A 96,579-nucleotide genomic window follows, 5' to 3' on the forward strand; every position below is an offset into this window, starting at 1 on the left:
GTGAGGCGTCCCGGGAGGGCTCCTCCCGGGACGCCGTCGTCCGCTTCACACACCCATATCAGCGCCGTCCGGCGCCCATCAAGTAACTGGAGACATCTGTGTCCGTAAAGATCGGAATCAACGGGTTCGGTCGCATTGGTCGCAACTACCTGCGCGCGGCCCTCGCGAAGGGCAGCGACCTCGAGATCGTCGCGGTGAACGACCTCACCGACAACAAGACGCTCGCACACCTGCTCAAGTACGACTCGATCACGGGCCGCCTGGACGCCACGGTGGAGCTGGACGGCGACAACATCGTCGTGAACGGCAAGCCGATCAAGGTCCTCGCGGAGCGCGACCCCGCCAACCTCGGCTGGGGCGACCTGGGCGTCGACATCGTCATCGAGTCGACCGGCCGCTTCACCAAGGCGGCCGACGCCAAGAAGCACATCGAGGCCGGCGCCAAGAAGGTCATCATCTCGGCCCCCGCGACCGATGAGGACGCCACGTTCGTCATGGGTGTGAACGAGCACCTCTACGACCCCGCCGCGCACAACATCATCTCCAACGCGTCGTGCACCACGAACTGCCTCGCCCCGCTGGCGAAGGTGTTCAACGACAAGTTCGGCATCGAGCGCGGTCTCATGACCACGGTCCACGCGTACACCGCCGACCAGAACCTCCAGGACGGCCCGCACAGCGACCTGCGCCGTGCCCGCGCCGCCGCCATCAACATCGTCCCGACCTCGACCGGCGCCGCGAAGGCGATCGGCCTGGTCCTCCCCGAGCTCAAGGGTAAGCTCGACGGCTTCGCGCTCCGCGTCCCGGTCCCCACCGGCTCGATCACCGACCTGACCGTCACCGCCTCGCGCCCGGTCACCGTCGACGAGATCAAGGCCGCGTACAAGGAGGCCGCCGAGGGCGAGCTCAAGGGAATCCTCAAGTACACCGAGGACGAGATCGTCTCCAGCGACATCGTCTCCGACCCGCACTCGTCGATCTTCGACGCGGGCCTGCTGCGCGTCCTGGGCGACCAGGTCAAGCTCTCGAGCTGGTACGACAACGAGTGGGGCTACTCCAACCGCCTGGTCGACCTGACCGAGTACGTGGCCGAGCGCCTCTAACGACAGGGAACCGACGTGACGCTCCGCACCCTTGACTCACTCGGTTCGCTCGCCGGCAAGCGTGTCGTCGTCCGCTGTGATCTGAACGTCCCCCTGAAGGACGGCCAGATCACGGACGACGGCCGTGTGCGAGCGTCGATTCCCACCCTGAACGCCCTGATCAACCAGGGCGCGAAGGTGGTCGTCATCTCCCACCTGGGTCGCCCCGAGGGCGCACCCGATGCGAAGTACAGCCTGGCGCCGGTCGCCCAGCGGCTCTCCGAGCTGCTGGGCAAGCCGGTGACCTTCGCGCAGGACACGGTCGGCCAGGGCGCCGCAGACGCTGTCGCCGGCCTCCAGGACGGCGATGTCGCCCTGCTCGAGAACCTCCGCTTCAACCCGGGGGAGACCAGCAAGGACGACGCCGAGCGCGCCGCGTTCGCCGCGAAGCTCGCGGCCTTCGGTGACGCCTTCGTCTCCGACGGCTTCGGAGTCGTGCACCGCAAGCAGGCCAGCGTGTACGAGCTGGCGCAGGCGCTTCCGAGTGCCGCGGGAACGCTCATCGCGACCGAGCTGGACGTGCTCGATCGGCTCACCGAGAACCCCGAGCGGCCGTATGTGGTCGTCCTCGGCGGCTCGAAGGTCTCGGACAAGCTCGGCGTGATCGGCCACCTGCTGCCGCGCGTCGATTCGCTGCTCATCGGCGGCGGGATGCTCTTCACCTTCCTCGCCGCGCTCGGCCATCCGGTCGGGTCGAGCCTGCTCGAGGCCGACCAGATCGACACCGTGAAGGGCTACCTCGCTCAGGCGAGGGAGCGCGGCGTCGAGATCGTGCTGCCGCGCGACGTGGTCGTCGCCTCGAAGTTCGGCGCCGACGCGGAGCACGTGGTGCGCCCGGTCGACGCCATCGAGGACACCGACTGGGGCGCCTCCGGTCTCGGGCTCGACATCGGCCCGGAGACCGCGCAGCTCTTCTCGGAATACGTCCGTGGTGCACGCACCGTCTTCTGGAACGGCCCCATGGGCGTGTTCGAGTTGACCCCGTTCGCGGCCGGCACCAAGGCCGTCGCGCAGGCGCTGACCGAGGTCGACGGTCTCGGCGTCGTCGGCGGCGGCGACTCGGCCGCTGCGGTCCGCGCGCTCGGTTTCTCGGACGATCAGTTCGGTCACATCTCGACGGGCGGTGGAGCGAGCCTCGAATTCCTCGAGGGCAAGCGCCTCCCGGGTCTGGAGGTCCTCGGATGGCAGCAGTGAGCCCCTCGGTGCGGCGTGTTCCGCTCATCGCCGGCAACTGGAAGATGAACCTGGACCACCTCCAGGCCATCGCGGTCGTGCAGAAGCTCGCGTGGACGCTCAAAGACGCGGGCCACGATTTCTCTGCGGTCGAGGCGGCCGTCTTCCCGCCGTTCACCGATCTGCGCAGCGTGCAGACGCTGGTGTCGGCCGACAAGCTCCCGATCGCCTTCGGCGGTCAGGATGTCTCCGAGCACGTCTCGGGCGCCTACACGGGCGAGATCTCGGCGGCGTTCCTCGCCGCCCTCGAATGCCGCTACGTGATCATCGGCCACTCCGAGCGTCGCACCCTCCACGGTGAGACCGACGAGCAGGTGGCCGCGAAGACGGCCCAGGCGATCGCGCACAACATCGCTCCGATCATCTGTGTGGGCGAGACCGCGGAGGACCTCGAGGTGCACGGCGCCAGCGCCGTGCCGGTCGCGCAGCTGCGCGCCGCGCTCGCGCAGGTCGACTCGGCCGCCGATTTCGTGGTCGCGTACGAGCCGGTCTGGGCCATCGGGTCCGGCCAGGCGGCGACGCCGGAGCAGGCCGAGCAGGTCGCGGCCGCCCTGCGCGCCGTCATCGTCGAGCTGCTCGGCGCGGACGTCGCCGCGAAGACGCGCATCCTTTACGGTGGTTCGGTGAAGTCCGGCAACATCGCCGCGTTCATGCGCGAGCCGAACGTCGACGGTGCGCTCGTCGGCGGCGCGAGCCTCGACGTGGCCGAGTTCGCGAGCATCATCCGCTACCAGAAGCACGTCGGTCTCTGACGGAGACGGTCGTTCTCGACCCGGCCGGTTATACTGGTCGTTGGCTTTCCCCGGGCGCGGCCCGGGTGTCGTTACGCGAAAGGTAACTCGTGCAGATTCTCCAGGTCGTCCTGCAGGTGCTGCTGGGCATCACCAGCCTCCTGCTGACGCTGCTCATCCTCTTGCACAAGGGGCGCGGCGGTGGACTCTCCGACATGTTCGGGGGCGGCGTCACCTCCAACCTCGGCGCGTCGGGCGTCGCTGAGCGCAACCTCAACCGCATCACGGTCGTTCTGGGCATCATCTGGATCGTCTGCATCGTCGTGCTCGGGCTGATCACCAAGTTCAGCGCTTAGTCAGCGCCTTTCACCAGAGGAGAACAATGGCTTCCGGAGGAAGTGCAATCCGTGGTTCGCGCGTCGGCGCGGGCCCGATGGGCGAGCAGGACCGCGGGTTCCACGCGGACCGCATCGCCGTGTCGTACTGGGATGCGCTCGGCAACGAGACCGTCCGCTACTTCGCGGCCAATCTGCCCGAGGAGGAGATCCCCGAGACCATCGATTCGCCGTCCAGCGGCCTGCCTGCCGGACGCGATCGGGAGAACCCGCCGTCGGTCGCGAAGGCCGAGCCGTACAAGACGCACCTCGCCTACGTGAAGGAGCGCCGTTCGGAGGAGGAAGCGGAGCAGCTGCTCGAGGACGCCCTCAACCAGCTCCGCGCCCGCCGCGGCAAGCCCACCACCACCTGACGCCCAGCGCGTCGCTGAAAGGGCCGCCCACGATCTCGTGAGCGGCCCTTTCTGCGTGTGGTCGACGCTGCACGTCGTCGGCCCGTCCGCAGCGCACACGACGACGCCCCGCCGGTCGATGACCGGCGGGGCGTCAGGCGTATCGCGTCAGTAGCTCGGCGCGATCAGATTCTCCGGCACGTCGACCGCCGCATCCTTGTCCACGAAGAACACGGTGCGCTTGCGGCCCTTGGCGCCGGCGACCGGCACCTCGGTGTAGCTCGCCCCGGCCAGGGCGAGGCCCAGAGCGCTTGCCTTGTCCGTGCCCGCCAGCACCAGCCAGATGCGGTCGGACGCGTTCAGCACGGGGCGGGTGAGGCTGAGCCGCGCGGGCGGCGGCTTGGGCGACTCGCGCTCGGCGATCACCGTCGCCTCCGTCTCCCGGATGCCCGGCCGGTCGGGGAAGAGGGACGCGATGTGGCCGTCCGGCCCGACCCCGAGGAAGGTGATGTCGAACCGCGGGAAGTCGAGTCCCTCCGACGCATACGCCGCGAGCTCGGCAGCGTAGACCCGCGCGGCCTCGTCGATGTCGGCGATCTCGTCGGTGGCAGGGAACGGGTGGACGTTCTCCGGGGGGACCGCGATGTGGTCGAGCAGGGCCTCGCGGGCCTGACGCTCGTTGCGGTCGGGGCTCGACTTCTCGACGAACCGCTCGTCGCCCCACCAGAAGTGCACCTTGGACCAGTCGATGGTGTCGCGAGCGGGGGAGGCGTTGATCGCCTCCAGCACCGCGATCCCCATCGTCCCGCCGGTGAGTGCGATGTGCGCCCCGTCGAGGTCGTCGAGGATGTCGATGGTCTTGGTCAGGAACCGTGCGGCCACCGAAGCCGTCACGGCCTCCTTGTCGGGGTGCACGAGCACCCGCCGTTCGTTCGTCATGCGCGCGCGCCCGCTCCTTCGTCGGCGGTCTCGAGGAGTCCGAGGCCGTGGGTGATCACCTCGCCGTAGAGGTCGTCCGGGTCCAGCCTACGCAATTCCTCCGCGAGGCAATCACGGAGGCTGCGGCGAGGGAGGGCCAGATCGTGCGACGGCTGGCCGGGCTGCGAGAGGCGGGCCACGTTCGGGACCTCGCGCTCGAGCTCGATGGTGCCGGACGCGCGCTCCATGCGGACGCCGTGGATGCCCCCCGAGCCGACCGCGCGCGAGGCGAGGTCGTACTGCACGGGGACCTGCAGCTGCAGGCGCAGCCAGGCGGCGAGGAGGAGGGTGCTGGGGGAGTCCGCCGCGCCGGCGACCTCCACCGCGGTGATCGGCTCGTACGGCGGCTGGTCGAGCACCGCCGCGAGCTGGGCGCGCCACAGGGTGAGGCGCGTCCAGGCGAAGTCGGTGTCGCCCGGCGCGTAGGTCTCGGCCAGGTGGTAAAGCGCCTCCTGCGGGTTCGGCTGCGCCGACGCGTCGGTGATCCGGCGGGTCGCGATGCGGCCGAGCGGGGAGTGCGAGACCTTCGCCGGGGCGATGCCCGGCCACCAGACCACGACCGGCGCGTCGGGCAGGAGCAGGCCGGTGACCAGCCCCTCCTCGTCGCTCGCGGTCTCGCCGTAGGCGCGGAGCACGATGACCTCGCTGGCGCCCGCGTCGCCGCCGACGCGGATCTGGGCGTCGAGACGGCCCTCCCCGTCGTTGGCGTCGGCCTTGTGGCTGCGCTCCTCCTCGGTGGAGACCACGATGACGCGCATCGGGTGCTCACGGGAGGCGTCGTTCGCGGCCTCGATGGCCTCCTCCTCCTGGCCCAGGTGGGTCGCGATGATGAGGGTCAGCACGCGGCCGAGGGCGACCGCACCACCCTCCTCGCGGATCTTCACCAGGGTCTTGGAGATGTTGCTGACGGTGGTGTCGGGCAGATCGACGATCATGGGCGCCTCCAGACGCGGCCGTCGCGGGCGAGGAGCTCGTCGGCGGACTTCGGGCCCCAGGTGCCGGGGCGGTACTGTTCGGGCTGGCCCTGGGTCTCCCAGAACTGCTCGATCGGGTCGAGGATCTTCCACGAGAGCTCGACCTCCTCGTGGCGCGGGAACAGCGGCGGGTCGCCGAGGAGCACATCCAGGATGAGCCGCTCGTACGCCTCCGGGCTCGCCTCGGTGAAGGCGTGCCCGTAGCCGAAGTCCATGCTCACGTCGCGCACCTGCATGCCGGCGCCCGGAACCTTCGAGCCGAAGCGGATCGTCACACCCTCGTCCGGCTGGACGCGGATGACCAGCGCGTTCTGCCCCAGAGCCGACGTCTGCGACTCCGCGAAGAGCTGTTGCGGGGCGCGCTTGAAGACGACGGCGATCTCGGTGACGCGGCGGCCGAGGCGCTTGCCCGCGCGGAGGTAGAACGGCACGCCCGCCCAGCGGCGGGTGCCGATGCCGAGCTTGATGGCCGCATAGGTCTCCGTGGTGGATTCGGGGTTCATCCCGTCCTCCTCCAGGAAGCCGACGACCTTCTCGCCGCCCTGCCAGCCGCTCGAGTACTGCCCGCGGGCCGTCGCCGTGGCGAGGTCCTTGGGCAGGCGCACCGCGGCGAGGACCTTCTCCTTCTCGGCGCGGAGGTCCGCGGCGTCGAACGAGATGGGCTCCTCCATCGCCGTGAGGGCGAGGAGCTGGAGCAGGTGGTTCTGGATGACGTCGCGCGCGGCGCCGATCCCGTCGTAGTATCCGGCACGTCCGCCGACGCCGATGTCCTCGGCCATCGTGATCTGCACGTGGTCCACGTAGTTCGCGTTCCAGATCGGCTCGTACAGCTCGTTCGCGAAGCGCAGCGCCAGGATGTTCTGGACTGTCTCCTTGCCGAGGTAGTGGTCGATGCGGAACACCGAGTCGGCCGGGAAGACCGTCTCGACCACCGCGTTGAGCTCGCGGGCCGACTGGAGGTCGTGCCCGAACGGCTTCTCGATGACGACGCGGCGCCAGCCCTCGCCGGACTGGTCGGCCAGGCCGGAACGGCGCAGCTGCTCCGTCACGATGGGGAACGCCTTCGGCGGGATCGAGAGGTAGAACGCATGGTTGCCCATGGTCCCGCGCTCACGGTCCAGCTCCTCGACGGTCTCCTTGAGGCGCTCGAACGCCGCATCGTCGTCGAACTCGCCGGGGACGAAGCGGATGCCCTGTGCGAGCTGCTTCCAGACGTCCTCGTCGAACGGGGTGCGTGCGTACTGCATGACCGCGTCGTGGACGACCTTCTCGAAGTCCTGGTCCTCCCAGTCGCGCCGGGCGAACCCGACGAGCGAGAACCCGGGCGGCAGGAGGCCGCGGTTGGCGAGGTCGTACACGGCCGGCATCAGCTTCTTGCGGGAGAGGTCTCCCGTCACACCGAAGATGATGAGACTGCTGGGTCCGGCGATGCGGTTGAGGCGTCGATCGGAGGCCAACCGCAGCGGGTTGAACTCCGGGGTGATTTCCACCGGGGACATCGATCTCCTTGGTCGGCGCGGGGCGCCGCTGGTCAGTTGACGGCCTCGAACAGCGAGACGACGTCCGCCTCGGGGTTCGTGAGGGTGAGGGTGAGCACCGGACGGCCGTGCGCGCCGAGCACGCTGGCGTCACCGGCGGCCTGGGCTTGGATGAGCTGGCCGAAGGTGAACGGTCGGTCCGGGATCTCGAGGTCCTCCGGAGCGGCCGCCGTGATCTGCAGGAAGACGCCGACGGCCGGGCCGCCCTTGTGGAACTGCCCGGTGGAGTGCAGGAACCGCGGTCCCCAGCCGAAGGTGACGGGACGCTTCGCCTTGGCGGCGAGCAGGTCGCGCACACCCTCGAGCTGGGGGAGCGCGAGGCGGTTCACGTAGGCCTGCACCGACACGTAGCCGTCCGGGCCGAGCTGCGCGAGCAGGGCGTCCACGGCGGCGTCGAGGGTGGTCGCGTCGCCCAGGAAGGTGCCCGTCTCGCGGACCTCGATACCGCCCGCGGTGAACGCCGGGGCCGCGGCCTCGGGGCGGTCGTCCAGCAGCGCGCGGGCGGCGGCCTTGGCCGCCTCCACGTCCGGCTGGTCGAACGGGTTGATGCCCAGCAGGCGACCCGCGACGGCGACCGCGTACTCCCACACGAGGAGCTGAGCGCCGAGGCTGCCCGAGACGAGGATCTCGCCCTCGTGACGGTCGGCCGGGAACAAGTGGTGCGCCTCCGCGTTCGCGACGAGGCGGACGACCTGCAGGTCGGCGGGCTTCAGCTCGAGCTCGGGGGCCAGCGTGTCGAGGACGACCGGGAGGAGCCCGGTGCCCTCCTTGCCGGTGGACTCGGCGATCAGCTGCTCCGCCCAGTCGGCGAAGCCCACGATGTGGGTGCCGTCGGAGACGATGCCGAGCTTGTCCTTGAGCGGGTTCGTCCCGGCGATGGCCGCGCCGAGCACCAGACCCGGGTTGTCCTCGCGGTCGACGGCGAGTTCGAGCGATGTGGCTTCCGCCTCGTCGAGCAGCTCGGCGATGTCGACGCCGGCGAGGCCGGACGGCACGAGGCCGAACGCGGTCAGCGCCGAGTAGCGTCCGCCGACGTTGGGGTCGGCGTTGAATACGCGGTAGCCGGCGGCGCGCGCCGACTCGTCCAGCGGGGAGCCCGGGTCGGTCACGACGATGATGCGCTCCGTCGGGTCGATGCCGGCCTCGCGGAACCACTTCTCGTAGATGCGCTTCTGACTGTCGGTCTCGAGGGTCGAACCCGACTTCGACGAGATCACGACGGCGGTGCGGTCGAGGCGGTCGCGGAGAGCCGCGAGCACCTGCCCGGGGTCGGTCGAGTCGAGCACGGTGAGCTCGGCCTCGGCCGTCCGCGTGATGACCTCGGGGGCGAGCGACGAGCCGCCCATTCCGCCGAGCACGATGTGGTCGACGCCGCGGGCGTGCAGCTGCTCGCGGAGGGCGACGATCTCGGCGACGAGGGGCCGGGAGATCGCGACGGCCTCCGTCCAGCCGAGGCGCTTGGACGCCTCGGGCTCGGCGTCGGGACCCCAGAGGGCCGGGTCGAGCGCGGTGATGCCGGACGCGACCTTGTCGGCCACGAGCTGCGGGACGACCGAGGCGACCGCGTCCGCGGCCGGCCCGGTGACATGGATGCGGAAGGTCACTTGGCGCCCTCCAGTGCGGTCTTCACGGTCTCGACCAGCTCGGCCCACGAGACGTTGAACTTGTCCACGCCCTCGCGCTCGAGGGTGGCGGTCACGTCGTCGTAGTCGACGCCGAGGGCGGCGAGCGCGTCGAGCACGCCCTTCGCGTCGGCGTAGTTGCCGGTGACGGTGTCGCCGGTGATGACGCCGTGGTCGAACGTCGCGTCGAGCGTCTTCTCCGGCATGGTGTTGACGGTGTTCGGTGCGACGAGCTCGGTCACGTAGAGCGTGTCGGGCAGGCTCGGGTCCTTGACGCCGGTGGAAGCCCAGAGCGGACGCTGCTCGTTGGCGCCGGCGGCCACGAGGGCCTTGGCGCGGTCGGAGGCGAACGCCTGCTCGTACACCTCGTAGGCGAGGCGGGCGTTGGCGACGCCGGCCTTGCTCTTGAGGGCGTCGGCCTCGTCGGTGCCGATGGCGGCCAGGCGCTTGTCGATCTCGGTGTCGACGCGCGAGACGAAGAACGAGGCGACCGACTGGATGCCGGAGAGGTCGATGCCCGCGGCCTTGGCCTTCTCGAGCCCGGTGAGGTACGCGTCGATGACGCCGCGGTAACGGTCGAGGCTGAAGATCAGGGTCACGTTGACGCTGATCCCGGCCGCGATCGTCTCGGTGATGGCCTCGAGGCCCTCGACCGTCGCGGGGATCTTGATGAGCACATTGGGCTTGTCGACCTTGGCGGCGAGCTTCTTGGCCTGTTCGATGGTTCCGGCGGCGTCGTGCGCGAGGCCCGGCTCGACCTCGATCGAGACGCGCCCGTCGGTGCCCTCGGTCTGCTCGTAGACCTCGTGGAAGATGTCGCTCGCGGCGGCGACGTCGTCGGTCGTGATCTCGAAGATCGCGTCCTCGACGCTGGTGCCGGCCGCGGCCAGGCTCTTCACCTGGTCGGCGTACGCCTCGCCCTTGCTGAGCGCGGCGGCGAAGATCGTCGGGTTGGTGGTCACACCGACCACGTTCTTCTCGGCGATGAGCTTCTGCAGGCCGCCGGTGGCGATCCGCTCGCGGGACAGGTCGTCGAGCCAGATGCTGACGCCCGCGGCGGAGAGCTGTGCGGTGGGAGTGGTGTCGGTCATTTCTCTTCTATCTCCTCGTGCCCGCGCTCAGAGCGACGCGAGCGATTCCTTCGCGGCGGCGACGGCGTGCTCGGTGGTCATGCCGAACTCGCGGAACAGGGTCTTGTAGTCGGCCGAGGCACCGAAGTGCTCGATCGAGACGCTGCGGCCGTGGTCGCCGACGATCTTGTCCCAGCTGAGGGAGAGGCCGGCCTCGATCGAGACGCGGGCCTTCACCGACGCGGGGAGGACGTGCTCCTGGTACTCGGCGGGCTGCTCGTGGAACCACTCGAGCGACGGGGCCGAGACGACGCGGGCGTTGATGCCCTCGCCGCGCAGCACCTCGCGGGCCTCGAGCGCGATCTGCACCTCGGAGCCGGTGGCGATGAACAGGACGTCCGGGGTGCCGCCTGGCGCCTCGGCCAGGACGTAGGCGCCCTTCGCGACGTTCTTCGCGGACGCGAGGGTGTCGCCGCTGGCGTCGCCGTCCCCACGCTCGAACACCGGGATGTTCTGGCGGGTCAGCGCGATGCCGGCCGGGCCCTTGCGGCGCTCGAGGATCGTCTTCCAGGCGTACGCGACCTCGTTGGCGTCGCCGGGGCGCACGACGTCGAGGTGCGGGATCGCGCGGAGCGTCGACAGCTGCTCGATCGGCTGGTGCGTCGGGCCGTCCTCGCCGAGGGCGACGGAGTCGTGCGTCCAGACGAAGATCGACGGGACCTGCATCAGCGCGGCCAGGCGAACGGCCGGGCGCATGTAGTCGCTGAAGATCAGGAACGTGCCGCCGAACGGCCGGGTCGGGCCGTGCAGCACGATGCCGTTGAGGATCGCGGCCATCGCGTGCTCGCGGATGCCGAAGTGCAGGACGCGCCCGTACGGGTTGCCGGTCCACTCGTGGGTCGAGTGCTCGGTCGGCACGAACGACGCGCCGCCCTCGATGGTGGTGTTGTTCGACTCCGCGAGGTCGGCGGAGCCGCCCCAGAGCTCGGGCATGATCGGCGCGATGGCGTTGAGCACCTTGCCGCTCGCGGCGCGGGTGGAGACGTCCTTGCCCGCCTCGAAGACGGGGAGCGCCTCTTCGACGCCCTCGGGCAGCTCACCGGTGAGCAGGCGGTCGAGGAGCTGCTTGCGCTCGGGATTGGCGGCGGCCCAGGCGTCGAAGCCCTTCTGCCACTCGGCGCGCTGCTCGGCGCCGCGCTCGACGGCCTTGCGGGTGTGCTCGATGACCTCGTCGGCGACCTCGAAGGTCTTCTCGGGGTCGAAGCCGAGCACCTCCTTGACCGCGCGCAGCTCGTCGGCGCCCAGGGCGGAGCCGTGGATCTTGCCGGTGTTCTGCTTCTTCGGCGACGGCCAGCCGATGATGGTCTTGAGGATGATGAGGGACGGCTTGTCGGTCACGCCCTGCGCGGCGACGATCGCGTCGTTGAGCGCCTGGACGTCCTCCGTGTAGACGCCGGTCTTCTTCCAGTCGACCACCTGCACATGCCAGTGATAGGCCTCGTAGCGGGCCTTGACATCCTCGGTGAAGGCGATGTTGGTGTCGTCCTCGATCGAGATCTGGTTGCTGTCGTAGATGGCGATCAGGTTGCCGAGCTGCTGGTGGCCGGCGAGGCTCGAGGCCTCGGAGCTCACACCCTCCTGCAGGTCGCCGTCACCGGCGATCACGTAGACGAAGTGGTCGAACGGGCTGGTGCCCGGCTCGGCCTCCGGGTCGAACAGGCCGCGCTCGTAGCGGGCGGCGTAGGCGAAGCCCACCGAGGAGGAGATGCCCTGGCCGAGCGGGCCGGTGGTGATCTCCACGCCATCGGTGTGGCCGTACTCCGGGTGTCCGGGGGTCAGGGAGCCCCAGGTGCGGAGCGCCTTGAGGTCGTCGAGCTCGAGGCCGTAACCGCCGAGGTAGAGCTGCACGTACTGGGTGAGCGAGCTGTGACCCGCCGAGAGGATGAAGCGGTCGCGGCCCAGCCAGTGCTGGTCGTGGGGGTCGCGGCGCATGACCTTCTGGAACAGGAGGTACGCGGCCGGGGCCAGGCTCATCGCCGTACCGGGATGACCGTTGCCCACCTTCTCCACCGCATCGGCCGCGAGGACGCGCGCCGTGTCTACCGCCTTGTTGTCAATGGGATCCCACTGCAGAGCTGCCACGTGAAAACTGACCCTTCGTAGATGTGGTGAGGGTCGTCGTGAAACCCGCACCGGTTGAGGTAGTGCGCGCCGTGGACGTCATCGGCGCCAGGCCCCCGTCTGCGTGATGACACCTACAAACGGCCGTACGGGAAACGGGCTCCGGCTGGCGAGCACCTCCAAGTATAGGTAACACGCACGAAACGTGCCCTCTTCCCTCAGCGGGTTGTGAAGCGGCTCGGAGCGGGGTACCGGCGCGGAGGTGTCGTAGACTTGCTCATGACTGCGATCAGCAGGACTTCGACCACGACGGCGGTCGCCCGAACGGCGCCGCCCCGGTCGCACGAGCGAACATCACGAGGAGCAATGGACGTCGCTGTAGAGAGCCGTGTCGATCCGGGCCGAATCGGCCTCGCGCGCAAGGTCAAGGCGTACATCTCGCTGACCAAGCCGCGTGTCGTCGAGCTGCTGCTCGTCACGACGGTCCCGACGATGATCCTCGCCGCGAACGGCATCCCGAACCTCTGGCTCGTGCTGGCCACGGTGGTCGGCGGCTACATGTCGGCGGGCTCCGCCGGCGCGTTCAACTGCTATATCGACCGCGACATCGACCGCGTGATGCGGCGCACGAAGAACCGGCCGCTCGTCACCGGCGAGCTGAGCGACCGCGAGGCGCTCGTGTTCTCGTGGGTGCTGGGAATCGCCTCGGTCGTCGTGCTGGCCGTCTTCACGAACTGGCTCGCCGCTGCGCTCTCGGTCGTCGCGATCCTCCTGTACGTCGTCTTCTACACGCTCATCCTCAAGCGCCGCACCCCGCAGAACATCGTGTGGGGCGGGGTCGCGGGCTGCATGCCCGTGCTCATCGGCTGGGCGGCCGTCACGGGATCCCTCGACTGGACGCCGTTCATCCTTTTCGGCATCATCTTCCTCTGGACGCCGCCGCACTACTGGCCGCTGTCGATGAAGTACCGCACCGACTACAAGGACGCGGGCGTTCCCATGCTCGCGGTCGTCCGCGGCCGCGCCGTCGTCGGACTGCAGGTCATCCTCTACGCATGGGCGATGGTGGCGTGCTCGCTGCTGCTCATCCCCGTCGCGCACATGGGCCTCTTCTACATCGCGATCTCGGTCGTGGTGGGCGGCTGGTTCCTCTACGAGTCGCACCGCCTCTACAACCTCGCCATCCGGCACGAATCGGTGTCGCCGATGCGCGTCTTCCACGGCTCCATCGCCTACCTGACCCTGATCTTCCTCGCCGTCGCGATCGACCCGCTGCTGCCGTTCTGAGCCGTCGGCAGCGGGGTACGGCCTGCCCGACCCGCTCTGGCCCGGCCTCCGGCGCCGCTGCTAGCGTCGGAGGGTGCTGACCCTCAGGACGCCGCGGCTCGTGCTCGACGCCCCTCGCGAGAGCGACATCCCCGCCGTCCTGGCCGCGTGCCAGGACGAGGACACCTCGCGGTGGGTCCCGCTCCCGCAGCCGTACACCCGCGCGAGCGCGGAGTTCTTCGTCCGCAGCTACTGCCCGCACGGCCTGGCGAGCGGGCAGTACACGGTGTGGGCGATCCGGCCGGGGGAGACCGCCCCGCTGCTCGGCGTCGTCGAGGTGCGGCGTGACGAGAAGGCGGGTTCGGCGTCGCTCGGCTGCTGGCTCGAGCCGGGATCGCGCGGCCGCGGGGTGATGCGGGAAGCCCTCACGGCGGTCTGCGCGTATGCGCTCGCCACCGACGGCCTGGGGTTCGAGCGACTGCGGTGGGAGTGCCTGGTCGGCAACGAGGTCAGCCGCCGGCTGGCCTCGTCGGTGGGGTTCCGCTTCGACGAGGGCGCCGTGCACCGGGTGCGGTTCCACGACGAGGATCGCGACGCCCTCGTCGGTGAGCTGCTACGCGGCGACGGCTCCGCTGACCGCTGACCCCTCGTGCGCGTCGTCGGCTGCGACGGGCGCCTTCAGCGACATGACGACGGCAGTCATCGCCGCCGCGAGCAGCGCAGCGAGCATCATGTGGATGCCGACCAGGATCCCCGGCAGTCCGGTGTTCGCCTGGATGAGGCCCACGGCGATCTGGAGCACCTCCACCGCCAGCAGGTACATCGCGTAGCGGTGCACCGGGGTCGTCCGGATGCGGAGCGACGCGATGACGAGCACCAGCGTGAGCCCGAAGGTCACGTAGGCCGGGATCGCGTGCACGTGCTCCAGGATCTCGGGGTTCAGCCCGTTGCGGCTCGCCTTGGTGTCACCCGAGTGCGGCCCGGAGCCGGTCGTCAGGATGCCGACGACGATGGTGACAGCGACGACGAAGCTGGTGAGGTGCGCCAGGCCGGCGAACCAGGCGGGAACGGCGCGCACCCGGGGGCCGGGCACGGCGTAGAGACGCAGGAGGAAGGCCGCGCACAGCGCGACGAGGACCGTCGAGATCACGAAGTGCAGTCCCACCACGTACGGGTTGAGGTCCGTGAGCACGCTGAGGCCGCCGATCACGGCCTGTGCGGGGATGCCGAGCCCGGCGAGAAGCGTGAGCCAGAAGAGCTCCGGACGTGACCGGCGCAACTTGAGCACCATCAGGAAGGCGACGATGGCGATGATGCCGAGCACGACGCCCAGCAGGCGGTTGCCGAACTCGATCACCCCGTGGATGCCCATCTCGGGCGTGTTGACCAAGGAGTCGTCCGTGCACTTCGGCCAGGTCGGGCAGCCGAGGCCGCTCGAGGTCAGCCGGACGAGGCCCCCGGTGCCCACCAGCACGATCTGGCCGACCAGGTAGACCCAGCCGATCACCTTCAGCCGGGTGTCGACGCGGTCGGGCAGCCAGGCGATGATGCGCTTCATGTCTTCCTAGGGGCTTTCTCGGTGTGGTTCGGATACTCGGCCAACGCGCAGGGCGCGCCTCTACATTTACCGGCCCGCACCTGTAGAATCGATGGGTTCGAGAACGCGCTCCTGCGCGTGCCCGCCCGCGCCCCTGCCGAGAACGGCAGTCCGACGCGAAGCGGCCAGGGCACAGTCGCCCGTCGTCTTCGATCATTTTAGGTTCGCACACCAGCCACCCGCACAATCAGGACGCCCGATCGGCAGGCCAGCGCTTGCCGCCCGAGAGGAATGAGCCGGACTGATATCCGGTTACGAGTGGAAGGAAAGAGGTAGACATGTCAGACATCCTGATCGACCGGCCAGAACTCAACAGCCTCGGGCAGTACGAGTTCGGCTGGGCCGACTCCGACGCGGCGGGCGCCTCCGCGCGTCGCGGCCTCTCGCCGGAGGTGGTCACCGACATCTCCGCGCTGAAGGACGAACCGGACTGGATGCTGCAACGGCGTCTCAAGGCGCTCCAGCTCTTCGAGCGCAAGCCGATGCCCACCTGGGGCGCGGACCTGTCGGAGATCGACTTCGACAACATCAAGTACTTCGTGCGATCCACGGAGAAGCAGGCCCAGACCTGGGAGGACCTGCCCGAGGACATCAAGAACACGTACGAGAAGCTGGGCATCCCCGAGGCGGAGCGCCAGCGCCTCGTCGCCGGCGTCGCCGCGCAGTACGAGTCCGAGGTCGTCTACCACCAGATCAACGAGGAGCTCGAGGCCCAGGGCGTGATCTTCATGGACACGGACACGGCGCTCAAGGAGCACCCCGAGTTCTTCGAAGAGTACTTCGGAACGGTCATCCCCTCCGGCGACAACAAGTTCGCCGCACTGAACACCGCCGTGTGGTCGGGCGGCTCGTTCGTCTACGTTCCGAAGGGCGTCCACGTCGAGATCCCGCTCCAGGCCTACTTCCGCATCAACACGGAGAACATGGGCCAGTTCGAGCGCACGCTGATCATCGCCGACGAGGGCAGCTACGTCCACTACATCGAGGGCTGCACCGCCCCGATCTACAAGTCGGACTCGCTGCACTCGGCGGTCGTCGAGATCATCGTGAAGAAGAACGCGCGCGTGCGCTACACGACCATCCAGAACTGGTCCAACAACGTCTACAACCTCGTGACCAAGCGGGCCACCGCGGCCGAGGGCGCGACCATGGAGTGGATCGACGGCAACATCGGTTCCAAGGTGACGATGAAGTACCCGTCGATCTACCTGATGGGCGAGCACGCCAAGGGGGAGACCCTCTCGGTCGCCTTCGCGGGCCCGGGCCAGCACCAGGACGCCGGAGCGAAGATGATCCACATGGCGCCCTACACGCAGTCGTCGATCGTCTCGAAGTCGATCGCGCGCGGCGGCGGCCGTGCCGGCTATCGCGGCGAGGTGCGGGTGGATGCGAACGCGCACCACGCCGCCAACACGGTGCGCTGCGACGCCCTGCTGGTCGACACGATCTCGCGCTCCGACACCTACCCGGCGATCGACATCCGGGTGGACGACGTGCAGCTCGGCCACGAGGCGACCGTCTCGCGGGTGAGCGAGGAGCAGCTCTTCTACCTGATGTCCCGGGGCATGCCGGAGGACGAGGCGATGGCCATGATCGTCCGCGGCTTCATCGAGCCGATCGCTCGCGAGCTCCCGATGGAATACGCACTCGAACTCAACAAGCTCATCGAGATGGGCATGGAAGGCTCTGTCGGCTGAAATGACGTCCACGACCCCCACGATCGACCCGGCGGCCGTCGCTCCGTCCCACATGCGCGCGCCCGTCCCCGTCCAGACCCGTTCCGAGCGCTTCACCTCGACCGACGTCGCCGACTTCCCGGCGGTCACCGGCCGCGAGGTCATGTGGAAGTACACGCCCGTCGCGCGGCTCACCGAGCTCCTCACCGGTGAGCTCGACGGCTCCCCATACACCGTCGATGTCGTCGACGCCCCCGGCGTGACCACCTCGTGGATCGCTCGCGACGACGTCCGCATCGGTGCCGCCGGCCTCCCGGAGGACCGCGTCTCCGCCAACGCGTGGACCGCGTTCGAGCAGGCACTGCTGATCGGCTTCTCCGGCGACGACGCGAAGGAGGCGACGGTGACCCGCGCGTCCCTCGGCGCCACCGCGCGCGCCGCGCACACGGTCGTCGAGATCGCACCGGGCGCCCGCGGCACGCTCATCCTGCAGAACAGCGGCGCCGCGCACCTCGCCGAGAACGTCGAGTTCCTCGTCGGGGCCGACGCGGACGTGACCGTCGTCACCGTTCAGGAGTGGGACGACGAGGCCGTCCACGTGGCCGCGCACTTCGCGGAGCTGGCCGAGGGCGCGCGCCTCAAGCACGTCGCCATCACGCTCGGCGGCTCGATCGTCCGCCTGAACCCGTCGGCCCACCTGGCCGGCGCCCGCTCGGACGCGGAGCTCCTCGGCGCGTACTTCGCCGACGCGAGCCAGCACCTCGAGCAGCAGGTGTACGTGCATCACGACGGCCCCGAGACCCGCAGCCGCGTCACCTACAAGGGCGCGCTGCAGGGCGAGGGCGCACGCACGGTCTGGATCGGCGACGTGCTGATCGGGCCGAAGGCCGTCGGCACCGACACCTACGAGCAGAACCGCAACCTGGTCCTCACCGACGGCGCCCGCGCCGACTCTGTGCCGAACCTGGAGATCGAGACCGGCGACATCGTCGGCGCCGGTCACGCCAGTGCCACCGGGCGGTTCGACGACGAGCAGCTGTTCTATCTGCAGTCGCGCGGCATCCCGGAGGAGGAGGCGCGCCGACTCGTCGTGCGCGGCTTCCTCTTCGAGATCGTCCAGCAGATCGGCTCGCCCGCCCTGCAGGAGCGCCTCCAGGCCGCCATCGAGGCGGAGCTGGCGGCCTCCGTCGTGGCGGCCGGCTGATGGGCGCCACGCGCGTGCTCGCCGTCGCGGAGCTGGTGGAGAACCAGGCCACCCGTGTCGTCGTGGACGGCGTCGCGATCGCGGTCGTCAAAGACTCCGCGGGCGACGTCCACGCGATCGGCGACACCTGCACCCACGGCGAGATCTCGCTGTCCGAGGGCTTCGTCGAAGGCGAGACCCTCGAGTGCTGGGCGCACGGCTCCCAGTTCTCCCTGCTCACCGGCAAGCCCCTCAACCTCCCGGCGTACGAGCCCGTCCCCGTCTACGCGGTCGAGCTGATCGACGGCGACGTCTACATCGACCCGAACGTTACGAAAGAGATTTGAACACCATGTCTGTCCTCGAGATCCGCGACCTGCACGTCACCGTCGAAACGGACCAGGGCACCAAGCCCATCCTGAACGGCGTCGACCTGACCATCCGCGAAGGCGAGATCCACGCCATCATGGGCCCGAACGGTTCGGGCAAGTCGACCCTGGCGTACACGATCGCCGGCCACCCGAAGTACACCGTCACGGGCGGCACCATCACACTCGACGGCGAGGACGTCCTCGCGATGAGCGTCGACGAGCGTGCCCGCGCCGGCCTGTTCCTCGCCATGCAGTACCCGGTCGAGATCCCCGGCGTCACCAACACGAACTTCCTGCGCACCGCCAAGACCGCCATCGACGGTCAGGCGCCCGCGATCCGCAGCTGGGTCAAGGACGTCCGCGAGAGCATGGCCGCGCTGCGCATGGACTCGTCGTTCGCCGAGCGCAACGTCAACGAAGGCTTCTCCGGCGGCGAGAAGAAGCGCAACGAGATCCTCCAGCTCGAGCTGCTCAAGCCGAAGTTCGCCGTGCTCGACGAGACCGACTCCGGCCTCGACGTCGACGCGCTGAAGATCGTGTCGGAGGGCGTCAACCGCGCCAAGGCCAACACCGGTCTCGGCATCCTCCTGATCACCCACTACACGCGCATCCTCCGCTACATCAAGCCGGACTTCGTGCACGTGTTCGTCGCCGGCAAGGTGGCGGAGCAGGGCGGCCCCGAACTGGCCGACCGCCTGGAGGAGGAGGGCTACGACCGCTACGTCGACGCACCCGAGTCCGCCAGCGCCTCCGCCGGCGAGCTGGCCGGGGCGTAGGCTCGTCCCATGGTCGCCACGCTGAGTCCGGCGCTCTTCGACCAGGTCGAAGAGGCGCTGAAGAACGTCATGGATCCCGAGCTCGGGATCAACGTCGTCGACCTCGGCCTGATCTACGATCTGGGCTGGGACGACGAGAACAACGCTCTCATCATCTCGATGACGTTGACGAGCGCGGGCTGCCCCCTCACAGATGTGCTGGAGGAGCAGACCGCCGAGTCGCTCGACGGCATCGTCGAGGCGTTCCGGATCAACTGGGTGTGGATGCCGCCGTGGGGCCCGGAGCGGATCACGGACGACGGGCGTGACATGATGCGCGCGCTCGGCTTCGCCATCTGACCCGCACCCTCATCATCACCTCCATCCGCCCCGGACCTCGGTCCGGGGCGGATGACCTCTGAAAGACAAGGATTCATCGTGCTCAGCGTCCAGGGCCTCGAACTGCGCGTCGGCGCCCGCCTCCTGATGGAGGACGTCAGCTTCCGCGTCGCCGACGGCGACAAGATCGGCCTCGTCGGCCGCAACGGCGCCGGCAAGACCACGCTCACCAAGGTGCTCGCGGGAGACCTGCTTCCGACCGCCGGCAAGGTCGAGCGCAGCGGGGAGCTCGGCTACCTGCCGCAGGACCCGCGCTCGGGCAACCTCGACGACCTGGCGCGCACCCGCATCCTGGACGCGCGCGGGCTCGGGTCCATCGTGCTCGGAATGCAGCAGGCGACGCTCGACATGGCGAGCGACGACGCCGCGGTGTCGGCGGCGGCCATGAAGAAGTACGGCCGGCTGGAGGAGCAGTTCCGCATGCTCGGCGGGTATGCCGCGGAGGCGGAGGCCGCCTCCATCGCGAGCAACCTGAACCTGCCCGACCGCATCCTGGACCAGCCGCTCAAGACCCTCTCGGGCGGCCAGCGACGTCGCATCGAGCTGGCCCGCATCCTGTTCTCGGACGCGCGCACGATGATCCTCGACGAGCCCACCAACCACCTCGACGCCGACTCGGTCGTGTGGCTGCGCGAGTTCCTCAAGGGCTACACGGGCGGCTTCATCGTGATCTCGCACGATGTCGACCTCGTGGGCGAGACGGTCAACCGCGTCTTCTACCTGGACGCCAACCGGCAGGTCATCGACGTCTACAATATGGGCTGGAAGAACTACCAGCGTCAGCGGGCCGCGGACGAGGAGCGTCGCAAGAAGGAGCGCGCCAACGCCGAGAAGAAGGCCGGTGCCCTCCAGTTGCAGGCCGCGAAGTTCGGTGCGAAGGCGACGAAGGCCGCGGCCGCGCACCAGATGGTGGCGCGAGCGGAGAAGCTGCTCGCCGGCCTGGACGAGGTGCGCCAGGTCGACCGCGTGGCGAAGCTACGCTTCCCGACCCCGGCCCCCTGCGGACGCACGCCGCTGCAGGCCTCGGACCTCTCGAAGAGCTACGGCTCGCTCGAGATCTTCACGGCCGTCGACCTCGCGATCGACCGCGGCTCGAAGGTCGTCGTGCTCGGTCTCAACGGTGCGGGCAAGACCACGCTGCTGCGGATGCTCGCGGGTGTCGACAGACCCGACACCGGTCAGATCGAGCCCGGTCACGGCCTCCGCATCGGCTACTACGCGCAGGAGCACGAGACGATCGACGTCGAGCGCTCGGTGCTGCAGAACATGGTGTCGTCGTCGCCCAGCCTGACCGAGACGGAGGCCCGCAGAGTGCTGGGCTCCTTCCTGTTCACGGGCGACGACGCGCACAAGCCGGCGGGTGTGCTCTCCGGTGGCGAGAAGACCCGACTGGCGCTCGCGATGATCGTCGTGTCCGGCGCCAACGTGCTGCTGCTCGACGAGCCGACGAACAACCTCGACCCGGCGAGCCGTGACGAGATCCTCGACGCGCTGGCGCACTACGAGGGGGCCGTCGTGCTCGTCAGCCACGACGAGGGCGCGGTGGAGGCGCTCAACCCCGAGCGCGTCCTCATCCTGCCCGACGGCGTCGAAGACCACTGGAACAAGGACTACCTGGAACTCATCTCGCTCGCCTGACCTCCGCCATTTGGACCACATGTCGACTCTGAGGGTCTCAGAGTGCACATTTGGTCCAAATGTGCGGGAGGTCAGCGGGAGGAGGCGTCGAGGAGCTCGTCCTCCACGTCGGCGTCGGTGCGCTTGAGGGCGCGCTTGCGCTCGCGTTCGGCCGCACGCGCCTTCTCGGCGGGGTCGTCCTCGTTGCGTTTGCGGTACTCGGTTCGCAGCGCGTAGCCGAGGCCGAAGAAGCCGATGATCGCGAAGATGATCCACTGGATCATGTACGACCAGTGGAGGCCCTCGTCCTGCGTGGGCGGTGTCGTCACCGTCGGGGTCGGTGCGGTGGCGGGAGCGGGGTCCTCGGTGTCCAGGAGGCCGTAGGCGCCCGTGTAGACGTCGGCTCCGCCGAGCTTCTCCTTGACCACCGAGAGCTGGATCGTGCCCACCTGGTCACCCGACGCGGTGCGGCCGGATATCGCCGGCTCGCTGGCCTTGAGGCGCGCCACGACGGTGACGGTACCGGTCGGCGGCGCCGGCACCGTGTCGGGGTCGTCGGAGTCGTTCCCGGTCGGCACCCAGCCGCGGTCGACGATGAAGAGCGCGCCGTCGGCCGTGCGCAGCGGGGTGAGGACCTCGAAGCCCGGGTTGCCGTTGAACGGCCGGTTCCGCGCCAGCAGCTGGCGGTCGGGTTCGTAGGTGCCCGTGACGGTGACGCGCGTCCATTCCTGATTCTTCGCGTACGCCGTCAGAGAGGGGAGCTCCTCGGTCAAGGGCACGGGCTTCGAGTCGAAGTTCTGCGCGATGAGAGCGTTCGCAGCCGCCGCCTCCTTGCTGCGCGCCAACTGCCAGTTGGAGAGGAACCCGCAGGCGATCGCGAACGCCACGGCGAACGCCAGGTAACCGAGCCAGCGTTTGGAGAAGGCGAACCGCCAGCCCCCACCCGCGCTCACGCGCCGGTCCGCTCGTCGGCCGCCACCGGCTCCGCGTCCGACGCCGCCGCAACAACCGGCTTCACCGCGAGCGGGAAGTCGCGCGCGGCCAGGAACTCCCGCAGGAACTCCACGTGCTCCGCGCAGGCCAGCCACACCTTGACCCGGTCGGCGGTGTGGATCCGGGGGTTGCGCCACTCGATCCGCCACGTCGCCGTCTCGCGGCACCCGGCACGCGAGCACGTCAGAGGCTCGGGCTCCCCGAATCCGATCACTGGCCCTCCTGCTTCTCGTGGCCGCCACCCGGCGGCGGAGGCGTCATGGGAAGGATATTGCCCGGACGCTGGGCTTCTCCTCGACGCGGGTCCCCGTGCACGTTCGCGAGCACGACGGCGACGTAGGGGAGGAACACCGCCGCGACGATCGGGACGGCCGCCCACCAGCCCGGGACCAGCACCGCCACGATGAGGCAGACGACGCGGATGCCCATCGCCACCGAGTACCGGATCATCCGGTGGTGGCGTTCCTCGTCGGGCGAGGTCGGCAAGTTCGTGAGCGTGGGGCGCGTGGTCTTCATGAGGATTCCCCTCAAGCGTACGTCCATAGACTGGTACCCGTTCTATTCGAAGGGAAATCACCACATGACCACGCAGCGCACCGTGCTCGTCACCGGCGGCAACCGCGGGATCGGCTACGCGATCGCCGAGGAGTTCGTGGCCCAGGGCCACCGCGTCGCCGTCACCGCCCGCTCGGGCGAGGGGCCGGAGGGGGCGCTGACGGTGCGCGCCGACGTGACCGACACCGCGTCGATCGACGCGGCGTTCACCGAGATCGAGGAGAAGCTCGGCCCGGTGGAGATCGTGGTCGCCAACGCCGGTATCACGAAGGACACGCTGCTCATGCGCATGACCGACGACGAGTTCGACAGCGTCATCGAGACCAACCTCGGCGGCGCCTTCCGCGTCGTCAAGCGCGCCAACAAGGGCATGCTGAAGGCCCGCTTCGGCCGCATCGTCCTCATCTCGAGCGTGGTGGGCCTGTTCGGCGGCGCCGGTCAGGTCAACTACGCCTCCTCGAAGGCCGGCCTCGTCGGAATGGCGCGCTCGATCACGCGCGAGCTCGGCGCCCGCGGCATCACAGCCAACGTCGTCGCACCCGGATTCATCGAGACGGACATGACGGCCGCCCTGCCCGAGACGCAGCAGGCCGAATACAAGAAGAGCATCCCGGCCGGCCGGTTCGCGTCGCCGAACGAGGTGGCGAAGGTCGTCACCTGGATCGCGGGCGACGACGCCGGGTACATCTCCGGAGCGGTCATCCCGGTCGACGGCGGTCTCGGGATGGGGCACTAGGCGCCGCAGGGAACGGAGGATGGGCGACGTGACACGCCCGGGTATGGCGGGTTGCGGAGGAGATTCGTAGCGGAGCCGGCGGGAAATCCTCCGGAGGCCGCGAGGTGCGCGGGGATCGGCGCAGCGACAGAAGCGGGGAGCCCTTCCCGGGCCCTCTCAGCCGCGGAGGCCGAGAAGGGGGAGCACCTGGGCGAGGTCCTGGCGGTCGATCACGAGATCGGCCTCGGCCCGCACCCGCGGCTTGGCGTTGAACGCGATCGAGAGCCCGGCCTGCGCCATCATGCGCAGATCGTTGGCTCCGTCGCCGATCGCGAGCGTCCGCCGGAGCGGAACGCCCGCCGCGTCGGCCCACTCGCGCAGCGCGTGCGCCTTGGCCTCGGCGTCGACGATCGGTCCCTCGACCTCGCCCGTCAGCTCCCCGTCGCGCACGGCGAGGCGGTTGGCGCGCCAGCGGTCGAGTCCGAGCCGGGCGCCGAGCGGGTCGAGCAGCTCGTGGAAACCGCCGGAGACGACGCCGACGAGCCCGCCGGCGGCCTGAACGCCGGCGATGAGCTCCGGGACGCCGTCCGTGACGCGGATGCGCTCACCGACGCGTTCGAAGACCGAGACGGGGAGGCCGGCCAGGGCGCGCACGCGCTCACGCAGGCTCTGCGCGAAGTCGAGCTCCCCGCGCATGGCGCGCTCGGTGATCTCGGCGACCTCGGAACGCGCGCCCGCCTCCTCGGCGAGCAGCTCGATCACCTCGTCGTGGATGAGGGTCGAGTCGGCGTCGAGGACGACGAGGAACGAGGCCGGGGACTGCGGGTGCTGCTGCGGGTGCTGCTGGTGCGTGTGTGCGGACGTCATGGAACGACGTGAACTCCCTTGCCGACGACGGTGATGCCGGACTCCGTGACGGTGAAACCGCGCGCGCGGTCCCGTGCCGGATCCACGCCGATACGGGCGCCCTCGGCCACCACGACGTCCTTGTCCAGGATGGCACGGCCGACGAACGCGTTCGGCTCGATGACGGCGCGCTCGAACACGACGGAGTCCACGACCTTCGCGCCGGAGTCGACCTTCGCCCACGGACCCAGCACGCTGCGCTCCAGGTGCGCGCCCGAGATCACCGAGCCGAGCGACACGATGGAGTCGATGGTGGTGCCGAGCGCACCGCGGCCGTCGCGGACGATCTTGGCCGGCGGGGAGTTGAGCACCTGGCTGAAGATCGGCCACTCGCGGTTGTACAGGTTGAAGACCGGCAGCGCCGAGATCAGATCCTGGTGGGCCTCGAAGAACGAGTCGATCGTCCCCACGTCGCGCCAGTAGTAGCGGTCGCGGTCGGTCGAGCCGGGGAGGTCGTTGTTGTTGAAGTCGTAGACGCCGGCCTCGCCCCGCGAGACGAAGTCCGGGATGATGTCGCCGCCCATGTCGTGGTTGGAGTCGGGGCGGTCGCCGTCGCGGATGACGGCGTCGATCAGGGCGTCCGCGTCGAAGACGTAGTTGCCCATCGAGGCGAGCACCTCGTCCGGGGAGTCGGGCAGGCCCACCGGGTCGCTCGGCTTCTCGCGGAAGGCGGCGATGCGGTCCGGGTGCGCGGCGTCGACCTCGATGACGCCGAACTGGTCGGCGAGCGAGATGGGCTGCCGGATCGCCGCGACGGTCGCCGCCGCTCCCGAGTCGATGTGGGCCTGGATCATCTGCGCGAAGTCCATGCGGTAGACGTGGTCGGCGCCCACCACCACGACGATGTCGGGCTTCTCGTCGCGGAGCAGGTTGAGGCTCTGCAGGATCGCGTCGGCCGATCCACTGAACCAGCGCTTGCCGAGGCGCTGCTGGGCCGGGACGGACGCGATGTAGGAGTTCAGCATCCCGTCGAGGCGCCAGGTCTGCGAGACGTGGCGGTCGAGGCTGTGCGACTTGTACTGCGTGAGCACGACCATCTGGCGCAGCTGGGAGTTGATGAGGTTCGAGAGCGCGAAGTCGATGAGCCGGTACTGACCGCCGAACGGGACGGCGGGCTTGGCGCGATCGGCCGTCAACGGCATCAGCCGCTTCCCTTCTCCACCCGCGAGTACGATGCCGAAGATCTTCCTGCCTGCTGCCATGCCACCACAGTAGAGGCAACTGGAGGGCTGTACTAGCGTTCTGGACATGCGCGTTGATCTTCTGACCAGGGAGTACCCGCCGGACATCTACGGCGGCGCCGGGGTGCACGTCACCGAGCTCGTGCGCGCGCTGCGCGCCGACATCGAGGTGATCGTCCGCTGCTTCGGCGAGCCGCGGGACGCCGCCGACACGGTGGCGTACCCGGTGCCCGCGGAGCTGCGGGAGGCGAACGGAGCCCTGGCGACCCTGGGGGTCGATCTCCAGATGGCGCAGGACTGCGGGGGAGCGGACGTCGTCCACTCGCACACGTGGTACGCCAACGCCGGCGGCCACCTGGCGAAGCTGCTGCACGACGTGCCCCACGTGGTCACCGCGCACAGTCTCGAGCCGCTGCGGCCGTGGAAGGCCGAGCAGCTCGGCGGCGGCTACCGCGTGTCGAGCTGGGTCGAGAAGACCGCCTTCGAAGCCGCCGACCGCGTCATCGCGGTGAGCGACGGGATGCGCCGCGACATCCTGAACTCGTACCCGTCGCTGGAACCGGAGCGCGTGTCCGTCGTCTACAACGGCATCGACCTCGAGCGCTGGACGCCGCTGACGGACGACGAGCGGGCGCGGGCGCTCGGGATCGACCCGACGCGACCGGCCGTCGTTTTCGTCGGGCGGATCACCCGCCAGAAGGGCCTGCCCTATCTGCTGCGGGCCGCGCGGATGCTCCCGTCCGACGTGCAGCTCGTGCTGTGCGCCGGCGCGCCCGACACCCCGGAGATCCTGGCCGAGGTGAGCGGCCTCGTCGAGCAGCTGCAGGCCGAACGCGACGGCGTCGTGTGGATCGACCGGCTCCTGACCAACGAGGAGCTGCGGATCGCCCTCACGGCCTCCACCGTCTTCGTGTGCCCGTCGATCTACGAGCCGCTGGGGATCGTCAACCTCGAGGCGATGGCGTGCGGCCTCCCGGTCGTCGGGACCGCGACCGGAGGCATCCCCGAGGTCATCGTCGACGGCGTCACCGGCCGGCTCGTGCCGATCGATCAGCTCCAGGACGGCACCGGGACGCCGACCGACCCCGACGGGTTCGTCCGCGACCTCGCGGCGGCCCTGACGGAGGTCGTGAGCGACCCGGAGCGGGCCGCTCGGATGGGTCAGGCCGGCCGCGAGCGCGCCGAGACGTCGTTCAGCTGGGCCGCGATCGCGGAGCAGACACGTGACATCTACCGATCGGTGAGCCGGTAGCGCTCCGGGGGGCCTGTCACGGTCGGTTCCGACCTCCTCGCATGGGTAGGCTAGAGGGCATGGCCAGCAGCGTTCTCCAGCTCTCAGACGTGTCCGTGACCCGGGACGGCAACGCCGTCCTCCAAGGCGTCGACTGGGCCGTTCAGCCGGACGAGCGCTGGGTCGTGCTCGGCCCCAACGGCGCGGGCAAGACCACGCTGCTGCAGATCGCGGCGGCGGCTCTCCATCCCTCCGGAGGCGAGGCCGTCGTCCTCGGCGAGACGCTCGGCCAGAGCGACCTCGCGGAGCTGCGCCCGCTGATCGGGTTCGCGTCGAGCGCCCTCGCCCGCCGCATCCCGCGCAAGGAGACCGTGCTCGACGTCGTCATGACGGCCGCGTACGCCGTGACCGGCCGCTGGAACGAGCTCTACGAGGAGATCGACGAGCGTCGCGCCCTGCGCGTGCTCGGCGAGTGGCACCTGGAGCACCTCGCGCAGCGCACCTTCGGCAGCCTGAGCGACGGCGAGCAGAAGCGCGTCCAGATCGCGCGCTCGGTGATGACCGACCCCGAGATCCTCCTCCTCGACGAGCCCGCGGCCAGCCTCGACCTGGGCGGCCGCGAGGAGCTCGTCCAGCTGCTCGGCGGCTACGCCAGCGACGCGAAGTCGCCCGCGATCGTCATGGTCACGCACCACGTGGAAGAGATCCCGCTCGGTTTCAACCGCGCCCTCCTGCTCAAGGACGGCCAGGTCTCGGCGCAGGGCCCGATCGGGGAGGTGCTCACGAGCGAGAGCCTCAGCGACACCTTCGGCGTCGACGTCGAGCTCGTCGAGACCGACGGCCGCTACACCGCGCGGGCGCGTCAGACCACCGCCGGCTGAGTCATCTGCTAAACTCGATAGCTGGCTCCCGAGTCATTCTGCCTCGTGGCGGCCGAGAGCTTTCCGCTCGCGCTTCTGTAACGCGGGCCCGACCGACCGAAACCAACGCAACAAGGAAGTCCTGATGAAGACTGGCATCCACCCCGACTACGCTCCGGTTGTTTTCCGCGACCTGGCCTCGGGTGCGACGTTCCTCACCCGCTCCACCGTCTCCAGCGAGAAGACCATCGAGTGGGAGGACGGCAACACCTACCCGGTGATCGACGTCGAGATCTCCTCCGAGTCGCACCCCTTCTACACCGGCAAGCAGCGCATCCTCGACTCGGCCGGCCGTGTCGAGAAGTTCAACTCGCGCTACAAGAACTTCGGCAAGTAAGACGCAGCGGCTCGGCCGCAGCGCACGAAGAGGCCCCCGTCGATACGACGGGGGCCTCTTCGTGCGCTGCGCCGCGTGCTCAGTAGCTGTTGTAGTTGGCGGCCGCGACGCCGATCGAGGCGATGATGATGATCGTGAAGATGATGCCGAGGAGGATCTCCGCGAAGCCGATGATGATGGCGGCGATCGCGAGACCGCGGCCCTGCTCACCGGTGCGCTTGATCTGCGAGAGGGCGACGAAGCCCAGGATGACTCCCACGACGTTGACGAAGAAGGCCAGGATGAAGCCCACGATCGCCAGGGTGTTGTAGCCGGGCTGCGCGGGCGGGGCGGCAGCGTACTGCGGCTGCTGCTGCGGCGGGAGGGGCTGAGGGTTCAGGTTGTGATCGCTCATGCCGACGACACTAGCGTTCAGCGAGTTGGGGGAGAACCCCCAGCCCGGGAGGCGGAGAGCCGCGTCCGCGCGGCGACTGCTCTGTCAGGGGACGTTTGCTGCGCGGCGCCGCACCGCGGTCGTCCCGAACCGCAGCAGACGTGGTGGCAGTCGTCCTGTACCGGAGCTGCGCCGCCGTGCTCGGCGGTCGCTGCCGGCGCTGCCGCGTCCGGTGACCGCTGTGTTACGGGACATCTGCGGGCCGGCGCCGCACCGCGGTCGTCCCGAACGGCAGCAGACGTGGCGACGGTCGTCCTGAATCGGGGTGGCGGAGGCGGTGGAGTGCGCGGCTCTGCTCAGCGCAGGGGCCAGTCGCCGGAGGCGGTGAACTCCGGATCGCGCACGCGGCGCATGTAGTCCTGGAAATCGGCGGCCTGCTCGCGGCACCAGTCGATCTGCTTGAGGTGCAGCTCCGCGGCGTCGATCGAGAGGTGCTCGGCGTGACGGAGCGCCATGGCCTGGGCGACGCGGCCCGCGGCGATCGCGTCGGCCCCGGCGTCGTGCGCGTCGGTCAGGGAGACGCCGTAATGATCGGCCGCGACAGTGAGGGTGCGCTTGCCGGGACGGAACTTGTCCACGGCGCGGTCGATGACCAGCGGGTCGACGATGGGCCCGGGGGAGTCGAGGGGCTCCACGCCGTGGCGGCGTGCCTCCCGGTCGAGCAGGGTGAAGTCGTAGGGGGCGTTGTATGCGACGACGGGGATGGCGCGGGCGAACAGCCGACGGAGCTGGTCGACGATCGCCGCGACGCCTGCGCCGGCGTCCATTCCCTTCTCCCGCGCCAGCGCGGTGGTGATGCCGTGCACCGCCGTCGCCTCGGCGGGGATCTCCACCTCCGGGTCGAGCAGCCAGTAGCGGCCGTGCACGACCTCGCCCTGCTCGTTCAGCAGACCGACGTGCGCGGTGACGATGCGGGCGGTCTCGACATCGACTCCGGTGGTCTCCAGATCGAAGACTCCGAGCTCATGGTGCCAACCCATACCGTCAGGGTACGGGGAGCGGACGACACCGCCCGGCCGCCACACCGGGCGGGTCGGCGAACCGTGGTCGCTCAGTCGCGCCGCGGCTCGATGTGCAGCCAGTAGAAGTTCTGGGTGCCGAGCGTGAGCGTGAACCGGCCGTCCTCTGCGACGGTGGGGAACTCGGCCCCGCCGAACATGTCGTAGAGAGTGCGTCCGGCGAGCTCGGGGGCGTCCAGCGTGACCGAGATGGGGTTGTGCGCGAAGGAGAACACGCACAGCACATCCTCCGGCTGGTCTCCGAAGTGGGTGCCGCTGCCCTCGTACGACCGCACGAACGCCAGCACCGACTCGTGATCCGTCTCCAGCACGCGCATGGAGCCGAGACCGAACACGGGATGGGCCTTGCGCACGTGGATGACGTTGCGCACCCAGTGCAGCAGGGAGCGTGACTGCGCGAGCTGCGCCTCCACGTTCACCTGGTTGTAGTGGTACACGAGCGACTGCACGACCGGCAGGAACAGCTTGCCCGGGTCGGCGGTGGAGAAGCCGCCGTTGCGGTCGGGCGTCCACTGCATGGGCGTGCGCGAGCTGTCGCGGTCGGGCAGCCAGATGTTGTCGCCCATCCCGATCTCGTCGCCGTAGTAGAGGAACGGGCTGCCGGCGAGCGAGAAGAGCAGAGCGTGCGCGAGCTCGAGCTCGGCGCGCGAGTTGTCGAGCAGCGGGGCCAGCCGGCGCCGGATGCCGATGTTGGCGCGCATACGCGGGTCGTACGCGTACCAGCCGTACATCGCCTGCCGGTACTCCTCGCTCACCATCTCGAGGGTGAGCTCGTCGTGATTGCGCAGGAACACGCCCCACGCCGCCCCCTCGGGGGTGTCAGTGGTCTCGGAGAGCACGCGGACCAGCTCGGTCGCCTGCTGCGAGCGGAGCGCGTAGAAGATGCGCGGCATCACGGGGAAGTCGAACGCCATGTGGCACTCGGGCTCCTCGTCGCTGCCGAAGAACGCGGCGACCTCGCGCGGCCACTGGTTGGCCTCGGCGATCATCATGCGGCCCGGGTACTCGCGGTCGACCATCTCGCGGAGCCGCTTGATGAACTCGTGCGTCGGCGGCTCGCCCTCGCCGTTGCCCTCGTCGGACTCGTAGAGGTAGGGGATGGCGTCGAGGCGGAACCCGTCGACCCCGAGGTCGAGCCAGAACCGGACGATGTCGTACATCGCGTCGTGCACGGCAGGGTTCTCGAAGTTGAGGTCGGGCTGGTGCGAGAAGAACCGGTGGAAGTAGTACTGGCGGCGCGCCTCGTCGAAGGCCCAGTTGGAATCCTCGGTGTCGACGAAGATGATGCGGATGTCCGGGTACTTGTCGTCGGTCTCGTTCCAGACGTAGAAGTCGCCGTACGGCCCCTCGGGGTCGGAGCGCGATTGCTGGAACCACTCGTGCTGGTCGGAGGTGTGGTTCATCGGCAGGTCGATGATGATGCGCATGTTGCGCTCGTGCGCCTTGGTGACCAGGTCGCGGAACTCGTCGATGGTGCCGAACTCCGGCAGGATCGCCTTGAAGTCCGACACGTCGTACCCGCCGTCGCGCAGGGGCGACTGGAAGAACGGCGGCAGCCACAGCGCGTCGATGCCCAGCCACTGGAGGTAGTCCAGTTTGGAGGTCAGGCCCGCGAGGTCGCCGGAGCCGTCTCCGTTGCTGTCGACGAACGAGCGCACCATGACCTCGTAGAAGACCGCTCGGCGGTACCACTGGGGGTCGAGGGTGAGCCCGGGCAGCGTGATGGGCGCGGTGAAACTCACGGTTCTCCTTCTGGCACGGGGCCGGATGCAAGCGGTTACAACCAGGAAAGTCTAGGGGGTGTGCGCAGTGCCCTGTCCAGTCCTCCTCGCACATTCACGGGGTGGGCGCGCGCGGCTTGCCTAGACTTGTGTGCGATGACCACCTCGACGAGGAACACAGCCTCACCATACGCCGACGCGCTCGGCCGACTACCCGTCCGTCGCGGCGAGATGGAGCTGCTGGGCGGGACGACCCGCTATTGGGACTACGGCGACCCCGAGGCAGGCGTGACGGTCGTCGTCGTGCACGGGTTCCGGGGGGACCATCACGGATTGGAGCCGGTGGTGGCGCAGCTCCCGCAGCTGCGGATGGTCTCGCCCGATCTGCCCGGTTTCGGGGAGTCGACGCCGCTGGTCGGGGCCGCCCACGACATCGAGGGCTACTCGGAGTGGCTGCGCGCCTTCGTGGCCGGGCTGGACGTGCGGGGCACCCTCGTGCTGCTCGGGCACTCGTTCGGCTCGATCGTCGTCTCCGGCGCGCTCGCCGCCCGCGGTGCCGGCGACCCGCCGCATCCTGCCTCCGTGATCCTGGTCAACCCGATCGGCCAGCCCGCGCTGAAGGGGCCGCGCGGCGTGCTCACCCGCCTGGCGATCTTCTACTACTGGCTCGCCGCTGTGCTGCCCGAGCGCCTGGGTTTCGCGCTGCTGCGCAACCGCGTGATCGTGCGCGTCATGAGCGAGGCGATGGCCAAGACCAGGGAGCCGGGCCTGCGCGCCTGGATCCACGATCAGCACCACCGGTACTTCTCCGCCTTCAGCGACCGCCGGGTCGTGCTCGAGGCGTTCCGCGCGTCGGTGTCGCACGACGTCAGCGAGTACGCCGCGCGCATCCCGGAGCCGACGCTCCTGGTCGCCGCCGTCGACGACGACATCACTCCGATCGCGGCCGAACGGCGGCTGTGCGAAGTCTTTCCCGATGCGCGGCTTGTGGAGATCGCCGGGGTCGGCCATCTCATCCACTACGAGAAGCCGGTCGAGGCGGCCGCGGCCATCCGCTCGTTCCTCACCACCGAGGAGACCGTGTGAAGATCCTGTTCGACTGCCGGTACACCCGCATCGGCCGCCACGACGGGATCAGCCGTTTCACGGCCGGGCTCGTCGCCGCCCTGGCCGAGCGCCACGCCGTCACCATGCTGATCAGCGACCATCGCCAGCTCGAGATGCTGCCGGATCTGCCGTGGGAGCTCATCGGCTCGCCGACCGCTGTCGGCGAGCCGTGGGTCGCCCGCCAGGTCAATCGGCTCTCCCCGGACATCGTGTTCACGCCCATGCAGACGATGGGCGGCTTCGGGAGGCGGTACCGCCTGGTGCTGACCGTGCACGACCTGATCTACTACCGCCACCCGACGCCGCCGCGCGACCTCCCGGCCTTCGTGCGCGGTCTGTGGCGGCTCTACCACCTCGCCTGGTGGCCGCAGCGGCTGCTGCTCAACCGGTCGGATGCGGTGGTCACCGTCTCGAAGACGACCAAGGACCTCATCGCCGAGCACCGGCTCACCCGCCGTCCGGTCTTCGTGGTGCCGAACGCGGCCGACATGCCGGCGATCGCGGACGAGCGCGCCGCGCGCCCCGCCCCGGAGTCGAAGAGCCTGGTCTACATGGGCTCGTTCATGCCGTACAAGAACGTCGACACGCTCGTGCGCGCGGTCGCCCTGCTGCCGGACTACGAGCTCCACCTGATGAGCCGGGTGGGGGAGGAGGAGAAGCAGCGGCTCGCGGCCCTCGCGCCCGGTGCCCGCCTGGTCTTCCACGACGGGGCCAGCGACGAGGAGTACGCGGAGACGCTGGCCGCCGCCACGGCGCTGGTCACCGCGTCGCGCGACGAGGGCTTCGGCATCCCGCTCGTGGAGTCGATGACGCTCGGAACGCCGGTGGTCGTCAGCGACATTCCGATCTTCCGCGAGATCGGGGGTGAAGCGGCGCTGTTCTTCGACGCCGACGCTCCCGATCAGCTCGCGGACCGGGTGCGGCACCTCGAAGAGGAGGGTGTGTGGGCGGCGCGCGCCGCGGCCTCTCGCGCGGAGGCGGCCCGCTACACCTGGGAAGCGTCCGCGGCGCACCTGCTCACGGTCCTCACGGCGACGGCGTCCCGGGCGGAGCGCCGGACGGGCGGCCGCACCCGCTGATCGAGGTCGTCGGCGGCGGCAGACGCCGCCTCCGGTCACATGACGGAGGCGGTGAGCAGGTCGCGGTCCTCCGGACCGAGGTTGAAGCGGTCGAGCCGGAGCGCTCCGTCGACATACACGAAACGGTGCACCGAGCCGTTCGGGATGACCTCGCCCGGCCCGGGGAGCGCGTGGTCCGTCACCTGCCGCACCAGTGACCCGATGACGCCGCCGTGGCTGACCACCAGGATGCTCTCGCCGGGGTGACTCTCGCCCAGTTCGACGAGGGCGGGAAGCGCGCGCTCGACGACCTGCTCGCGGGTCTCGCGCCCGGGCACGGGCGTCCCCTCGGGCCAGCGTTCGAGGATCTCGGCGCCGGTGAGACCCTCCGCCTCGCCGTAGTGCCGCTCGACCAGAGCGGGAAGCGGCGTCGGCTCCCCGAGGCCGAGGTGCGACGAGATGATGCTCGCGGTCTCGAAGGCGCGGCCCAGCGGGCTGGCGTAGATCGCGTCGAAACGTCCGCCCGCCAGGGCGCGACCGGTGGCCTCCGCCTGGGCGCGGCCGGTGTCGTTCAGCGGGATGTCGCTCGAGCCCTGGATGCGGCGGGCGAGGTTCCAGTCGGTCTGACCATGGCGAACCAGGGAGATGAGGGTCACGCGCGTCCTTTCGCAGCAGGACGCGCCGTGGCCGCGGCGACGAACGCTAGGCCAGCCGGCGGGAGAGCTCGACGAGCGTCTCCGTCGTCCCGCCCTCCAGCTTAATGGTCGCCCTCAGGTCGCCCTTGGTCTCCCCGCGGTTGACGATGACGATCGGCAGCTTGCGGCGGCGCGCCTCTTCGAGGAGGCGGATCCCCGAGTTGACGACGAGGGAGGAGCCGGCGATGAGGAGTGCGTCGGACGAGCGCACGAGCGCGCTGGCCTCCCGGTACTTCTCCGCCGGGATGAACTCGCCGAAGAAGACCACGTCGGGCTTGAGACGCCCGCCGCAGACCGTGCAGTCGGGCACCTCGAACGCGTCGACGTCGGTGACGATGGCGTCGCCGTCCGGCGCGATCTCGACCGCACCCTCCGTGTCGAGCCACGGATTGGCCGCGTCGATGCGCGCGGTGATCGCCTCGCGCGCGAAGACCTGGCCGCACACGAGGCACAGCACGCGGTCCATCGAGCCGTGCAGGTCCACGACCCGCTGCGAGCCGGCCTGCTTGTGGAGCCCGTCGACGTTCTGCGTGATGACGCCGTTGGCGACGCCGGCGGACTCGAGGGCCGCGAGCGCACGGTGGCCGTCGTTGGGGTGCGCCGCCGCGAAGCGCCGATAGCCCAGGTGGCTGCCGGCCCAGTAGCGCTTGCGGTACCGGTCGTCGGCGAGGAACTGCTGGAAGGTCATCGGGGTGCGCGTGGGGGCGCCTTCGCCGCGGTAGTCCGGGATGCCGGAGTCCGTCGACACGCCCGCGCCGGTGAGCACGGCGAAGCGGCGTCCGGCGAGCAGGGCCACGGTGTCGTCGATCCCCCGTGCGAGCTCGGGCGTCAGCTCCGTCGTCAGCGTGTTCACGGGCACCTCCAGATCGTCCCCCATCGTGAGTCTAAACACCCCAGTTTTCCGAATTGTTTCCGGGGCCTGGCAATGTGGACGCGTGCAGATCCAGCGAATCACCGACCTGAGCGCCGACGGCCTCGCCGACTACTCCCGCCTGACCGACGTCGCCTTGCGACGGATCAGCGAACCGGAGGGCGGTCTCTACATCGCCGAGTCGACCAAGGTCATCACCCGCGCCCTCGCCGCCGGGCACCGCCCGCGCTCGGTGCTGCTGCAGGAGCAGTGGCTGCCCGACGTCGAACCGCTGCTGGTGGAGCACCCGGACGTCTCGGTGTTCGTGGGCGACGCCGGCGTCCTCGAGCAGCTCACCGGCTACCACCTGCACCGTGGGGCGCTGGCGGCGATGCACCGTCCGGAGCTGCCGGACCCGCGCGACCTGCTGAAGGCCGCACGCCGAGTCGTCGTGCTGGAGGACATCGTCGACCACACCAACGTCGGGGCGATCTTCCGTTCCGTCGCCGGGCTCGGCGCGGATGCGGTGCTGGTGAGCCCGCGCTGCGCCGATCCGCTGTACCGCCGCAGCGTGCGGGTCAGCATGGGCACGGTGCTCCAGGTGCCGTGGACGCGCATCCCGGAGTGGGACGAGGCCGCGGCCATCCTGCACGACGCGGGCTTCGCCATCGCCGCCCTCGCGCTGGCCGACGACGCGGTGTCGCTCGACGACTACGCGGCCGAGGCGCCGGAGCGCGTCGCGATGGTCCTCGGGTCGGAGGGTGACGGCCTGAGCCGGCGGGCGCTGGCCGCGGCGGACACGGTGGTCACCATCCCGATGCTGCACGGTGTCGACTCCCTCAACGTCGCCTCCGCGAGCGCGGTGGCGCTCTGGGCGCTGCGGGCGCGTTCTCAGCCGTCGCCTCGATAGGGCCGCTTAGACTTCGAGGGTGTCCCCGCAAGTCCCCGTCGATCCTCCGCGCCGTCTCTCCCGCACGGTGTACCGTCGCCGCCGGTTCGTGGTGTTCGGTCTCGGCGGAGCGATCCTGCTGGCCTTCCTGTACGTCGCCGGCTCGCTGCTGACCCCGGTCCCGGCCACGGCCGCCGTCGTGTCCCATGAGAAGTCCATCGTTCAGCCTGCCGCGCAGCTCGCCTGGCCCGGGTACGGCTCGTCCGCTGTGACCGCGCCCGATTACGAGGGCGCCACCGAGTACCACGGCAGCGATGCGAGCGTGCCGATCGCGAGCGTGACGAAGGTCGTGACCGCCCTGGTCGTCCTCGACGCGAAGCCGCTGACCGGAGGCGAGCAGGGGCCGTCGATCCCGTTCACGCAGAAGGACGTCGACATCTGGAACGAGGTCATCGCGGAGGGAGGGTCGTGGGCGCCGGTGCAGGCGGGGACGACCCTCACCGAGAAGGAGGCGCTCACGGCGATGCTCCTGCCCTCGGCCAACAACTACGCGATCTCGCTCGCGAACTGGGCGTACGGCTCCCAGTCCGCCTACGTCGACGCGGCGAACACGTGGCTCGCGGCGAAGGGGTTCACCGGCACGAAGATCGTGAGTGCCGACGGCCTCGACCCGGGCAACGTGAGCTCGACGAAGGACCTCCTCGGGCTCGGGAAGCTGGTGCTCGACTCGCCCGCGCTCTCGTCGATCGTGTCGCAGAAGACGGCGACGCTCCCCGGCGCCGGCGCGCAGGACAACACCAACACCCTCCTCGGCTGGGAAGGCATCGACGGGCTGAAGACGGGCAACACCGACGAGGCGGGCAACTGCCTCCTGTTCTCGGCGGAGCTCGCGGTGGGCAACGCGAAGGTGCGCGTGCTCGGCGTCGTGCTCGGCGCGCCGACCCACGACGACCTCTGGGCCGGCGTGAAGGCGCTGCTCACGAGCGTGAAAGCCGGCTTCCACGAGGTGTCCGCCTCGACGAAGGGTCAGGTCTTCGGGTCGTACAGCACGCCGTGGAAGGCGAGCTCCGACCTGGTCGCCACGACGGCGACGACGTTCGTCGTCTGGTCCGACCGGCCGATCGAGGTCGCCGTCGAGACGCGCCGGGTGCAGTCCGGCTTCGCCGGCGACGTCATCGGGCGCGTGACCTTCACCTCGAACGGCAAGACCCAGACGGCCGAGCTCGCGCTCGCGAAGGACATCCCCGACCCGGGCTTCGGCTGGCGCCTCGCGCATCCGGGCGGCCTGGGGCTCTGAACTCGGTCAGTCCTCCGTGCGGATCAGGAACGGCCCGGCCTCCGGGCGCTTGGGCAGCACATGGTCGCCCGAGGACTGGTGGCGGATGCGCCGGACGACCCACGGCACGAGGTACTCGCGAGCCCAGGAGAGGTCCTCCGCACGGGCCTGACGCCAGGTGCGCACGGGAAGCGGCTCGGGTTCGAGGGGCTGCAGGTCGTTGGGCACGTTGAGGGCGGCCAGCACCATCCGCGCGACGGTGTGGTGGCCGAGCGGCGCGAGGTGGAGACGGTCGGGTGCCCACATGCGCTGATCCTGGATCTCGGTGAGCGCCCACTGGTCGGCCACGATGCAATCGTGCCGGGCGGCGATGGCGCGCACGTTCTCGTTGTAGATCGCGACCTTGCCGCGGATGCCGCGGAAGACGGGGGAGAAGCCGACGTCGACGCCCGTGAAGACCACGATCGTGGCTCCGTCGCGGCTGAGCCGGGTCACGGCCTCGTCGAACAGCACGGCGATCTGATCGGGGTCGGTGCCGGGACGGATCACGTCGTTGCCGCCCGCCGAGATGGTGATGAGATCGGGTCGGAGCGCCAGGGCGGGCGCGACCTGCTCGTCCAGGATCTGCTTGATCAGCTTGCCGCGCACTGCGAGGTTGGCGTACGCGAAGTCGTCCGTCTGGCTGCTCAGCACTTCCGCCACGCGGTCGGCCCAGCCGCGGTGGCCGCCGGGGCTGGCGGGCTCGGGGTCGCCGATGCCCTCCGTGAAGGAGTCGCCGAGGGCGACATAGCGGGACCAGGGGTGCTGCGCTTCGACCATTCCTCCATTCTGCATCCGACCGGTCCCGCGACGCGGATGTCGGGGCCAGCGGGTAGATTTGATCCACGTGGAAACGACAGCTGCCTCCCTCCCCGGGTTCGAGCCGGGCCCTGAATCGGGCGCCGATGCGTCGGCTGTGGGAGTGCATGCCGGAAGCTTCGCCGCCGAGCATCTGTCGCCCTCGTTCCCGGAGCGCGCCGCGTGGGGAACCGCGGGCAAGCTGCGTGCCTGGCAGGCCGAGGCGCTCGACGCGTACTTCCAGAACGAGCCCCGCGACTTCCTCGCGGCGGCGACGCCGGGCGCGGGCAAGACCACGTTTGCACTGCGTCTCGCGACCGAGCTGCTGGCCCGCCGCACGATCGAGCGCGTCACCGTCGTCGCTCCCACCGAGCACCTCAAGCGGCAGTGGGCGGAGGCCGCCTCGCGCGTCGGGCTCAACCTCGACCCGGACTTCCGGAACGCCGACGGCCGCTACGCCCGACACTACAAAGGTGTCGCCGTCACCTACGCGCAGGTCGCCATGCGGCCGAGCCTCCACAAGGACATCACCGAGGCGAGCCGGACCCTCGTCATCCTCGACGAAGTGCACCACGGCGGCGACGCACTCAGCTGGGGCGACGGCATCCGCGACGCGTTCGAGCGGGCGACCCGTCGGCTGTCGCTGACGGGGACGCCGTTCCGCTCCGACACGGCACCCATCCCGTTCGTCACCTACCTGCCCGACAAGCAGGGCATCCGCACGTCGCTCACCGACTACAACTACGGCTACGGGCGCGCTCTCGCCGACGGCGTCGTGCGGCCCGTCATCTTCATGGTCTACGCCGGCCACATGCGCTGGCGCACGAAGACCGGCGACGAGATGGAGGCGCGGCTCGGCGAGGGCAACACCAAAGACATCACGTCGCAGGCGTGGCGCACCGCGCTCGATCCGCGCGGCGAATGGATCCCCGCCGTGCTCAGCGCAGCCGACCGCCGCCTGACCGAGGTGCGCGGCGCCATCCCGGACGCGGGCGGGTTGGTCATCGCGACCGACCACTACGCGGCGCGGGCGTACGCCGACATCCTGCAGCGGATCACCGGGGAGCCCGTGACGGTCGTCCTCTCGGACGAGAAGGAGGCGAGCGACCGGATCGAGGAGTTCTCGAAGGGCGCCTCGCGCTGGATGGTCGCCGTGCGGATGGTGTCGGAGGGCGTCGACGTCCCGCGGCTCGCCGTCGGCGTGTACGCGACGAGCGCCTCCACCCCGCTGTTCTTCGCCCAGGCGATCGGCCGCTTCGTGCGCGCCCGTCGTCGCGGGGAGACGGCCTCGGTCTTCCTGCCGAACGTGCCGGCGCTGATGTCGCTCGCGAGCGCGCTGGAGCTGGAGCGGGACCACGCTCTCGACCGGATCACCGACGAGAACGCCGAGGGCGACCTGTGGAACCCCGAGGACGCGATGGTCGCCGACGCCAACCGCGAGGAGCGGGCGTCGGAGGCGCTGACAGAGGAGTTCGCGTTCGAGGCGCTCGGGTCGGAGGCCAACTTCGACAGGGTGGTGTTCGACGGCCGGGAGTTCGGCAGCTTCGCCGTCCCCGGCACCGACGAGGAGCACGACTTCATCGGGCTCCCCGGCATCCTGGAACCCGACCAGGTGCACGAACTGCTCATGCAGCGGCAGCAGCGCCAGGCCCGGCGTGCCTCCTCGCGGCCGGCCGACGCCGACGGGCACGCCCCGGCGCCGCTCCATCGCACGCTCAAGGAGCAACGGCAGCTGCTCAACAGCCTCGTCGGCCTCTACTCGAAGAACGCGGGCGAGCCGCACGGCCTCATCCACGCGGAGCTGCGACGCGTGTGCGGCGGCCCCGCCGTCGCCCAGGCGAGTGTGTCGCAGCTTCAGGCCCGGATCGAGTACCTGCGCAAACGGCTCGGCCGGCACTGAGCCGACCGAGCCGCGCGCGGGTGACGGGCGCTCAGATGACGCCGAGGGCGAGCATCGCGTCGGCGACCCGCACGAAGCCCGCGACATTGGCCCCCAGGACGTAGTCGCCCGGCTCACCGTACTCGGCGGCCGTCTCGGCGCAGCTGTCGTGGATGTTGGCCATGATTTCGGCGAGGCGCTGCTCGGCGTAGTCGAACGACCACGCGTCGCGCGACGCATTCTGCTGCATCTCTAGCGCGGACGTCGCGACGCCTCCGGCGTTCGCCGCCTTGCCCGGCGCGAACAGCACGCCCGCGGCACGGAGCACGTTCACCGCATCCGGCGTGCACGGCATGTTGGCACCTTCGACGACCGCGGCGACACCGTGGGCCGCGAGAGTGGTCGCGGCCGTGGCGTCGAGCTCGTTCTGGGTGGCGCACGGCATCGCGACGTCGACCCTGGTCGAGGCCGCGAGCGCCCAGATGTCGCCGTTGGCGTGGTACTCGGCCGCCCCTCCGCGGCGTGCCGCGTACTCGCTGAGTCGGCCGCGCTCGACCTCCTTGATCTGCCGCAGCAGAGGGAGGTCGATCCCGGCCGGGTCGTGCACCACGCCGGAGGAGTCGGAGCAGGCGATCACGGTGCCACCGAGCTGGTGCACCTTCTCGATCGCGTAGATCGCCACATTGCCCGAACCCGAGACCAGCACGCGGGCGCCGTCGAGGTCGCGGCCGCGCGTGGCCAGCATCCGCTGAGCGAAGAACACCGCGCCGTAGCCCGTCGCCTCGGTGCGGACGAGGGAGCCGCCCCAGCCGATGCCCTTGCCGGTCAGCACGCCCGACTCGTACCGGTTGGTGATGCGCTTGTACTGCCCGAACAGGTAGCCGATCTCGCGACCACCCACACCGATGTCACCGGCGGGGACGTCGGTGTGCTCGCCCAGGTGCCGGTACAGCTCCGTCATGAAGGACTGGCAGAACCGCATGATCTCAGCGTCGGACTTGCCCTTGGGGTCGAAGTCGCTGCCGCCCTTGCCGCCGCCGATGGGGAGCCCGGTCAGTGCGTTCTTGAAGATCTGCTCGAAACCGAGGAACTTCACCGTGCCCAGCGTGACGCTCGGGTGGAACCGCAGCCCGCCCTTGTACGGACCGAGCGCCGAGTTGAACTCGACCCGGAATCCGCGGTTCACGCGGACGCGCCCGTCGTCGTCGGTCCACGGCACCCGGAAGATCAGCTGCCGTTCCGGCTCGGTGAGCCGTTCCAGCACCGCCGCCTCGGCGTACCGGGGGTGACGGTCGATGACCGGCCCGAGCGAACCGAACACCTCCCGCGTCGCCTGATGGAATTCGGGTTCCCCGGCGTTGCGCCGGAGGACGTCGTCGAGCAGGGAGGAGAGAGCCGTCGTCAAGCGGAAACCTTCTTTCGCACAAGATTTCTGAGTCTACTCTCATGTTTCCGGGAGGTTACGGCGGGGTGCGGGTCGGCGGGGAATCTCTCTAGGCTGGACCTCATGGCGGAGACCACGACCCCTCGACAGCACCCGGGCGAGCCCCACCGTGAAGGTCTGGCCCAGCGTCTCAACTGGCTGCGCGCGGGCGTGCTCGGGGCGAACGACGGGATCGTCTCCGTCGCGGCGGTGGTGGTCGGTGTCGCGGGGGCGACACCCGCGACACCCGCGATCCTGACGGCGGGGCTCGCGGCGCTCGTCGGAGGGGCGATCTCGATGGCCCTGGGGGAGTACGTGTCGGTGAGCAGCCAGCGCGACAGCGAGCACGCGTTGATCGCGAAGGAGCGGCGCGAACTGGCGGAGATGCCGGAGGAGGAGTTCGAGGAGCTCGTCGGCCTGTGGGAGGCGAAGGGACTCCAGCCGCAGACGGCTCGGCAGGTCGCCACGGAGCTGACCGAGCGGGACGCGCTGTCGGCGCACCTCTCGGTGGAGCTGGGGATCGACCAGGACGACGTGGTGAGTCCGTGGCACGCGGCGCTGGCCTCGGCGGTCGCCTTCACGATCGGCGGCATCCTGCCGCTGCTGACCATCCTGCTGCCGGAGGCGCTGCGCATCCCGGTCACCTTCGTAGTGGTGCTGGTGGCGCTGGCGATCACCGGCTACGTCGCCGCCTGGATCGGCGGCAGCCCGCGCGGGCGGGCGATGCTGCGCGTCGTGATCGGCGGGGCGCTCGCACTGGCGGCGACGTTCGCGATCGGGGCGATGCTGGGCACGACGGGCGTGGTCTAGCCACACGGTTCAGCCCCACGCCCGCGTCACCGGAAGTCGCGGGAGGCCGTGCGCATGCCCGTCTGCAGTGGCTCCAGCCGGTCGGCGATCACGTTGACCACCCCTTCCTCACTGCGCTCCAGGATGCCGCGCACGATCATCGCGGGCGCCTGACGCGCCACCCGGCGGTACCGGTTCCACACCCCGACCGGGCAGACCACGTTGACCAGACCGGTCTCGTCCTCCAGGTTGAGGAAGGTGACCCCGGCCGCCGTGGCCGGCCGCTGCCGGTGGGTGACGACGCCGCCGACCTCGATGCGGCGGCCGGACTCCGAGGTGGCGAGCATCGCGGCGGTGCGCACCCCGCGGGAGGCCAGGGCCGGGCGCAGGAAGCGGATCGGATGGTCGTCGGTCGAGATACCCGTCGCCCACAGATCGCTCGCGAGCTGTTCCGCCGGGCTCAGCAGGGGGAGCAGTGGCGGCTGCACGGTGATCGCCGTGCCGGGCAGATACTCCGCCTTCTCCTGGGCGGCGCTGCCCGCCTCCCAGATCGCCTGCCGCCGGTCGAGCCCGAAGCCCCCGAACGCGCCCGCCGCGGCGAGCGCCTCCAGCTGCGCGGTCGTCAGCCCGACCCGCCGGGAGAGGTCGGCGAGGTCGCGGTACGGGCCGTGCTCCTCGCGCTCGGCGACGATCCGCTCGGCCAGCTTCTCGCCGATGGAGGTGACCCCGGCGAGGCCGAGCCGCACGGCGTGTCCCGCGTCGCGGCGATGGGCGGAGTGGTCGAGCGGCTCGGCCGGGTCGAACGGGGCGATCGGCGGCTGCTCGGTCACGAGGCACGGGTCCGTGCCGGTCGGGCCGGGGTGCGCGGCGTCGAGCGGTTCGAGCAGCGGGAAGACGCCGGAGCGGTGGATGTCCGGCCGGTGCACGACGACGCCGTGCCGCCGGGCGTCGGCCGTGAGGGTGCGCGGCGAGTAGAAGCCCATCGGCTGTGCGCGCAGCAACGCGGCGAGGAACGCGCCCGGGTAGTGCAGCTTCATCCACGAGCTCACGTAGACCAGCAGGGCGAAGCTGATCGCGTGGCTCTCGGCGAAGCCGAAGTTGGCGAACGCCTCGATCTTGGCGTAGATCGCGTCGGCGTCGGCGCCGGTGATGCCGTTGTGCTCCATGCCCGCGTAGAGCTTCGAGCGCAGCCGGTCGATCTTCTCCACGCCGCGCTTGGAGCCCATCGCGCGGCGCAGCAGGTCGGCGTCCTCCGCGGTGCAGTCGCCGACCGCGACCGCCATCTGCATCAGCTGCTCCTGGAACAGCGGAACCCCCAGTGTGCGCTTCAGCACGGGCTCGAGCGCGGGATGCAGGTAGGTCACCTCCTCCTGGCCGAGCTTGCGGCGGATGTACGGATGCACGGCGCCGCCCTGGATGGGGCCGGGGCGGATGAGCGCGATCTCGATCACGAGGTCGTAGAACGAGCGCGGCCGCAGCCGGGGGAGTGTGCCGATCTGCGCTCGGCTCTCCACCTGGAACACGCCGATGGAGTCGGCACGGCAGAGCATGTCGTAGACGCCCTGCTCCTCTTTCGGGATGCTCTCCAGCGTCCACTGCTCGCCCAGCGCCGATGCGATGGTGCGCATGCCGTAGTCGAGCGCGCTCAGCATCCCGAGCCCGAGCAGGTCGAACTTGACCAGGCCCATCCAGGCGCAGTCGTCCTTGTCCCACTGCAGTACGGTTCGGCCCTGCATGCGGGCGTGCTCGATCGGGCACACCTCGCCGACGGGACGGTCGGTGAGCACCATGCCGCCCGAGTGGATGCCGAGGTGCCGGGGGAACTTCAGCACCTGCTGCGCCAGCTCCACCACCGGCTCCGGGATGTCGTGGTCGTCGGTGGCTTCGACGTGCGACCAGGAATCGATCTGCTTGCTCCAGGCGTCCTGCTGGCCGGTGGAGTGGCCGAGCGCCTTCGCCATGTCGCGCACCGCGTTCTTGGGGCGGTAGGTGATCACGTTCGCGACCTGGGCGGCGTTGTGCCGGCCGTACTTCGCGTAGACGTACTGGATGACCTCCTCCCGCCGGTCGGAGTCGAAGTCGACGTCGATGTCGGGCTCCTCCTCGCGCATGCTGGAGAGGAACCGCTCGAACGGCAGGTCGTACTTGATCGAGTCGACCGCGGTGATCCCGAGCAGGTACACGACCGCCGAGTTGGCCGCCGAGCCGCGGCCCTGGCAGAGGATCCCCTGACTGCGGGCGAACCGCACGATGTCGTAGACGATCAGGAAGTAGCCGGGGAAGTCTTTGGCCTCGATGACGTCGAGCTCGCGTTCGATGCGCTCCCGCCACCGGGGGTGGGCGTCGAGGTCGGGGTAGCGTTCGGCGGCGCCGCGCCAGGTCAGCTCGCGCAGCCAGCTCATCGGGGTGTGCCCCTCCGGAACCTCCTGCTGGGGCAGTCGGGGCCGGGCGCTGCGCAGCCGGAAGGAGAGGTCGTCCGCCACCTCCACGGTGCGCTCCACCGCGCCGGGGTAGCGGGAGAACCGGGCTGCCATCTCGCGCCCGCTGCGCAGGTGGGCGGCGGCCGAGGCGGGCAGCCAGCCGTCCATCTCGTCCAGGCTGCGCCGCGCGCGCACCGCCGAGATCGCGGTAGCCAGCGGGTACTGCGCGGGGGAGGCGTAGTGGACGTTGTTGGTGGCCACCACCGGCAGCCCGAGGCGGTCGGCGATGCGGGCGAGGGCATCGTTGTCGGTGGTGTCGTGCGGGTTGCCCTGGTCGATCAGCTCGACCAGCACGTTGTCCCGGCCGAACAGCTCCGCCAGCCGGGCCGCCTCGTGCTCGGCCGCGCGCTCGCCCCGCTCCGCCAGCGCGAGGCGCACGTCGCCTTTGCGGCAACCGGTCAGCACCATCCAGTCGCCCGCGGCCTGCTCGGCCAGTTCGGGCAGCCGGTAGACCGGGCGGCCCTTCTCGCCGCCCGCGAGCTGGCCGGCGGTGATCGCCGCCGCGAGGCGGTGGTAGCCCTCCTGGCGGCGGGCGAGCACCACGAGGTGGCTGCCCTCGGGGTCGGCCTCGCCGTTCTGCGGGCGGCTGAGCGCGAGCGACAGCTCGGCGCCGTACACCGTCTTCACCCGCTCGTAGGCTTCGGCGGCCTCGGCCAGGTGGACCGCGCCGTAGAAGCCGTCGTGGTCGGTGAGCGCGAGCCCGTGCAGCCGCAGCCGGGTCGCCTCCTCCAGCAGCTCCTCGGGCGAACTCGCCCCGTCGAGGAAGCTGAAGTTGCTGTGCGCGTGCAGCTCGGCGTAGGGGACGTGGCCGATCTCCGGCTCCTCCGGCATGGGCTGCGGCACGTACGTCTGCCGCTTGCGCGAGGAGGGGCGCTCGACCGGCTGCTCCCCGGTGCGGCGCCCGGAGAGCCGGCGCTCGAACTCGGCCCACGGGATCGGCGGGTTGTTCCAGCCCATCAGCGCCGCCCCTCCCGTGCGCGTGCGGGCACCGCCGCCGCGGGGACGCATTCCGCCGCTTCGAGCGCCGGATACCGGCGATTCGCGACCCCGCTGTCGACGACCATGGGGAACACGCGGCTAGTCATAGCGCGCCTCCGCGAACCAGCCTCCGGAGGCGAGGCGGAGGAGCCACGCGGTGCCGTCGGCGTCGACCAGCTGGAACCGGTGCATGGCGCGGGCGAGGGTGGCGTCCCACCAGCGCTCCCGCACCGGCCAGGGGCCGGCCCACGACGCGACCTCCCGGGCGTCGCGCAGGGCCCCGGTGGGGGAGAAGAGGACGATCGGTGCGGTGAGGTCGCCGCGGTCGCTCACGTCGACCGTCGCGCCCTCCTCGGTCAGGACCGCGACCGGCCGCGGCACCTCGAACACGGTGGACGGCGCGGGGGCGGGCAGCGACCCCGGCCAGGGCTGCTCGGCCCGGGAGGCGCCCACCGGCCGGTCGCCCCACGGCACCAGCACCTGCCGCTCCGTGAGCCCGCGCCCGCCGCCGATCGTCGCCGTGAGCACGGCCTCGTGCCCCAGCATGCTCTGCACCCGGGTGAGGCCGTGGTGGATGCGCTCGTCGGCGCCGCCGCCCCACAGGCCGTCCTCGTGGTGGCCGATGTCGTCCACCGCTTCCGGTACGAGCCCCACCCGCACGATCGGCGAGGCGAGGCCGGGCTCCGCGCCGCCGGAGCCCTGCAGCTGCCAGCGCACCCGGTCGACGACGTCGCCCGGCGAGAACAGGCGCGGGTGCAGCCAGCTGCGCTCGCTGATGCGCCCGGACTCGTCGGCGACCTCCACCCGCAGCGTCGTGCAGACGAGCCCGGCCTTGGTCAGGGCGGCGACGAACTGCTCGGCGGTCCCGCGCACGGCGAAGGCGACCTGGTCGACCCGGTCGAGGGGAGGCTCGAACTCGATGGTGCGGTCCAGCTGCGCCGGCGGTGTGCGCGGCACGACCGCGGCGCCGTCGAATCCGCCGGCGAGGTCGTGCGCATGCTCGCCGCGCTCCCCGAACCGCTCGCGCACGTCGACCCGGTCGAGGGCGGCGAGGTCGCCGAGGGTGTGCAGGCCGAGCCGGCGCAGCAGCGGGGTCAGCTCCGTCAGACCGAGCTGGGCGACCGGCAGCGGGGCGAGGAAGGCGGGGGAGCCGCCGGGCGCGATCACCCGCACCCGGGAGGTGCCGGTGGAGCGTGCGGCCTGCCCGGCGGCGAACGGACCGTCGGCGATGCCGGCGCGGGCGTCCGGCAGTCCCAGCCCTTCCAGGCAGCGCAGCAGCTCGGCGGCGGCGGCCTCCTCGCCGCCGTAGTAGCGGGCCGGGCCGCGCGCCCGTAGCACGCAGGTGCCGGGTCGGACCGGCTGCACGCCGGGCGCGATCTCCTCGATCGCCGCCAGCACCGGCTCGAAGGCGCGCTCGTCGAGCACGGGGTCGTAGGGCAGCACCTCCAGCTGCGGGCAGCGCGACTGCGCCTCGCGCATGCGGAGGCCGCGCCGCACGCCGTCGGCGCGGGCTGCGGCGGAGCAGGCGAAGACGACGCCCTTGTGCATCAGGGCGACCGGGGCGTCGTCGGCCAGCTCCGCGTCGGCACGCAGCGCGGCGAGCACGGGCCAGTCCGGGCACCAGAGCACGATCGCGCGGGTGACCTCGCGCATCTAGCCCACCGCCTCCAGCCGGGTCGGACCCGACGGACGGAAGCTCTCGTCGGGTGCGGGCAGCCACAGCTCAGCCCGGCGGCGCGGCCCCGACCCGCCGCGCGGCGCCGACTCGACGGTCACCCGCCGCGACGAGAGATAGCCCGCCCCGGCGCCGAGGCCGTCCCATCCGCTGCGCGCGACGGAGAGCGTCGCCTCGGCCTGCGGCCAGTCACCCGCGACGATCAGCGTCGCCTCCCGCTGCCGCAGACGGGCGCTCAGCCGGGCGACGTCCCCGTCCTTCGCGCGGGCGGGAGGGGCGATCGCCACGACCGAGAGCACGTCGACGACGGCCGCCGTGACCGTGAGCCACTGGTCGCCCGGATGCGGCACGAGCACGAGCCGCTCCAGGTCGATCCCGAACCGTCCGGCCGCTTCCGCGCCGAAGTCGGGCATCCCCACGACCCCGCACCACGCGCCCGCGGCGCTGGGTCCGGCGAGCAGCGCCATCAGCAGGGTGGTCGAGCCGTGGACCGCGTACGCGGCTCCCGCCTTGAGCGCCCCGCCGGGCAGCAGCGGCCCGAGCGCGGGGTGCGTCTCGAACGTGCGGCTCTCCAGCTTCGTCGCCTGCATCTGCCGGATGCGCGACTGCAGCTCGTGCACCTGCGCCCGGTCGACGACCGGATCGGCGAAGGCGGGAGCGGAGGCCGGGGACATGGCTCTATTTTCGAACATATGTTCGAACAGCGCAAATGCATTTTGGGGTGCGAACGCTGTGCGCAGCGGGACTCGTCCGCCCGGCGGGCGGGAGGGGCGACGGCGCAGCCGCCCGGCGTCGCCGACCCTACGCCGGCTCGGTGACGAAGTCGATCAGCTGCTCGACCCGGCCGAGCAGTTCGGGCTCCAGGTCGGCGAAAGTGCGCACCTGGCCCAGGATGCGCTTCCATGCGCGCGCGATGTCCGCCTGGCTCTCGTGGGGCAGGCCGAGTGCGGCGCAGATGCCGCGCTTCCACTCGATCGAGCGCGGGATGGTCGGCCACGCCTCCAGCCCGACCCGAGAGGGCTTCACCGCCTGCCAAATGTCGACGAACGGGTGCCCGACCACGAGCACGTGCTCGCCGTACGGCCCGCGGGCGACCTTCTCGGCGATCCGGCTCTCCTTCGATCCGGCGACCAGGTGGTCGACCAGCACGCCGATGCGGCGGCCGCGGGTGGGGGCGAACTCGCGCACGATCGCGTCGAGGTCGTCGACGCCCTCCAGGTATTCGACCACGACACCCTCGACGCGCAGGTCGTCGCCCCACACGCGTTCGACGAGCTCGGCGTCGTGCCGGCCCTCCACGAAGATGCGGCTCGCGCGGGCGACGCGTGCCTTCTGCTCGCCGACCGAGAAGGAGCCGGACGCGGTGCGGCCACGTCCGTCGGCCGTGCGCTTCGGGACCACCAGCCGCACGGGCTCCCCGTCGATCAGGAACGCCGAGCCGAGGGGGAACACCCGCTTCGTCCCGAAGTAGTCCTCCAGTTCGACGGTCTGCGCCTCCAGCCGGGTGACGGCGCCGCAGAAACCGGTCGCCGCCTCCTCGACCACGAGATCACGCACCGCCTCCACATCGGGAACGGGCTTCTTGCCGGCCGTTCTCCATCCGGGGGCCAGCACATCGGATCCGTAGCGATCGTCCATCACCCCAGGAGGCTATGCGACGTGGCTGGGCGACGGGGGGAGCCACGCCCTCAGTCGAAGACGCGCACCAGGCGCCAGGTGCGGTCGGCGGCGTCGTGGCGCACGTCGAAGACGTGGGCGTCCCCGGCGTCGCTGGTCGCCTGAAACCGCCAGCCGCCGATCTCGCGCGGCAGCGCTCCCACGTCGTAGCGGTGCTCGCCGAACGGCCGCCACCACGCGGGCGCCTCCGCCCACACGGTCGGCATGTCGCTCACGCGGTAGCGCGTCGCCCGCCAGATCAGCCGCAACGGGATGCCGTCGTCGGTCGTCCACACGGCGACCGCTTCGTCGACATCGGTCATCGCAGCCACCTCCTCCATTCGAACGGATGTTCGAATGCGAGTGTAGACCGGACTGCGGACACGCGCATCCTGGACCGGTCGTCCTGCCCCCGAGACCGCCGCCCTGGCATACTGGGCCGCATGACCGACCTCACCGACCCGTCCGGCGCGTCGCTGCGCCTCAGCAACGACGAGCGCGAACGCGCGGTCGCCGCCCTCCAGTCCCACGCGGCCGCGGGGCGGCTCGACGACGCCGAGCTGCAGTCCCGCGTCGCGTCCGCGCGCGCGGCGGTCACCCGGGGCGACCTCGCTCCGCTTTTCGCAGACCTGCCGGGGACCCTGCACCTCGACGACCACGCGACGACCTCACCGTCTCCCGCGAGCGCCCAGCCCGGCGCTTCCACGCCGCCGTCCGCATCGGCCGCCTCGTTCGCCCCGGCATCCCCGGCCGCGCCGGCCGACCCGTACGGCGACGACCGCTACCGCCCGAACAACCGCTGGGGCCTGCTGGTCGTCTCCGTGATGCCGTTCATCGCGGTCATCCTCTTCTTCGTCACCAGCGGCATCTGGGGCTACCAGTACAGCTGGTTGTGGTTCCTGCTCATCCCGCTCGCCGGCGCGCTCGTGTACGGCGTCGACGGGCCGCGGCGGCGCTAGCGCGACGCTATCCCAGCGCCGTCCCGAACAGGAGGCCCAGCACGTAGGTCGCCGCCGCTGCGCCGTACCCGATGGCGAGCTGGCGCAGCGCGCGCTTGAGCGGGGACGCGCCCGACAGCAGCCCGACGATCGCGCCCGTGGCGAGCAGGACGATGCCGACGAGAGCCGCCGAGACGAGGACGGCGGTCGTGCCGCCCAGGCCGAAGAGGTAGGGGAGGATCGGGATGAGCGCTCCGGAGGCGAAGAAGCAGAAGCTCGAGAGGGCGGCGCTCCAGCCGTTGCCGATCGCCTCGTGCTCGTCCTCGACCGGTGCGCCCGCACCGGCGCCGACGGGGGCCTCGGCGGTGTAGGCCTCGAGCGTCCGCAGCGTCTCGCCGGCGCGCTCCTCGGCCTCCGCGGGGGTCATGCCGCGCGCCCGGTAGACCAGCGTCAGCTCGTTCGCGTCCACATCGAGGTGGGGGAGGGCGGAGCGGGTCGCCGGGTTGGGGCTCGAGGCCTCCAGGAGCTCGCGCTGGGACCGCACGGAGACGTACTCGCCCGCACCCATCGAGAGCGCGCCGGCGAGGAGGCCGGAGATGCCGGTCAGGAGGACGACGTGGGTCGCGACGCCGCTCGCGCTGACGCCGAGCACGAGGGCGAGGTTGCTCACCAGTCCGTCGTTGGCGCCGAAGACCGCGGCGCGGAAGGTGCCGGAGAGCCGCTGGCGGCCACGGGCGGCGAGGGCGCGGACGACCTCCTCGTGCACCTGCTCGTCGGCGGCCATCTGCGGGGTCGCGTCGGCATCGGTGGCGTAGGGGGAGCGGGCCTCGGCGCGCTGCGCCAGCGCGAGCACGAACACCGAGCCGAAGCGCCGGGCCAGCCAGCCGAGCATCCGGGTGCGCGCGTCGCCGCGCAGCGGCCTGCCGACCTGATCGCCCAGCAGATCGAGCCAGTGCTGCTCGTGGCGTCCCTCGGCGTCGGCGAGGGCCAGCAGGATCTCGCGCTCCTCGCCGCTGCGCCGCTGGGCGAGGTCGCGGTAGACCGCCGCCTCGGCGCGTTCGTCGGCCAGGTAGCGGCGCCACCGGCGGATGTCGGCGGGACTGGGGATGCGCTCGGCGGTGGTCATCGGTGCGAGTCTAGGCGACCCCGGCCGAGGCCTCCCGGAACCGGGTCGCCCAGTCGGCCGCGAGCACGCGCACGGTCTCTGGGCCTTCGATGACGAACGGGGCGCCGACGGCCGCCAGCCCGAACAGCGCCCACTCCGGGCTCTCCACCGCCATCCGCACCCGCGCTGTGGTGTCGTCGACGGGGGAGACCGTCGCCCAGCGGCCGATCGCCTCCTCGACACGCGCCGCCGACGCTCGGACGAGCGCGTCGATGACGACCTGCTCGGCCGGAGCGGAGAGGGAGGCGCGGACGTACTCGGCGGCGTCCTCCGCGGGCAGCGCGCGCGGGCGGAAGCGCGCCCCGGTGACACGCGGGTCGGTGAGGCGGTCGAGCCGGAAGCTGCGCCAGTCGAACCGGGTCAGGTCGTACGCGACGAGATACCAGCGCCGCCCGACCGACACCAGGCGATGGGGTTCGACCGTTCGGACGGACTCCTCGCCGCCGCGGGCGACGTAGGCGAACTGCAGCCGCTCCTCGTCGCGGCAGGCCTGGGCGACGGTGGTCAGCGTCTCGGCGTCGGCGACCGGGCCGCCCCGGAGCGCGGTCGCCAGGGTCGCGACGCGGAGGGCGTCGACGCGACGCTTGAGTCGAGGTGGCATTACCTGGACGACTTTGGCGAGCGCCCGCACCGACGCCTCCTCGACACCCGCGATTCCGCTCTGTGCCGCGGTGCGCAGCCCCACGGCGAGTGCGACGGCCTCCTCGTCGTCCACCACCAGCGGCGGGAGGGAGGCTCCCGCCGCGAGCTGGTAGCCGCCGGCGACGCCGCGGGTCGCGTCCACGGGATAGCCCAGGTCGCGCAGGCGGTCGACGTCGCGCCGGAGGGTGCGCGGCGAGACGCCGAGCCGATCGGCCAGCTCGCTGCCGGGCCAGTAGCGATGGGTCTGCAGCAGCGAGAGCAGCTGCAGCGTGCGCGATCCGGTGCTTGCCATGCGTCCAGTGTGCACCGGCAAGCGGCCGGATCGTGACCGCTATTCGGGCGTGCGCGGAGAGAGCGCGGGAGCTCCCGGGCGGGAGAGCGTGAGCACGGCCTCGGTGATGTGCGGGTCGCGCTCGAGGTCGTCCTCCACGAGGGCGAGGTCCGAGGCGACGTCCGATTCGCGGTCGTTGCCGACGAGGTCGACGGCGGCGACGAGGAAGAGCCGCTCGGGGCCGACGAACTCGAGATGAAGGTAGGTGACCTTCTCGACCTCCGGATGGCGGAGGAGACCGGCGAGCACGGCGCGGTGGGCGCGGTCGGGCGCCGGCTCGCCGAGCAGGAACCGGCGGTTGCGGTCGATCAGCACCACCGCCACGATCGCCAGCAGCACGCCGACCAGGATCGAGCCGAGGGCGTCGTACACGGCCTGCCCGGTGAGCTGGTGCAGGAGGATCCCCGCGAACGCGATCACCAGCCCGATCAGAGCTGCAGAGTCCTCCGCGAACACGGCACGCAGCGTCGGGTTCGAGGTCATCAGCACCTGCTCGACGGTCCCGGTCCCGCGCTCGTCGGCCAGGATGCGCGCTTGGCGGTACGACTGGAGGAACGAGATCCCCTCGAACACGAACGACACCGCCAGCACGAGGTAGGCGATCAGGTAGTCCGCCTCGGGTTCGTTCGCGCCCAGCTCCGAGACTCCGTGCATGATCGACACCACCGCGCCCGCGGTGAACAGCCCGACCGCGGCGAACAGGCTCCACACGTACGATTCGCGGCCGTAGCCTCCCGGATGCGCGTCGTCGCGGGGGCGGGCGGCCGAACGCTCGGCTTGCAGCAGGAAGACCTCGTTGCCGGAGTCTGCCCACGAGTGCGCGGCCTCCGCCACCATGGAGGCGGACCCGGTCAGCACCGCCGCGACGGTCTTCGCGATCGCGACGAGCACGTTCGCGCCGAGGGCGAGCAGCACGGTGAAGACGCTCGACGCCGTGCGTTTCGTGGCCATGCCGGTCACCCTAGTCCCGCCCGCCGCTCGGATTCGGACCAAAAGCCGTGAAAGAGTGCGGGATACCCGCGACTCGGTCCAGATCTGCAGATGTCGGTACGGCGTCGACGGCCGCAACGAGAAAAAGGTCCCGGTCGTGAGACCGGGACCTTCGCTGTGTCCGAGGGGGGACTTGAACCCCCACGCCCTATACGGGCACTAGCACCTCAAGCTAGCGCGTCTGCCATTTCCGCCACCCGGACGGGTGTTTTCGGCCTCCGGTCGAACCGGCTGCCGAAGAAAGACATTAGCACGGATCACGACCCCCGCTTCACATCGGCGGTGCATCCCGGGCGTGGCGCGTCACTCGCCGTCGCAGCGCGGACATCGCGCGCCCGCGGCCGGGTAGCGTGGGGGCCATGACCGACGACTCCACGTTCGACGACGCCGCCCTCGACGAGACCGCGATCATCGCCCGCGACCTCATCCGGTTCGACACCACGAACTACGGCGAGGGCCGGTCCAACGGCGAGACGGACGCGGCGGAGTACGTGGAGGCGCGGCTCGCGGCGCTCGGGCTGAAGCCGCAGCTCTTCGACTCCGACCCCGGCCGCACGAGCGTCGTCGCCCGGGTCCCGGGGCGCAACGCCGACAAGCCCGCCCTGGTGGTGCACGGCCACCTCGACGTCGTGCCGGCCGACCCGCGCAACTGGAGCGTCGACCCGTTCGGCGGCGTCATCGCGGACGGCCTGCTCTGGGGCCGCGGCGCGGTCGACATGAAGAACATGGACGCGATGATCCTGACCGCTGTCGGCGACATCCTGAACGCTGGGGAGCAGCCGGAGCGCGACCTCGTCGTCGCGTTCTTCGCCGACGAGGAGGACGGCGGTCGCCGCGGCTCGCACCACCTCGTCGACAACCACCCCGAGCTGTTCGCCGGCGCGACGGAGGCGATCAGCGAGGTCGGCGGGTACTCGATCGACCTCGCCGGGCGACGCGCCTACCTGCTGCAGACCGGGGAGAAGTCGCTGGTCTGGATCAAGCTGATCGCCCGGGGACGCGCCGCGCACGGCTCGCGGCTGATCCGGGACAACGCGATCACGCGGCTGGCGGAGGCGGTCGTCGCGATCGGCCGCACCGACTGGCCCATCCAGCTCACGGCGACCACCACGCGGCTCATCGACGAGCTCGGCCGCCTGCTCGACGTCGATCCCGAACGGGTCGGCCCGGACGAGGTCGTGCTGCGCACCGGGACCGCGGCCGGGTTCATCCTGGCGACCCTGCGCGCCACCACGAACCCGACGCTCCTGGAGGCCGGCTACAAGCACAACGTCATCCCCGACACGGCGGAGGCCCTGGTCGACATCCGCACGCTCCCCGGTGACGAGGACCGCGTGCTTGCCGAGGTGCAGCGCCTGATCGGCGACGACGTGGAGGTGCAGATCATGCACCGCGACATCGGGCTCGAGGCCGAGTTCGGCGGCGAGCTGATCGACGCGATCACCGGCACTCTCGAACGCCACGACCCCGGTGCGCCGGTCCTGCCCTACCTCCTGTCCGGCGGCACGGACAACAAGGCGCTGAGCAAGCTCGGCATCACCGGCTACGGTTTCGCTCCGCTCCGGCTGCCGAAGGACATGGACTTCCCCGGAATGTTCCACGGCGTCGACGAGCGCGTCCCGCTCGACGCGCTAGTGTTCGGTAGGGCCGTGCTCCGGGATCTGCTCAGCTCGTACTGAGCCGCCCGCGGTCCGCCCGCCCGCCCGACCGAACCTCCCGGAAAGCGACGCATGGAGTTCATCAACGCCCTCATCCTCGGGCTCGTCCAGGGACTCACCGAGTTCCTCCCGATCTCGTCGAGCGCGCACATCCGCATCGTCGGCGAGCTGCTCGGAACCGGGGCCGACCCGGGCGCCCGCTTCACCGCGATCATCCAGCTCGGCACCGAGGCCGCCGTGCTCCTCTACTTCTGGAAGGACATCACGCGGATCGTCTCGCGCTGGTTCCTGGCGCTGTTCGGGCGGATCCCGCGCAACGACCCGGACGCCCGCATGGGATGGCTGGTGATCCTCGGCAGCGTCCCCATCGTGGTCCTCGGGCTGTTCTTCCAGGATGCGATCGAGACGACCTTCCGCTCGCTCTGGATCGTCGCGACGACGCTCATCGTGTTCGGCGTCCTGCTCGGGATCGCGGACTGGGCGGGCGCGAAGACGCGCCGGCTCAAGGAGCTCACCTGGGGGCACGGCATCATCTTCGGCCTCGCGCAGGCCCTCGCGCTCATCCCGGGCGTGTCGCGCTCGGGCGGCACGATCACGGCGGGACTGTTCATGGGCTACCAGCGCCGCGCGGCCGCCCGCTACTCGTTCCTGCTGGCGTTGCCCGCGGTGTTCGGCAGCGGCTTCTATCAGCTCTACAAGGCGATCAAGGAGCCCTGCACCGAGGCGCTCGCGAAGGCGGGCACCTGCACGGTGGAGGTGTTCGGCCCGGTCGAGACCGCGGCGGCGACGCTCGTGGCGTTCGTGGTCGGCCTGCTCGTGATCGCGTTCTTCATGGGGTACATCTCGCGACGCAGCTTCCTGCCGTTCGTGATCTACCGCGTGGCGCTCGGTGTGCTGCTCATGATCCTGCTCGGCACGGGCGTGCTCGCCGCCTGAGCCGCGTTCCGCCGCGCAGCCGCTCAGCCGCGGCGCGGGTCGTCCGGCGCGCGCCCGGCGGTTCCGCCGTCTCGGCCGTCCCTGCCGTCGCGGCGGCGCAGGTAGCGCTCGAACTCCTGCGCGATGGCCTCGCCGCTCGCCTCCGGGGAGTCGACCGTGTCGCGCGCCTGCTCCAGCTGCTGGATGTAGGACGCCATCTCTTCGTCGTCCGCTGCGAGCGCGTCGATCCCGGTCTCCCAGGCGGCGGCCTCCTCGACCAGATTGCCGCGGGGGATGGTGACGTCGACCAGCTCCTCCAGCTTGTCGATGAGCGCGAGCACCGCCTTGGGGCTGGGCGCGTTGTGGACGTAGTGGGGGACCGAGGCCCAGATCATGACCGTCGGGATGCCGACGTCTTCCGCACCTTCGGCGAGGGCGCTCAGGATGCCGACCGGACCCTCGTAGCTGGAGCGCTCGATGCCCAGCTGGGCGCGCACGGTGGCGTTCTCGCTGGACGCGAACACCGAGATCGGCCGGGTGTGCGGCACGTCGGCGAGCATCGCCCCGAGGAAGACGACGGTGCCCACGTCGGCCGCGAGGGCCACGTCGACGATCTCGGCGGTGAAGCTGCGCCAGCTGCGCGACGGTTCCGTGCCGACGAGCAGGAAGATGTTGCCGGCGTTGTCGCCCGTCACGCTGAGCTCGGCGTCGTCGGCCAGGTCTTCCGGCACGTGCCCGGGCAGCGCGGGGCCGTAGACGATCGCCGACGGCCACACCAGGCGGCGGCGCCCGTCGACCTCTTCGACGACGGGACGGTTGAACTGGAAGTCGAAGTAGAGCTCCGGGTCGACTTCCGCGATGGGCACGACGTCGAGCTGCTCCTTGAGCGTCTTCACCGCGCCGCTGGCCGCTTCGCCCGCGTCGTTCCAGCCTTCGAAGGCGACCACGAGGATGCGCCCGTCGAGAATGCTGTCTGCGTCTGTCACTGAGCTCTACCTGGTCCTCTCGTGGCGGCCGTTCGACCGCCTCCCCACCAGAATAGGCCCGAGCGCGTACGGATAGACTTGTGGCCCGTGACCGTTCCGACCCCCGCCACCGCCTCCGACCGCTCGCTCCTCCCGGCCGCCGTGCTCTGGGACATGGACGGGACGCTGGTCGACACCGAGCCGTACTGGATGGCGGCGGAGGAGGAGCTCGTCGCCTCGTTCGGCGGATCCTGGACGCACGAGAAGGCGCTCCAGCTGGTCGGCCAGGGGCTGTGGACGTCCGCCGAGATCCTGCGGGCGAACGGCGTGGCGATGGAGCCCGACGCGATCGTCTCCTGGCTGACCGACCAGGTGCAGCACAAGCTCGAGACGCTCGGCGTGCCGTGGCGTCCGGGAGCGCAGGAGCTGCTCTCGTCGCTTCGGGCGAGCGGTGTGCCCACCGCGCTCGTCACCATGTCGGTGCGGCGCATGGCGGAGCAGATCGTCGCGCAGATCCCGTTCGAGGCGTTCGACCTCATCGTCAGCGGCGACGAGGTGGAGCAGCCGAAGCCGCATCCCGAGCCCTACCTGCGTGCCGCCGGCCTGCTCGGCGTCGACGTGCGCGACGTCGTGGCGATCGAGGACTCGGTCGTCGGGCTGACGTCGGCCGTCGCCTCCGGGGCCATGGCGATCGGCGTGCCGCACATCGTGCCGTTGCCGGAGTCGGACGAGCACGTCCTGTGGACCACCCTGGCCGGGCGCACGGCCGACGACATCGCCGCGGTCGCCGCGGCCCGCACCCAGACCCCGGAGGCATAGGCACCGATGAACGAGACCCCCCGCAGCTCCGGGCCCTTCCGCGCGGGCGACCGCGTGCAGCTGACCGGCCCGAAGAACCGGATGAACACCATCACACTGGTCCCGGGCAAGCTGTTCCACAGCCACCGCGGCGTGCTGGAGCACGACGCGATCATCGGCCTGCCGGACGGTTCGGTTGTCACGAACAACGCCGGCGTCGAGCATCTGGCGCTGCGCCCGCTGCTGACCGACTTCGTCATGTCGATGCCGCGCGGCGCGGCCATCGTGTACCCGAAGGATGCCGCGCAGATCCTGGCGCTGGCCGACATCTTCCCGGGAGCGACGGTGGTGGAGGCCGGTGTCGGCTCGGGAGCCCTCTCGCTGTGGATCCTGCGCGCGATCGGTCCGGAGGGCCGCCTGCACTCGTTCGAGCGCCGCGAGGAGTTCGCCGACGTCGCGCGCGACAACGCGGCCACCTTCCTCGGCTCCGACCCGGAGAACTGGTCCGTCACCGTCGGCGACCTCCAGGACGCGCTGCCCGCTGCCGTCGAGCCGGGGACCGTCGACCGCGTCGTGCTCGACATGCTCGCGCCGTGGGAGACCCTCGACGCCGTGACCACCGCTCTCAAGCCGGGCGGAGTGGTCATCTGCTACGTCGCCACCGTGACCCAGCTCTCCCGCGTCGCCGAGGCGATCCGCGCCACCGGCCACTACACGCACCCGCAGTCGAGCGAGACGATGGTGCGCGGCTGGCACGTCGAGGGGCTCGCCGTGCGCCCGGACCACCGGATGATCGCACACACCGGCTTCCTGCTGACGGCGCGGCGGCTGGCTCCCGGCACCGTTCTCCCCGAGCTCAAGCGGCGGCCCTCCAAGAGCGACTACTCCGACGAAGACGTCGAGGCATGGACGCCGGGCGCCCTCGGCGAGCGGGAATCCAGCCCGAAGAGCCTCCGCAAGCGGATGCGGGAGGCATCGACGAGTGCCGGGCTCGCCAAGGCGCGCGACGCCGCCGGTGCGGACGAGGACGCCCCGACCGTCGACTAGCATGAGAGGTCGTGAGGTCATCGCACCTCGCGACCTCCCCACCGATCGCATCGAAAGAGGACCCGTGCGCAGAGCTACCGCACTCGTCGTGGCCGCCGGCCTTGCCGCCGTCGTGCTCACCGGCTGTTCGTCGAACCCGAACGCGAGCTGCGACGGGGCACTCCCGTCGGGCAAGGCCTCCGACCTGGTCTCCGCGACCGGGAAGATCGGCGCGACGCCGAAGGTGGAGGTCCCGGCGCCGGTGGACACCAGCACCTCGCAGCGGACCATCCTCACCGAGGGCACGGGCGAGAAGGTGCAGCGCAACCAGATGCTCGAGATCACGTACAGCGTGGTCAACGGCGAGACCGGCGAGGTCGCCGGCAGCAGCTCGTCGACCCAGCTCTACGCGACCGGCACCGACGCCATCGGCAAGGGCCTCCTGTGCGCCCCGGTCGGCTCGCGGGTCGCGATCGTCGTCTCCCCGAAGGACTCGGGTGCGCAGGAAGGGACGGGCTCGCCCTCGCCGATCTACGTCATCGACGTCGTCAAGGCGTTCCTCCCCGCAGCGAACGGCGCGGTGCGTCCCGCGGTGTCCGGCTTCCCGACCGTGGTGCTCGCGCCGACCGGTCAGCCGGGCATCACGATCCCGTCCGGCTCCGCGCCGACCGCTGTGCGCAGCGAACTCCTCAAGGAGGGCGATGGCGCGGCGGTCGCGAAGGACAGCCAGGTCGTCCTGCAGTACACGGCCGTGGGCTGGGAGGAGAAGAACGTCGTGACCAGCAGCTGGACGACCTCGCCCGACCTGGTGGACATGAGCACCGGCTCCAGTTCGCTGCAGCAGCAGTCGAGCTCCGTGCTCCCGCAGGCGATGCTCAGGGAGCTCGTGGGCAAGAAGGTCGGCTCGCAGGTCGTCGTCGAGACCCCGAAGGACGGCAACTTCCCGGCCACCGCCTGGGTCGTCGACATCCTCGGAGTCAAGTAGTCCCGGACTAAGATGGACGGGTGCCACGAACCCCGTCCTCGCCTTCGCGCGTCCCCGTCGAGGAGCGTCTGTTCAGCCTCGTGCTGGCGCTGCTCGCCACGGAGGCGGGACTGACGAAGAACGAGATCCTGTCGACCGTCCAGGGCTACCGGCAGCGTTTCGCGGCGCACGGCGACAACAGCAGCCTCGAGCGCCAGTTCGAGCGCGACAAGGACGACATCCGCGAGCTCGGGGTCCCGTTGGAGACGGTGGAGTCGCCCGAGGCGTCGGGCAACAACCAGCTGCTGCGCTACCGCATCCCGAAGGGCGCGTACGACCTCCCGCAGGACGTCTCGTTCTCCCCGGAGGAGATCACGCTGCTCGGGCTGGCCGCCACGGTGTGGCGCGAAGGTTCGCTCTCGGGCGAGTCTCGGCGCGCGCTGATGAAGCTGCGGTCGCTGGGCGTGGAGGCGGACGACCCGGTGGTCGGCTACGCGCCACGGCTGCGCGTGCGCGAGGCCGCCTTCGAGCCGCTGAGCCAGGCGCTCGAGCGCCATGCCATCGTGCAGTTCCCCTACCTCAAGCCGGGGGAGACCGCCTCGCGGCTGCGCACGGTCGCACCGCTGGCCCTCGTGCAGCACCAGGGGCGCTGGCACCTGCAGGGCATCGATCAGGACGCTCACGGCTCGCGCACGTTCCTGCTGTCGCGCATGGTCGGCCCGGTGAAGGTCACGACCCGGACGTTCGAGCCGGAGGGGGACGGCTTCGCCGAGCGCGCCCTCGCCGATCTGGACGCCATCTGGGAGGCCAACGTCGCCGAGATCCGCGTCGACCCGGGCACGGACGCGGCGACGCGCCTGCGCAAGCGATACGGAGACGCGGTGCCGGCGCACGACGCGGGGGAGGCGTTCACGCTGACGGTGAACTTCTCGGACATCAACATCCTTGCCGACCAGCTCGCGAGCTTCGGACCGGAGGTGCTGGTGGTGTCGCCGCCCGAGCTGCGCGAGCAGGTGCTCGCGCGACTCCTCGCCACTGCCCGCGCGCACGGAGCGGAAGACCTCGATGGCTGAGCGCCGCCGTCCCATGCAGGCGCAGGACAAGCTCGCTTTCCTGCTCGCCCTCGTGCCGTACCTCATGGACCGTGACCGCGTGACGGTGGTGGAGGCCGCCGCGCACTTCGGCGTCGAGCCGGAGCAGCTGCGCGAGGCCGTGCGCCTGATCGCGGTCTCGGGCGTCCCCGGCGAGACGAACGCCTACCAGCCGGGCGACCTCTTCGACATCGCCTGGGACGACTTCGAGGACAACGACCGCATCGTGCTCACGCACCAGGTCGCCATCGACGACTCGCCGCGCTTCTCGGCGCGCGAAGCCGCCGCACTGATCGCCGGACTGCAGTATCTGACGTCCCTGCCCGAGAATGCGGACCGCGACGTGATCGGCTCGCTCATGGCGAAGCTCGCCCGAGGAGCCTCCGCCGCCCCCAGCCAGGTGGCGGTGGCACGGTCCGAAACGGACGAAGCCCTGGCCGTGATCCGGGATGCGGTCATCGCCGGCACCCGGCTCGACTTCGACTACCGCAACTCGCGCGGCGAGCGGGAGCGCCGGCGAGTGGACCCTCTGCGGGTGGAGTCGATCGACCAGGACTGGTACCTGCGGGGCTGGGACCACGCGCGCACCGCGCTGCGCACGTTCCGGCTCGACCGCATCGAGGGACTCACCGCGACCGACGTCCCGATCGCCTACCGACCGGGTGACGTCACGCTCCCCGAGACGCTGTTCGAGGGCACCCCGGACGACCAGCTCGTCCGGATCGAGGTGTCGGCCTCCGCCGTCCCGCTGATCGAGGACTACATCCCCGAGGGTGCGGAGCGGATCGAGCGGGACGGCGTCGTGACGACCAGCGTCCGCGTCGCGCACTTCCACGGGCTGAAGCGCCTGGTCGGCGGCCTCTCCGGCGTGCTGACCGTCCTCGATCCTCCCGAGGCGCGACGGGTCGTCGCCGAGTGGGCCGCGGCCGGCGCCGCGCGGTACCGGTAGGCTTCCCGCATGCCGTGGTGGTCGTGGCTGCTCATCTGGACCGGGCTGGTGCTCGGTCTGATCGGCATGCTCGCGTATTTCGCGTGGAGCCTCCTCCGCAAGGTCGTGGCAGCGGCGAAGGAGGCGGGCGCCCTCATGGAGAAGGCCGAGGTGCTCCAGGGGCGTGCCGACGAGCTGAAGGAGGAGGCGTTCCACTCCGCCGTCTTCGCCGACGCCGCCGAACTGCGCGCCGGACGCGAGCAGTCGCGTGCCGACAAGGAGTTCGCAAGGCAAGCTCGCAGGGATGCGCGCGTGCGGCGCGGTAAGCTACTCGTCAAAGCCGATCCCTCCCGCTTTGAACACGTGACTCGAAGGACCTCATAATGCTCGGTGGACTCACCGGATGGCATCTGCTCATCATCCTCGCAGTGATCCTGCTCCTCTTCGGTGCGCCGAAGCTTCCCGCCCTCGCGAAGAGCATCGGCCAGTCGATGCGCATCTTCAAGGGCGAGGTCAACGAGATGAAGAAGGACGGCAAGGACGCCGACGCTTCGCCGGAGACGGCCGCGGACTCGTCGGCCGAGACCAAGCCGAAGCCGTAACCCGGTGGCCTCCACCAAGCGAGGCAAGAATCGCGAGGGGCGGATGTCGCTCGCAGAGCACTTCGTCGAGCTTCGCAAACGCCTCTTCCGGTCGGCGATCGCGCTCCTCGTCGGGGCCGTCATCGGCTGGTTCCTCGCCGATTTCGTCATGGACGCGCTGCGCGGCCCGATCACGCAGATCGCCGAGCAGCAGGGCCGCGAGGCGACGCTCAACTACGACAGCATCACGGGTGCCTTCGACCTGAAGATGCAGGTCGCGGTGACGATCGGCGCCATCATCTCCAGCCCGGTCTGGCTCTATCAGATCTGGGCGTTCTTCGTCCCCGCGATGACCCGCAAGGAGCTGAAGTACGCCTTCGGCTTCTTCTTCACCGCCGTGCCGCTGTTCATCGCCGGCGGTGTGGTCGGCTGGCTGCTCGTGCCGCACATCGTGAGCCTGCTGACGAGCTTCGCACCGGAGCAGGACGCCGCCATCATCGGGGCGAAGACCTATTTCGACTTCATCATGAAGCTGGTGCTCGCCGTCGGCATCGCCTTCGTGCTGCCGGTGTTCCTCGTGCTGTTCAACTTCATCGGCATCCTGAGCGCGAAGTCGATCATCGCGTCGTGGCGCTGGGCGCTCATCCTGATCGTCCTGTTCACGGCGATCGCGACGCCGGCGGCCGACGTGCTCTCGATGTTCCTGCTGGCGATCCCGATGGTCGGGCTGTACTTCGCCGCATACGGCGTCGCCTGGCTGCACGACCGCCGCGTGGCGAAGACCGCGGATCGGCTGGAGGCCGAGCTTGCGGCATAGTCTGGACGGGTGACCGACCAGCAGCTCTCCCCGGCCGAGCGCTACGCCGCTTCGCGCCAGCGCGCCAGCCAGCCGCTCATCGAGACGTTCCGCGGCGGCCTGCGGTTCGACCTCGACCCGTTCCAGCGGGAGGCGTGCGCCAGCCTGGAGGCCGGGCGCAGCGTGCTCGTCGCGGCGCCGACCGGCGCGGGTAAGACGATCGTCGCCGAGTTCGCCGTGTTCCTGGCGATGCGGGAGGCCAACGCGAAGGTCTTCTACACGACGCCGATGAAGGCGCTCAGCAACCAGAAGTTCCAGGAGTTCGTCGACGTGTACGGGCCCGAGTCCGTCGGCCTGCTCACGGGCGACACCAATGTCAACTCGCACGCGCGCATCGTCGTGATGACGACCGAAGTGCTGCGCAACATGCTGTACGCCGACTCCGACCTCCTGACCGACCTCGCGTACGTGGTCATGGACGAGGTGCACTACCTCGCGGACCGCTTCCGCGGCGCCGTCTGGGAGGAGGTCATCATCCACTTGCCGTCCGAAGTGCGGATGGTGTCGCTCAGCGCCACGGTGTCGAACGCCGAGGAGTTCGGCGACTGGCTGCAGGCCGTGCGCGGCCAGACCGACGTGATCGTGTCGGAGGAGCGGCCGGTCCCGCTCGAACAGCACATCCTGATGCGGTCGAAGCTGATCGACCTGTTCGACTCGTCGGGGCTCGCGACCACCAACCGGGTGAACCCGGAGCTGGTGCAGATGGCGCGCTACGGCGGCCGCGCGCTCAGCAGCAGGCAGATGCGCGACGTGGGTCGCTCCCACTCGAAGGGCGGCCGGCCGGACTCGTTCCGGATGGACCGTGCCGCGTTCGTGGAGCTGCTGCGGGAGCGCAACCTCCTGCCCGCCATCTTCTTCATCTTCAGCCGCAACGGTTGCGACGCTGCGGTGCGTCAGACGTTGCGGACCGGCGTCCGGCTCACCGAGAAGCACGAGCGCGATGAGATCCGCGCGATCGTCGAGGAGCGCTGCCGCACACTGCTCGACGAGGACCTCGCCGTGCTCGGCTACTGGGAGTGGCTGGAAGGCCTGGAGCGCGGGGTCGCCGCGCACCACGCCGGCATGCTTCCGGCGTTCAAGGAGGTCGTCGAGGAGCTCTTCCGGCGCAAGCTGGTCAAGGTGGTCTTCGCCACCGAGACCCTCGCGCTCGGCATCAACATGCCCGCCCGGACGGTGGTGCTGGAGAAGCTGGAGAAGTTCAACGGCGAGGCGCGTGTGCCCATCACGCCGGGGGAGTACACCCAGCTCACCGGGCGGGCCGGTCGTCGCGGCATCGATGTGGAGGGGCACTCTGTCATCCAGTGGGAGGACGGGCTCGATCCGCAGTCCGTGGCCTCGCTGGCCTCCCGGCGCAGCTATCCGCTGAACTCGAGCTTCCGGCCGACCTACAACATGGCCGTGAACCTCATCGACCAGTTCGGCCGGGTGCGCACACGCGAGATCCTCGAGTCGTCGTTCGCCCAGTTCCAGGCGGACCGCGCCGTGGTCGACCTGGCGCGGAAGGTGCGCCAGCAGGAGGAGTCCCTCGCCGGGTACGAGGAGGCCATGACCTGCCACCTGGGCGACTTCCGCGAGTACTCGCGCATCCGCCGTGAGCTGACCGACCTGGAGCGCAAGGGCGCGAAGATGGACAACGCGTCGCGTGCCGACCGCGACAAGCGGCAACGGCAGCTGGCGGCGCTGCGCAAGCGGATGAAGGACCACCCCTGCCACCGGTGCCCGGATCGGGAGAAGCACGCGCGCTGGGCGGAGCGGTGGTGGACGCTCAAGCGCGAGACCGACCGGCTGAGCGCGCAGATCCAGTCGCGCACGGGCGCTGTCGCGAAGGTGTTCGACCGGGTCTCGGACGTGCTGCTGGAACTCGGGTACCTCGTCGACGAGGACGGGACGACTGCTCTCACCGTGCACGGGCGGACGTTGAAGCGCATCTACGGCGAACGCGACCTCCTGGTCGCGGAGTGCCTGCGCCGCGGAGCGTGGAAGGAGCTCGACGCGCCGAGCCTGGCCGCGATGGCCTGCGCGCTCGTCTTCGAACCGCGCCGTGACGAGGGCCTCGCGCACGAGCGGTCGCTGCCGCGCGGCGCCTTCCGGCCGGCCCTCGACCGCACGATCGACCTGTGGAGCCGACTGGACGACCTGGAGCGCGAGAACCGGCTCTCGGGCAGCGAACCTCCCTCGACAGCGCTCTCCCTCGCGATGCACCAGTGGGCCCGCGGCGCCGCACTGGATGCCGTGCTGCGGGAGGCGGATATGGCCGCCGGTGACTTCGTGCGGTGGACCAAGCAGACGATCGACCTGCTCGACCAGCTCTCGCTCGTCGCTCCCGGAAATGTCGGCCGCACGGCGCGGCAGGCGCTCGACGCGATCCGCCGGGGCATCGTCGCGTACTCCGCTGTTGCCTGAGCGGGGCGCCGAGCCGGATGCCTTAGGCTCTCCCTTCGTGACCCGATCGCCGCGCGCCCCGTTCCCGCTCTGGCTCGCGATCCTCCTGGCGGTGGCCGCCGGGCCGGTGCTCGACGCCGGCTTTCCGGACAAGGACTGGTGGCCGCTTACCTTCGTCGGCATCGCGATGGTGCTGCTCGCGCAGCGCGGGCGCCGGGCCGGCTCCGCCTTCCTCGTCGGCTGGCTGGCAGGGGAGTCGTTCTATCTGGTCCATGTGGCGTGGACCGCGCTCTACCTCGGGCCGGTCCCGTGGGTCGCGCTGTCGACCCTGGAAGCGCTGTTCTGGGGCGTCGGGGGCGTCCTGATCACCCTGGCCTACCGCTGGGTGCCGCGCGCGTGGCCGGGGGTCGGCGGCCGCCTCGGGCTCGTGCCCGTGATCGTGTCGGGACTGTGGGTGCTGCGCGAGTACGTGACCGGCACCTGGCCGTACGGCGGGTTCTCCTGGGGGAGGGTGGCCGAGTCCCAGTCGGAGAGCCCGTTCGCGCCGCTCGCCGCGTGGCTCGGCATCTCCGGCCTGAGCTTCCTGATGGTGTGGCTGATGGCGCTCCTGATCGAGCTGACGTTCGCGATCGACCTGCGGACGACGCCGCGGGCACTCGTCGCCGGCGCCGCGGTGGTGCTCGTCCTCGCCATTCCGTCATGGCCCACGCCGACGCACGGGACGACGCGTATCGCGGCCGTGCAGGGCAACGGTCCGGCCGGCTACTTCGACGACGCTCCGGTCGGGGCGGTGCTCGACGCGCAGGTCGCCGAGACGCTGAAGATCGCGGACCAGAAGGCCGACATCGTCGTGTGGCCGGAAGGGGCGGCGCTGCCCGATCCCACACGCGATCCGTCGTCGGCCGCGATCCTCGACGCGCTCAGCCGGAGGATGGATGCGACCTTCGTCGTGGGCACCATCACCTACCGCGACGGCAAATACTTCAACACCTCCCTGCAGTGGGAGGCGGGCAAAGGGGCGGTCGACTACTACGACAAGAAGCATCCGGTCCCGTTCGGCGAGTACGTGCCCGATCGCGCGTTCTGGCGGCCGTTCGCGCCCAGCCTGATCGACTTGATCGGTCGCGACTACACGCCGGGCACGCGCGACAACGTGTTCGATCTCGGAGGTGTTCGCGCCGGCATCTCGATCTGCTTCGACATCGTCGACGACCAGCTCCTCACCGACATGATGCAGGGTGGCGCTCAGGTCATCCTGGCGCAGACGAACAACGCCGACTTCGGTCAGACGGACGAGAACCAGCAGCAGCTGGCGATCGCACGTCTGCGCGCGATCGAGTCGGGCCGCGCGCTCGTGAACATCTCGACGGTCGGCAGCAGCCAGATCATCGGGCCGGACGGCCGGACGATCTCGGAGATCGCTCCGTTCAAGCCCGGCCACATGATCGCCGACGTTCCGCTCGGCACCACCACGACGCCGGCGACGCTGCTCAGCCGCGGGATCGAGTACCTCGCGGCCGGCCTGGGTCTCTTCGGGCTGCTGGTCGCCTTCGGAGCACGCAGGAACCCGTTCCCGCACGCGAAGAGGCCGCTCCCACCGGTGTGGTGAGAGCGGCCTCGAGTCGTAGCCGGGGGTCAGGCGCTGTGCTTGCGCTCCCCGGTGCCGCGGCGCGCCCGCAGGTACTGCAGACGCTCCTCCAGCAGCTCCTCCAGCTCGTCGCGGGTGCGGCGCTCCAGGAGCATGTCCCAGTGACTGCGCGGCGCCTTGACGTCGGAGTGGTCGACCTCGACAGGGGTGTCGCCGACGAGCAGCCGGGCTTCGTGCCCGCAGTGGCGGCACTCCCAGGTGTCGGGTGCCTCGGCCTCGGCCGAGAACACGGTCTCGGTCTCCTGGCCGCATTCTGTGCACAGGTAGGTGTAACGGGTGCGCGGAGAGTAGACGACGCCTTCTTCACTTTGTAAGCTCTGGGCGCCGAGCCTCATGCCGCGCAAACTGCGATCTGCCATCGTGTGGTCTCCTCTTCGCGCGAATCCTCACAGTTATAAACCGTCAAGCTGGGGATTGTCTTTCCTGTGGAGTCGATCTCTCAGGACGCTCACAGCGTCCCAGGAGACTCACAGGCCACGGGAGGCGACGAGCGCCGCCAGGACGTCGCAGCGATCGGTCACGATGCCGTCGACGCCGAGGTCGAGCAGACGTTCCATGTCCGCCACGTCGTTCACCGTCCACACGTGCACTTCGGCGCCGGCCGCGTGGACGGCGCGCACCGTGCGGGCGGTGATCACCCGCAGCGGTCCTTGCCGTTCCGGCACCTGCACGGCCACGAAGGGGTGCAGCGCCCGCCGGACCAGTGGGGTGAGTCCCGCTTTCGCGGCGAGCAGTGCGGGCGCGAACTCCGGGACCGACGGGGAGGTCGCGACGCCGGGCAGCCGTGCGGAGACGGACTCGCGCCGCCGTCGCGAGAAGCTCGTCACCAGCACGCGGTCGATCGCCCGGGTGGACCGGATGGCGTCGACGGCGGACGCGGCGGCGCGCTCGTCCTTGATGTCGAGGTTGAAGCGTGCCTCCGGGAAGGTGTCCAGCGTCTCGGCGAGCGAGGAGAACACCTGCCCGCCTCCGAGGTCGATGCGCCGGAGTTCCGACATCCGCAGATCGGCGACGCGGGCGGGCCGGCCCGCCACGCGGGTCAGGTCGGGGTCGTGGCAGACGACGGCGACCCCGTCGGCGGAGGCGTGCACGTCCGTCTCGAGGTGGGTCGCCCCCGCCGTGAGCGCCTTGAGGAACGCCAGCAGTGTGTTCTCGGGCGCCTCGATCGCGAGCCCGCGATGCGCGATGACGCGCGGGCCCGGTCCATCCAGGAAGCTCACGCCGGGGGAGCGGACGGAGCAGTGGTGCTCGACGTGGCCGCGGTGACGTCGACCTCCCGTCCGGCCGCGGCGGCAGGTGCGCCCTTCTCGCCGAACGCCTTTCCGATCCCCTTCAGCGCCTCCGTCAGCTCGCTCGGGATGATCCAGAGCTTGTTCGCCTCGCCCTCGGCCAGCTTGGGCAGCGTCTGGAGGTACTGGTAGGCGAGCAGGAGGTTGTCGGGGTTCCCCTCGTGGATGGCGCTGAAGACGGTCGTGATCGCCTGCGCCTCTCCTTCGGCACGCAGGACGGCGGCCTTGGCGTCGCCCTCCGCGCGCAGGATGGCGGCCTGACGCAGACCCTCCGCGTTGAGGATCTCGGACTGCTTCGTGCCCTCGGCGGTGAGGATGAGTGCCCGGCGGTCACGCTCGGCGCGCATCTGCTTCTCCATCGAGTCCTGGATCGAGAGCGGCGGATCGATCGCCTTCAGCTCCACCCGGGAGACGCGTATGCCCCACTTGCCGGTCGCCTCGTCGAGCACGACCCGAAGCTGACCGTTGATGTTGTCGCGGCTGGTGAGCGCCGCCTCCAGGTTGAGACCGCCGACCACGTTGCGGAGCGTGGTGGTCGTGAGCTGCTCGACGGCGCCCAGGTAGTTGGCGATCTCGTATGTCGCAGCGCGTGCATCGGTGACCTGGAAGTAGACGACCGTGTCGATCGAGACGACGAGGTTGTCCTCGGTGATGACGGGCTGTGGCGGGAACGACACGACCTGCTCGCGCATGTCGATGAGGGGGCGCACCTTGTCGACGAAGGGGACGACCACGTTCAGACCGGGCGTCAGCGTCTTGTGGTAACGGCCGAGCCGCTCGACCACGCCGGCGCGGGCCTGCGGGATGATGCGGATCGCCCGGAAGAGGGTGACCAGGACGAAGATCGCGATGATCGCGACGATCACGATCACCACGACGGTCACGACGATCTGGCTGGCATCGGTCACGACGCGCTCCTCTCGGTGATGCCGTCGGTGCCTGTGGACACCGGGGCGGGGACGACGACGGCGGTGGCGCCCTCGATGGCGACGACGACGACGTGCTCGCCGGGGACGAGTTCCGTCGCCGCGCCGGAGACGACGGGCGGGGTGGGCTGCGACAGCCGCGCCGTCCAGGTCTCGCCGACGGCGAGCTTCACCTGCCCACCGGTGCGCGAGACGGTCGAGACGACCAGGCCGCCCATCCCGATCAGCGCGGCCACGTTGCTCTTGGCCGGGTCGCCACCGCGCTTGAGCAGCCGCAGCAGCGGGGGACGGATGAAGAAGAGGAGCAGGACCGAGAGCACCGCTGCGACGATCAGCTGGCCCCACCACGGAGTTCCCACGAGGCCGGAGAGCAGACCGCCCACGCTGCCCACCGCGATCATCAGGAAGACGAAGTCGAGGGTGAGCATCTCGATGATGACGAAGATGAGGATCAGCACCAGCCAGGCGATCCAGGCGAAGGATGTGATGTCCATGGTCGGGCCCCCTTCCCAGCGCGCGTCCCGCCTCGAACCTATCAGGTGCGGGAGTGGGCGACACGAACCCACTTGGTAGTCTCAGGATGCAGTTTTCCGCACACTCTAGGAGTCTTCGTGTCCAACCCCCTCGCCCCCGGCTCGCTCGCTGGAAAGCGCGCCCTCGTCACCGGTTCGTCCCGCGGTATCGGCGCCGACACCGCGCAGTACCTCGCGGGCGCCGGCGCGAGCGTCGTGATCAACTACCGCAACAAGGAGGCGCGCGCGGTCAAGCTCGCCGACGCCCTGCGCGCCGAGGGCGCGACGGTGCTCACCGTCGGTGCGGACCTCACCGATCCGGCCTCGGTCGGCGCGATGTTCGACACCGTGGCGCAGGAGTGGGGCGGCCTCGACGTCCTCGTGCTGAACGCCTCGGGCGGCATGGAGTCGGGCATGGCCGAGGACTACGCCATGCAGCTGAACCGCGACGCGCAGGTCAACACGCTGACGGCCGCACTCCCTCTTCTGGGTGCGGGCTCGCGCGTCGTGTTCGTGACGAGCCACCAGGCGCACTTCATCCGCACCACGCCGACGATGCCCGAGTACGAGGCGGTGGCGCTGAGCAAGCGTGCGGGCGAGGACGCCCTGCGCGCCCTGCTCCCGACCCTGGAGGAGAAGGGCGTCGAGTTCGTCGTCGTCTCCGGTGACATGATCGAGGGCACCATCACGGCGACCCTGCTCAACCGGCTGAATCCGGGAGCGATCGAGGCCCGCAAGGAGGCCGCAGGCAAGCTCTACAACGTCAGCGAGTTCGCGGCAGAGGTCGCGGCGGCGACGGTCGACCCGATCCCGGCCGACCACACGCGTCTGGTGGGCGACGTCGCCAGCTTCACCCCGGTCGACGAGTAAGGAGGCGGATGTGAAGGCCGCCGACCTCGAACTGCTGACCGCCGTCTCCGCCCCGACCGTGCACCCCGGAGGCGGGCGCGCGGTCGTGTCGGTGACGCATCCCTCCCTCGCCGCCGACGCCACGGTCGGACAGCTCTGGACCATCCCGCTGGTCGGCCACGCCGCGCCCCGCCGGCTGACCCGCGGCTTCCGCGACACCGCGCCCCGCTTCTCGCCCGACGGTCGTCTTCTCGCGTTCCTGCGGTCCGCACCCGCTGCCGCGCCGCAGGTGTTCGTGGCCGACGCGGCGGGAGGTGAGCCGGTGCAGGTCACCGACCGCAGGCTCGGCGTCTCGGAGTTCGTCTGGGCACCGGACGGCCGCTCGATCGCGTTCGTCAGCCGGGTGCCCGAGCAGGGCCGTTACGGCACCGTCGAGGGGATCGACGCGGCGAGCGAGCGTCCCCGCCGCTTCGACATCCTGAACTACCGCGCGAACGGCCTCGGCTACATCACCGACCGCCGGGCGCACATCTTCCTCGTGCCGGTGCCGGACGTCTGGGCCGAGCCCGCTGTGACGCCGATCGCCGAGGCGGACGGGTCCAGCGCGCCCGCCCCGAGCGTGCCTGAAGCCGCACAGCTCACCGACGGCCCGTGGGACGACGGGTCGATCGCGTTCTCGCCGGACGGATCCACGCTGGCCTTCGTTTCGGCGCGTCACGCCTCCCGCGACGACGACCTCCGGTCGAGCGTCTTCCTGGTGCCCGTCGACGGGTCCCGCGACCCGGTCGATGCCACCGGCGCGCACGGTGATCTGTCGGTGGCCGGGGTCTCGTACGGTCTGAACGGCGCGCTGTACTTCCTGGCGCAGGAGGTGGGGGAGTCCGGTCGCGACTTCGTCGCCCGCAACGCCGCCCTCTCGGTGATCGACGTGCCGGGTGCGGCACCGCGGCGCCTCACCGATCCCGAGACGCAGGACTTCACCGAGTCGGACATCGTCGCCTATCGCGACGACTCCGTGCTGGTCCGCGACCGTCGCCGCGGCGCTCTCGTCCTCACCGAGGTCACCGCGGCGGGGGAGTCGACCCGGCTGACCGACGACACGACCGTCGTCGGCGGCGTCGGCGCGGCCGGCGAGGTCGTGGTCATGAGCATCGCGGACGCCTCGACCGCGGGCGATGCCGCCGTTCTCGGACCCGACGGCGTGCGTCGACTGACGGACTTCTCCGCTTCGCTCCGGGCCGCCGGCGTGATCGCCCCACGGGAGATCACGGTCACCGCGCGCGACGGCTACCCCGTTCACGGCTGGGTGGTGGTGCCGGAGGGCGAGGGACCGCATCCTGTGCTCCTGAACATCCACGGCGGTCCCTACGCGGCGTACACCGCAGCGCTGTTCGACGAGGCGCAGGTGTACGCCGCCGCCGGCTACGCGGTCGTGATGTCCAATCCGCGCGGCGCCGCGGGCTACGGGCAGCAGCACGGCCGTGTGATCCGGCAGCGGATGGGCACGGTCGACATGGCGGACGTGCTCGACTTCCTCGACGGCGTCGTGGAGAAGACCCCCGGCCTGGACGGTGAGCGCGTCGGCATCATGGGCGGCTCGTACGGCGGCTACCTGACGGCCTGGACGATCGCGCACGACCATCGCTTCGCCGCCGCCATCGTCGAGCGGGGCTTCCTGGACCCCGAAGCGTTCGTCGGCACCAGCGACATCGGCAGTTTCTTCGGCGACGAGTACACCGGCACAGACCCGGAACTGATCCGCTCGCAGAGCCCGCAGGCCGTCGTCGAACAGGTGCGCACCCCGACCCTGGTCATGCACTCCGCCGACGATCTGCGCTGCCCCCTCCCGCAGGCCGAGCGCTACTACGCCGCCCTCAAGCGCAACGGGGCAGAGGCCGAGCTCGTCGTGTTCCCGGGGGAGGACCACGAGCTGAGCCGCAGCGGGCGCCCCCGCCATCGCCGCGACCGGTTCGACATCATCCTGGACTGGTGGGCCGAGCGCCTGCCCTCCGTGCACAACCACTCGTAGCGCACGGCGGGCTCCGCGGATGACGACGGCCCCACCTCCACGGAGGCGGGGCCGTCATCATCGGGGCCGTCGGCGCCCGGGGTCGGTCACTTCGCTGCCGCGAGCACGTCCCGGCCGAAGGTGAAGGCGCGCACGATCCCGATCGCGCCGAGCACGATCAGCGCGATCGCGGCGAACAGGAGCAGGAAAGCCGCGGACGACGCCGGAAGCACCAGCACCACGATGCCGGCGAGGATGCTGAGGATGCCGAAAGCGATCGCCCAGCCCGAGTTGGGAGTGCGGCCCGACTCGGCCAGCGCCATGACGCCCTCGATGATCCAGCCGACGCCGACGAACGCGATCGCGAAGATCACGAGTACGGTCGCCGCGGTGGAGACGTTCTTCACGGCGACGACGCCCGCGACCACGAGCAGAACGCCGAGGAGGATGCTCAGCGTGCGCAGGCCGCCGCTGATGCCCGTGCTGAAGATTCCGATGCCGATGCGCATGATGCCTGCGACGAGGAAGTAGATGCCGAGGAAGATCGCGACCACCTCGATGGTCTTGACCGGCCAGAACAGCAGCACGACACCGAGGATCACAGCGACGGCGCCGCTGATCCCGAGCGTCGCACGGATGCCGTTGATCGCGGAGCGGGTGAGGTTCTTCGCGTCGAGCGAGAAATCGTGCAGGACGGCGTCGACGGGATCGGTGGTGGACATCGGTTAACCCTTTCGATGGATGGCGCGGGGGATGCGTTCCAGCCCTGACACTAGCGCTCCGCGGCGTGCGGCCGAAGGCTTCCGTCCGTCGGCGTGTCCTGCGTGGGCCAGCGGGTTCGATGGACCCTGCGGAGAATCAGGCGATCGCTCGAGCGACGTCCACGTTCCCGGGCACGTCCGCCGTCCGCGCCGGAGGTCACGTCTCCTGTGTCCGGCCGAGTTGCGCGGGCTCTCCCGTGCGCTCGAGGATCGTCTCCTCCGCGACTTCCCGCCGTCGCCCGCGGCGGTCGACGCCGAAGAGGTAGGCGGCGTCCAGGACGCCGACGGTATTGGTCAGCAGGAGGGCGGTGAACCACGGCTTGCTGCCGTTGCGCGCAGCACGCCACATCGACGCGCCCTTCCAGGCCAGGCTCCAGGCCACCGCCGCGACGACGAGTGCACGACCCGATGGAGTGAGATCGTGCAGAGGGTGTCGCGCTCTGCCGTGATTGCTGTTCATGCGCCCATCCGACCCGAGCGGCGGACGAATGCGAAGAGTCGAAGGTCCCGACTTCCGGCGTCCAAGCCGGACAGCCCGGGGGACCAAAGGCCCGCGGGCGTGTGCATCACCGTGGATAGCATCGCGTGAGCACCGCTCGTCGCCCGGCGTCCACGTCGGATGTCGCGGTGCGGCCCACGGGCGCGGGTCGTCCCGGGGCACGGTCCGGAGACAAGGGAGCAGCCATGAGTGACGGGCGCACGATCGTCGGGTTCGAGGGGTCTCCGTCGTCGTGGCGAGCACTCGACTGGGCGCTTGACCGGGTCGCGGTGCGGGGCGGACGACTCGAGATCCTCCGCGCGGTGGACCGCACCATCGGTGAGGAGATGCTGGGACGCGACGCCGACATCGTCGGACGCGTCGAAGACGACCTGCGGCTCGCCGAGCGTCACGCGCGGGCGCTTGCGCCCGAGGCGCTGATCGACGCGCGGTGGGTGGACGGGCCGGCGGAACGCGCTCTGATCGCCGCGTCCCGGGATGCGTCCCTGCTCGTCGTCGGCACCGATCGGGGCCCAGGCGGTGAGGGGTCGCGCATCGGCTCCCTGCCGCTGAGGCTTGCCGCAGCGGCGGACTGCGTCGTGGCCGTGATCCCCGACGCTCCACGAGCGGAGCGATCGGTCGTCGTCGTGGGGATCGACGACTCGGCACGTGCTCGATCGGCGCTCGCGTTGGCCGTGACGGAGGCGAGTTGGACCGGGGCGACCGTCGAGGCGGTGCACGCATGGGACGTTCCGGAGGCGTTCGCCCGGTCTCTCGCGCCGGGCGACGACCTGGACCCGGCCGTCGTCGAGCGTGAGCGTCACGTGGTGCGGGACGTCATCGACGACGTCCCGCTCGCGCGGTCCGTCGCGATCGAGGAGGTGGTCGTGCGACAGAACCCCGCTGAGGCGCTCGTGGAGCGTGGTGCGGGCGCGGTGGCGCTCGTCGTCGGCACGCGAGGCCGCGGACGGTTCGCTGCGGCGGTCCTCGGATCGGTCAGCCATGACGTCCTCGTGGACATCCCGTGCCCGGTCCTGGTCACACCTCGCGAGTACGCCTTCGTCGTCCCGGACGAAACGGCAGCGGGGAATGTGCCGTCGGGGCACGACAACACCGATCGACGATGAGAGACACGAAAGAGGCAGCAGGCATGAGCGACAACACAGTCGTCGGCTGGGACGGCTCACCGGAGGCGGACCTGGCACTGACGTGGGCAGTGGCCCGCGCCGAAGCAGAGCAGGACGGCATCCTCCTCATCGACATCGAAGACACGGAGACAGCGGCGCCCGGACGCGTGGTCACTCCTCAGATGGTCGGCGAGCGCCATGTCGCCGCGGACGCCGAGGCGAAGCGGGTGATGGCGGAGCACCGGGGTCTGCGCATCAGCACCCATGTCCTGGCGGGAGACCGCGTGGCGGAGCTTCGGCGATTCACCCGCCCCGACACGCTCACGGTGGTCGGCACCGGCAGGCGCACGCGACCGCACTCGCGGTACCGATGGTCCATCGGCGCTCGTCTGGCCGCCGTCGCGGACGGAGCGGTCGCCGTCGTGCCAGGACTGCCCGCGGAGGATCGCTCTGCCGTCGTGGTCGGTGTCGACGGTTCTGATGTGTCGATGAAGGCGGCACGTTTCGCCGCACGGGAGGCCCGTCGGTTGCGCGGAGAGCTCCGTCTCGTGCACGCGTGGGCGGAGCCGGTCGTGGCGTCGCGACCGCTGGGGATCGATCCGCAGTTCCTCGACGATGTCCGCGAGGAGAACAGGCGGCTGCTCGAGTCGGCCGCCCGCACGATCAGAGGAGCCAACCCCGACCTCGTGGTGTCGGCGTCGCTCGTCCACGGCGCCCCCCACGACGCCCTTGCGGAGTCGCTCGACGACGCCTGCCTGCTTGTCGTGGGCACCGAGCAGACGCACGGGATCGAGCGCCTCCTGCTCGGGTCGGTGAGCCACGCCATGATCCTCGACATCACGGTGCCGACCATCGTGGTGTCGCCGGGCGCGCTCGTCTGACGAGGTCCTAGGCGCCGGTCAGCGTCTGCGGGCCGACCACGATGGTCGGCGCGCTGATGTCGAGCACCAGCCCGTGCGAGACGGATCCGAGCCACGCGCGCTTCCAGCCGGTGAGCTGACGGCTGCCCACGACGAGCAGCGCGGCGGCGGCGGCGCGGCTGCGCAACCCGGAGATCGGATTGGAACGGAGCAGCACCGGCTCGACCCGAAGGGACGGATGACGCAGCCGGACGACCCGGACGTGATCGTCCAGCAGTTCCTGATGCGCCGTCTGTTGCGCGTCCACGAAATCGTCGTCGGGAACGATCAACGGCTCGCCGGCGAGAGGCTCCTGCCAACAGTGGACGACGGTTAGGCGCATACGGGCGGCAGCGGCCTCCCGAGCGGCGTAGTGCAGCGCGCGACGTCCGGTGTCGGACCCGTCGACGCCGACCACGACCTCTGTCGATGTGCGACCCTCGGGGGACTCGTCGACCGGCACGATGGCGACCGGTCCGTCGGCGGATGCTGCCAGCCGAGCCCCCATCGACCAGCCGTAGCGCCCGCGCGGACCGACTCGGCGGTGCGTCCCGACGACGACGAGGGTGCCCGGACGCGTCTGCTCGGAAAGGACGTCCTCGGGATCACCGACGAGCAGGGTGCTCCCGGCGACGACGCCGGGGTGTGCGGAGGTCAACTCGCCGACTCGATCCGCGAGGCGGCGCTCCTCCTCGACCGTCGCCCGCTGCAGCGCGGACCTGTCGCCTGCGAAGAGGCCCCGATCGAGCACATCGACGATCTCGATGTCGGCACCCGTGTTCTCCCAGCGCCGGACCGCCCACCGGCCGGCGGCGTCGGCGGGCTCCGACCCGTCCCAGCAGAGGACGGTACGACCGAGGACGCTCATCTCCGCACCGCCGTCTGCGAGTGCAGCGCCTCACCGACCGCACGCCCCCAGTCGCGGGCACGAGCGATCTCACCCCGAGCGAGCGCGCTCTGCTTGTCGACCACGAAACTCGCGCGGTCGGCGAGCTTTCGCGCGCCCGTCTTGTGCAGCCGACGTTCGAGGATCGCTGCCGCGGAGCCGGTGAACAGTTCGGTCATGTCCGCGCGGGTGTCGAACGCGGCGTACAGATCGGGGAGGTCGCCGCAACTCTCGAGCCACTCTCGTACGCCGATGCCCTCGGCGTCGGGTTCCAGGGTCAGAGCGCGGCGCCGATCGTCCGCCCAGCGGCCGGCTTCCGCACGCGTGGCCGGGCGGCTCATCCCGTGCGCGTGCGTGGGTGCGCCGAGCACGATCAGGTCGCAGTCGGGGAAGGATTCCGGTGCCTCACGGACGGGCAGCACACGGACATCGGCGGATTCGCGCAGACCGTCTGCGATCGCTTCGGCGATCAGGCGGGTGCTTCCGAACATCGATTCGTACACGACGACCGCGCGTGCGGTCTCTGGAGTCTCGCTCATGCGTTCAGCCTCTCCGGCCGGGACGAGGGCGAACAGAGTCGAAGGTCACGTGGTGCGGGACCTTCGACTCTGGTGCCCCCCCGAGCGCGGGTGAGAGTCTCGGTGCAGACGAGAGGAGCGGCGAATGCTCACCGAGACCGACACCGCGCTGAAGGAGCCGGTGACCGTTGTGCTGGAGGCCCGCGTGCCCGTTCGGCTGGACTGGAACGGCGAGCGCTACTACGTCGACGCACCACCCGAGCCGCGCGGGCGGGTCGTCGTGACACCGGAGGGACGACGACCCGACCCCGCGCAGGTGACCGGATGGCGCATCGTCGCTTCGTCCCCCCGTGGAGAGTCGCATGTGTTCGACGTGCGCAGTTGCGGCGCCGCGCGATGGTGGCTCACGGGTCTCGACGACCTGCACGAACAGCACAGAGTGGCCGCAGCGGCCGGGCGACGATGACGATCCCGGAGCCGTCGGAGGCGGCGGGGAGGAGCACGACGCCCGGCGACGGCGGGCCGGCCGTCGCACCCATCGTGGTCGGCGTGGACGCGTCGGACTCCTCGATCGCCGCGCTGCGACGGGCGGTCGACATGGGACGGGCCGCCGCGCGCCCGGTCGTCGCGATCACGGCATGGGCCCTTCCGCCTGTCTTCCACGGCTATTACCCGACCGAGTGGTCACCGGAGGGGGACGCCGAGATCGTCTCGAGCGATGCCGTCGAAAGGGCCTTCGGGGCGCGGCCTCCGGACATCCTCGTCCGCCAATTGCGCGAGGGGGCACCGGCGCAGGTCCTCATCGATGCCAGCAAGGAGGCCTACATGCTGGTGGTGGGCAGTCGCGGGCACGGTGGCGTCGCCGGGCTGCTTCTGGGGTCGGTGAGCGCAGCCTGCGCGGAACGGGCGCACTGCCCGGTGCTGATCATGCACGGCGCCGAGCCGGTCTGACGTCAGATCGCGTCGGGCTCGACACGGAGCAGGTCGGTGACCTCGCGGACGTGCGGGGATGACCATGCGGTGCGGACGGCCTGCCGTCGCTCCGCCCAACTCCGGACGGAGCCGCGGAGCGTCACTTCGTCGCCGATGACGGTGGCGGTGATACGTCTCGAGTCGAGGATCGCGTTGCGCACGATCGCATGACGGATCTCCTCCTCGACGTTCTCCGCCTGGGGCTTCCGGGTCAGCTCGATCCGGCTCTCGACCGCGTGGACGCCGCAGATGCGCTCCACGGCACGCTTGGCGGCGACGCGCTGGGCATCCCAATCCACGGTTCCGCTGAGGATCACACGGTGGCCCTCGACGTCGGCGTGGATGCCCTCTCGCGGCACGCCGCTCGTCCAGGCGAGGATGGCGTCGACGGCCGCCGCGAGGCGACGCCCTCCCGGATCCGTGCCTCCGTCGGGCAGCGTCAGCTCGTCGGCGACAGTGCGCACGCCGGCGACGCGCTGCGCCGCGCCGAGCGCGGCGATACGTTCGTGCAAGGTGGCGACCTCGCCCGTGAGAGTGACAACGCCGCCCTCCACGCTCACTCCGATGGCGGGCGCAGAGATGCCCGGCGTCCAGGCGAGTTCGGCTTCGACGGCACGGCGCACACCGAGATCGGTGAACGCCTGTGCCGGAGTGCTGCGCGGAAGGAGGTCTTCACGGCCTGACGTCGAAGCTGCGGGTGGAGTGTCCATGACGTCCAGGATCCCCGTCGCTCCTGCCTGCGGGTGAGCCGAAAGTCCCTCGGATCCGGCGACCTCAGGTGCGATCGTGCTGGCTGAGATGGAGGACGGCGGCCTGTGTGCGGCGCTCGAGCCCGAGTTTCGAGAGGAGCGAGCTCACGTAGTTCTTTACTGTCTTCTCGGCCAGACCGAGCCTCTGGGCGATCTGCCGGTTCGTCAGGCCGTCCGCGATGAGGGCGAGGACCTGCCGCTCCCGCAGGCCCAGCGACGCGAAGCGAGGGTCGTCTGCGGGCTCCCGCAACCGGGCGGTGACGCGGTCGGCGACGCGCGGATCGATGAGCGTGCGGCCCCGGCTTGCTGCGCGGATATCGTCGAGGAGCCTACCGGCTCGGATGTCCTTCACCACGTACCCGTCCGCTCCGGCGATGACGGCGGATCGGATCGCGTCCTCGTCGTCGTAGGCGGTGAGCATGAGGCATCGGATCCCCGGCTGTGCTTGCTTGACGGCACGGCAGACGTCGATCCCGCTTCCGTCCGGAAGGCGGACATCGAGGACAGCCACGTCCGGGAGGACCGCGATGATGCGCGCCTGCGCCTGCGCAGCCGTCGCGGCCTCGCCCACCACCTCCATGTCGTCCTGACCGTCGACGAGCGCGGCGACACCCCGGCGGACGATCTCGTGATCGTCGGCCAGGAAGACTCGGATCGGGTCGGGTGTCATCGATTCCCTCCCTCGGACGGCAGCGGGAGTCGAAGGCGCAGGGCCGTGCCGTCCGGCCCCGACCGGATGTCGAGCCGGCCGCCGCAGCGTTCGGCGCGTTCCACCAGATTGCGCAGGCCACTGCGACGCGAGACGTCGCCGATGCCGTGCCCGTCGTCGACGACATCGACAGTGATCGCATCCGCCGTCGCGATCACTGTGACGGCGGCCGACTGCGCACCAGAATGCCGGACGACGTTCGTGAGACCCTCTCGGACGTACGCGACGATGTCGTCGCCCTCGTCGGCGTCGACGATCAGATCGACCGGACCCGAGAACGACACCGTGGCGGATCCCGACCAGGGGCCGCCGACCTGCTCGACGGTGTCGAGGATGCGATGCCGGAGACCGTCGGGGTGGTTGCGGTGAGCGGAGAGCGAGAAGATGATCGTCCGGATCTGCGTGATCGCCTCGTCGAGCGATGCGATCGAGGTCTCGAGCCGGGCCGCGAGCGATCCCGCGTCGAGCGCCGAAAGGATGCTCTGCAATTCGAGTCCCGTGCCGAAGAGCTGCTGGATGACGTGATCGTGCAGATCGCGAGCGATCCGGGTGCGATCCTCGAGGACGACCATCCGCTCCTGGTCTGCGCGTGCGGCGGCGAGCTCCGAGGCGACCTCGATCTGTCGGGTGAAGGCGACGGCACGCTCGAGCTCGGACGCCGTGAAGGCCGCGTCGCCGGAGGCGCGGAGGACGACGAGAAGCCCAGGCCTGCCCACCGTGCCGTCGTAGGGGATCAGGAGAGCCGGTCCCGGCGACCAATCCCCGTCCGTGGGGAAATCCGTCAGCTCGTCGACCCGGGTCGCTTGTCCCCCTTCGACGACGCCTCGAAGCCGCGCGTCGTCGAGGCGGGCGTTCGGCAGGACCGTGACGACACGCGCCGCCAGGAGCCGACGGAGGTGCGTGACGAACTCCTCCCGGGCCTGCGCAGGATCGCTGCCGAGAATCCCTCCCGTGAGGTCGGCTGCCGCGGCGCTCCACGACTGCCGCGCCGCCGAGTCGGCGAACAGCCGAGCGTTGTCGATCGCGAGGCCTGCGCTGGCCGCGAGGTCCCGGACGAGTTGCTCGTCGTCCTCCGAGAACCCGCCGGACACCGGGTCCGTCAGGTACAGGTTTCCGTAGACGGTGCCACGGACGGTGATCGGGACACCGAGGAACGCGCTCATCGGCGGGTGGCCGGGTGGGAATCCTGCCGAGCGGGGATCCTCGGCGATCGCCTCGATGCGGATGGGCCGCGGGTCGTCGATCAGCGCGCCGAGCAGGCCATGCCCTTCGGGAAGGTGCCCGATCCGATCTACATCCGCGGCGTTCATCCCCACATGGATGAACTGTTCGAGTCCGCCGCTCTCGGCGATCACGCCCAGAGCGCCGTACCGCGCGCCCACGAGTTCGACGGCCGACTCGACGATGGTGCGGAGCACCGCCGGGAGCTCGAGGTGCGACACGACGGCCCGGTTCGCCTGCACGAGGGTACGGAGTCGACCTTGGGTCGCAAGGACTTTGCGGGCCTGATCGAGGAGGTCGGAGAGAGCGCGGTCCAACTCGGCGCGTGGCGCGTCCGGAAACGTGATCGGCTCGTCGTCGTGGAGCACGGTCCTCCTCTGCAGGCTGGGCACGGCGCCCGGAAGGCTCTCGGCGGGAGTCTAGCGCGCCGCAGCGCGGCGGGGGAGCATGCGTCAGGAGGCAACCCGGAGCACGAGTGAGCCGGAGGCTCGGCCGCTGCGGAGGTCGTCCAGCGCGTCGGCAAGGCCGTCGAACGGGATCGCCGTGACCTGCGGGCGGAGGTGGAGCGTGCGCGCGAGCGCGAGCAAGCGTGCGCCGTCCTCCCGGGTGTTCGCTGTGACCGTGCGCAGGTCGCGCTCCCGGAAGAGGGAGGCGCTGTACACCAACGGCGGGATGTCGCTCATCTCGATCCCGGCGAGCACGACGGTGCCGCCGCTCGCGGTCGCTGCGAGGGCGACGGGAACGAGGGGCCCGGCGGGCGCGAACACGATCGCCGCATCGAGCGGCTCGGGAACCTCCGCCGCCTCGTCGCCCACGAACACGGCGCCGAGGCGGCGGGCCAGCTGCCGGTTGGCTTCTCCGCGGCTGAGGGCGAAGACCCTGGCACCCATGGCCATCGCAAGCTGTGCGGTCATGTGTCCACTGGATCCGAACCCGTAGATGCCGAGGTTCCCGCCGGGCGGCAGCTGCGCTCGCACGAGGGCGCGATAGCCGATGATGCCGCCGCAGAGGAGGGGCGCGGTCTCGAGCACATCGAGCTCGGGAGCGAGAGGGTAGACATAGGCGGCAGGTGCGACCAGGTACTGCGCGAACCCGCCGTCCGCATCCCAGCCGGTGTACTCGGAACGCGCGCACAGATTCTCCGCCCCGCGTCTGCAGAACGGGCACTCGCCGCAGGTGCGTCGCAGCCAGGCGACGCCGACACGGTCACCGACACGGAAGGACGTGACGCCCTCTCCGACCGCGCTCACGCTCCCGATCGCCTGGTGTCCGGGTACGACGAGCGGGCGGTGGACCGGGATCTCGTGGTCGACGACGTGCAGATCGGTTCTGCAGATGCCACAGGCGTCCACACGTACCTGAACGTCGCCGGGTGCCGGCTCGGGTCTGGTGATGCGGACCTGTTCGATCCCTCCGAGAACGCCGGTCGTCCGCCACGCATCCATCATCGTCATCCTCCGCCTCCCGCTCCGAGTGAAGCGACCGGGAGACGCGACGAGCGGGCCGAAGGTCCCGTGGGACCAACGACCCTGTCGGTGCCCCATGGGCCCCGCGGACACTGCAACAGGAGGTGGACATGGTGATTCGACAGTACGTCGTCGGGGTCGACGGCTCCGTGCCAGCGCGGGCGGCGACCCGGTGGGCGGTGGCGTCGGCGCGACGCGATCACGTGCCCGTCACTCTGGTCCACGTAGCCGACGACGAGTGGGGGGCGGTCGGCAGTCGCCTGATCGACGAAGTGGACGCGGGGTCTCAGAAGCTGCTTGCGGACGACGTCGCCTACGCGCGCTCGCTCGGCGGGAACGTCGAGATCCGCGGAGAGCTGCGGCGCGGCAGTCCCATGGCTGAACTGGCATCCGCGAGCGCACCGGAGACGATGATCGTGGTGGGGACGCACAAGACGGGCTTCCACTATGGGCGCGCGTTCGGCTCACGGAGTCTGCAGCTCGCCAACCTCGTGGTCGGCCCCCTCGCCGTCATCCCGGAAGCGGCCTCTCGGCTCCGGCGCGGCGTCGTGGTCGGAGTGGATGACACCCCCGCGGGACGCGCCGCACTGGATCTGGCGTCTGATCTGGCCTGTGAGAACCAGTGCGAGCTGCTCGCCGTCCGATCGTCGGAGGCGCGCTCGCCGCTCGATTCCACTCCCGCCGACGAGCCCCGCGACGAAGAAGTGCGCGACGAGGAAGCGCGCGGGGTGCTCGCCGCAGCGGTCGCCCGGGCGCGCGCTCGTCAGCCGCGTATCGAGATCCGCAGTCGCGTGGTCCGGAGGCCTCCAGGCGCCGCGCTCAACGAGTTCGCGCGCGGTGCCGCGCTGCTGGTCGTCGGGGACTCGCGTCGTACCCTCGCACAGCCGGGCGGGCTGGGATCGGTCGCGTACGACGTGCTCCTGAACCTGACCTCGCCCACCCTCGTCGTCCATGCCATCGCGACGGAGGACCCTTCGAGTGCCCAACGCCTGACGGGAGGCGCACATGTCGCCGGATGAGCCGTTCCGTGAACTGGACCGCGACGAATGCCGCGAGCTGCTCAAGCAGGGCGAGCTCGGCCGACTCGCCACCGCCGTCGGGGGAGAGCCCGACATCTTCCCGGTCAACTATTACTCGGACGGCCAGAGCATCCTGCTCCGCACCGCGCCGGGAACGAAGCTCCTGGAGCTGACCGTTCACGATGTCGTGGCTTTCGAGACCGACGGGTTCACCGATGACGAGGCCTGGAGCGTCGTCGTCCATGGCCGCGCGAGAGAACTCGAGCGTCAGCAGGAGATCGCCGACGCGGAACGCGCACCCCTGAGACCCTGGATCCCGACGCTCAAGTATCGCTGGGTGCACATCGACATCGAGCGGCTCAGCGGGCGGAAGTTTCTGCGCCTGGCCGAGCCGGACCGCTGGTAGCAGAGTCCTGGCGTCCTGCCGGGACCGGAGGGGCAAGAGAACGAGGAGGAACCCATGACCGAGACACCGATCGCCGCGATCGACGACCAGATCCACCCGGGTGGAAGGATCGTCGTCGGCGTCGACGGCTCTGCCTCATCGCTGTCGGCGCTGCGGCGGGGCGCACGCATCGCCGAGCGGCTCGATTGCCGTCTCGTGGGGGTGACTGTGTGGGAGTTTCCCGCGTCCTGGCCCGGCTATCAGATGTCGGGCTGGTCGCCGGAAGCGGATGCGCGCAGCATTGCGGACGAGGCCTCGGCGGATGTCTTCGGCCCGGCGGCACCCGCGTGGTACTCGTCGGTGATCCGGAGCGGGTCCACCGCGCGGCAGCTGATCGCCGAGTCCGAGGGCGCAGAGATGTTGATCGTCGGCAGCCGAGGACTGGGCGGCTTCACTGGCCTCCTTCTCGGCTCCGTGTCGCGGGCCTGCGTCGAGCACGCGGATTGCCCAGTGCTGGTCATCCACTGAGGAACAGGAGTCGCCGATGCCCGGAACGATCATGGTCGCTGTCGACGGTGACCCGAGTCATCGCGGCGCCGTGGAGTGGGCCGCCGCACGTGCGATCCGCGATCGGGCGCGGCTCGTCCTCGTGTTCGTGATCGAGCGCTCGTGGGGTGACGCGCTGGACGAGCCGTCGCCGGCGCTCCGGGCAGCGGGCGAGGCGATCCTCGCCGACGTGCTCGGGCACACGACGGCGATCTCGGATGTCGCGACGCGTCTGTGTTACGGCCATGTCGGCGCGGAGCTCGTGTCCGAGTCGGAGGACGCCGATCTCCTCGTCGTGGGGACCGGGCGCGGGACGGACCGCGATCGCCCGTTCCGGGGTTCGCTCGCCGTCCGGGTCGCCGCTGCGGCAGCGTGCACGGTCGCGGTCGTCCCGCATGACTGGACAGGGGGAGGACTCGGCGTGGCGGTCGGCGTGGATGGCCAGCCACCGTCGGAGGTCGCCGTCGCGTTCGCGGCCGAGGAAGCATTCCGACTGCGCGAGCGCCTGGACATCGTCTGCGCCGGCTACAGCGCGAATCCGTTGCTGACGGGCCTCGTCCCGGAAGTGTCGGTCGGCGACCACCGCGAACGCATCGCGCGCTCAGCGGCCGAATTCGCCCGGGAGCTGCGGAGTGATCTCGACATCGCCACGACGGTGGTGGAGGCGGCCCCGGCAGACGGACTGGTGAATGCCGCCCGGGGTCATCGCCTGCTCGTCGTGGGTACGCATGAGCGGCGCGGCGTCCAACGGCTCATGCTCGGCTCGGTCGCTCATGATGTGCTCCTGAACGTGCGGGTCCCTGTCGTGGTCGCGCGCAACCGGCGCGACACGTGACCCGCGCCGTCGTCGGGACGGCCCCGGCCGGCCGCGACAGCGCGGTGCGGGCCGCCGCCCTCACGGATCGTCTCGCCGTGCTCGCCGCCTACGGGTCGACGATCCACGGTCTCGGGGACGGGGAGGCCGCGCTCCGACTTGCCCGCTACGGCCCGAATGCCGTGCGCGGGCGGAGAGCCCACCCGTGGCGGGTCCTCGGCCGCCAGGTTCGCAGCCCTCTCCTCCTGCTCCTGTTCGCGACCGCTCTCGTGTCCGCGTTCGTGGGGGACGCGGTCGAGGCGGCGATCATCGCGCTCATCCTCATCGTCAGCGTCGGACTCGGTTTCGTGAACGAATTCCGTGCGGAGCGCGCGGCCGATGCGCTGCACGACCGGCTCCGCCACTCGGCCGTGGTGCTGCGCGGCGGACGGCGTCTCAGCGTCGACGTCACCGAGCTCGTCCCCGGCGATGTGGTGCTCCTGACCGTGGGATCGGTCGTCCCGGCGGACCTGCGACTGCTCGAGGTGAGCGGGCTGTCGTGCGACGAGAGCATCGTCACGGGTGAGGCTCGCGCCGTGGCCAAAACGGCCGATCCGGTTGAAGGGTCGGTCGGAATCGGCGACTTGCGCTGCTGCGCACTGATGGGGACGGTCGTGCACACGGGGGAGGGCAGCGGCGTCGTCGTGGCGACCGGTGCTGCGAGCGAGTTCGGGAAGATCGCGGTCGGCCTCGGCCTGCAGGAGCCCCCGACCGAATTCCAGCGCGGCTTGGCTCGGTTCTCGACATTCCTCCTCCTGGTTGCGCTCATCCTCACCACGGCGATCCTCGTCGTCGCCGTGGCGCTCGGGCGCCCGCTGCTCGAGTCGCTGTTGTTCTCGCTGGCGATCGCCGTCGGAATCACCCCGCAGTTGCTGCCTGCTGTCGTGAGCACGAGCCTCGCGGCAGGGTCCCGGGTGCTCGCTCAGCGGAGGGTGCTCGTGAAGCGGTTGGTGTGCATCGAGGACCTGGGCGATCTGGACCTGCTGGTCACCGACAAGACGGGAACCCTGACGACCGGCAGGATCGAGTTCGACCGTGCGGTGCCGCTGGGGGAGACGACGGAGGAGGATCTCGTGGTGCTCGGACTGCTGTCGACGGAGGCGGACCCCGAAGCACCGGATCTCGTCGGGCTCGACGCACTGGACTCCGCGCTCTGGGCTTCGGCGGGCACGGCCGCATCGTCGGCTGCGGCCTACCATCGACTCGCGGTGCGACCGTTCGACCATGAGACTCGCCGGGTCGCGGCGCTGGTGACGGAGACGAGCGCTGCTCCGATCGTGGTGGTCAAGGGCGCCCCGGAGTCGGTGCTTCCCCTGTGCTCGGCGGCCGACCCCGGCGCGGGCGACATCCTCGCTCACCTGTACGCCGTGGGTGCCCGGGTCGTCGCCGTCGGAAGCCGGGAGGCGCCCGGCCGTTCGGACGCGCCCTTCCCCGAGGACGGCTTGACCCTGCGCGGCTTCCTCGCGTTCGTCGACGGCGTCAAAGCCGATGCGCGCTCATCGCTCGACCGCCTCGCCGGTCTCGGTGTCGAGGTGAAGGTGGCGACCGGCGACAGCGCCGTGGTGGCGGAGCGCGTATGTTCGATGCTCGGCATGACCTCGCGCGGCACGCTCACCGGCGATGCGATGGACGGCCTCGGCGATGACGAGCTCGCGACCGCCGCACGGCAGGCGACGATCTTCGCCCGGGTGTCGCCCGAGCAGAAGGCTCGGCTCATCCGCGCGCTGCGCCAGAAGGGGCGTGCCGTGGGATTCCTCGGCGACGGAGTGAACGACGCCCTCGCACTTCATCGCGCCGATGTCGGCATCTCGGTCGACACCGCGGTCGATGTCGCCAAAGACGCGGCGGATGTCCTCCTGCTCGACAAGGATCTCGGGGTCCTCGCAGACGGGGTGACGGAGGGGCGGCGCATCTTCGCCAACACCATCAAGTACGTCCTGATGGGAACCTCCAGCAACTTCGGGAACATGTTCAGCGCATCGGCGGCGTCGGTCGTCATCCCCTTCCTGCCGATGCTCCCCGGACAGATCCTGCTGAACAATCTTCTCTACGACTCGAGCCAGCTGGCGATCCCCACCGATCGCGCCGATCCGGAGCAGCTGCGGGCGCCGGCGCACTGGGACATCGGCACCATTCGCCGCTTCATGCTGCTCTTCGGGCCGATCAGTTCCCTGTTCGACTTCGCCACGTTCTGGCTCATGCTCGCCGTCTTCCATGCTGCGCCGTCCGAGTTCCGCTCCGGCTGGTTCATCGAGTCGATCGCGACGCAGACGCTCATCGTGTTCGCCATCCGAACCCGACGCGTCCCCTTCATCCGCAGCCGCCCCTCGCTGCCGCTCGCCGTCGCCGTCGTGGCCGTGGTCGCCATCGGGTGCTGGCTCCCATACTCACCACTGGCGGGCCTGCTCGGGTTCGCGCCGCTGCCGCCGCTGTTCTTCCTCGCACTCGTCGGCCTGGTGCTGCTCTATCTGGTGCTGGTCGAACTCGGCAAGGCGTTCTATTACGCCCGGCTCGCGGAGCCGGTCGAACCCACCGCGCGACGTCGGACCTACAGACATCGGGTCGCGCGACGGGCGGCACGATTCACGGTCCGGACGCCTCATCGACCGTGACCGCGGCGCCGTACTCGGGGACCTGCGCCCGCCAGCCGAGCTCGCGACGGATCCGCAGCCGCAACGCGTCCGCCGCGTGGGGCTCTCCGTGGGTCAGGTAGATCCGGTGCGGGGGTTCAGGAGCGCCGCGCAGCCACGTGACGATCTGCTCGGCGTCCGCGTGCGCGGAGAGCATCTCGAGCGGGTGGACCTGGGCACGGATGGGGACATCGCGGCCGTAGATGCGAAGCACGCGCTCCCCGCGGCGCAGCGCGTCGCCGCGGGTCCCGCCCGCTTGGAATCCCGTCAGCACGATCGCGTTGCGGGGATCGGGGCCGTAGGCGGCGATGTGATGGAGCACTCGACCCCCCTCGAGCATGCCGCTCGCCGACACGATCACCATCGGACCGCCGCGCAGGTTGAGCAGCTTCGAGTCGTCGACCGTGCGGACGAGGCGTGCCAGGCCGTAGACGGCGGAGAACTCCTCCGCGCTGAGCCGATGCTCCTCGGGATGTCGTGCATAGATACCCGACGCGTCGATGGCCATGGGGCTGTTCAGGAAGACTGGGACATCGGGTATGGAGCCGGCCGCGCGGAGGCGGCTGAGGTGGAGGAGGAGGGATTCGGCCCGTCCCACCGCGAAGGCGGGCAGGATGACGACGCCACCGTGGCTGCACACCCCACGGACGATCCGGCCGAGCTCTTCGGCGGGGTCCTGGGCCGGGTGGATCCGGTCGCCGTAGGTCGATTCGCACACGAGGATGTCGGTCTCCTCCAGGGGCCGCGGCGGGCGCATCAGAGCGTCGTCGGCGCGTCCCAGATCGCCGGTGAAGTGCAGGCGATGCGTTCCGGTGCGCACCAGGAGCTGGGCGGCGCCGAGGATGTGGCCGGCCGGCACGAACGTGATGCGGAGTCCGCCGATCTCGACCTCCTGGTCGAAGTCATGAGGCTCGAATCGTTCGAGCGCGGCGCGGGCGTCGCGTTCCGTGTAGAGCGGCCGCGGCGGGCGATGCGACGACGTGTGATGGCGGTGTGCGAAATCGGCCTGCTCCTCGAGAAGGCGTCCGCTGTCGGGCAGCACGAGTGCGCTCAGTTCCGCCGTGCCTTCGGTCGCATGCACGCGCCCGCGGAATCCGTCGCGCACCAACGCAGGGAGATAGCCGGTGTGATCGAGGTGCGCGTGGGTGACGACGACCGCGTCGATGCTCGCCGGGTCGACAGGGAAGGGACGCCAGTTGCGTTCCCGCAGCACCTTGTAGCCCTGGAAGATGCCGCAGTCGACGAGCACTCTTCCCTCCGCAGACTCCAGCAGGTACCGCGAGCCGGTGACCGTGTCGGTCGCGCCGAGGAATCGGAGCGTGGTGTTCACGAGGCGTCCGCCGAGCGGTGCGGAATCAGTGCGAGTGCCAGGAGCATCAGCCCGGCCACCGATGCCGTGAGCCCGCGGCGTGCGGCCACGGCGATCGACAGGACGCGAATCCAGTGCTTCATCCGAGCCTCCTTGCGACGTCATGAGCTTCGCGGGGTCGCGGGGCGACGGGGAGGGCCGAAAGGCCCATCCCGTCGGCGGTGCGGGCCGTCAGACTGGCGGCCAACCGGAAGGAGCACCCCGTCATGCACGCAGCCGTCGTCACCCGCTTCCACGAACCGCTCACCATCGAGGAGCGCGCCATCCCCTCGCCGGGGCCAGGACAGATCCTGGTCCGCCTGGAGACGTGCGGTCTGTGCCACACCGACATCCACGCGATCAACGGCGATTGGCCGGTGAAGCCGCAGCTGCCATTCGTCCCCGGCCATGAAGGTGTGGGGATCGTCGAGCGCCTCGGCGCCGGGGTGACGTCGAGGACGATCGGTCAGCGCGTCGCCCTCCCCTGGCTGGGTCACGCCTGTGGGGAGTGCCGGTACTGCATCGACGGGCGGGAGAACCTGTGCGAGCGCCAGTACAACACGGGCTACGCGGTCGACGGCGGCTACGCGGAGTACGCCGTCGCCGACGCCCGCTTCGCGGCTCCCGTTCCCGACGGCGTCGACCCCCTCGACGCCGCCCCGCTCACCTGCGCTGGTGTCACCACCTACGCTGCGGTGAAGGCAGCGCGGGTGGTGCCCGGTGAACGTGTCGCCGTGTTCGGCGTCGGCGGCCTGGGGCATCTGGCGGTGCAGTATGCACGGCTCGTCGGAGCGCAGGTGGTCGCGGTGGACGTCACGGAGGAGAAGTTGGAGCTGGCCGTCGACCTGGGAGCGGATCATGTCGTCAACGCCGCCGATGTCGACCCGGCACAGGCGATCCGGCACCTCGGGGGAGCGGATGTCGCCGTGGTGCTCGCCGTCGCGCCCGGGGTCGTCGAGCAGGCTTTCGCGTCCCTGAATCGCGGTGGACGCCTCGTGCTCGTCTCCCTGCCCGCGGGCGGCGAACTCACCGTGCCCGTGTTCGACACCGTCCTCAAGGGCATCTCGATCATCGGGTCCATCGTCGGGACCCGACAGGATCTCGCCGAGGTGTTCGCGCTCCACGCGGCCGGTCGCACGCGGGTCGTCGCCGAGCGCCGCGATATCGCCGGCGTCAACGACGCTGTGCACGAGGTTCTCGCCGGATCGGTGGCGGCACGTCTCGTGTTCGTGTACGACGCTCCGACCCCCTCCGTGGATTCGGCGACTGGAACCGGCGCCAGCGCTGTCGCCGGATGACGGTCCGGGCGGGATCGCGGCCGGCCCTGCCCCGCGCGGTCCGGCCGCTCGTGCGATACCCGCTCATCGCTGGGACGCTCGCGATCGGTGTCGCGGTGGCCGTGCTCTGGTCGGCGGGATCGGCCCGGGGCGCCACCATCCTCGGGGGCGGATTCGCTCTGGCGGTCGCCGCGGGCTACGCGGTGCGGATGGTGCGCCGACTCGTCCACGGGCGCGTCGGCGTCGATCTTCTGGCGGTCGTCGCGATCGTGGCCACCACCCTCGTCGGAGAGATCGCAGCCGCCCTCGTCGTCGTGCTGATGCTGAGCGGAGGCGAGGCGCTGGAGCAGTCCGCCGACCGTCGTGCCCGCCGTGAGCTCGACGCGCTGCTCGACCGCGAACCGCGTATCGCGCATCGCGTCGCCGAGGACGTGATCGACGAGGACTCCATCGACGATGTCCCGATCGGTGACATCGTGCCGGGGGACCGGCTGCTCGTGCGCCCGGCCGAGGTGGTGCCCGTGGATGCGACTCTGGTGTCCGCTGCGGGCGCGTTCGATCTCTCGTCGATCACGGGGGAAAGCCTGCCCGTCGATCGACGAGCGGGCGATGCGGTTCCGAGCGGTTCGATCAACGGAACACTCGCCGTGCAGGTCAGGGCGACGGCCCTCGCCGCGGACAGCCAGTACCAGCAGATCGTCGCGCTCGTCGCCCAGGCGGAGCAGGGCAAGGCCGAGGTCGTCCGAGTCGCCGATCGGTTCGCCGTCCCCTTCACGGTGTTCTCGCTCCTTCTCGCCGGGGTCGCCTGGGCCGTGAGCGGTCATGCGGTCCGATTCGCGGAGGTCCTGGTGCTGGCGACGCCGTGCCCCCTGCTCATCGCCGCACCGGTCGCCTTCATCGGTGGTATGAGCAGCGCCGCGCGGCGCGGCATCATCGTCCGGAACGGGTCGGTGTTCGAGCGGCTCGCGCGCGCACGGACGATCGTCTTCGACAAGACGGGGACCCTGACCAGGGGCCGGCCCGTGCTCGAGGAGGTCAGACCAGCGGGGGGCATGGACGCTGCGACGCTCCTCGGGCTCTCGGCCAGTGCCGAGCGCTACTCGTCGCATGTGCTCGCCGCATCGGTCGTGCAGGAGGCGATCTCGCGCGGTATCCCGCTTCGTCCGGCGACCGACGCCAAGGAGCATGCGACGGAGGGTCTGCGCGCTCGAGTGGGCGATCGGCTCGTGGAGATCGGTACGGCGGCGTTCGTCGGCTCGTGCACGGGCTCCGCCGTGCACGAGGACGCACCGGCCGGCCGATCGGTGGTGTACGTCGCCATCGACGGGCGGTATGCCGGAGCGCTGATCGAGCGGGACATCCCGCGCGTCGACGCGCGCGAGACCCTCCTGCGGCTCAGGGGGCTCGGACTGTCTGCGATCGAGATGCTCACGGGAGATGCGCGGGCCACCGCGGCCGCCATCGCGGCCGAGGTGGGGATCGAGCGCTACACGGCCGAGTGTCTCCCGGCCGACAAGGTCTCCCGGGTCGCTGCGATCTCGGAGCGACCCGTCATCATGGTGGGAGATGGTGTCAACGACGCGCCCGTCCTCGCCAGGGCCGACGTCGGGATCGCGATGGGTGCCCGGGGAGCGACCGCCGCGAGCGAATCGGCCGACGTCGTCCTGCTCGCCGACGATCTCGCGCTGGTCGCCGACGCCGTCGCGCTCGGCCGCCGAACGGTCTCCATCGCGCTCCAGAGCATCTGGATGGGCATGGCCGCGTCGGTGGGACTGATGATCGTCGCCGCGTTCGGACTGATCCCGGCACTCGTCGGCGCCGTGCTGCAGGAGGTCGTCGACCTGGTGACCATCGTCGCCGCTCTCCGTTCCGCGCGCGACGTGAAGGGATGAGCGCGTGAGCTTCTCGCTGCTGGCGCTCGTCGTTGCGGTCGGCCTGCTCGGTCCGATCGTGTCGCTCCGCGCCGGCTGGCGGGTGCCGGTGGCCGTCGGCGAGCTCCTCGGCGGATTGCTGCTCGGCACCTCGGGGCTCCGCCTGATCGATCCGCGCGCGGGTGGCTTAGACCTTCTGGCGACCATCGGGTTCGGCTTGACGATGGTGGTCGTCGGCTCCCAGATCCCCGTGCGGGATGTGCTCGCTCCCGGGCCGGCGCGCCGATCCCTGGCCCGCGGCGTGCTCGCAGCCACGGCGGTGGGCGTGGCGGCGGCGGGCATCGCTGCCGTCGTCGCCGTCGTCTTCCGCAGCCCGCACGGTCTCCTCTACGGGGTGCTCCTCGCTTCGTCCTCGGCCGCGCTCGTGCTTCCCATGCTCGGCTCGGTCGGCAGGGGAGCGCCCTCCACGGGCGAGCTCGTGGCGCAGGTCGCCTTCGCCGATCTCGTCTGCGTCGTCGCACTGCCCGCGGTCATCGCCCCGGAGCGTGCGCCGGAGGCGGCTCTCGCGATCGTCGTGGTTGCGGCGGCCTCAGCGATGCTGGGGTACCTCGCCATCCGGTTGGGCAGGAAGGGACGGCGGGGGAGGCTGCACGCCTATTCGGAGCGGCGGCGCTTCGCACTGGAACTCCGGCTGAGTCTGTTGGTCCTCTTCGGGTTCGCTGCGATCGCCGAGTATGCGGGCCTGTCGATCATGATCGCCGGATTCGCCCTGGGCCTGGTCCTGTCGGCCATCGGAGAGCCGCGCCGACTCGCCCGTCAGCTCTTCGGGATGACCGAGGGTTTCTTCGCACCTCTCTTCTTCGTGTGGCTGGGCGCTTCGATCGATCTGCGATCCGTCGGCGCGCACCCGATGATGATCGTTCTGGGCATCGTGCTCGGCGGCGGTGCCGTCGTCGCCCATCTCGCGTCCCGGCTGACCGGGCTCTCGTGGGCCCTGGCTGCGGCGACGGCAGGGCAACTCGGCGTTCCGGTCGCGGCCGTGACGTTGGGCCTCCACTCGCACGTGCTTGCGCCCGGAGAAGATGGCGCGATTCTGCTGGGTGCCGTGCTGACGATCGCTGTCTCCGCGTTCGCTGTCCGTGCGGAGTCCCGTCGTGAACACGCGCGTCGCCGCCGGTCGCCGAGCACTCACTACCACGGCGGTTCCGGCGATCGTCTCAGGCCAGGGTCATGAAGAGCTTCTGCAGCTCCTCGACGGTCATCGGGTCGGAGTCGTCCTCGGGGTCGGTGAGGCACTTCTGCATCGCCGTGGAGATGATCTGGAAACCGGCCTTGTCGAGCGCGCTGGAGACCGCGGCGAGCTGGATGACGACGTCGCGGCACTTCCCGCCGTTCTCGACCGCGGCGATGACGGCGGCGAGCTGCCCCTGCGCGCGACGGAGACGGTTGAGCACGGGCTTGATGTCAGTGGTGGTGGCCACGGTGGTCTTCTTTCTCGGTGAGGCCGGCACAGGGGGAGTTCTTCTCGGTACCCGCCACGGTAGCTCGTCCGCTCGGGCGCCGGCCCTCGTGGCGGTGAGTCTGCGGCACGTGATCAGCCGCGACCGAAGAGCCGGCCGAAGAGTCCAGCGCCGGATCCGCCGGCCTTCTCGGCGTCGGTGTGGTCGCCAGCGCACCACTGGGTCGCGGGGACGCGGCGGCGGACATCGGCGACATGCTGGCCGCAGCCGCTCCAGGTGGTCTTGCCGCAGACCGTGCACGTGACGGGATAGCACATGGGCGTGGACTCTCCTTCTGCTCGCCGATCGGGGGAGTGGATACCCCTACCGGTATAGTACGATACCGGTAGGGGTATACCAAATCGCCACGGGAGAGGAATGACGTATGAAGACCGTGATCGTCGGCGGAGTCGCCGGGGGGATGTCCGCGGCGACTCGCCTGCGCCGATTGGACGAGTCCGCGGAGATCGTGGTGTTCGAGCGCGGCCCGTACGTCTCGTATGCGAACTGCGGGTTGCCGTACCACGTCGGTGGGGTGATCGCGGATCGCTCGTCGCTGCTGCTGCAGACGCCGGAGTCGCTCGCGGCGCGCTTCCGGCTGGACGTGCGGACCGGGCACGAGGTGATCAGCGTCGACCCTGTCGCGCGCACGGTGTCGGTGCTCGACCTGGCCGCGGGGGACACCGTCATCGAGCACTACGACGAGTTGGTCCTCGCCGTCGGTGCGGCCGCGCGGGAGGCCGCTGGGCATCCGGGCATCCCCACGCACACGCTCCGCACGGTGGAGGACGTGGATGCGATCGGCGCGCTCGTCGAGGCGGCGGCCGATCACCCGTCGGCACTGGTCGTCGGCGGGGGGTTCATCGGCCTGGAGGCCGTGGAGAACCTGGTGCGCCGGGGCATCCACGTGACCCTGATTCAGCGCCCGGCACAGATCCTCACCCCGCTGGATGCGGAGATGGTCGCCCCGCTGGAGGCGCAACTGCGCAGCCACGGTGTCGACGTGCGCACGGCGGTGACCATCGATTCGGCGGTGTCGGACGCGGTGCTGCTCACCGATGGCACGGAGCTGCGGCCGGACTTCATCGTCGACGCCTCCGGCGTCGTGCCCAGCATCGACCTCGCCCGCTCCGCAGGGCTCCGGGTCGGTCCGACCGGTGGAATCGCCGTGGACCCCTCCAACCGCACCAGCGACGAGCACATCTACGCGGTGGGGGACGGGGTCGAGAAGGTGGATGCGGTCTCCGGTGAAGGAGCGCTGGTCACCATGGCCGGGCTCGCCAACCGGCACGGCCGTTCCGTCGCCGACGTCATCGGCGGACGCGACGAGCGGAACACGCCCGCGCTGGGAACGGCGATCGTGAAGGTGTTCGACACGGTCGCGGCCAGGGTCGGCTGGAGTGAGCGGCAGCTGGCCGCCGCCGGTCGCCCGCACCGCGTCATCCACACCCACCCGGCCTCACACGCCACGTACTACCCGGGCGCTGAGCCCCTGTCGATGAAGCTGCTCGTCGACCCGGAGAGCGACGCCATCCTGGGTGCGCAGATCGTCGGCGGCGCGGGTGTCGACAAGCGCATCGACGTGATCGCGGTCGCGATGGCCGGCGGGTTGACCGCGTCGGGTCTCGCCCGCCTCGAGCTGGCCTACGCCCCGCAGTTCGGCTCCGCCAAGGACCCGGTCAACCAGCTCGGCTACGTGGCGGACAACCTCCGCACCGGCACCACCCGCACCATTCAATGGCACGAGCTGGCGGCGGCACGGGAGGCAGGCGCGACCCTGGTGGACGTCCGCACCGCCCTCGAGCACGCTGCCGGCGCCATCCCGGGTTCGCTCAACATCCCGGTCGACGAACTGCGCGACCGACTCGCCGAACTGCCGGACGGGCCGCTCATCGTGCACTGCCAGGTGGGCCAGCGCGGCCACACCGCTGCCCGCATCCTCGACCAGCACGGCCGCGATGTCGTCAACCTCGACGGCGGCTACCGCACCTGGGCCGCCGGGGAGGGGCGCTCCCGTCAGAGCAGCATGGCGGAGCAAGACAGCGCCGCTGGGGCGAGCGTGTAGCGCGGCGCCCCGTTGATCGCCCGGCACAGGGCTGATCGACAGGCACAGGGCTGATCGACAGGCACAGGCTTGATCGACAGGCTATAGGGGTGGTTCGATGCCCTGTGTCCGCGTGACGCTGACGGCTTCGTCGAGAGTCACCAGTACCCGCGTGAGCTCGTCCGCATCGACCCTCTTGTTGGTCGCGATGGCTCGGTCGGCCAGCAGCGTCGTGCCGCCGAGGAGGAAAGCGGCCATGCGTTGCGGATCCGGGTGGCCGTGCGATGCGAGCAGTGCCGTGAGGTCGTCGAGGAGCGGGTCTGCGGCATCCCGGGGCCGCGGGGGGCCGGTGAACAGCATGTCGTTGGTGTCGAGTTCATCGAGGTGCGCCTCGATCAGTGCCCCGCACCAAGGCCAGTCCCGCATGTGACTGACCGCCAGTCAATCAAAGAGCGCTTCGAGGGCGATTCCGGTGTCGGCGCAGGATGACGAATCCACTAGCGGCCCACCCGGGGGAGCAGGCTCCTATCCTGGACGGATGCGCCTTCGCCCCATCGCAACGGTTCTCGGAGGACTGATCTGCGTCGTCCTCGTCGTCGGAGAAGCCGCGCACTGTCGCGCGAGCCGAAGAAGGCTCGGGAACGGGGAAAGCCCGGGACGTACGGAAGCCATCGTCGTCCTCGGCTACAAGAACGCCGGCACTCGCGCCAACTTCATGAACAGATACCGGGTGCGCGCCGGACTTCGGTCGATCGACTCCGCCGCCGAGGCAAGCACGCTCGTCTTCTGCGGTGGGGCGGTCGCCGGACGAACCCCCGAGGCCGAGCTCATGGAGAACTACGCACGAGAGGTTCTCCGCTACACCGGCCCGATCCGTCTCGATCTCACCAGCCGGTCGACCTGGGAGAACATCCAGAACGCGATTCCTCTCATCGAGGACGCGGAATCGATCAAAGTCGTCTCGAACTCCTTGCATGCTGAGAAGGGTCGCGCCTACCTCTGGAAGCAGCGCCCAGACCTCGCCGAGCGCCTTGCGCGCGGCAGTGAGTACCGAGTCGGTGAGATCACGCTGATCAAACCACTCGCCGCCGTCATCGGCCTGCACAACCTGTTCGCATTACACGCCAGGTGACTCGGTGGGGAGCAGTTATCGTCTTAGCGCCGATAATGCACATTATGTCAGCGTAAAGATGGCCTGTTCCCATTGGATGTGAATACGACACTCGGTACGACTCCCCTCGTTTGTGCCGGAAGTA

The 96,579-nt window shown here is 70.4% G+C and carries 97 protein-coding genes and 1 tRNA gene; 52 read left to right on the forward strand and 46 right to left on the reverse strand.

Features of this window, described 5'->3' with window-relative positions:
• Positions 1-98: 98 nt before the first annotated feature.
• The 5 genes from gap to LLS1_RS16850 all read left to right on the forward strand — a co-directional run bounded on the left by gap (position 99) and on the right by LLS1_RS16850 (position 3,854).
• Positions 99-1,103 carry a type I glyceraldehyde-3-phosphate dehydrogenase gene (gene gap / locus LLS1_RS16830; protein ID WP_021764736.1) on the forward strand — a complete coding sequence of 335 codons (1,005 nt, stop codon included), beginning with the start codon at positions 99-101 and terminating at the stop codon, positions 1,101-1,103.
• Between the two features lie 15 nt (positions 1,104-1,118).
• A complete protein-coding gene (gene pgk, locus LLS1_RS16835) occupies positions 1,119-2,336 on the forward strand; it encodes a phosphoglycerate kinase (protein ID WP_226657363.1) in 1,218 nt (405 codons plus the stop codon).
• Entirely contained in the window at positions 2,324-3,127 is an 804-nt protein-coding gene (tpiA, locus tag LLS1_RS16840; RefSeq protein ID WP_226657365.1) for a triose-phosphate isomerase, read from the forward strand. Before pgk ends, tpiA begins: the two co-directional genes overlap by 13 nt.
• An 89-nt stretch (positions 3,128-3,216) precedes the next feature.
• Entirely contained in the window at positions 3,217-3,462 is a 246-nt protein-coding gene (gene secG, locus LLS1_RS16845; RefSeq protein WP_025159475.1) for a preprotein translocase subunit SecG, read from the forward strand.
• Positions 3,463-3,488: 26 nt separating this feature from the next.
• Positions 3,489-3,854 (forward strand): RNA polymerase-binding protein RbpA, encoded by a 366-nt coding sequence (locus LLS1_RS16850; protein WP_226657367.1) that lies wholly within the window; start codon positions 3,489-3,491, stop codon positions 3,852-3,854.
• A gap of 147 nt (positions 3,855-4,001) precedes the next feature.
• On the opposite strand, the gene pgl is transcribed toward LLS1_RS16850, so the two are convergent.
• From pgl to tkt, 6 genes are read right to left on the reverse strand one after another with little or no spacing between them, the layout of a single operon-like run.
• Positions 4,002-4,772: a 6-phosphogluconolactonase gene (pgl, locus tag LLS1_RS16855; RefSeq protein WP_226657369.1), complete on the reverse strand. Its 771-nt coding sequence runs from the start codon at positions 4,770-4,772 to the stop codon at positions 4,002-4,004.
• Positions 4,769-5,746, reverse strand: a complete 978-nt coding sequence (locus LLS1_RS16860; RefSeq protein ID WP_223356582.1) for a glucose-6-phosphate dehydrogenase assembly protein OpcA — start codon at positions 5,744-5,746, stop codon at positions 4,769-4,771. Before LLS1_RS16860 ends, pgl begins: the two co-directional genes overlap by 4 nt.
• On the reverse strand, positions 5,743-7,284 hold the full coding sequence (zwf, locus tag LLS1_RS16865; protein ID WP_223356579.1) for a glucose-6-phosphate dehydrogenase: 1,542 nt from the start codon (positions 7,282-7,284) through the stop codon (positions 5,743-5,745). Before zwf ends, LLS1_RS16860 begins: the two co-directional genes overlap by 4 nt.
• Before the next feature lie 32 nt (positions 7,285-7,316).
• Entirely contained in the window at positions 7,317-8,927 is a 1,611-nt protein-coding gene (locus LLS1_RS16870; protein WP_226657371.1) for a glucose-6-phosphate isomerase, read from the reverse strand.
• Positions 8,924-10,036: a transaldolase gene (gene tal / locus LLS1_RS16875; RefSeq protein WP_226657372.1), complete on the reverse strand. Its 1,113-nt coding sequence runs from the start codon at positions 10,034-10,036 to the stop codon at positions 8,924-8,926. The genes LLS1_RS16870 and tal overlap by 4 nt, the downstream gene beginning before the upstream one ends.
• 27 nt (positions 10,037-10,063) lie before the next feature.
• Entirely contained in the window at positions 10,064-12,157 is a 2,094-nt protein-coding gene (gene tkt, locus LLS1_RS16880) for a transketolase (protein WP_226657374.1), read from the reverse strand.
• A gap of 345 nt (positions 12,158-12,502) precedes the next feature.
• On the opposite strand from tkt, the gene LLS1_RS16885 reads away from it, so the two are divergent.
• Positions 12,503-13,423, forward strand: coding sequence for a heme o synthase (locus LLS1_RS16885; protein ID WP_226657376.1), 921 nt, complete (start codon positions 12,503-12,505; stop codon positions 13,421-13,423).
• A gap of 73 nt (positions 13,424-13,496) precedes the next feature.
• Complete coding sequence (locus LLS1_RS16890; RefSeq protein WP_226657378.1) at positions 13,497-14,045, forward strand: GNAT family N-acetyltransferase; 549 nt, start codon at positions 13,497-13,499, stop codon at positions 14,043-14,045.
• Here the strand turns inward: LLS1_RS16890 and LLS1_RS16895 are convergent.
• Entirely contained in the window at positions 14,016-14,960 is a 945-nt protein-coding gene (locus tag LLS1_RS16895) for a heme A synthase (RefSeq protein ID WP_226657380.1), read from the reverse strand. The two genes, LLS1_RS16890 and LLS1_RS16895, sit on opposite strands and share 30 nt — an antisense overlap.
• Before the next feature lie 317 nt (positions 14,961-15,277).
• On the opposite strand from LLS1_RS16895, the gene sufB reads away from it, so the two are divergent.
• The 6 genes from sufB (at position 15,278) to LLS1_RS16925 (ending at position 21,021) form a co-directional block, all read left to right on the forward strand.
• Positions 15,278-16,696: a Fe-S cluster assembly protein SufB gene (sufB, locus tag LLS1_RS16900; RefSeq protein WP_226657382.1), complete on the forward strand. Its 1,419-nt coding sequence runs from the start codon at positions 15,278-15,280 to the stop codon at positions 16,694-16,696.
• 1 nt (position 16,697) lies between these two features.
• Entirely contained in the window at positions 16,698-17,879 is a 1,182-nt protein-coding gene (gene sufD, locus LLS1_RS16905) for a Fe-S cluster assembly protein SufD (RefSeq protein WP_226657384.1), read from the forward strand.
• Positions 17,879-18,205 carry a non-heme iron oxygenase ferredoxin subunit gene (locus LLS1_RS16910; RefSeq protein ID WP_226657386.1) on the forward strand — a complete coding sequence of 109 codons (327 nt, stop codon included), beginning with the start codon at positions 17,879-17,881 and terminating at the stop codon, positions 18,203-18,205. Before sufD ends, LLS1_RS16910 begins: the two co-directional genes overlap by 1 nt.
• A gap of 5 nt (positions 18,206-18,210) precedes the next feature.
• Positions 18,211-19,005 carry a Fe-S cluster assembly ATPase SufC gene (sufC, locus tag LLS1_RS16915; RefSeq protein ID WP_226657388.1) on the forward strand — a complete coding sequence of 265 codons (795 nt, stop codon included), beginning with the start codon at positions 18,211-18,213 and terminating at the stop codon, positions 19,003-19,005.
• Positions 19,006-19,014: 9 nt separating this feature from the next.
• Positions 19,015-19,344, forward strand: coding sequence for a metal-sulfur cluster assembly factor (locus tag LLS1_RS16920; RefSeq protein WP_223356553.1), 330 nt, complete (start codon positions 19,015-19,017; stop codon positions 19,342-19,344).
• Positions 19,345-19,422: 78 nt separating this feature from the next.
• On the forward strand, positions 19,423-21,021 hold the full coding sequence (locus tag LLS1_RS16925) for an ABC-F family ATP-binding cassette domain-containing protein (protein WP_226657390.1): 1,599 nt from the start codon (positions 19,423-19,425) through the stop codon (positions 21,019-21,021).
• A 71-nt stretch (positions 21,022-21,092) separates the two neighbouring features.
• On the opposite strand, the gene LLS1_RS16930 is transcribed toward LLS1_RS16925, so the two are convergent.
• From LLS1_RS16930 to LLS1_RS16940, 3 genes are read right to left on the reverse strand one after another with little or no spacing between them, the layout of a single operon-like run.
• Entirely contained in the window at positions 21,093-21,953 is an 861-nt protein-coding gene (locus LLS1_RS16930) for an SURF1 family protein (RefSeq protein ID WP_226657392.1), read from the reverse strand.
• Positions 21,950-22,207, reverse strand: coding sequence for a hypothetical protein (locus tag LLS1_RS16935; protein ID WP_226657394.1), 258 nt, complete (start codon positions 22,205-22,207; stop codon positions 21,950-21,952). The genes LLS1_RS16930 and LLS1_RS16935 overlap by 4 nt, the downstream gene beginning before the upstream one ends.
• Entirely contained in the window at positions 22,204-22,509 is a 306-nt protein-coding gene (locus tag LLS1_RS16940) for a DUF3099 domain-containing protein (protein WP_226657396.1), read from the reverse strand. The genes LLS1_RS16935 and LLS1_RS16940 overlap by 4 nt, the downstream gene beginning before the upstream one ends.
• Positions 22,510-22,573: 64 nt before the next feature.
• On the opposite strand from LLS1_RS16940, the gene fabG reads away from it, so the two are divergent.
• On the forward strand, positions 22,574-23,284 hold the full coding sequence (gene fabG, locus LLS1_RS16945; RefSeq protein WP_226657398.1) for a 3-oxoacyl-ACP reductase FabG: 711 nt from the start codon (positions 22,574-22,576) through the stop codon (positions 23,282-23,284).
• A 156-nt stretch (positions 23,285-23,440) separates the two neighbouring features.
• Here the strand turns inward: fabG and serB are convergent, their stop codons facing one another.
• Both serB and LLS1_RS16955 read right to left on the reverse strand, forming a co-directional pair.
• Positions 23,441-24,130: a phosphoserine phosphatase SerB gene (gene serB / locus LLS1_RS16950; RefSeq protein WP_226657400.1), complete on the reverse strand. Its 690-nt coding sequence runs from the start codon at positions 24,128-24,130 to the stop codon at positions 23,441-23,443.
• Positions 24,127-25,371, reverse strand: a complete 1,245-nt coding sequence (locus LLS1_RS16955) for a glucose-1-phosphate adenylyltransferase (protein WP_223356537.1) — start codon at positions 25,369-25,371, stop codon at positions 24,127-24,129. Before LLS1_RS16955 ends, serB begins: the two co-directional genes overlap by 4 nt.
• Before the next feature lie 46 nt (positions 25,372-25,417).
• Here LLS1_RS16955 and glgA point away from each other — a divergent pair, with 46 nt between their 5' ends.
• The 3 genes from glgA (at position 25,418) to LLS1_RS16970 (ending at position 27,838) form a co-directional block, all read left to right on the forward strand.
• The gene (glgA, locus tag LLS1_RS16960) at positions 25,418-26,602 is read left to right on the forward strand and encodes a glycogen synthase (RefSeq protein ID WP_226657402.1); all 1,185 of its coding nucleotides are present in this window, start codon (positions 25,418-25,420) and stop codon (positions 26,600-26,602) included.
• A gap of 59 nt (positions 26,603-26,661) precedes the next feature.
• A complete protein-coding gene (locus tag LLS1_RS16965) occupies positions 26,662-27,462 on the forward strand; it encodes an ABC transporter ATP-binding protein (RefSeq protein ID WP_226657403.1) in 801 nt (266 codons plus the stop codon).
• A 124-nt stretch (positions 27,463-27,586) separates the two neighbouring features.
• Entirely contained in the window at positions 27,587-27,838 is a 252-nt protein-coding gene (locus tag LLS1_RS16970; protein ID WP_223356530.1) for a type B 50S ribosomal protein L31, read from the forward strand.
• Positions 27,839-27,917: 79 nt separating this feature from the next.
• Here the strand turns inward: LLS1_RS16970 and LLS1_RS16975 are convergent, their stop codons facing one another.
• The 3 genes from LLS1_RS16975 to treS all read right to left on the reverse strand — a co-directional run bounded on the left by LLS1_RS16975 (position 27,918) and on the right by treS (position 31,032).
• Entirely contained in the window at positions 27,918-28,232 is a 315-nt protein-coding gene (locus LLS1_RS16975) for a DUF4190 domain-containing protein (protein ID WP_226657404.1), read from the reverse strand.
• Between the two features lie 335 nt (positions 28,233-28,567).
• Positions 28,568-29,251 (reverse strand): 3'-5' exonuclease, encoded by a 684-nt coding sequence (locus tag LLS1_RS16980; RefSeq protein ID WP_223356525.1) that lies wholly within the window; start codon positions 29,249-29,251, stop codon positions 28,568-28,570.
• Positions 29,252-29,322: 71 nt separating this feature from the next.
• Positions 29,323-31,032, reverse strand: a complete 1,710-nt coding sequence (gene treS / locus LLS1_RS16985) for a maltose alpha-D-glucosyltransferase (RefSeq protein WP_223356522.1) — start codon at positions 31,030-31,032, stop codon at positions 29,323-29,325.
• Positions 31,033-31,167: 135 nt separating this feature from the next.
• On the opposite strand from treS, the gene LLS1_RS16990 reads away from it, so the two are divergent.
• Positions 31,168-32,097 (forward strand): alpha/beta fold hydrolase, encoded by a 930-nt coding sequence (locus tag LLS1_RS16990; RefSeq protein ID WP_226657406.1) that lies wholly within the window; start codon positions 31,168-31,170, stop codon positions 32,095-32,097.
• Positions 32,094-33,197: a glycosyltransferase family 1 protein gene (locus LLS1_RS16995; protein WP_226657407.1), complete on the forward strand. Its 1,104-nt coding sequence runs from the start codon at positions 32,094-32,096 to the stop codon at positions 33,195-33,197. Before LLS1_RS16990 ends, LLS1_RS16995 begins: the two co-directional genes overlap by 4 nt.
• Before the next feature lie 35 nt (positions 33,198-33,232).
• Here LLS1_RS16995 and LLS1_RS17000 read toward each other — a convergent pair whose 3' ends face one another.
• Both LLS1_RS17000 and LLS1_RS17005 read right to left on the reverse strand, forming a co-directional pair.
• The gene (locus LLS1_RS17000; RefSeq protein WP_223356516.1) at positions 33,233-33,832 is read right to left on the reverse strand and encodes a histidine phosphatase family protein; all 600 of its coding nucleotides are present in this window, start codon (positions 33,830-33,832) and stop codon (positions 33,233-33,235) included.
• 46 nt (positions 33,833-33,878) lie between these two features.
• Positions 33,879-34,748 (reverse strand): Sir2 family NAD-dependent protein deacetylase, encoded by an 870-nt coding sequence (locus tag LLS1_RS17005; protein WP_223356514.1) that lies wholly within the window; start codon positions 34,746-34,748, stop codon positions 33,879-33,881.
• A 58-nt stretch (positions 34,749-34,806) separates the two neighbouring features.
• Here LLS1_RS17005 and LLS1_RS17010 point away from each other — a divergent pair, with 58 nt between their 5' ends.
• A complete protein-coding gene (locus LLS1_RS17010) occupies positions 34,807-35,631 on the forward strand; it encodes an RNA methyltransferase (protein WP_226657409.1) in 825 nt (274 codons plus the stop codon).
• Positions 35,632-35,650: 19 nt separating this feature from the next.
• A complete protein-coding gene (locus tag LLS1_RS17015; RefSeq protein ID WP_226657411.1) occupies positions 35,651-36,907 on the forward strand; it encodes a D-alanyl-D-alanine carboxypeptidase family protein in 1,257 nt (418 codons plus the stop codon).
• Positions 36,908-36,913: 6 nt separating this feature from the next.
• Here LLS1_RS17015 and LLS1_RS17020 read toward each other — a convergent pair whose 3' ends face one another.
• Positions 36,914-37,705 (reverse strand): SGNH/GDSL hydrolase family protein, encoded by a 792-nt coding sequence (locus tag LLS1_RS17020; RefSeq protein WP_223356501.1) that lies wholly within the window; start codon positions 37,703-37,705, stop codon positions 36,914-36,916.
• A gap of 142 nt (positions 37,706-37,847) precedes the next feature.
• Here LLS1_RS17020 and LLS1_RS17025 point away from each other — a divergent pair, with 142 nt between their 5' ends.
• On the forward strand, positions 37,848-39,623 hold the full coding sequence (locus LLS1_RS17025) for a DEAD/DEAH box helicase (protein WP_226657495.1): 1,776 nt from the start codon (positions 37,848-37,850) through the stop codon (positions 39,621-39,623).
• A 31-nt stretch (positions 39,624-39,654) separates the two neighbouring features.
• Here LLS1_RS17025 and gdhA read toward each other — a convergent pair whose 3' ends face one another.
• On the reverse strand, positions 39,655-41,007 hold the full coding sequence (gene gdhA, locus LLS1_RS17030) for an NADP-specific glutamate dehydrogenase (protein ID WP_226657412.1): 1,353 nt from the start codon (positions 41,005-41,007) through the stop codon (positions 39,655-39,657).
• 102 nt (positions 41,008-41,109) lie between these two features.
• On the opposite strand from gdhA, the gene LLS1_RS17035 reads away from it, so the two are divergent.
• Positions 41,110-41,835 (forward strand): VIT family protein, encoded by a 726-nt coding sequence (locus LLS1_RS17035; RefSeq protein WP_226657414.1) that lies wholly within the window; start codon positions 41,110-41,112, stop codon positions 41,833-41,835.
• A 26-nt stretch (positions 41,836-41,861) separates the two neighbouring features.
• Here LLS1_RS17035 and LLS1_RS17040 read toward each other — a convergent pair whose 3' ends face one another.
• From LLS1_RS17040 to LLS1_RS17060, 5 genes are all read right to left on the reverse strand, one after another.
• On the reverse strand, positions 41,862-45,251 hold the full coding sequence (locus tag LLS1_RS17040) for an error-prone DNA polymerase (RefSeq protein WP_226657497.1): 3,390 nt from the start codon (positions 45,249-45,251) through the stop codon (positions 41,862-41,864).
• A gap of 120 nt (positions 45,252-45,371) precedes the next feature.
• Positions 45,372-46,925, reverse strand: a complete 1,554-nt coding sequence (locus LLS1_RS17045; protein WP_226657416.1) for a DNA polymerase Y family protein — start codon at positions 46,923-46,925, stop codon at positions 45,372-45,374.
• A complete protein-coding gene (locus LLS1_RS17050; RefSeq protein WP_226657417.1) occupies positions 46,926-47,621 on the reverse strand; it encodes a hypothetical protein in 696 nt (231 codons plus the stop codon).
• Between the two features lie 127 nt (positions 47,622-47,748).
• Positions 47,749-48,585 carry a DUF3097 domain-containing protein gene (locus LLS1_RS17055; protein ID WP_226657498.1) on the reverse strand — a complete coding sequence of 279 codons (837 nt, stop codon included), beginning with the start codon at positions 48,583-48,585 and terminating at the stop codon, positions 47,749-47,751.
• A 50-nt stretch (positions 48,586-48,635) separates the two neighbouring features.
• Entirely contained in the window at positions 48,636-48,926 is a 291-nt protein-coding gene (locus LLS1_RS17060) for a DUF6504 family protein (RefSeq protein WP_223356490.1), read from the reverse strand.
• 120 nt (positions 48,927-49,046) lie between these two features.
• Here LLS1_RS17060 and LLS1_RS17065 point away from each other — a divergent pair, with 120 nt between their 5' ends.
• A complete protein-coding gene (locus LLS1_RS17065; RefSeq protein ID WP_226657419.1) occupies positions 49,047-49,562 on the forward strand; it encodes a DUF1707 domain-containing protein in 516 nt (171 codons plus the stop codon).
• Between the two features lie 7 nt (positions 49,563-49,569).
• On the opposite strand, the gene LLS1_RS17070 is transcribed toward LLS1_RS17065, so the two are convergent.
• The 4 genes from LLS1_RS17070 to LLS1_RS17085 all read right to left on the reverse strand — a co-directional run bounded on the left by LLS1_RS17070 (position 49,570) and on the right by LLS1_RS17085 (position 52,872).
• On the reverse strand, positions 49,570-50,667 hold the full coding sequence (locus LLS1_RS17070; RefSeq protein WP_226657420.1) for a VIT1/CCC1 transporter family protein: 1,098 nt from the start codon (positions 50,665-50,667) through the stop codon (positions 49,570-49,572).
• A 10-nt stretch (positions 50,668-50,677) separates the two neighbouring features.
• Positions 50,678-51,640 (reverse strand): YafY family protein, encoded by a 963-nt coding sequence (locus LLS1_RS17075; protein WP_226657422.1) that lies wholly within the window; start codon positions 51,638-51,640, stop codon positions 50,678-50,680.
• A gap of 39 nt (positions 51,641-51,679) precedes the next feature.
• Positions 51,680-52,630: a cation diffusion facilitator family transporter gene (locus tag LLS1_RS17080; RefSeq protein ID WP_226657424.1), complete on the reverse strand. Its 951-nt coding sequence runs from the start codon at positions 52,628-52,630 to the stop codon at positions 51,680-51,682.
• 157 nt (positions 52,631-52,787) lie between these two features.
• Positions 52,788-52,872, reverse strand: a tRNA-Leu gene (locus tag LLS1_RS17085).
• A 156-nt stretch (positions 52,873-53,028) separates the two neighbouring features.
• On the opposite strand from LLS1_RS17085, the gene LLS1_RS17090 reads away from it, so the two are divergent.
• Positions 53,029-54,348, forward strand: a complete 1,320-nt coding sequence (locus LLS1_RS17090; protein WP_226657425.1) for a M20/M25/M40 family metallo-hydrolase — start codon at positions 53,029-53,031, stop codon at positions 54,346-54,348.
• Between the two features lie 51 nt (positions 54,349-54,399).
• Complete coding sequence (locus LLS1_RS17095; RefSeq protein ID WP_223356477.1) at positions 54,400-55,263, forward strand: undecaprenyl-diphosphate phosphatase; 864 nt, start codon at positions 54,400-54,402, stop codon at positions 55,261-55,263.
• A 23-nt stretch (positions 55,264-55,286) separates the two neighbouring features.
• On the opposite strand, the gene LLS1_RS17100 is transcribed toward LLS1_RS17095, so the two are convergent.
• Positions 55,287-56,228 carry a proteasome assembly chaperone family protein gene (locus tag LLS1_RS17100; protein WP_226657427.1) on the reverse strand — a complete coding sequence of 314 codons (942 nt, stop codon included), beginning with the start codon at positions 56,226-56,228 and terminating at the stop codon, positions 55,287-55,289.
• 87 nt (positions 56,229-56,315) lie between these two features.
• On the opposite strand from LLS1_RS17100, the gene LLS1_RS17105 reads away from it, so the two are divergent.
• From LLS1_RS17105 to lnt, 10 genes are all read left to right on the forward strand, one after another.
• Positions 56,316-57,026: an HAD family phosphatase gene (locus LLS1_RS17105; protein ID WP_264186949.1), complete on the forward strand. Its 711-nt coding sequence runs from the start codon at positions 56,316-56,318 to the stop codon at positions 57,024-57,026.
• A gap of 6 nt (positions 57,027-57,032) precedes the next feature.
• The gene (locus LLS1_RS17110) at positions 57,033-58,052 is read left to right on the forward strand and encodes a tRNA (adenine-N1)-methyltransferase (RefSeq protein ID WP_226657428.1); all 1,020 of its coding nucleotides are present in this window, start codon (positions 57,033-57,035) and stop codon (positions 58,050-58,052) included.
• Positions 58,053-58,116: 64 nt separating this feature from the next.
• Positions 58,117-59,016, forward strand: a complete 900-nt coding sequence (locus LLS1_RS17115) for a peptidylprolyl isomerase (protein ID WP_226657430.1) — start codon at positions 58,117-58,119, stop codon at positions 59,014-59,016.
• A gap of 20 nt (positions 59,017-59,036) precedes the next feature.
• Positions 59,037-60,068, forward strand: a complete 1,032-nt coding sequence (locus tag LLS1_RS17120; RefSeq protein WP_226657432.1) for a YafY family protein — start codon at positions 59,037-59,039, stop codon at positions 60,066-60,068.
• Complete coding sequence (locus LLS1_RS17125; protein WP_226657433.1) at positions 60,061-61,035, forward strand: YafY family protein; 975 nt, start codon at positions 60,061-60,063, stop codon at positions 61,033-61,035. Before LLS1_RS17120 ends, LLS1_RS17125 begins: the two co-directional genes overlap by 8 nt.
• A 9-nt stretch (positions 61,036-61,044) precedes the next feature.
• A complete protein-coding gene (locus tag LLS1_RS17130) occupies positions 61,045-61,398 on the forward strand; it encodes a hypothetical protein (protein ID WP_226657435.1) in 354 nt (117 codons plus the stop codon).
• Complete coding sequence (gene tatA / locus LLS1_RS17135; protein WP_223356462.1) at positions 61,398-61,616, forward strand: Sec-independent protein translocase subunit TatA; 219 nt, start codon at positions 61,398-61,400, stop codon at positions 61,614-61,616. The genes LLS1_RS17130 and tatA overlap by 1 nt, the downstream gene beginning before the upstream one ends.
• A gap of 43 nt (positions 61,617-61,659) precedes the next feature.
• Positions 61,660-62,412 carry a twin-arginine translocase subunit TatC gene (gene tatC / locus LLS1_RS17140; protein WP_223360957.1) on the forward strand — a complete coding sequence of 251 codons (753 nt, stop codon included), beginning with the start codon at positions 61,660-61,662 and terminating at the stop codon, positions 62,410-62,412.
• 9 nt (positions 62,413-62,421) lie between these two features.
• The gene (locus tag LLS1_RS17145) at positions 62,422-64,854 is read left to right on the forward strand and encodes an RNA helicase (protein ID WP_226657437.1); all 2,433 of its coding nucleotides are present in this window, start codon (positions 62,422-62,424) and stop codon (positions 64,852-64,854) included.
• A 37-nt stretch (positions 64,855-64,891) separates the two neighbouring features.
• Positions 64,892-66,442 carry an apolipoprotein N-acyltransferase gene (gene lnt / locus LLS1_RS17150; protein WP_226657438.1) on the forward strand — a complete coding sequence of 517 codons (1,551 nt, stop codon included), beginning with the start codon at positions 64,892-64,894 and terminating at the stop codon, positions 66,440-66,442.
• Between the two features lie 26 nt (positions 66,443-66,468).
• On the opposite strand, the gene LLS1_RS17155 is transcribed toward lnt, so the two are convergent.
• From LLS1_RS17155 to LLS1_RS17170, 4 genes are all read right to left on the reverse strand, one after another.
• Positions 66,469-66,840, reverse strand: a complete 372-nt coding sequence (locus LLS1_RS17155) for an RNA polymerase-binding protein RbpA (RefSeq protein ID WP_226657440.1) — start codon at positions 66,838-66,840, stop codon at positions 66,469-66,471.
• Between the two features lie 108 nt (positions 66,841-66,948).
• Positions 66,949-67,701 carry a glycerophosphodiester phosphodiesterase gene (locus LLS1_RS17160; protein ID WP_223356454.1) on the reverse strand — a complete coding sequence of 251 codons (753 nt, stop codon included), beginning with the start codon at positions 67,699-67,701 and terminating at the stop codon, positions 66,949-66,951.
• The gene (locus LLS1_RS17165) at positions 67,698-68,678 is read right to left on the reverse strand and encodes an SPFH domain-containing protein (protein ID WP_226657441.1); all 981 of its coding nucleotides are present in this window, start codon (positions 68,676-68,678) and stop codon (positions 67,698-67,700) included. The genes LLS1_RS17160 and LLS1_RS17165 overlap by 4 nt, the downstream gene beginning before the upstream one ends.
• Positions 68,675-69,190 (reverse strand): NfeD family protein, encoded by a 516-nt coding sequence (locus LLS1_RS17170; RefSeq protein WP_226657443.1) that lies wholly within the window; start codon positions 69,188-69,190, stop codon positions 68,675-68,677. The genes LLS1_RS17165 and LLS1_RS17170 overlap by 4 nt, the downstream gene beginning before the upstream one ends.
• A 117-nt stretch (positions 69,191-69,307) precedes the next feature.
• On the opposite strand from LLS1_RS17170, the gene LLS1_RS17175 reads away from it, so the two are divergent.
• Both LLS1_RS17175 and LLS1_RS17180 read left to right on the forward strand, forming a co-directional pair.
• The gene (locus LLS1_RS17175; protein WP_226657444.1) at positions 69,308-70,078 is read left to right on the forward strand and encodes an SDR family oxidoreductase; all 771 of its coding nucleotides are present in this window, start codon (positions 69,308-69,310) and stop codon (positions 70,076-70,078) included.
• Positions 70,079-70,088: 10 nt separating this feature from the next.
• Positions 70,089-72,086: a S9 family peptidase gene (locus LLS1_RS17180; RefSeq protein ID WP_226657446.1), complete on the forward strand. Its 1,998-nt coding sequence runs from the start codon at positions 70,089-70,091 to the stop codon at positions 72,084-72,086.
• An 86-nt stretch (positions 72,087-72,172) separates the two neighbouring features.
• Here the strand turns inward: LLS1_RS17180 and LLS1_RS17185 are convergent, their stop codons facing one another.
• Both LLS1_RS17185 and LLS1_RS17190 read right to left on the reverse strand, forming a co-directional pair.
• On the reverse strand, positions 72,173-72,787 hold the full coding sequence (locus LLS1_RS17185; protein ID WP_223356444.1) for an HdeD family acid-resistance protein: 615 nt from the start codon (positions 72,785-72,787) through the stop codon (positions 72,173-72,175).
• A 196-nt stretch (positions 72,788-72,983) separates the two neighbouring features.
• Positions 72,984-73,286 (reverse strand): DUF5652 family protein, encoded by a 303-nt coding sequence (locus LLS1_RS17190; protein ID WP_226657448.1) that lies wholly within the window; start codon positions 73,284-73,286, stop codon positions 72,984-72,986.
• 224 nt (positions 73,287-73,510) lie between these two features.
• Between LLS1_RS17190 and LLS1_RS17195 the strand changes: the two genes are divergently transcribed.
• Positions 73,511-74,431, forward strand: a complete 921-nt coding sequence (locus LLS1_RS17195; protein ID WP_226657450.1) for a universal stress protein — start codon at positions 73,511-73,513, stop codon at positions 74,429-74,431.
• A gap of 23 nt (positions 74,432-74,454) precedes the next feature.
• Complete coding sequence (locus LLS1_RS17200; protein ID WP_226657451.1) at positions 74,455-75,312, forward strand: universal stress protein; 858 nt, start codon at positions 74,455-74,457, stop codon at positions 75,310-75,312.
• Positions 75,313-75,319: 7 nt separating this feature from the next.
• Here the strand turns inward: LLS1_RS17200 and LLS1_RS17205 are convergent, their stop codons facing one another.
• Together LLS1_RS17205 and LLS1_RS17210 are read right to left on the reverse strand one after the other, a co-directional pair.
• The gene (locus tag LLS1_RS17205) at positions 75,320-76,198 is read right to left on the reverse strand and encodes a universal stress protein (protein ID WP_226657453.1); all 879 of its coding nucleotides are present in this window, start codon (positions 76,196-76,198) and stop codon (positions 75,320-75,322) included.
• Entirely contained in the window at positions 76,195-76,755 is a 561-nt protein-coding gene (locus LLS1_RS17210; RefSeq protein WP_226657455.1) for a flavodoxin domain-containing protein, read from the reverse strand. Before LLS1_RS17210 ends, LLS1_RS17205 begins: the two co-directional genes overlap by 4 nt.
• Positions 76,756-76,879: 124 nt before the next feature.
• On the opposite strand from LLS1_RS17210, the gene LLS1_RS17215 reads away from it, so the two are divergent.
• Positions 76,880-77,200: a hypothetical protein gene (locus LLS1_RS17215; protein WP_226657457.1), complete on the forward strand. Its 321-nt coding sequence runs from the start codon at positions 76,880-76,882 to the stop codon at positions 77,198-77,200.
• On the forward strand, positions 77,197-77,685 hold the full coding sequence (locus LLS1_RS17220) for a universal stress protein (RefSeq protein ID WP_226657458.1): 489 nt from the start codon (positions 77,197-77,199) through the stop codon (positions 77,683-77,685). Before LLS1_RS17215 ends, LLS1_RS17220 begins: the two co-directional genes overlap by 4 nt.
• 2 nt (positions 77,686-77,687) lie before the next feature.
• Here the strand turns inward: LLS1_RS17220 and LLS1_RS17225 are convergent, their stop codons facing one another.
• The 4 genes from LLS1_RS17225 to LLS1_RS17240 form a co-directional block, all read right to left on the reverse strand.
• Complete coding sequence (locus LLS1_RS17225) at positions 77,688-78,416, reverse strand: BON domain-containing protein (protein ID WP_226657460.1); 729 nt, start codon at positions 78,414-78,416, stop codon at positions 77,688-77,690.
• A gap of 64 nt (positions 78,417-78,480) precedes the next feature.
• A complete protein-coding gene (locus tag LLS1_RS17230) occupies positions 78,481-79,125 on the reverse strand; it encodes a response regulator transcription factor (RefSeq protein WP_226657462.1) in 645 nt (214 codons plus the stop codon).
• On the reverse strand, positions 79,122-80,753 hold the full coding sequence (locus LLS1_RS17235) for a GAF domain-containing protein (RefSeq protein ID WP_226657464.1): 1,632 nt from the start codon (positions 80,751-80,753) through the stop codon (positions 79,122-79,124). Before LLS1_RS17235 ends, LLS1_RS17230 begins: the two co-directional genes overlap by 4 nt.
• An 84-nt stretch (positions 80,754-80,837) precedes the next feature.
• Positions 80,838-81,839 carry a zinc-binding alcohol dehydrogenase family protein gene (locus tag LLS1_RS17240; RefSeq protein WP_226657467.1) on the reverse strand — a complete coding sequence of 334 codons (1,002 nt, stop codon included), beginning with the start codon at positions 81,837-81,839 and terminating at the stop codon, positions 80,838-80,840.
• 122 nt (positions 81,840-81,961) lie between these two features.
• On the opposite strand from LLS1_RS17240, the gene LLS1_RS17245 reads away from it, so the two are divergent.
• Genes LLS1_RS17245 through mgtA form a run of 5 tightly spaced genes read left to right on the forward strand, consistent with a single transcriptional unit; the run spans position 81,962 to position 87,266 of the window.
• Positions 81,962-82,870 (forward strand): universal stress protein, encoded by a 909-nt coding sequence (locus LLS1_RS17245; protein ID WP_226657469.1) that lies wholly within the window; start codon positions 81,962-81,964, stop codon positions 82,868-82,870.
• The gene (locus LLS1_RS17250) at positions 82,857-83,276 is read left to right on the forward strand and encodes a pyridoxamine 5'-phosphate oxidase family protein (RefSeq protein ID WP_226657471.1); all 420 of its coding nucleotides are present in this window, start codon (positions 82,857-82,859) and stop codon (positions 83,274-83,276) included. The genes LLS1_RS17245 and LLS1_RS17250 overlap by 14 nt, the downstream gene beginning before the upstream one ends.
• Before the next feature lie 54 nt (positions 83,277-83,330).
• On the forward strand, positions 83,331-83,783 hold the full coding sequence (locus LLS1_RS17255) for a universal stress protein (protein WP_223356425.1): 453 nt from the start codon (positions 83,331-83,333) through the stop codon (positions 83,781-83,783).
• A 16-nt stretch (positions 83,784-83,799) separates the two neighbouring features.
• Positions 83,800-84,636: a universal stress protein gene (locus tag LLS1_RS17260; protein WP_226657473.1), complete on the forward strand. Its 837-nt coding sequence runs from the start codon at positions 83,800-83,802 to the stop codon at positions 84,634-84,636.
• Positions 84,633-87,266 (forward strand): magnesium-translocating P-type ATPase, encoded by a 2,634-nt coding sequence (mgtA, locus tag LLS1_RS17265; RefSeq protein ID WP_226657474.1) that lies wholly within the window; start codon positions 84,633-84,635, stop codon positions 87,264-87,266. The genes LLS1_RS17260 and mgtA overlap by 4 nt, the downstream gene beginning before the upstream one ends.
• Here mgtA and LLS1_RS17270 read toward each other — a convergent pair.
• Entirely contained in the window at positions 87,238-88,614 is a 1,377-nt protein-coding gene (locus LLS1_RS17270) for an MBL fold metallo-hydrolase RNA specificity domain-containing protein (protein ID WP_226657477.1), read from the reverse strand. The two genes, mgtA and LLS1_RS17270, sit on opposite strands and share 29 nt — an antisense overlap.
• Positions 88,611-88,736: a hypothetical protein gene (locus LLS1_RS19500; RefSeq protein WP_264186951.1), complete on the reverse strand. Its 126-nt coding sequence runs from the start codon at positions 88,734-88,736 to the stop codon at positions 88,611-88,613. The genes LLS1_RS17270 and LLS1_RS19500 overlap by 4 nt, the downstream gene beginning before the upstream one ends.
• Positions 88,737-88,859: 123 nt before the next feature.
• On the opposite strand from LLS1_RS19500, the gene LLS1_RS17275 reads away from it, so the two are divergent.
• From LLS1_RS17275 to LLS1_RS17285, 3 genes are read left to right on the forward strand one after another with little or no spacing between them, the layout of a single operon-like run.
• The gene (locus LLS1_RS17275) at positions 88,860-89,930 is read left to right on the forward strand and encodes an alcohol dehydrogenase catalytic domain-containing protein (RefSeq protein WP_226657479.1); all 1,071 of its coding nucleotides are present in this window, start codon (positions 88,860-88,862) and stop codon (positions 89,928-89,930) included.
• Entirely contained in the window at positions 89,927-91,801 is a 1,875-nt protein-coding gene (locus LLS1_RS17280; protein WP_226657481.1) for a heavy metal translocating P-type ATPase, read from the forward strand. Before LLS1_RS17275 ends, LLS1_RS17280 begins: the two co-directional genes overlap by 4 nt.
• A 4-nt stretch (positions 91,802-91,805) precedes the next feature.
• The gene (locus LLS1_RS17285) at positions 91,806-93,014 is read left to right on the forward strand and encodes a cation:proton antiporter (protein WP_226657483.1); all 1,209 of its coding nucleotides are present in this window, start codon (positions 91,806-91,808) and stop codon (positions 93,012-93,014) included.
• On the opposite strand, the gene LLS1_RS17290 is transcribed toward LLS1_RS17285, so the two are convergent.
• Both LLS1_RS17290 and LLS1_RS17295 read right to left on the reverse strand, forming a co-directional pair.
• A complete protein-coding gene (locus LLS1_RS17290; protein ID WP_226657485.1) occupies positions 92,998-93,261 on the reverse strand; it encodes a metal-sensitive transcriptional regulator in 264 nt (87 codons plus the stop codon). The genes LLS1_RS17285 and LLS1_RS17290 overlap by 17 nt on opposite strands.
• A 113-nt stretch (positions 93,262-93,374) precedes the next feature.
• Positions 93,375-93,557 (reverse strand): hypothetical protein, encoded by a 183-nt coding sequence (locus LLS1_RS17295; protein ID WP_226657487.1) that lies wholly within the window; start codon positions 93,555-93,557, stop codon positions 93,375-93,377.
• Between the two features lie 107 nt (positions 93,558-93,664).
• Between LLS1_RS17295 and LLS1_RS17300 the strand changes: the two genes are divergently transcribed.
• The gene (locus LLS1_RS17300) at positions 93,665-95,344 is read left to right on the forward strand and encodes an FAD-dependent oxidoreductase (RefSeq protein WP_226657489.1); all 1,680 of its coding nucleotides are present in this window, start codon (positions 93,665-93,667) and stop codon (positions 95,342-95,344) included.
• An 81-nt stretch (positions 95,345-95,425) separates the two neighbouring features.
• Here LLS1_RS17300 and LLS1_RS17305 read toward each other — a convergent pair whose 3' ends face one another.
• Positions 95,426-95,749: a hypothetical protein gene (locus tag LLS1_RS17305; protein WP_226657491.1), complete on the reverse strand. Its 324-nt coding sequence runs from the start codon at positions 95,747-95,749 to the stop codon at positions 95,426-95,428.
• A gap of 46 nt (positions 95,750-95,795) precedes the next feature.
• Here LLS1_RS17305 and LLS1_RS17310 point away from each other — a divergent pair, with 46 nt between their 5' ends.
• On the forward strand, positions 95,796-96,455 hold the full coding sequence (locus LLS1_RS17310; protein WP_226657493.1) for a YdcF family protein: 660 nt from the start codon (positions 95,796-95,798) through the stop codon (positions 96,453-96,455).
• The last annotated feature ends 124 nt before the right edge of the window (positions 96,456-96,579 follow it).

The sequence above is a fragment of the Leifsonia sp. LS1 genome, from assembly GCF_020521355.1.
Lineage (GTDB): Bacteria > Actinomycetota > Actinomycetes > Actinomycetales > Microbacteriaceae > Leifsonia.

Coding starts and splice junctions, on each gene's coding strand:
- LLS1_RS17200 (WP_226657451.1), top strand. CDS start 74,455: ATGAGCGACAACACAGTCGTCGGCTGGGACGGCTCACCGGAGGCGGAC.
- tatA (WP_223356462.1), top strand. CDS start 61,398: ATGCTCGGTGGACTCACCGGATGGCATCTGCTCATCATCCTCGCAGTG.
- LLS1_RS16980 (WP_223356525.1), bottom strand. CDS start 29,251: ATGGGTTGGCACCATGAGCTCGGAGTCTTCGATCTGGAGACCACCGGA.
- LLS1_RS17110 (WP_226657428.1), top strand. CDS start 57,033: ATGAACGAGACCCCCCGCAGCTCCGGGCCCTTCCGCGCGGGCGACCGC.
- LLS1_RS17240 (WP_226657467.1), bottom strand. CDS start 81,839: ATGACGATGATGGATGCGTGGCGGACGACCGGCGTTCTCGGAGGGATC.
- LLS1_RS17215 (WP_226657457.1), top strand. CDS start 76,880: ATGCTCACCGAGACCGACACCGCGCTGAAGGAGCCGGTGACCGTTGTG.
- LLS1_RS17185 (WP_223356444.1), bottom strand. CDS start 72,787: ATGTCCACCACCGATCCCGTCGACGCCGTCCTGCACGATTTCTCGCTC.
- LLS1_RS17045 (WP_226657416.1), bottom strand. CDS start 46,925: ATGCGCGAGGTCACCCGCGCGATCGTGCTCTGGTGCCCGGACTGGCCC.
- LLS1_RS17295 (WP_226657487.1), bottom strand. CDS start 93,557: ATGTGCTATCCCGTCACGTGCACGGTCTGCGGCAAGACCACCTGGAGC.
- LLS1_RS17080 (WP_226657424.1), bottom strand. CDS start 52,630: ATGGCCACGAAACGCACGGCGTCGAGCGTCTTCACCGTGCTGCTCGCC.
- LLS1_RS16990 (WP_226657406.1), top strand. CDS start 31,168: ATGACCACCTCGACGAGGAACACAGCCTCACCATACGCCGACGCGCTC.
- LLS1_RS17260 (WP_226657473.1), top strand. CDS start 83,800: ATGCCCGGAACGATCATGGTCGCTGTCGACGGTGACCCGAGTCATCGC.
- LLS1_RS17195 (WP_226657450.1), top strand. CDS start 73,511: ATGAGTGACGGGCGCACGATCGTCGGGTTCGAGGGGTCTCCGTCGTCG.
- LLS1_RS17035 (WP_226657414.1), top strand. CDS start 41,110: ATGGCGGAGACCACGACCCCTCGACAGCACCCGGGCGAGCCCCACCGT.
- LLS1_RS16970 (WP_223356530.1), top strand. CDS start 27,587: ATGAAGACTGGCATCCACCCCGACTACGCTCCGGTTGTTTTCCGCGAC.
- tpiA (WP_226657365.1), top strand. CDS start 2,324: ATGGCAGCAGTGAGCCCCTCGGTGCGGCGTGTTCCGCTCATCGCCGGC.
- LLS1_RS17005 (WP_223356514.1), bottom strand. CDS start 34,748: ATGGGGGACGATCTGGAGGTGCCCGTGAACACGCTGACGACGGAGCTG.
- glgA (WP_226657402.1), top strand. CDS start 25,418: ATGCGCGTTGATCTTCTGACCAGGGAGTACCCGCCGGACATCTACGGC.
- LLS1_RS17230 (WP_226657462.1), bottom strand. CDS start 79,125: ATGACACCCGACCCGATCCGAGTCTTCCTGGCCGACGATCACGAGATC.
- LLS1_RS17250 (WP_226657471.1), top strand. CDS start 82,857: ATGTCGCCGGATGAGCCGTTCCGTGAACTGGACCGCGACGAATGCCGC.
- LLS1_RS17070 (WP_226657420.1), bottom strand. CDS start 50,667: ATGACCACCGCCGAGCGCATCCCCAGTCCCGCCGACATCCGCCGGTGG.
- LLS1_RS17155 (WP_226657440.1), bottom strand. CDS start 66,840: ATGGCAGATCGCAGTTTGCGCGGCATGAGGCTCGGCGCCCAGAGCTTA.
- serB (WP_226657400.1), bottom strand. CDS start 24,130: ATGACGTCCGCACACACGCACCAGCAGCACCCGCAGCAGCACCCGCAG.
- LLS1_RS17300 (WP_226657489.1), top strand. CDS start 93,665: ATGAAGACCGTGATCGTCGGCGGAGTCGCCGGGGGGATGTCCGCGGCG.
- sufB (WP_226657382.1), top strand. CDS start 15,278: ATGTCAGACATCCTGATCGACCGGCCAGAACTCAACAGCCTCGGGCAG.
- LLS1_RS17170 (WP_226657443.1), bottom strand. CDS start 69,190: ATGGACATCACATCCTTCGCCTGGATCGCCTGGCTGGTGCTGATCCTC.
- sufD (WP_226657384.1), top strand. CDS start 16,698: ATGACGTCCACGACCCCCACGATCGACCCGGCGGCCGTCGCTCCGTCC.
- LLS1_RS17040 (WP_226657497.1), bottom strand. CDS start 45,251: ATGGGCTGGAACAACCCGCCGATCCCGTGGGCCGAGTTCGAGCGCCGG.
- LLS1_RS16940 (WP_226657396.1), bottom strand. CDS start 22,509: ATGAAGACCACGCGCCCCACGCTCACGAACTTGCCGACCTCGCCCGAC.
- LLS1_RS16965 (WP_226657403.1), top strand. CDS start 26,662: ATGGCCAGCAGCGTTCTCCAGCTCTCAGACGTGTCCGTGACCCGGGAC.
- tatC (WP_223360957.1), top strand. CDS start 61,660: ATGTCGCTCGCAGAGCACTTCGTCGAGCTTCGCAAACGCCTCTTCCGG.
- LLS1_RS17305 (WP_226657491.1), bottom strand. CDS start 95,749: ATGCGGGACTGGCCTTGGTGCGGGGCACTGATCGAGGCGCACCTCGAT.
- LLS1_RS16920 (WP_223356553.1), top strand. CDS start 19,015: ATGGTCGCCACGCTGAGTCCGGCGCTCTTCGACCAGGTCGAAGAGGCG.
- LLS1_RS17050 (WP_226657417.1), bottom strand. CDS start 47,621: ATGTCCCCGGCCTCCGCTCCCGCCTTCGCCGATCCGGTCGTCGACCGG.
- LLS1_RS16860 (WP_223356582.1), bottom strand. CDS start 5,746: ATGATCGTCGATCTGCCCGACACCACCGTCAGCAACATCTCCAAGACC.
- LLS1_RS16955 (WP_223356537.1), bottom strand. CDS start 25,371: ATGGCAGCAGGCAGGAAGATCTTCGGCATCGTACTCGCGGGTGGAGAA.
- LLS1_RS17090 (WP_226657425.1), top strand. CDS start 53,029: ATGACCGACGACTCCACGTTCGACGACGCCGCCCTCGACGAGACCGCG.
- LLS1_RS16910 (WP_226657386.1), top strand. CDS start 17,879: ATGGGCGCCACGCGCGTGCTCGCCGTCGCGGAGCTGGTGGAGAACCAG.
- tal (WP_226657372.1), bottom strand. CDS start 10,036: ATGACCGACACCACTCCCACCGCACAGCTCTCCGCCGCGGGCGTCAGC.
- LLS1_RS17125 (WP_226657433.1), top strand. CDS start 60,061: ATGGCTGAGCGCCGCCGTCCCATGCAGGCGCAGGACAAGCTCGCTTTC.
- LLS1_RS17205 (WP_226657453.1), bottom strand. CDS start 76,198: ATGAGCGTCCTCGGTCGTACCGTCCTCTGCTGGGACGGGTCGGAGCCC.
- LLS1_RS17245 (WP_226657469.1), top strand. CDS start 81,962: ATGGTGATTCGACAGTACGTCGTCGGGGTCGACGGCTCCGTGCCAGCG.
- LLS1_RS17275 (WP_226657479.1), top strand. CDS start 88,860: ATGCACGCAGCCGTCGTCACCCGCTTCCACGAACCGCTCACCATCGAG.
- LLS1_RS17225 (WP_226657460.1), bottom strand. CDS start 78,416: ATGGACACTCCACCCGCAGCTTCGACGTCAGGCCGTGAAGACCTCCTT.
- LLS1_RS17280 (WP_226657481.1), top strand. CDS start 89,927: ATGACGGTCCGGGCGGGATCGCGGCCGGCCCTGCCCCGCGCGGTCCGG.
- LLS1_RS17055 (WP_226657498.1), bottom strand. CDS start 48,585: ATGGACGATCGCTACGGATCCGATGTGCTGGCCCCCGGATGGAGAACG.
- pgl (WP_226657369.1), bottom strand. CDS start 4,772: ATGACGAACGAACGGCGGGTGCTCGTGCACCCCGACAAGGAGGCCGTG.
- LLS1_RS16850 (WP_226657367.1), top strand. CDS start 3,489: ATGGCTTCCGGAGGAAGTGCAATCCGTGGTTCGCGCGTCGGCGCGGGC.
- LLS1_RS17220 (WP_226657458.1), top strand. CDS start 77,197: ATGACGATCCCGGAGCCGTCGGAGGCGGCGGGGAGGAGCACGACGCCC.
- LLS1_RS17255 (WP_223356425.1), top strand. CDS start 83,331: ATGACCGAGACACCGATCGCCGCGATCGACGACCAGATCCACCCGGGT.
- zwf (WP_223356579.1), bottom strand. CDS start 7,284: ATGTCCCCGGTGGAAATCACCCCGGAGTTCAACCCGCTGCGGTTGGCC.
- LLS1_RS19500 (WP_264186951.1), bottom strand. CDS start 88,736: ATGAAGCACTGGATTCGCGTCCTGTCGATCGCCGTGGCCGCACGCCGC.
- LLS1_RS16885 (WP_226657376.1), top strand. CDS start 12,503: ATGGACGTCGCTGTAGAGAGCCGTGTCGATCCGGGCCGAATCGGCCTC.
- LLS1_RS16895 (WP_226657380.1), bottom strand. CDS start 14,960: ATGAAGCGCATCATCGCCTGGCTGCCCGACCGCGTCGACACCCGGCTG.
- LLS1_RS17095 (WP_223356477.1), top strand. CDS start 54,400: ATGGAGTTCATCAACGCCCTCATCCTCGGGCTCGTCCAGGGACTCACC.
- fabG (WP_226657398.1), top strand. CDS start 22,574: ATGACCACGCAGCGCACCGTGCTCGTCACCGGCGGCAACCGCGGGATC.
- LLS1_RS17190 (WP_226657448.1), bottom strand. CDS start 73,286: ATGAACAGCAATCACGGCAGAGCGCGACACCCTCTGCACGATCTCACT.
- sufC (WP_226657388.1), top strand. CDS start 18,211: ATGTCTGTCCTCGAGATCCGCGACCTGCACGTCACCGTCGAAACGGAC.
- LLS1_RS17065 (WP_226657419.1), top strand. CDS start 49,047: ATGACCGACCTCACCGACCCGTCCGGCGCGTCGCTGCGCCTCAGCAAC.
- LLS1_RS17020 (WP_223356501.1), bottom strand. CDS start 37,705: ATGGTCGAAGCGCAGCACCCCTGGTCCCGCTATGTCGCCCTCGGCGAC.
- LLS1_RS17210 (WP_226657455.1), bottom strand. CDS start 76,755: ATGAGCGAGACTCCAGAGACCGCACGCGCGGTCGTCGTGTACGAATCG.
- LLS1_RS17130 (WP_226657435.1), top strand. CDS start 61,045: ATGCCGTGGTGGTCGTGGCTGCTCATCTGGACCGGGCTGGTGCTCGGT.
- LLS1_RS17060 (WP_223356490.1), bottom strand. CDS start 48,926: ATGACCGATGTCGACGAAGCGGTCGCCGTGTGGACGACCGACGACGGC.
- LLS1_RS16975 (WP_226657404.1), bottom strand. CDS start 28,232: ATGAGCGATCACAACCTGAACCCTCAGCCCCTCCCGCCGCAGCAGCAG.
- LLS1_RS17075 (WP_226657422.1), bottom strand. CDS start 51,640: ATGGCAAGCACCGGATCGCGCACGCTGCAGCTGCTCTCGCTGCTGCAG.